We start from the raw sequence: 115,343 nt of genomic DNA, 5'->3' as shown, positions 1-115,343 counted from the left end.
ACCTTAACAGACGTTTAGAAGTTTACGGATTGAAACATGAGCTTAATTTTAAAAAAGAAAAAAGTACATTTAGTATAAAATTAAACATATGGAACTTACCTACCGTTGTCTCATAATTGATGATGAAACGCCAGCTCATAAGGCTTTAGCGTCACATATTGCTAAGTATGAAGATTTAGAACATTCTGGAAGTGCCTATAATGGAAGAGAAGCACTTAAAATGCTGAATGAAAATAACTATGATATTATTTTTTTAGACATTAATATGCCTATCATTTCAGGAATTGAACTGATGGAAATGCAACCTAATAGACCAATAACAATTGTAACAACAGCCTATTCTGACTTTGCTCTTTCCGCATATCAAAATGATGCCATTGATTATTTACTAAAGCCAATTTCATTTGAAAAATTTGAAAAAGCAATTGAAAAAGCAAAAACCTATTATTCTGGAATAAGTTTAAAAAAAGGCGAAAATAAAAAAGACGAAGTTCTTACTTATCGTCTTAACGGTCAAATAGTGGAATCCCTGCTAGACGATATTGTTTATATTGAGAGCCTAGGTAATTATATAAAGCTATACAGTACAAAAGCAAAACTACCAGTGATTATATATGGTTCTTTATCTAATATAACCATTGAATTAGATAATGCTAATTTTCTGCAAATACATCGCTCCTATATCATTAATACAAATAAAATTCAATCTACCTCTCAAAAATCATTAACGATGTGTGATGGGAAAATTATTCCTATAGGTCGAAAATATCAAATTTTACTGCACCGCTATTTCAAATAAAATAGTACCATTTGTAAAATGTATTAAAAGCTATGATCCGGCAAGATTTGAATACAAAAAGTCGAAAAAGAAAAATCACTCGTTGAAGCAATAATAAAAACATCAAGTATAATAAAAAATGACAATTCAAGATTTAGTAGGCACCTACACTATTGAAGGTAGAAATCAAGACGGCATTGCACAACTCAGTTACAAAGGGGTACTCACTTTATCTCTTGATGAAAATAACCGAATTGTAGCCCATTGGTTAATAAGTGATCAAGTGCAAAACGGCACTGGTTTTTTCAAAGACAATATCCTAGTTATTAATTTTAACTACCGTAGCGAAGACGAAACCATCTACAAAGGTGTTGCCGTCTACAAATGCATCAACAAAGACATACTCGATGGCTTTTGGTCCGAAAAACACGGGAATCCTTTGTATTTAGGAACAGAACAGTGTTTTAGAATAACATCTAAAGAATTTTTAAACTAACAAAAGATAAACTTAACATTCAAAACTTCTTCTAAAAATAAGTTGGCTGTCCAAGCAGGCTATTCACTTCAAGTCCGCGGTATTCAGCCCATAAAATATAAGCCCAAAAACGAGCTTCCTTTGGTCGCAGTTTTGGGCTTTGTTTTATAAAAGGCTTCATTCCTTGCGGGCTTTTCGTTACTATCCTTGACAGAAAGACTACTTTACAAAATAATATTTTTACATCAAACTACTTACTATTAAATTAAATAACTAACATTCAGCAATTTAAATAAAATTCACTAACTTTAATAAATGAAAAAGCATTTCCATATTATTATTGCTGGTGCGGGAGGCATTGCTGAGGCTGCTGCTTTATTATTGATGGAATGGAGCGAAGTTACTCCCAGCATTTTTATAGGAAATAGATCGATACCCAAAGCTATAAAAGTAGCCCATTGGGTAGAAAACGGATGTACAAAACCATGCACTATTAAACCGTTTCTATTGCCTGAAGATGGAATTACACCTGAAATGATAACCATTTTAAAGCAAGCCGATATCATATTGGATTGTTTACCAGGCAGTCAAGCACCCAAAATGGCACAACTCGCTAAAGAATACAACCTTCATTACGCCAATCTTACGGAATATGTTGACGAAACTAATAAAATAATTGCCTTAGCCAAAAATTCACAAACAGGATTTATTCTTCAGACTGGTTTGGCCCCAGGTTATATAGATTTATTAGCCAATGGATTATTTCAGCAATTTTGTATTGATTACAAAGTCAACTCCGTTCATACCTTAGAATTCAAAGTAGGTGCATTAACTAAAAATGCTGTTGCTCCACATTATTATGGTTTTACTTGGAGTCCCGTAGGTGTAGCTACTGAATATTTGAAAGACACCATTGTGCTGCGTGATTACAATAAAACGACACTCCCTTCTCTATCTGAAAGAGCTACAATTATAATTGATGGTATTACCTACGAGGAAGATTTAACCTCTGGCGGTGCTGCCGATTTGCCTGATGCCTTAACTGGAAAAGTAGGTACACTCGATTATAAAACGCTGCGCTTTCCTGGTCACTATGCATGGATAGAAAAACAAATTAATACCAAAGACAATACTACGACAGCAATTCAAAAACTCCAACACAAAATGGAAGTAGCTATTCCACATGTTGAAGACGATCAAATTGTATTATATGCTGCTGTAGAAGGCAAGGATATAGAGGGTGTATTGCACCGTCGAGAAATAGCTAAAACCATATTACCTATTCTAGTAGGGAAACATTATTTAAGAGCCATACAAACTACTACGGCAGCTCCTCTAGTACAAGCAGCACAACTATTACTGGAGACTAATCCACAAGGTGCTATCTTGCAAAGTCAAATTGATTCCAATGCCTTTCTAAAAGGAAATTATGTTTCAAGAGTATACGGTTGATTTTTTGTGAAAACAAATAAATAAAAAACTAACTTTAAACAAGTCCATAAACTAATTAACGAGAGTATTTTGTTAATTATCTCTTGATGTGATAGCAGTGAATTTCAAAACAATTCAACTCACGAAATTAAATAGGAATACTATTTTTTTTGTAATATTACGCTGTACTTTTACATAGAAAATTGTAGCATATCAATGAGAACGTATTACATTAATAACGGCAATGAAAATGGCGGACCATTTACGCTAGAGGAACTAAAAACCCAACAAATAAAGGAAACCACATTAGTCTGGCATCAAGGTATGGACGAATGGAAACATGCAATTGAGATAGCCGATTTGAGGCCTTTTTTTAATATTGTTCCTCCACCTATAAAACGAGCTAGTCCTACTCAAAAAGTAGAATCTACCGAAACATCTAAAACTATTTTAGGCCTTAAGAAAAGTTATTTCTTTTTGGCTATAGCTTTTTTAGCGATTATGATAATTGTCTTAGTACTGAATATCATTCAGAATAATAAAAGAAATGAATTAGACATAAAAAACAAACAAACAGAGTTTGGTAACGAACAAATTAATCTACAACAAAAAGAATCGAACGAACAACGCATTCAGGAAGAAATACAAAAAAGAATAGAATCTGAAAATAATAACAAAAGAAGAAAAGATTCCATTACTACTCGTCTAGCCGAAATCAAAAATTTACTTATTGAAGATAAAAATCAATTGGTCGAATCGAAAAACAACCTAATTGATGCCGAAGATTTTAGATTATTACGATCAGAAAGTACTAAAGACGAACAGATTCGTTCCATACAAAATGATATAGAAAACTGGAGAAAAGAAATTGATCAACTAGAAAACGAAGCCAATAGATTGTATCTTGAACTAGAAACAATACACTAAAGCTATTTAGAGATTGAACATTTGACACTCTCCTAATAATAATAATAATAATAATAGATCAATACTAATCACATTTCAACCAGCCCGTAATACTCATTCGGGTGTTTTGAGTTACTAAGACTTCATGAAGTAACTCATCACTTTTGAAGAAAACTGTTTTGCCTTGTGTGGGCGCAATTTTCTGGTTGTTATTATCCTGGTGAATTAATAATTCTCCTCCATCAGCAGGCTGCCAATTACTATTTAAATAACTAATCATCGAATATTTTCGACTCGGGTTATTTTGAAACTGATCATAATGTTGCAAATAAAAATCTCCTTTTTCATACAAGGAGTAATGAAATTCATAACCCGTAATTCCGGTATAACAACTTTCATTTAAATAATTGATAAACGCTTCCATTTGTTCAAAAAATTGATTTTCAAACACATTATTATTCTTTTTATCTAACCAATAAATAGAATCACTGCGCACTGCACTATCATAAGCAATCGCTTCTGAGTTTCCTGTTCCAGCAGTAATCAATAAATCTTGTTGGTTTAACGCGAGTAAATTTTGCTTTAAATTATTAGCTAATTCATCACTTAAAAAATTTTCAGATATACCTACTTTATTATCAATATAAGTGGCAATCAAAGCTTCAAAGCTATTTTCCATTAGGTTTTCATTAACCGCAAGGACGGCTAACTGTTGTAAGGTAGTACATATTACATCACTTATAACATACTATTCTCATTTTGCCTTAATTATGAAATAAAAAAAAGCGCTTAGAAAACTACTTCTAAACGCTTTTTAAATAATGATAATAATAGCTATTAAAGCTTACTAATATAACTTCCGTAAATATCTTTGAACTGATATCCTTCTGATATACGATCTTTGCTCAGTTTATTGTACTCTACCAAAGCCCAAAGAATAAACTCCTTCATAAATAACTTATCCTCCTTAGCCAATTCTGGTTGGTATTTTTTAATTAAAATTTCAAGTGGGACAATGGCTCCCAATATTCTTTGGTACTCTTCATCGCTTGCATCATCTAATAATTCGAAACCACTTTCGGCAAAAAACCATTCTATTAAATCCGTATAAGCTGTTTTCTCATTTGGTTTTTCTAGCTTTTCAATTTTTGGAAAATAAGCGGGGAAAAAAGTATGAATTGCTGAACCTAGCAAGTTTTGAGCGACAGCTGCAGCACCCTCCTGCTCTCCTTCATAGACCAACTCTACTTTTCCAGTAATGGCAGGAATAATTCCCATAAAGTCCGACAAACGCAAACTTGTTTTATCAACACCTGCTTTTAAAGCGCGACGCTCCGCAGTACTCAATAAGTTTTCATAAGCCGTAATACTCATTCTAGCACTCACCCCACTTTTATTATCTATATATTCGCTTTCACGTGCTTCAAAACCAATTTGTTCCAGTAAATCTTTGGCCAATGAAGGAACATAAACCATATCACTTTGCACTGTATCAAGCTTCGCTTCTTGCTCCGTAATGGTACGAGCAATTTTTATGGTTTCTGGGTAATGCGTTAATATTTGAGAACCTATTCTGTCTTTCAAAGGCGTTACAATACTACCACGGTTGGTATAATCTTCTGGGTTTGCCGTAAATACAAACTGCATATCTAGTGGCATACGCAATTTAAATCCTCTAATTTGAATGTCTCCTTCTTGCAAAATATTAAACAAAGCCACTTGAATACGCGCTTGTAAATCAGGTAACTCATTGATAACAAAAATACAACGATTAGCACGCGGAATCATTCCAAAATGAATCACACGATCATCAGCATAGGAAAGCTTTAAATTAGCGGCTTTTATTGGGTCAACATCACCTATCAAATCGGCTACCGTAACATCTGGTGTTGCTAACTTTTCTGAAAAACGATCGTTTCTATGCAACCATGAAATTGGAGTATCATCGCCTTTGATGTCAATGATATCTTTGGCAAAACGAGAAATTGGATTTAAAGGATCATCATTAATCTCCGAACCCGTCACAAACGGTATGTATTCGTCTAATAAATCAACCATTTTGCGCGCCAACCTAGTTTTGGCTTGACCACGAAGCCCTAACAAATTTATATTATGGCGAGATAATATAGCACGTTCCAGTTCTGGAATTACGGTGTTTTCAAAACCATGAACCCCTTCAAATGCGGATTTTCCAGATTTAATCTTTTCTCTTAAATTAGTACGCAATTCCTCTTTAATCGAGATACTTTTATATCCTGCTGCTTTTAATTCTCCTAATGTATGTATATTCTCTATTTTCATATTTATTATTTAAAAATTGAATGATTTAAAATTCAACTTATTTATTATTTTAACTTTGAAACACTTAAACTTTGTTACTCTGTCTCTTTGAAACTTTAAAGCTTTGAAAATTTGCAACTTACTTCACTCTCTTCTTCCTATTCGTCTCATAATCTTCAAATATCATTTCACCTAAACCTTTCAGTCCGGTATAAAATGCTTTTCCTTGATTGGCTTCGGTGAACTTATTGACAAATTTTTGTAAATATGGATCATTAGCGATCATAAAAGTGGTTATGGGAATATGCAGTTTTCGGGCTTGCTGTGCTTGACTGTAACATTTATCCACAATGTACTCATCAAGCCCATTACTGTTCATGTAATACGATCCATCTCGCTCTCGTACACAACTCGGTTTTCCATCCGTAATCATGAAAATTTGCTTATTCGTATTTCGTTTTCTACGCAGTAAATCCATTGCTAGTTGCAATCCAGCAACAGTATTGGTATGAAAAGGACCTACTTTTAAGTACGGCAAATCCTTAATGGCAATAGTCCATGCATCATTTCCAAAAACTAAAATATCCAAAGTATCTTTCGGATAGCGTGTAGTAATTAATTCAGCTAATGCCATCGCCACTTTTTTGGCTGGTGTGATTCGATCTTCTCCATACAAAATCATACTGTGACTGATATCAATCATCAGCACCGTACTCATTTGGGATTTGTATTGGGTTTCTTCGACAACCAAATCATTTTCGGTTAACATAAAATCAGTCACACCGTTATTAATTTGGGCATTACGCAAACTCTCCGTCAAGGAAATGCGTTCTAAACCATCACCAAAATGAAATTCTCTAAACTCTCCAGTGTGCTCATCACCGTTTCCAGAGTGTTTCGTTTTATGATTACCACTTCCAGAACGTTTTAAATTACCGAAAATTTGGTCTAAGGCTTGTTGTCTAATTGCACGTTCTGTCTTAGCAGTAATTCCCAATCCTGAAGTTCCATCCTCTTTAACTTCATCTTTGATATACCCTTTTTTCTTTAAATCTTCGATAAAATCATCAATGGTATAGTGTTCATCGGTGAGTTTATATTCCTTGTCTAATTCCCGCAACCAATCGATCGCTTCATCAAAATCTCCCGAAGTATGTGTAATTAATTCCTTGAAAATTCCAAAGAGTTTGTCAAACGGAGATTGATTTGGCGCCTCATATTGCTTAAAATAAAAACCTTTTTTATTATCCTTTTCCATAGACTTTAAAATTACATCATTTTAAAATAAAGCCTTGACAAACGATTACTAATTTTTAGTTAAAATGGATTTTTTTACAACAATTCATTTTAATTGTATCCTATTATAGGAAATAAGTTTAATTTTATATTTTTAAAAATTAAAAATGCAACAACACGAACATTGGGATATACTTTTGTCCAATCAAGTAGATAAAAAAGCGTTTATAGAAACAATTCTAACTGGAAAATCCATTGGAAAATTAAGCTCTTTTAATTCTAAAAATGGGATTCTATTTTCAGACATTGCCATTGCTAATTTCATCAAAAAAGAATACCAATACAATTCCATTGAAGCTGCAACTGACACTACACGAAAATTAAGTAGCTTTTCATCGGGGGAACGAAAAAAAGTATTTTTAAATTATTGTATCAAGCAAGAACCTGATTATATAATTCTCGATAATCCATTGGATCATTTGGATATAAATTCAAGAAAATCAATTACAATTGCATTAGAAGAACTGGCCAAAAAAGTACTATTGATCCAAATTGTAAATCGCAATACCGACCTACATTCCTTCATCCTCAACAAAGCACATATTCAAAACAATTCGTTTGTGTTAGAAGATTTAAAACTAGCTGAAGAAACGACAACCACATATTTCAAATCAATTCCGGATGCATTTGACCCCATTGTATATCAAGATACCATATTAATTCAAATGAACGGAGTCAATGTGAGTTACTTGGAAAAACCGATTTTAAAAACCATAAACTGGACCATTAAAAAAGGAGAATTTTGGCATTTATTAGGTCCAAATGGTTCGGGAAAAAGTACTCTATTATCGTTAATTACTGGAGAAAATGCTAAAGGTTACGGTCAAGACGTTTACCTTTTTGGGAAAAAGAAAGGCAGCGGAGAAAGCATTTGGGACATCAAAAAGAATATTGGTTATTTTTCGACTGCTATGCTCGATTTGTTTCAAAAAAGAGACACTCTTGAACAAATGATTTTGTCTGGTTTTTTTGACTCCATCGGTTTGTACACGCAACCTACTAGTTTACAAAAAAAGCTAGTGAGTCAGTGGTTGGAACTAATTAATATGACTCATTTAAAAAACAACATCTTCAATCAACTTTCAATAGGACAACAAAGGCTTGCTTTGATTGTAAGAGCAGTACTCAAACATCCTCCTTTATTAATTCTAGATGAACCTGTGGAAGGTTTGGATGATGAAAATGCAGCTTTAGTTACTCAATTAATTACGGTTTTATCTCAAAAAACTGATATGGCTATTTTATATGTTTCTCATAGAAGTGAACCCAATTTAAAGCCAAATGCTATCTATGAATTAACACCACAAACTAATGGATCAACTGGCGAAATTAAAAATTAATTCTAAAAAATTTGGGCGTGACCACAAGGGTCGTGCTGTACGTTCTCAATCCACGCAAAAAAGCGTGGGATTTCCACTGCCATCACTCACGCAACTCGCACTTATAATTCAATCTTGCTTATAAATTAATGAAATGTACCATCTACATAAAACCATTTTCCGTTTTCCTCTTTAAACGCGGAAAACTCATGATGAATTTGCATTTGGTGATCGCTGTCCAAAAAATACGCTTTAAATTCAACTGTAGTAGCTGTTGCATTTAAAACCTCCAACTTTATCCATTGATTGCTTTGAGACCAATCAAGAATAGCACTTTTAGAATGAAGTTTTCGAGTGGAACTATGTGTCGTAGCTACTAGATAATCTGCATGCTGTGTAGCATAAGCAGAGTAACGTGAACGCATTAGAACAACTGCTGTTTCTGCTGTTTTAATCTCTTTTAAATAAGGTTCACAACATTCCTCATACGAAAGTGAAGAACAACAATAACAATTTAATTTCATCTTTAATATATCAAACTTACCACTTAAACTAGACCATCGAGAGCCAAGATTTTTTCATGAAGTTTATTCAATAAAACTTGATACCTACTGATTTCTCGTAGATCTTCATCCTCATCAGAATGGTCCAATAATTCATCCAATTGTTCACTAACATCCACCAACTTATTATTGGCTTCAATTGCATTACTACTTGCAATCAAATCAATAATTTCCTGAACATTACTTTTTAACAACTCAAATTTATCGTTTTCCATAAATTCTATTTTTTATCACTAGCATTAGCTTCGTTAAACATTTTAACGATTTGTTTTAACTTCTCTTTACGAGTTATTTCAGCTTGTTTCACTTTATCCTGCGCTTTATGCAACTTGTCGTTATGCTTTTTAATATTTCTTTCGTTATTCCTGCTCATTTTTTTTATATTTAAATCTAACTTTAAATAGACTCCATTTTTTTTAGCACTAAATTTTTCATAAATATCCTTAATGAAATATAAAAAGGAAAATTCCTGAATTTAACTCGTGCAAAGTTCGTGAATTTAATTTAGAATTGCATTAATGCATTCTTATGATCTTCCTCTATTAAAATAAATTTAGTTGAGAACCTTAAATTTAAGCAAATCATAGATTTAAATAATTTTAGTTTTAAGCTTGAATTTTATGTTAGTTACAAATATTTACTTGTTAATTAAAAACATAATAATTACATTTAGCTTTTAAATATAATGGGTTTATCTAAGACCAAGAAAAAGAATAAATGAAATCTGAAATAAATTGGTCGAAATTGATTAACTGGTTTTTAAATAAACCCAAATCAACAGGCTTCATAGTATTTCTAAGCCTAAGTGTTGTGTTTTCCTATATCTCTATACAGCAATATCATATAGAAAAACAAAATAAAAAGGATGAGATGGATAATACTCTTAAAGTATTACGACAAAACATAGAACAATCTCTAAAAAACTGTTATACAACTACACTCACACTAGCACTTACTATTAATGATGATGGAATTCCTGAAGATTTTAATTCCATTGGTCAACGTTTAATAGAATCCAATAATAGTATCGAAGCTGTACAATTAGTACCAAATGGAATTATTAGGTATATCTACCCAATGAAAGATAATGAAGCTGCTATGGGGTTGAATATTTTGAAGTCAGCATATCTTAAGAAAGAAGCCTTAAAATCCATCTTAAATCAAAAAATGTACTTTGCAGGACCTCTTGAATTAAGGCAGGGGGGACAAGGAATTGTGGGCAGGCTTCCTGTGTACATAAAAAATAAATTTTGGGGATTTTCGGCAGTCATTATTAAATTAGACAAACTTTTAAAAACTTCTGGTATAAATGCTATTGATAAAACTAAATATTATTTTCAAATCTCTAAGAGAAATCCAATTACTCAAAAAGATGTTTATTTTTTACCTCAAAAAATAAAATTATCAGAAAATAGTTTCGTAACCAATACAATTCCTGATGGGGACTGGAAATTATATCTAATTGATACAAAATCAACGAATGCGCTAACCTCTTTTATTGTATCAATTATTTTAAGCTTCATCTTGGCACTAACCTTTGGTTTTTTAACTCTTCTATTGTTGAAAAAACCAGCTGAGTTACAAGTCTTAGTGGATAAACAAGCATCTAATTTAATTGATAACGAAATTAAATTCAAGACTATTTTTGATCAAGCCGCAATTGGTATCTCTAATGTTGATCCCATCACAGGTACATTTTTGGAAATAAACAATCAATTTTGTAAACTTTTGGGATATACTCAAAAAGAGATGAAAGAAAAGAACTATCAATCTATTACACATCCAGATGATTTAAAAGATGACATTGCTACCGTAAAGAAAATTAATAACGGAACGATCAATGACTATACCGTAGAAAAAAGGTATCTAACCAAAAAGGGAGATGTTATTTGGGTCAATTTATCTGTAACTCCACTTTGGAAAAAAAACGAAAAACCCACTAGCAACATTGTAATTATTGAAGATATTACACAAAAAAAAGAAGCGGAACAACTTATTAAACAAAGCCAAATTAGATTTAAAAGTCTTTTTGATGATTCTCCTCTTCCATTGTGGGAACAAGATTATTCACATGTAAAAAAATATCTGCAAGAATTAAATCTAATCAATGAATCCAAGGAAAATATTAGTTCATATTTAAAACAACATCCTGAAGTAATTAAAAAATGTTTTTCTTTAGTTCATATTATTGATGTAAATAATGAATGTTTAATACAATATGATCCCAAAACTAAATCGGAACTATTAAATAATTTTGACATTATTTTTAGTGATGTAGCAATCCCCTCATTCACAAATCATATCATCGCAATTTGCAGAAATGAAAATAGTTTAATAATGGATGCTAAAATAAAAAATCCAAAAGGGGAAATAAGAGATGTCAATTTTATTTATAGTGTAATGAAGGGTTATGAAGATACTTTAGAGCGAGTCATAATTTCAACTGAGGACATTACCGAACGAAAAAAACAGGAAAAAATAATCCTCAATTCGCAAATAAGAATCGAATCTTTAATCAATACTATTGATGGAATCGTTTGGGAATGCGATGCACAAACATTCCAATTTACATTTATTAGTAAAAAGGTAGAAAATATTTTGGGATATACTACTGAAGAATGGTTATCAAGTCCTACTTTTTGGGCAGATCATATTTATACTGAAGACAAAGAAGAAGTAGTAAAATATTGTTCAAACCAAACTAATTTAATGCTAGACCATGATTTTGAATATCGAATGATTGCCAAAAATGGCAATATCGTTTGGTTGAGAGATATTGTTAACGTAATAACAAAAAATAATAAAGCAGTCAGTTTAAGAGGAATTATGATTGATGTTACTAAAACTAAGGAAATCGAAAAAGATCTAAACAGTTCCTTTTTTTTAGTTTCGGAACAAAATAAAAGATTGCTGAATTTTTCCTATATAGTGTCACATAATTTAAGATCGCATACCAGTAATATTACATCACTGACAGGGCTTATTGAAACTGCGGAATCTGATGAAGAGAGAGAACAAATGGTTCAATTATTAAAAACTGTATCTAATTCCCTTAATGAGACTTTATTTAACTTAAATGAAGTTGTAAATATCCAAACTAATATTGGGTTAGTTTCTGAAAAAATAAATTTAAAAAAGTACATAGACAATACTTTCAATATCCTTGCAGAACAAATCAAAATAAAAGGGGCGCATATCACTTCTAATGTTAGTGACGATATTGAAATTAATTATAACCCAGCTTATCTAGAAAGTATTCTTTTTAATATAATATCAAATGCCATCAGGTACAGTCACAAGGATCGAGAACCAAAAATTTTAATAAATTTTCTAAAAGAGAATAACCTTAAAGTAATTGAAATTTCAGACAATGGAATTGGAATTGATTTGGAGAAAAATGCAAACAAAGTTTTTGGTATGTATAAAACATTTAGTGATAATCCTAATGCTAAAGGTATTGGGTTATTTATTACTAAAAATCAAATTGAAGCCATGGGAGGAAGTATTACAATAGAAAGCAAACCTGGTGTAGGAACTACCTTTAAAATTTATATAACATGAAAACAAGAAAAATCTGGGTAATTGATGATGATATAATTTATAAAACCATCATGAAAAAAATTATCCTTAAATCCGAAATTTTCACTTCAACTGTTACTTTTTCAAATGGAAAAGAAGCTATAGATGCTTTAAAAAAAGCAATAGAAAGTAATGATGACCTACCCGAAATTATTCTTCTTGACATTGAAATGCCAGTTATGGACGGATGGGGTTTTATGAGTGAAATGGCCATTCTAAAATCAAAACTTCAATCTAAAATAATGATTTATATTTCAAGCTCATCCATTGCTGTTGATGATAAATTAAAAGCTAAAAACAATAGTGATATCCAAGGCTATATGTCAAAACCAATCAGCCTAAATGATTTAAAATTAATAGCTTCATCAGATTAGAAGAAATTAAATTAAATTTTTAATTTCTTCTAAAGTTGTATTGGTATATATCAATTGATCAATGATGCTTTTTCTCAAAACATTTAAATCATCATATTCATAATATTTTGCCCAAGAAGTCAAATTAAATAAATTTCGAATTTGTTTGATTTTTTTTTTAGTTTCAAAACTGGTTCTTAGTACAGCTTTATTATCGTAATTGGGATTGTTTCTATGTTGATAGTTTACCGTATTTGTTGTATAATCTGCCTCTAGATAATAGAGTTTATCAGTATCATCATCTGGGTAAAAACTTTCCCAACTAGCAAACCCTAATTTAAATTTTGATGCCGTTTCAGGCTCTAATTGAATTAAACGCCATTTACTATTAGCTAATCTTCCCCAATGATTAGAAACTCTATACATACCTAAATTAGTATAATAATAACTACTTCCCGCCTTACTTTGATATTGTATTTTAAGGTCTTTAATTTTTTCTAATGATTCTTCATTAAAAATACAAAACGTATTTTTAAAAGAATTTGGGCTTGGGCGAAAATTTTTTTCCATGCGCAAATATAATCAGAAAGTAAAGAAGAGAAAAACCATTAAATAAATCATTAACTTTGCAACTTAGAATATTTTAAAAATTACATTATGACTAAAGGTTCCGAAGAAAAAATGTTGCAAAAAGGGGTATACACTGGGATAATTGAAAAAGATGAAAACAACAATTTTTTTTGTGGTATTTATCTTTTAGATTATAAAATGGTTCAAGCAAAACATATTGTAGGTGATTGGATTACAATAAAATCTATCATTGAAAACCCAAGTGATATTAGTTATAATAAATATCCTAAAAAGTCAAAAAACTTTGACAAAGCAAATAACAAACCCGAACAATAATTCTTGTATTTCTTTTTTAAAATTAAATTAAAAAAAGACAAATAGTGATTTTTTTTTTATGACAAAGTAAAAACTTAAAAAAAAGTGTACCTTTGCAAAAAATTGTTGTTTTTGAAATTAAAAAATATAATTTCATATTAAAAAACAAGTAGTTACCTTATTTATGAAAAAAATAGTTGAATACCGCAAGTTGCTAAATGTAGACAAAACTGCAGAATTAAAAGATTTAAAAACCATTTATCGCAACGCGATGAAAGAAGCACACCCTGATAAATTTCAAGGAGATGAAGCTGGTTTGAAAGCTGCAGAAGAAAATAGTAAGAAAATTATTGAAGCATATCACTTTTTGGTAAGCATCAATCCAGAAACTACTAAAATAAACTTACCAGAATACACCGAAACAATATCAACATCAACAATTACTGATTATAAATTTGTTGAAGGAAGATTGATCATTAATTTTTCAAATGGTAGTGTTTACGAATACATTAGTGTTCCTAAAGCTACTTATGTAAAAATGGTAAATGCTGACTCTCCTGGAAGATTCGCAAAAAGACACATCCTTAATTCTTTTACTTGGAGAAAAACAATTAACCAAGATTAAGTTTTAAAACTTCTATATAAATCAGCACTCTTAATAAAGAGTGCTTTTTTTTTATCAAAACTTTTTCAAAATTAAAAAAAATCATACAATACTAATTTTAATTGTGTAATATACTTATTTTTAGTATTTTAGCCAACCTTAAAAAATAACCAAACCAACTAACCATGACCAAACCATGTAATTTGTATAAATCTCAATACAATAAAGCCACCGAAACACTTAAGACACTATTAAAACAAAGAGAAGAAATTGATTCAAAACTAAAAACTAACCCAATAAGTTCTGATTTACATAAAGACTTAAGAACAATCAATTTAGAAATAAAAATTACAAATAACGAGATCGAACAAGCTGAATCTGATATTTTAGAATGCGAGTCAACTGAAAACGTATCGTGAAAGCTAATTGAATCTCTAAAACAAGTACAATTCAATAAAAATCACTCTCATCAAATACTGCTGCTCATTATTTTAAAAATTCCATTGTCTTTTTTAACAACTAAAAAGAGATACATGCACTAACTTATACTAAAAATAAATTAAATTATAACAAAAATTTAGGTTATAAAATTATTTATACTTTAATAAAATTAAATACTTTTGCAGACTTAACTTAATTAACTAATTAATAATGAAAAAAATAATTTTATTACTTTCTGCTGCTGTTGTTTTAATTTCTTGCAGCAAAGTTGGAAAAGACGAATACATCATTTCTGGTACTGCAAAAGGTATTGAAAATGGAAAAACAATTATCCTTGAGACACAAAACGATATGGGAATGGTTGCTATTGATACTGTAAAGGTTGAAAATGGTAAATTTGAAATTAAAGGAAAAATTACTGAACCCGCATTTCATACATTACAATTAGAATCTGCTACAAGTAAAATTCCTTTTATACTAGAATCTGGAGAAATCTCTATTGTTATCGATAAAGACAGTATTCAAAAATCAAAAGTATCAGGTACTTATAACAATGATGAGTATGTAAAATTTAATGAGGAAATAAAAGTAGTTCAAAAGAAACTTATGGATTTCCAAACTAAAAACATGCAAGCAATGAATACAGCACAACAAACTAAGGATACTGCTGTAATCAATTCATTAATGAAACAGTTTTCAGAAATACAACAAGAAGTTGGAGAAGCGTCTAAAGCTAAGTATGTAACTTATGCAGAATCTCATCCAAAATCGTTCATAAGTGCCTTAATTATTCAAGGTATGGCTAACGATCCAAGTGTTGATTCTAAAAAAACAGAAGCAATTTATAATAGCTTCGATGCATCATTAAAAAACACTAAACCAGGTAAAGCAATAAAAACTAGACTTGATCAAATGAAAGCGCCTGCTGCTGGAGCCACTGCCCCAACTGCTGGTGACGCTAGATGAAGTACCGATTTTTCGGCACCCAATCCTGAAGGAAAAGTAATTTCTCTTAAAGAAAGTTTAGGAAAAGTAACAATCGTTGATTTTTGGGCCTCATGGTGTGGTCCGTGTCGAAAAGAAAATCCAAATGTTGTAGCTATATACAAAGAGTTACATTCAAAAGGACTTAACATCGTAGGTGTCTCTTTAGATAAAGACGCAGCAAAATGGAAAGAAGCTATTGCTAAAGATAAATTAACTTGGACACAAGTATCCAATTTAAAATTTTGGGATGAACCAATAGCTGCTCAATATAAAGTAGAAGCTATTCCAGCCACTTTCATACTTGATGCATCAGGTAATATAGTTGCAAAAGACTTAAGAGGCGATGAACTTAGAGCAAAAATTATTGAACTTTTGGCTAAATAATCGAATTCTTAGAATAAAATAAAAAAATCTCCCTAGTGGAGATTTTTTTATTTTATTCAATACCAATACGTTAAAAATAATAGTGAAATTAAGTGCAAAATTAGTTTGCATAAACCAAAACAGTTTCTATATTTGCAACCGCTTACAACAACATAAGTGTTGTACTCAAAGGCCTCGGGGAGATACTCAAGCGGCCAACGAGGGCAGACTGTAAATCTGCTGACTACGTCTTCGTAGGTTCGAATCCTACTCTCCCCACAAAACGCTGCAAGTAATTGCAGCGTTTTTTTTGTTCCATATACTTTGTAACAATTTTATAATATCAAAAAAAAGTCCCGTCTAATTATTAAATTAGACGGGACTTTTATAAAACCAATATTCTATTTATTCCAAAATAAAACTTACACTTACGTTAGCCGTTATTTTAATTTCACCTACTGCTAGTGTTTCTCTAGGCGCACCTATATCACTCATCTCCGTTTTCATCATTCTCGCATAGACTGGCTGCGGATTGTAATTTTGTGAATTGTCGGATATTGTCATTGCACGGCCTACTTTTTGTCCTAAAACAGACACATAATCCTCTGCTTTCATCTTCGCATCCTTAATTGCTAATTTTCTAGCTTCAGATTGATATTTGACTAAATTAGAAGACTGGAAAACAACATTGTCAATTCTATTTATCCCTTGGTTAACTAAACCCTCCATCAATTCATCATATTTAGAAAGATCACGCACTATGATTTCAATTGTTTGAGTAGCATTGTAAGTCGTTTTCTTTTTTTCGTAATCATATTGTGGATTTAAAGCAACACGTTGCGTCTTATAATCAGCAGGAGCTAAATTCATCTTTTTTATCAATTTCAAAACAGATTCAATCTGTTCGTCATTTTGTTTTTTTACGTCTTTAGCATTATTCCCTTTAGTTTCAACCGTAGCCGAAATAGTTGCTTGATCTGGTACTACTTTAATCTCCCCCTCTCCAGTTACACTTATTTGAGGAATTTGTTTTACTTCTTGAGCGTATGACATTGTCATAAACAACATCGAAAGAATTAATAATGATTTTTTCATTTTAAAATATTTAAATTATTTATTTGCAATAGTATTCTTTCAAAAGTTATGCCATTAAATTTTCCCCATTTTGGCCATGGCAAAAAGAATTACTATAGGAATCATTAATAACACTACCATTAAGGTGTTTTCTATAAGCAAATGAGGGTTTGTTATAAGTGTAATCAAAAACCCCCCAATAGCACCTCCAAAATGCGCCGTATGACCTATATTATCATTCTTAGCTCTCATACCATAAATAGAATATAGCAAATATAAAATTCCAAAAATATATGCTGGGATAGGAATGATAAAAAAGATTCCTAACATCATATTAGGCTCCAGTAATATAGCCGAATATAAAATTCCAGTAACAGCGCCAGATGCTCCCACAGCCCTATAATTATAATCATTTTTATGAAAAAGAATAGTCAATAAACTACCAAAAATTAAACTACCAAAATAGATGATTACAAATGAAAAGGTTCCTAAATAACCAATTACAACTGGTGCAAAAAAGGAAAGCGTAATCATATTAAAAGCCAAATGCCCTATATCAGCATGAAGGAAAGCAGACGAAAGTAATCTTATTTGTTCTCCTGATCTAATACTTCCTATGTGGAATTCGTATTTTCTGAAAAATGTATGATCATTAAACCCTTTATAACTAAACAATGCATTTGCAACGATTATTGCAATCAAAATGGTATTCATAAAATCTATTTATAGTGAATTGTAAATGTAGTGATTCTCTAAGATTCGTCTAGTATGTCTTTAAATTTTATCTGTTTATTCATTTTTGACTTATATTTGCAAAAAAAATAGTGCATGCAATTTCTCATTTTTATTATAGCTTATCCCCTACTTTGGTTACTGTCTATTCTTCCTTTTCGCATTTTTTATTTATTATCAGATGCTATTTACTTTTTAATCTATTATATAATAGGCTATCGTAAAAAAACAGTACGAGAGAATCTAGCTATGGCCCTACCCAATCTTAGCGATGAGGAACGTCTTGTGATTGAAAAAAAATCATACCGCCATATGTGTGATATGTTCATGGAAATGATCAAGACTATGACCATTTCATCCAAAGAAATGAATAAACGATTTGTTATCACAAATTTGGAAGTTATTAAAGAATATGAGGCAAAAGAAAAAAGCATCATGTTATTAGTATCACATTACGCCAGTTGGGAATGGCTTATCACTCTTAATCAAAAAATAAGCTATAAAGGTGTAGGAGTTTATAAAAAAATAAATAATAAATATTTTGACAAACTCATTAGAGACATTCGATCAAAATACAATACCGAATTAGTTGTCTCAAATAAAACAATACCATTGATTGCGGACAATAATCGAAAAAACATTCTTTCCATATATGGCATACCAAGTGACCAATCGCCCGCAGCAAACAGAATATTTCATTGGGATAAATTCATGGGCATAGAAGTTCCTGTGCATACTGGAGCCGAAATGTTAGCCAAAAAATATGATTTAAATGTCATTTATGTAAAAGTAAAAAAAGTAAAAAGAGGGTATTATGAAGCCACATTAATTCCTCTAAGTGACAATGCAAAGTCAATTCCAGATTTTGGAATTACACACGACTATTTACAGGAAGTTGAAAAACAAATTCACGAAGCTCCTGAGTTTTATTTCTGGACACATCGAAGATGGAAACACAGACGAAAAGACATAAATGCCTAATTAAGTTTTAATTAACGGTTGTTCCCCTAATATTTCATTAATTTTGATACTAATACACTACCCAAATGAATTTAAAAATCAACAATAGGTTTAGTACAGAATTACCAGCAGATACTGATGAAACAAATGTAACACGTCAAGTGCATAAGGCTTGTTTTTCCTATGTTACTCCAAAAATCCCATCCAAACCTCAACTCATTCATTTTACGGAAGAAGTTTTGGATTTGATTGGAATTTCTAAAGAGGAAGCACAATCTACTGTCTTTACCAATGTGTTTTCTGGAAAAGAAATACTTCCCAATACTCGCCCCTATTCTATGAGTTATGCAGGACATCAATTTGGCAATTGGGCTGGACAATTAGGTGATGGGAGAGCTATTATTCTTGCCGAAATAGAAAACAATCAACAAAAAACATATACCTTACAGCTAAAAGGAGCAGGAATGACGCCTTATTCCCGTAGAGCTGATGGGATGGCCGTCTTACGTTCTTCTATTAGAGAGCATTTATGCAGTGAAGCCATGTTTCATCTGGGCATTCCTACTACCCGCTCGCTATCTTTAATTCTTACAGGAGACCAAGTTTTACGTGACGTGATGTACGATGGTCATCCTGAGTATGAAAAAGGAGCCATAGTTTGTCGCGTTGCCACTTCGTTTATTCGTTTTGGGAATTTCGAACTTTTCTCTTCCCAAAATGACTTGAAAACCTTAAAATTATTGGCTGATTTTACTATCAAATATTATTTTCCTGAAATAAAAGGAACTCCCAAAGAAAGCTACATCCAATTTTTTAATGAAGTGGCTAATAAAACCCGCGAAATGGTGTTACAATGGCAACGTGTGGGCTTTGTACATGGCGTGATGAATACCGATAACATGTCCATTTTAGGACTTACTATAGATTATGGACCTTACGGTTGGCTTGAAGATTACAATCCAAATTGGACTCCTAATACGACCGATCGTGAAAACCGCAGATACCGTTTTGGGAATCAACCTCACATTGCCCTTTGGAATTTATACCAACTCGCCAATGCATTATTTCCTTTGATTGAAGAAGCTGCTCCATTAGAAACCATTTTACATGATTATCAGTCCCTATATGAAGCGGATTATGCCGATATGATGCGAAACAAATTAGGATTGGTTACCCAAAAAGAAAATGACAATCAACTCCTACATATCTTAACCGAAAATCTTCAACTGACAGAAACGGACATGACTATTTTCTTTCGAAAATTAAGTCAGATAAAGAAAGAGGAATCTGTTGAAAATGCATTTTCAGTGATTACTGACTCATTCTACACTACCGACGCAATTACTTCCCAAATAAAAGACTCTTGGTTGTATTGGTTTACCCAATATTTAAATCGTTTGCAACAGGAAAACACAACTGATGCCGATCGTCAACTAAGTATGGATAAAGTAAACCCAAAATATGTGCTGCGTAATTATATGGCTCAAGTAGCAATTGAAGCGGCAGAAAAAGAGGATTATTCGATACTAGAAGAATTGCATGTTCTATTGAAAAACCCCTATTTAGAACAAGAAAAATTTGAAAAATGGTTTGCCAAAAGACCCGATTGGGCCAGAGAAAAAATTGGAAGCTCTATGTTGTCTTGCAGTTCATAACAGACAACATAGCTCCTATTTTTTTAAGTGAAATTGTTTTTACAAAGAAAACCACTCTTTTACCAATTCATCTTCTAAAGGTTGTGCTTTCTTATGCACAAACTCATTCGTATCTCTATTGTAATCGTAATCTAAAGCCCAAGATGCATGATTTTTGGCCAAATCCTTAATTGCATTACATACAAATTCAATTTCAGCAGTAGTAGTTGTAGGATGAATGGACATTCTAATCCAACCCGGCTTTCTTATCAAATCCCCTAAACTAATTTCATCAATCAATTTATGCGACGTTTCTTGATCTACATGCAGTAAAAAATGTCCATAAGTACCCGCGCAACTACATCCACCACGAGTTTGAATTCCGAATTTATCATTCAGTAATTTCACTCCCAAGTTAAAATGTAGATCGTCAACATAAAAAGAAATGACACCTAATCGATCTTGATGTTGACCAGCCAATATTTTAATATTAGACACATTTCCCAGTTCTGAGAATACAAAATCAACAATTTCATGTTCTCTCTTCAGGATATTCTCAATTCCCATTTTCTCTTTTAACTGAATCGCAAGTGCTGTTTTAATCACTTGTAGAAAACCTGGAGTTCCACCATCTTCCCTATCTTCAATATTATCGATAAATTTATGTTCCCCCCAAGGATTGGTCCAGGAAACAGTACCACCACCTGGATTATCAGGAACTAAATTTTGATATAATTTTTTATTAAAAACTAATACTCCAGAAGTACCAGGACCACCAAGAAATTTATGTGGAGAAAAGAAAACGGCATCTAAATAGCTTTCTGGATCTTTAGGGTGCATGTCTATTTCTACATATGGACCAGAGCAGGCAAAATCAACAAAACAAAGTCCGCTATGTTGATGCATAACTTTAGCAGCTTCATGGTAAGGAGTTCGTATTCCGGTTACATTAGAACAAGAAGTGATTGAAGCAATTTTAAAGCTTCGATCTTTATATTTATCTAATAATATTTCTAAATTTTCAATACTAAACAACCCATCTTCAGTAGAAGGAATTACCTCAACATCAGCAATCGTTTCCAACCAAGAAGTTTGATTCGAATGATGCTCCATGTGCGAAATAAAAACAACAGGTCGTTTTTCGGCAGGGATATTTATGAAATCTTTCAAATTCTCAGGAACTTTCAGTCCTAATATTCTTTGAAACTTATTTACTACTCCAGTCATTCCAGTACCATCTGTTATCAAGATATCATTGGCATTCGCATGAACATGATGTTTAATAATATGACGTGCTTTATGATAGGCTTTGGTCATAGCCGTACCAGATACAGTTGTTTCTGTATGCGTATTGGCTACAAAAGGTCCAAAATCATTCATCAACTTTTCTTCAATAGGACGATAGAGACGTCCACTTGCTGTCCAATCTGTATAGATGATTTGTTGTGGTCCGTATGGGGATAAAAAATCTTGATCGATTCCTATAATATTCTTACGAAATTGTTGGAAATATTGTTCTAATTGAGTTGGTGTATCTGTAACGGTCATGATATGCATTTATTAAAGCGTAAATATATTGATTATTGTGGATTCTACAATTTATAAAATTATCAAAATCATCACTGTCCATTCATAAATAAATCGAATTTAAATCACTTTCGACTAAAAAACCCTCTCAAAGTAGTACTCTGAGAGGGTTTAAATATAGTAGTTAACTAGTACGATTATAAATCAAATCCTACTGAAAATTGCCAAACACGATTGTGTGCTTTATCATTATCATACAAATCTCCAAGACCTAAATGATAACGTACTCCTAAACTTATTCCAGAATCCGTTTTAAAACCAGTTCCAAAATTCATTCCCCAATCAAAACTGTTTGGGTCATACTGTTGTGAGCTATTGAACAAACCTTCATATACTTCTTTGTGAGAAACTGCTAATCCTATTTGTGGACCTGCTTCCAAAAAGAAATTTTTAGATGGGTACGCTTTAAGCATTACAGGTAAATTGATATAATCTAATTTTTGAGTAAAGGTACCATTAGCATCTTTTATCTCATATCCTTGTTGAGAATACATTAGTTCGGGTTGAATAGAAAAGCTTTCGCTAATGAAAGACTCTCCATAAACTCCCACGTGAAAACCATGACGTTGCCCTGTTTCACCATTACCATCATAATTAACTGCGGCTAAACTGTATCCTCCTTTTATCCCTGCATTTGATTTAGGAACTGAATGGTCTTGTGCGCTTATTGTTGATAGTACACCAAAAAATAAAGCAAGTGTTAAATAGGTATTTTTCATTTTGTTTGTTTTTTATTATTTATTTTAATTAGTATTCAAATTTTACGTTCTTATTTTCCCCCGTTTGCTTTTAAATCAGCTAAACATTGTGCATCTAGTTTTGGGGCTGTTCCTCCCGAAACCATATTAGTAATTCCGCTTCCTGATTCGGCTGACCAATACATCAAACAACTCTCCACATTACAATGTTTTGCATGATCTAAATCTTCATGGTTGCTTTGCAGTTTTGCTCCTAAATTAGTTAGTCCTAAAATGTGACCAAACTCATGTGTCATGACCGTAGTTTCTAATAAACTTCTACTGGGCTTAAAAGGACTATCACTTAACCCTTGAATCGTTTTTTCGTAAATAACGAATGATGTATTTCTATAAGCCGTTCCCAGAACCAGTCCTGAACTGGTATTACTCGCTGATTCTCCATCTACAAAAAATGCCCACACAGCAATTTGATTTGAAGTATTGTATTTTGTTCTGTTCCCATCTTCAATGGCTATAATTTCTTCATTGGTAAAAGTGGCTTTACCTGAGGATGCAATTGCTCTTTTAACAATACTAATTCCCTGTGATTTATTAACTCTTTCATTAAGAAAACTGACAAAATTATTAATTGCAGCAGTCGATGGCTCATATCCTTGAACGTATACCACTTCAACAACCATACTTTTAAAAGTATCCTCAGCCAATAAATCATAGGAAGAACTTCCTGTTGCTTTTTTATTATTGGAAACTAAATTCCCTCCAACTGTAATATCATTTGAAGCATCTTGTTTAGAACAAGACAGCGTTAAAGCAAAAATCATGGCCAAGACTGCAATTCTTTTTTTCATTTTTTTTCTTTTTAATTTTTTATTTCAAACAACAGTTCCTTAATCAAAGTGAACTGTTGTTCAAAAATGTACTAATTCAATTAGTGATTATATTTGGTTTAAAACCAATGTTACACCCGCATTTGTAGTGCTTTGCAAAGTGATTGATGACGCACTGAAGCTTGATACTTTCCAAGTGTTATTCAATAAATTGAAAGAAGCGTTCCCTGTGAAATTCAATTTCAAGAAAACATCTACTTGCGAACTCATCGCATAAGTTCCTGTTGCAGTTGTACTCAAGGTGTTTACCACTTTTATTGACATATCGTTTGCGAAATCAATGGTATTGTCTTTGTAGGTATTAGCTGAATCTACTCCTGCACTTACAAAAGACTGTACTTTAAAAGCACCATTCACTAATATAGTTTCCAGTTTTTTTGAATTTTGAACCGCTTCCTGCATTGTAGCTTCCGTTTTAAGTGAAGCGTTTATAGCAGCTTGAAATTCAGCATCACTAGACACAGTTGTTTTTGTTCCGTCAATTAGAGTTACTGTCATTGGATATTTTACCGAGAATAACTCTGAACTACTCATTGTAGACATATACGCATATAATTGTTGTTCGGATGTAATAACAATACTTCCTGTTTGTTCTAAACTTATGTTATAAGTTAAAATAGTAATAGGAAAAGTAATATTTACAGATGAAATAGCATCTTGACCAGAAGATTGTGCCGTTGTACATGCATTTACAATAGCATTGTATTCTGCTTGACTATTTACAGTAACTTCTGTATAGTTACTCATTTTCACTTTTAATGGAAATTGAAGTGTAACTGAATCTTGATCATTGTTAAACTGTCCTAAAATCGATATTACTTGTGTATAATCCAATTGGCTTAAAAGAGTAACCTTTGTATCATTTACTGTTGCAGTTACAGGTAAAACAATGGAAGAACATGAAGCACCATCAATAAAATCATCAAATGAACCATCATACATCGAAGTACGTTTTAGGTTATTAGCTGTTGTTGAGTTAGCAGCATTTGTGTTTGGGTTTTGACCTTGAACATCATTAACTTCACTTTGACATGATGTAAAACCTAATATTGACATTAATGCGATTCCTGTAATAATTCTTAACTTTTTCATAATTTTATTTTTAATGTTTTGTATCACTATTGACGTTTTTTACGCCTTTCTATTAGTAAGACAACTAACATTATTTTTACCCTACCCAAATTTTAAAAAAAATATAAAAATTTATAATATCCCTTTATACTTCCTATTGGTTTGGAAGCAAAATTATCCAAAATATCTTTTAGAACTATTATAAAATTATCTTTAGAACTTACACAATTATTGGAGAAACCAAAAACTATATCAAATAGCGTAATGAAATATATCCCATATTTTACGGTTCTTAATACAGTTCTTTTTTTCTATTGTTTCCTACCGATTATCCATAAAACAAATTGGGAATTTAAAATCAAAACAATAGATTCAAAAAATATTTTACTTTTACAATCTATTAAAAACGAATTTGCATGCAATGACCGACGAAAAAACGAATCTTTGTGACGAAAAGTACTTCAATCACTTTTATCTTAAAAATGTACAATCGGCTACGAATTTTGCTTATTACAAATGTGGTGATAGCGATGCGGCTTTAGATTTGGTTCAAGATGCCTTTACCAAAATATGGGAGAATTGTTCCAAAATTGATTTTACAAAAGTGAAAACCTATTTACTTACAACTGTAAATAATTTATTTTTAAATACTATTAAGCATAAAAAAGTGGTTCTGGCTTACGCCAAAGAATCTCCCAATCTTGATATTACGAATCAAAGTCCTGAATACCTATTAGAAGAAGAAGAATTCAAAGAGAAACTTCAAAATGCTATTGCCTCATTAACAGAAGCACAACGTGAAGTGTTTTTAATGAATCGAATTGACGGTAAAAAATACCGCGAAATTGCAGAACTACTTGATATTTCACAAAAAGCAGTCGAAAAAAGAATGTCCAGTGCACTCAAAATATTAAAAGAGCAGATCGAAAACATATAAATAATTGATTTGTAGTAGGGTAATTCCATAATGAGTTGTCTTACTATTATAGAGGTTCAAAATGAAAAACGAAAAAGAAATACTAAAATGGCTCAATGGGGAACTCTCCAATCAAGAAATTGAAGATTTAAAACAATCGGAAGGATCGGACACGTTGGAAAAAATCGCTCATTATTCATCACTTTTGGAAACTCCAAAGGTAGATGCACAAAAAGCATTAGACCAATTCAAAGCCAGAGACAAATCTAAAAACGAAATTAAAGTTCGAACACTACACTTTAAAACTATTTATAGTATAGCTGCTGCTATCGTTGTGTTATTAACAGGCGCCTACTTCCTGTTTTATAATACTACAACCGCATTTGAAACACAAATAGCTCAAATCAAAACGTTCCACCTTCCGGATGATTCTGAAGTATTATTGAATGCGGCTTCAAAAATAACTTTCAAGGAAAAAGAATGGAAAAATAAACGTGATTTAACCTTAGATGGAGAAGCATATTTTCAGGTAAAAAAAGGACAAACCTTTAGCGTCAACACTGCTGATGGTGTTGTTCAAGTGCTAGGAACACATTTTAACGTAAAGCAACGCAAAAATTATTTCGAGGTGAGTTGTTTTGAAGGCTTAGTTAGTGTAACCCATAATAACGAAACCGTTAAGCTACCACCAGGAAAAACCTTTAGATTGATCAATAATAAAATTGAAGATGTACCTGATTTTAATGCCCAAAATCCTTCGTGGATGCAAAAAGAATCCAGTTTTGACCGCATTCCTCTAGATCAGGTTATAGCCGAATTAGAGCGCCAATATGATATTAAAATAAAAACCGAAGGCGTGGATACTTCTAAATTGTTTACAGGAAGTTTTACCCATACAGATCAAAAAATAGCATTAGAAGCCATTACAATTCCGCTTAAACTAAGTTACAAGCTACAAGGGAAAACCGTTATATTTTACAACTATGGAGTGCAATAAATGGGTCTTTTATTTTTTATTGCTCCTAGGAAGTATAAGTTATGCGCAAAAAGCGACTGATAAAATTCCGCTTACTCAAGTTATTAGTACAATCGAACAACAGTTTAATGTGAAATTTTCTTATGCTGTTGAAGATGTCGCTGGAATTACTATCGAAAAACCAGCAACTACACTTTCGTTACCACAAACAATTGATTACTTGAACGCTAAAGTGCTGTTGAACTTTAAAGCATTAGACAACCGCTATGTTACTGTTTCTGTTCTTAACAAAACAATATCGATCGCTGGCGTGGTCCTTTCAGAAGATTCGAAAAATCCTTTAAATGGAGCAACAATAATCGCTGATAATCAAGTTGCAATTACAACCAAAAACGGGTATTTTACTTTAAAAAATATTCCTATAACTGCTGCAGTTACTATTTCATATATCGGTTTTGAGTCTCGAGAATACAGAGCAAACGAATTATTTTCGAATCAAACAAAACCCAAAGAAATACTTTTAAAATCCAGCAATGAAGAACTGAATCCCGTTTTAATCAATGTATATTTGACTCCGGGATTACAAAAATACTTAGACGGAAGCACCGTTTTGAACACTAAAAAATTTGGAATATTACCGGGTTTAATTGAACCTGACGTATTGCAATCGATTCAAGCATTGCCAGGCGTAGAAAGTACGAATGAAAGTATTGCCAACATCAATGTGCGTGGTGGCACAAATGACCAAAATCTAATGGTTTGGGACAATATAAAAATGTACCATTCTGGTCATTTCTTTGGCCTTATATCCGCCTATAATCCCAATTTGACTAATAAAGTTATTGTTACTAAAAATGGAACCAGTGCAGAATATAGTGATGGGGTTTCCAGTACCATCAATATGTTTACCAATGATGAAGTGAGCAATTCCTTTTCGGGCGGTGCAGGAATTAACTTAATCAATGCTGATGCTTTTTTGGCTATTCCCATAGCTAAAAACTTAGAAATTAACATCTCTGGAAGGCGTTCTGTAACGGATCTTTTTAACACGCCAACGTTTACCAACTATTACAAACGAAGTTTTCAGGATAGTGAAATTAATGCCGACAGCCATCAGAACAATACCAATTCGGATTTTTACTTTTACAATTATACCGCCAAAATCCTTTTTGATCTCAACGAAAAACACCAATTTAGAGCCAATCTTATTGGTATCAACAACGCCTTGAATTATTCAGAATATAGGGCTAATGATACCAATTCCGAAACCAAAGCCAGCACGCTTTCGCAAAAGAATATTGGGTTCGGGGGAAACTGGAAAGCACAGTGGAATTCTAAATTTAGTTCCAACCTGATTACCTACTTATCCAAATACAATATTGATGCTACGGATTACAGAGTAGAAACAGATCAACGACAAACCGAAGCCAATGAAGTATTGGAAACAGGAATTAAATTAAATACCCATTATAAAGCCAACGAATACTTTACCCTCTTGGCAGGTTATGAATTTAATGAAACGGGTATGCTCAACCAGACCACCGTAAGCGCTCCATCCTACTCTAGCACTAAGAAAGACGTACTAGATAATCACGGACTATTTACGGAAGGAGAATACCATAAAAACAACACCTATTTCAGAATTGGCGTTCGCTTGAATTATTTTCAAAAGTTTGATAAATTACTCGTAGAACCTAGGATAAACATCAGGCAGCAACTATCCAATCAATTTGCACTAAAACTGGAAGGGGAATTTAAAAACCAAACCGCTACTCAAATTATTGATTTTGAAGATGATTTTCTAGGTGTTGAAAAAAGACGTTGGGTATTAGTCAATAATCAAAGTATTCCTATTGCCACAAGCAAACAAGGTTCTTTTGGTGTAGAATTTAATGCCAATAAACTCAATATTGACCTGACTGGATTTTACAAAGTGGTTAATGGCATCACTGCGTCCAATCAAGGTTTTTATAATAATTTTCAATATAAAAATGCTCATGGAAGCTATACCGCAAAAGGAATTGAGTTTTTGGCTAATAAAACGGCAGGAAAATACAGCACTTGGTTAAGCTATACTTTTAGTATTAATAATTATGAATTTGATAGTTTCACACCCAATACATTTCCAAACAATGTAGACATCAGACATTCTGTTTCTCTAGGTTTCAATTATGATATTGTGAAAAATTTCAAACTCTCAGTAGGTGGAATTTGGCGAAATGGACAACCTTACACGGTACCATTAGAAGGTAATGAAACAGTGAAAAATGGTAATACAACCATGGTGAATTACGATTCTCCTAATAGTAAAAATTTGGATAATTTCATGCGTCTCGATGCCTCTTGCAGTTACCAGTTTAATCTTGCAACCGGAATCAAGGGAATCCTTCGTGCTGGAGTGATTAATACAACCAACGAAGACAATGTAATCAACCGGTATTACAAAGTAGACCCAAATGATTCTAATAAAACGATAAAAGTGGATAACAAATCCCTTGTTATGACTCCTAATTTGAGTTTTAGAGTGAATTTTTAATAGTATATCTTTTAATTCATACATTCCATTTTAGCTATTTTTATACGAATAGTCTTAAAGATAAATCCCTGTTCTTGTAAAAAGAATGCTATATTTGATTAAAATGCACTACTTAGTAGCGACTATATACAAGTTGACTGTTAGTTTAGAAAACCGAATTAAAAGTAAAATGAAATCTATTATAAAACATAAGATTTTCAAGGGATTAATTTTAACAACAATTCTTTGTTGTTCAATTGTGATTATTTGCTTTTTCTTTTTCTCATCTAGAGTTCAAATATAAGTTTGATATAAAAGCATTCATTGGAAAAGATTATTATAGTCTAAATTGGACAGAACATAAATAAAAAAACTTTAATTAATGGAAGCACTTTGGATTTTTCCTCTGTATTTTGTTTGTCCAATAGTTGGCATAATTTTACTAATCTTTGGCATATTTCAATATTATAAAAGAAAAGATAAATCTAGAATCATTACCGGAATCTTTTTTATTTCATTGCCAATCATTCATTTATTTTTAATGGAAGTAATTCAAAATAATTTTGAAAAAAATGTAGTTGGACATTATAATATCCTCGGAAAAAACGAAATAGTTTTAAAGATCAAAATTGATGGAACTTTTGAACTTAACAATTTACTTGGATTAAAACAGCAGGGAAAGGGTAAATGGGACATATTTAGGGGTGATATTACAACGCTTGATTTACACTTTAAAAATAATCAAGAAGCAGATGTTTCTTTTGAAATAAATGATGAAAAAAAACATCTAAAATTAACATCTAGTCCTTTCGAAAATTACCCTTTCGAGCTAATAAAAAAATAAAATATATTAATAACTAAGCGCTTATATTTAGTTGCACTTGTAGCACAAACCTTAAAACCGTATTAAACGGAACCGCTCTACATCCATCCCCTATGAGTTTAAAATCAATAAGTCATAGCAATTTCAAGAAGCCATTGTGCTTCTTTTTTTTTTAGTCTTTTAATTAACAATCCTTTAGTCCTATTTTTTTTATTTATAAAACTACGGATGTTAAAAAACATCTATTTAACTGTTATTTAATACTTTAGATTTTTTAATATTTGTATTTTTAATAAAAATAAAATTGGAGTACCCTACTAAACTCTTATTTATTTAGTTATTAAATACTTTTCCAGAATAATTACCAACTACTCCTATAAATGAAATATAATTTTATAAAAAGTGGAGACCAGAAACCATTTTAAAAACGGGGCGTTATCGAAAAGCCAAACGAGTAGAAAATAAAATTACTACAAAATGGAAAATAAGAAAAAAGTTATGGTTCAATTTGACTTTCCTGGAATGTCAGTAAAGGAATACGATCAAATATGGAATGACCTTCGTGCCGCTGGACATCAAAACCCACAAGGATTGATTCACCATGCTGGTGCTCCAACCGATAAGGGCGTCAAAGTAGTTGATGTATGGGAAAACGCAGATAAGTTCAATGAGTTTGGACAAGCGCTAATGCCAATTCTAAACAAACACGGTGTCAAAGAACCTAAACCCGTTATTTTACCGCTACACTATGAATATAATAATGCCAAATCAGCGGTATTATAACCCAACCCAATCGCATTTAAAAAATAAAACTCTTTCAAAACAAGCATTTGAAAGGGTTTTACTATTTATAAAAACAGACCTTTTTAAACTTAATCTCAATTGTTATCTTCTAAATACTTTTATCAAAACCAATCAATTTGTATTTTAATTCCTTTATATTTACAGTATAACACCGTATTATGACTAAAATATCTGCTTAGTTTTATCTTAAATAGAATTTCAAATCTGCGTATTTAGTCCATTATTAATTAAAAACCAACCTTATGAAAACAATGACATGTAAACAACTAGGAGGAGCGTGTGATACTGCATTTCAAGCTAAAACTTTTGAAGAAATAGCTGAATTGAGCAAAAACCACGCTATGGAAATGATTCAAAAAGGGGATGAACCACATAGTAAAGCTTTGAGAGAAATGCAAGAACTCATGCATTTTCCGGAAGGAATGAATGCATGGTTTGAAAACAAAAGAAAAACTTTCGACTCTTTGTCATCTGATAAAATATAATAATCATAACAAAACATATAAATAGTACAACTAAATAAATGAAGTTAATTAGTTTTAAAGTACTATTCTGTCTTTTCATCTCTTCAAAAAAACACTAATCAATTATTAATATTATGAATAAAAATACCAATCTAGCCTTATTAATACTTCGAATTTCAGTAGGTGCATTAATGTTATTTCATGGAATCGCAAAACTAGGAGGCGTATCATTCATTGAAGGTATGTTAGGCGAAAAAGGGCTACCCTCTTTTCTAGCCTATGGGGTTTATATCACTGAAATTATTGCACCGCTCCTAATTCTAATTGGGTATAGAACAAGATTAGCCTCTGTAGCGTATATTTTTGGTTTATTATTTGCTACCCTATTAGTACACACTGGAGATTTATTTTCTTTAAACGAAAATGGTGGTTGGCAATTGGAATTAATAGGTTTATACCTTTTAGGTGCCCTTGCTTTATTCTTTTCAGGTAGTGGGAAATATGCAATTTCAACAACAAATAAATGGGATTAAATAAATTAGTGCTATTACTTTTTTTTAAATTATGTTCGTTCCATTTCAAGCTTAAAAACAAAACCCCTTTCAAAATAAAATTTGAAAGGGGTTTACTATTTAATAAATACGTCTTTTAAATTCCAGCTACCGCTTTTATTTCATCTATAATGCGCAATGCTAACGTATCCGCTTGAGCTTGCGTAGGTGCTTCTGTATAAATACGAATAATCGGTTCCGTATTTGATTTTCTTAAATGCACCCACTCATTAGCAAAGTCAATTTTCACTCCGTCAATTGTAGTGATATCTTCGTTTTTATACTTCTCAGTCATAGCAACCAGAATAGCATCAACATCAATTTGTGGTGTCAATTCAATCTTATTCTTACTCATGTAGTATTCTGGATAGGAAGCACGCAAAGCAGAAACTGTCATTTTTTTATTGGCCAAATGCGTCAAAAACAACGCTACGCCTACTAAACTATCACGACCATAATGCGATTCCGGATAAATGATTCCACCATTCCCTTCACCACCTATAATGGCATTGTTCTTTTTCATTAAGTCAACTACATTTACTTCACCTACAGCCGATGCTTCATAATTCCCGTTATGCTTGTTTGTCACATCACGCAAAGCACGAGAAGACGACATATTAGAAACTGTATTTCCTGGCGTTTTACTCAATACATAATCGGCGCAAGCCACAAGGGTATATTCTTCTCCAAACATTTCTCCGTCTTCACAAATGAAAGCCAAACGATCCACATCTGGATCAACAACAACACCTAAATCTGCTTTTTCTTTAACAACTAATTCCGAAATATCAGTCAAATGTTCTTTTAGAGGTTCTGGGTTATGAGGAAAATGACCATTAGGTTCACAGTATAATTTTACTACTTCCACTCCCATCAATTCTAGTAATTTAGGAATAATAATCCCTCCAGATGAATTCACACCATCAACTACCACTTTAAATTTAGCTGCTTTTACCGCTTCAACATCCACTAATGGAAGATTCAATACTTCATCAATATGAATGTCCATATAAGCATCATTCTCTGTTATTTCTCCTAAACTATCTACATCCGAAAAATCAAAAGCTTCAGCCTCAGCAATAACAAGGATTTTTTCTCCTTCAATTCCATTCAAGAATTCCCCTTTTCCATTCAATAACTTTAAGGCATTCCATTGTTTTGGATTATGAGAAGCGGTAAGAATAATTCCACCATCTGCATTTTCCAAAGGAACTGCTATTTCTACTGTAGGAGTTGTAGATAAACCTAAATCAATAACGTCAATTCCTAATCCAATCAAGGTATTTACTACTAAGTTATGAATCATTGGTCCTGAAATACGAGCATCACGACCTACGACTACTTTTAGTTTAGCATTTGTTCTTTCTAGTGTATTGTTTTTCAACCAAGTACCATATGCTGAAGCAAATTTTACTGCATCCACTGGCGTTAAGTTATCTCCCACTTTACCTCCTATAGTTCCACGAATTCCTGAAATTGATTTTATTAAAGTCATTTATATCTATTTAAATTTTGAGTGATTTATTTATAATTTCCACAAATATAATAATTGACAGTTTAAAAAAGTCAATTAGAATTCATAATTTAGGCGAATGAATTTTCTAGCACACATCTATCTTTCAGGCGACAATGATTTAATCAAAATTGGCAATTTTATGGCTGATGGTATTCGAGGGAAACATTTTGAAACTTTTCCTTTGGATGTGCAAAAAGGGATTGTCTTGCATAGAGCCATTGATACTTTTACAGATGCTCATCCCGTTTTTAGACAAAGTACTAAAAAATTACACAAAAGATACCATCATTATGCTGGTGTAATTGTCGATGTCTTTTACGATCATTTCTTAGCAAAAAATTGGAATAACTATTCTAATGAAAGCTTAGAAAATTTTGTACAACGATTTTATCAGTCCTTGGATGACAACCGATCAATCCTTACTGAAAGAACCATTGGTTTAATGCCTTACATGGTCAAACAAAATTGGTTGTCTAGTTATCAAACGGTTGAAGGAATAAATCAAATCTTGACCCAAATGGATAGTCGGACTAAAAACAAATCAAAAATGCGTTTTGCAACTGATGAACTACTAGAATTTTATGTAGATTTTGAACAGGAATTCACTGATTTCTTTGAAGATTTAAGAGCACATGTAATACAAAAATTAACAACCTTATAAAACATATAATAAACCACAACCAAAACATGAAAAAAATAATTCTATTCCTTTCCTTAAGTATTCTAGGCTGTAAGTCAAATGAAAAAGTAATATCCCCAACTGGTCTTGTAACAAATAAAGCAATGGTTGTTTCGGCACGAGAAGAAGCCTCAGCAATAGGAGTTGCCATAATGAAAAAAGGCGGAAATGCATTTGATGCTATGGTTGCGACTGAGCTGGCTTTGGCTGTTTCTTATCCGCAAGCTGGAAACATAGGTGGTGGTGGTTTTATGGTATATAGAAAAGCAAACGGAGAAACGGGGGCCTTAGATTATAGAGAAAAAGCACCTTTGGCTGCATCGAAAGATATGTTTCTAGATAAAGATGGAAATGTAATCGAAGGTAAAAGTAGAGAAACTGCATTTGCTTCAGGAGTTCCTGGAACACTCGCTGGTTTATTTGCCGTGCATAAAAAATACGGTTCTTTACCGATTGCGGAAATTCTGGCTCCCGTAATCGCTTTAGCTAAAAAAGGAGTCGTTGTCACCGATCATCAAGCAAAAAGCTTATCTGATTATAGAGCTACTTTTATTAAAACCAATGGCCCAAATAGTTTGTTTTCTCAAGAATATAAGGCGGGAGACACTATAAAATATCCAGCACTAGCTGCCACTTTACAAAGAATATCTGATAATGGTCGTGATGAGTTTTACAAAGGGGAAACGGCTCAAAAGCTAATTACTTTTTTGAATAACAAAGGAGGTAATATGACTGTTAAAGACTTGAATATCTATGAAGCAAAATGGAGAACACCAATTACTTTTAAATACAAAGATTTAAAAATTACATCTATGTCTCCGCCTAGTAGCGGTGGAATTTGTTTGAACCAAATAATGAAAATGATTGAGCCTTTTGATCTGGCACAAATGGGACACAATAGCGTGAAAGCAATTCAGGTAATTACAGAAGCCGAACGCAGAGCGTATGCGGATAGAAATTCATTCTTAGGCGATCCTGATTTTGTACAACTTCCTGTAAAAGAACTATTAGATTCTACTTATATCAAAAATAGAATGAGTGATTTCTCATTCGATAAAGCATCAAAATCTTCTGAAATTGGAAAAGGTAAAATCCCAGGCTACGAAAGCAAACAAACCACACATTACTCTATAGTAGATGCCGAAGGTAACGCCGTTTCAGCTACAACAACTTTAAATGATAATTATGGCTCTAAAATATACTGCGATGAATTAGGCTTTTTTCTAAACAATCAAATGGATGATTTTAGTGCTAAGCCTGGTGTTCCTAACCTCTATGGCCTTACAGGCACTGAAGCGAATAGTATCGCTCCAGGAAAAAGAATGCTAAGTTCTATGACCCCAACTATTGTAGAAAAAGACAAAAAACTATTCATGGTAGTTGGAACTCCAGGAGGATCTACTATTATCACCTCAGTTTTACAAACGATTTTGAATGTATATGAGTATAATATGAGTATGCAAGAAGCGGTTAATGCTCCTCGTTTTCATCATCAGTGGTTGCCTGACGAAATCACATTTGAGCCCAACTCATTTGACAAAGAACTATTGAAAAAAGTAAAAGAAAAAGGATATAAAGTCAATGAGACTAATAAAGAAATAGTGGGTCAGGTTGATGCAATTTTAATCTTGGCCAATGGAAAATTAGAAGGTGGTGCAGATAAAAGAGAAGACAATAAAGCCGTTGGTTTTTAAAATTAATTTATAATTTATTCTATTCCAAAACAATTATTAAAATACCCCAGAAATGAAAAAAATTATTATTCTACTTAGTGTCATTTGTTTCGGTTGTAAAGCTCAAAACACTTCAGTAAAACCAACAGGACTGGTTGCCAATAAAGCTATGGTCGTTTCGGCACGAGAAGAAGCTTCTAAGATTGGTGTCGAAATCATGAAAAAAGGCGGAAATGCATTTGATGCTATGGTTGCCACAGAATTATCTCTTGCTGTTGCTTATCCTTATGCAGGTAACATAGGCGGTGGCGGCTTTATGGTGTATAGAAAAGCCAATGGAGAAACGGGGACTTTAGATTACCGTGAAAAAGCACCATTAGCAGCTACAAAAGATATGTTTCTTGATAAAGAGGGAAATGTAATCAAAGGAAAAAGTACTAAAACGCCTTTGGCCATAGGAATTCCAGGAACTATAGCTGGTGTTTTTGCTGTGCATAAAAAATTGGGTTCTTTACCAATGGCTGAAATTTTGAAACCTGTTATTGAGTTAGCTGAACGCGGAGTGATTGTGACTCACAAACAAGAAGAACGCTTAAATGAATACCGAGAGGAACTGACAAAAATAAACGGAGCTAACTCTGTTCTTTCTAAAGTGTATAAAGAGAATGACACTATTAAATATCCCGCTTTAGCAAAAACGTTAAAAAGAATCTCAAAAAATGGAAGAGATGAGTTTTACAAAGGAGAAACAGCAAGAACATTAGTAGCTTATTTAAAAGAAAAAGGTGCTATTATTACCATGGAAGATTTGGCGAAGTACGAGGCCAAATGGAGAAATCCCATTACGTTTAAATATAAAGATTTAAATATTATTTCTATGGCGCCTCCTAGCAGTGGTGGTATCTGCTTGGCGCAAATTATGAAAATGATTGCTCCTTATGATTTAGCAAAAATGGGTCACAATTCGGCTCAAGGAATTCAAGTTATTGTAGAAGCTGAGAGAAGAGCTTATGCTGATAGAAGTTACTTTTTGGGTGATCCAGATTTTGTAAAAATTCCGTTGAAAGCGTTAATGGATGACACCTATTTAAAAGGAAGAATGAGTAGTTTTAACGTGGATAAAGCCACATTATCCTCTGATATAAAAGAAGGAAAAGTGACTTATAATGAAAGCATGGAGACCACCCACTACTCTATTGTGGATCAGTTTGGTAATTCAGTTTCGGCAACAACAACACTGAATGCAGGATATGGTTCTAAATATTATTGTGACGAACTGGGCTTTATGTTGAATAATGAAATGGATGATTTTAGTTCAAAACCAGGAACCCCAAATATGTTTGGATTAGTTGGGAATGAAGCCAATAGTATCGCTCCCGAAAAAAGAATGTTGAGTTCTATGACTCCAACGATTGTTGAAAAAAACGGAAAATTATTTATGACCGTGGGTTCACCAGGAGGCTCTACTATTATCACTTCGGTATTACAAACCATTTTGAATGTATATGAATACCAATTGAGTATGCAAGATGCGGTAAATGCACCTCGTTTTCATCACCAATGGTTGCCTGATTTAATTACTTTTGAACCCAATACTTTTGACGTTAAAACATTAGAAACATTAAAAGAAAAAGGGTATTTGATTAACGAAAAAACGACTCCTGTTATCGGTAAAGTTGATGCTATTCTTGCACTTCCAAATGGAAAACTGGAAGGTGGTGCTGATTTTAGAGGGGATGACAAAGCAATAGGATTTTAGATTATGCATTTTATTAGTGAGCTAGAAAATACTTTTCAAGAAAATAGCCATGCCGAAAATGGTTTTGCTATGGCAAAATACATGAAAAATAAATTTACTTTTTTTGGGATAAAAACGCCCGAAAGAAGAAGTCTTTTTACAGCAATTTGGAAGAAAAACAAAACAGAAGTCACCGCTAACGCAAGAGCAATAGCGGTACTTTTATTTGAAAAGAAAGAAAGGGAATTTCATTACTGTGCCATAGAAATTTTAATCAAAGAACTCAAAGGGAAATACCAATATGAAGATATTGAACTTATTAAGAAATTAATTACAACCCATTCTTGGTGGGACAGTGTGGATACTATTTCTAAATATATTTTAGGTCAATATTTAGTTGAGTTTCCAAAATCTATTCACTTAATCGTAACTGAATTTTCAAATTCCGAAAATATGTGGTTGAATAGAAGTGCTATTTTATTTCAACTAGGGTATAAAACAAAAACCAATTTTGATCTATTAAAAAAGGTTTGTCTGCGACATCAAGATTCCTCCGAATTTTTTATTCAAAAAGCAATTGGATGGTCATTACGAGAATATGCCAAAACAAATCCAGAAGCCGTGAAAAACTTTGTTGCGGTTGCAACCTTAAAAAATTTGAGTAAAAAAGAAGCCCTAAAAAATTTAAGTAATGCTTAAAATAATAGTAATTTAGCATTTTCAAATAAAGATAAATGTTCAAAAAATTTAGATCTAAATTAGAAAGCATAATTGCTTGGTCCCAATCCATACTGACAGAAAAGCAATTCATCTTCTTATCTAGCGTATTAGTTGGTATTACTTCAGCATTTGCTGTAATTGTTTTAAAAACATTTGCCCACTGGGTTTTTTCATTTGCTACTTATATCAACGGAATTTTAAAATTGAGTTTCATCAATAGTGTTTTACCCATTGCCGGACTTTTACTTACCGTTTTTGTAGTCAAAAGAGTACTTGGTGGCTCCATTGAAAAAGGAACTTCACAAATATTATACGGTGTAGCAAAGAAGGCCAGCATCATCCCCAAAAAACAAATGTATGCACAAATACTTACTAGTTCCCTTACAGTAGGTTTAGGAGGATCTGCAGGACTGGAAAGCCCAATTGTAGTTACTGGTGCGGCTTTTGGATCTAATTATGCTCAAAAATACAAGCTGAGTTATAAAGACCGAACTTTACTCATAGGTTGTGGTGTAGCTGCAGGAATTGCAGCTGCTTTTAATGCTCCTATTGCGGGAGTTTTGTTTGCAATTGAATTTCTTTTGGTAGATGTGAGCATCTCTGCTTTTACACCTATTATGATTGCTGCTGCGACAGGAGCACTTGTATCCGAAATTGTATTGGATGAAACAATCTTATTAAATTTTAGACAACAGCAAGTTTTTGATTACCACAAAATACCTTTTTATATTCTTTTAGGAATATTTACTGGATTTATTTCTATTTATTATACCCGAAATTTTCAGAAAACGGAGCACTTTTTTCACCGACTCAAATTAAACCCTTATAAAAAAGCTTTACTAGGTGCCTCCATTTTAGCCGTTCTAATATTCATTTTCCCTACTTTATTTGGAGAAGGTTATGAAAGTATTAAAGTATTATCTGATAATGATCCTGGAAAATTATTAGAAAACACCCTTTTTAGTGATTTTAGAAATAATAGTTGGGTTCTACTAGCATTCGTTGGTTGCACAATGATGTTAAAGGTTTTCGCCACGGGAATTACATTAGGTTCTGGAGGAAATGGAGGGAACTTTGCCCCTGCTTTATTCTTGGGTTCTTATCTTGGTTATTTCTTTTCAAAATTTATAAATTTAACTGGACTTACAAAATTACCCGTTAGTAATTTTACCATGGTAGGAATGGCTGGAATTTTGAGTGGCTTGTTTCATGCACCGTTAACAGCTATTTTCCTTATTGCTGAAATCACAGGTGGCTATAGTTTAATGCTCCCACTAATGATTGTGGCGTCTATTAGTTTTGCTATTTCAAAACGTTTTGAAAAACATTCGATGGACGTAAAAGATTTAGTTCAAAAAGGACATGCTTTTACAAGTAATAAAGATACCAATGTACTTTCAACCCTAGACACTAATTCTATCATACAAACGGATTATTTAACCATTTCTCCAGATGAAAATCTAGAAAAATTAGTTGATTTAATATCACATTCCAATCAAGTGATTTTTGCTGTTGTTGACAATGAAAAACATTTATTAGGTATAGTTCATTTCAATCATATCCGAGAAATTATATTTAATTCTTATCGTGTTAAATACACTTTGGTCAAAAATATTATGTCAACCCCTGCAGAAGTTATCTATCCTTTTAATAGTATGGAGACGGTTATGAATAAGTTTGAAAGATCCAAAATGGCTTTTCTCCCTGTTATTAAAGATGAAAAATACCATGGATTTATTTCAAAATCTATTGCATTGGAAGCATATAGAACCAAGTTAAAATCAATGACCATCGAATAAATTCAATAAAATAGTTTATTTTTAATATCGGATAGGTTGATTTTTTGATATTCCCGATAATAAGAGTATCTTTGTGGTTATGTGGAAGATAGATCTAAGCTATAGAGAAGAATTTCAAACAACCTTTGATCGTTTGTATGAAAAAAAGCAAGTTTTGCAAACCAGCAGACCCTTGCCCAATTTCGCTTTGAATAAAATCAAAGAAAGTCTTTCCATAGAATGGACTTACAATTCTAATAGTATTGAAGGAAACACACTAAGTTTAAGAGAAACTCAAATGGTCCTACAAGAAGGAATAACCATCAAAGGAAAATCATTACGAGAACATTTTGAAACACACAATCACGATAAAGCAATCGATTATTTATTTTCAATTGTAAACGATGATTATGTATTGCGCAGTATTGATATTTTATCATTGCATGGACTAGTTTTACGTTCCATTGAAGATGATTTTGCAGGTCGCTTGCGCAATGGAGGTTTACGCATTTCTGGAGCTAATTTTGTTCCACCAAATGCCAATAAAGTTTCGGATTTATTAGATGAGTTAATAGATTTTATCAACACGAATCCGCTAGGTCTTAATGATATTGAGCTCGCGGCAGTTTTTCATCATAAACTCGTTTGGATTCATCCTTTTTTTGATGGAAATGGTCGTACGGTTCGCTTAGCTATGAATTTATTATTGATGCGTTGTGGATTTCCTCCTGCTATCATTTTAAAAAATGACCGCAAGAAATACTATGAAGCACTCAACCAAGCCAATGGTGGTAATTATCAAAAATTGACCTTATTGATGTGCCAAGCTTTGGAGCGCACGCTTAATATCTACTTGAATGCACTTCCTGGTAATGATAATGAATACATTGAAATTTCGAATCTTGTACAAGAGCCAGGGATGGCTTATGGTCAAGAATATATTAGCTTATTAGCAAGACAAGGTAAAATAGATGCTTACAAAGAAGGTCGTAACTGGCTTACTACAAGGGAAGCTGTCGAAAATTATATGGCTACAAGAAAAAGAAAACGCTAACACAATTGTTAGCGTTTTTGTATTTAACTCTCAAATAAAAATTTAGTGCTCAATACAAATTCCTCATTTCAACAACAAAAGCCTCTCTCTAGCCCCGATTGAAGTGGAAATCCTTGTGGGGCAAGTGTTTTGCCACACAAGATTGAAATGAAAAGCGGGAAGATAACCTAATTGAAAACTAAATCGTACTGCTCCTAAAAAACAACAGCTTTTTTCTAAAAAATGCACTCCATTTTAACATAAACTTCTAAAGTGTTCTATGGAAAGAATAAATCAAAAGGTTAACTTTGCTTTTTTGCAAAAATTATGTTAGACAAAGACAATACCATAGAAGTTCAAGGGGCACGCGTTCACAACCTTAAAAACATAGATGTTTCGATTCCAAGAGAGAAACTAGTTGTTATAACTGGGCTTTCGGGTTCTGGGAAATCCTCATTGGCTTTTGATACTATTTATGCCGAAGGACAGCGTCGTTATGTAGAAACGTTTTCGGCTTATGCACGACAATTCTTGGGCGGTTTAGAGCGTCCGGATGTCGATAAAATTGATGGACTTTCGCCTGTAATTGCTATTGAACAAAAAACGACTAGTAAGAGTCCGCGTTCGACCGTGGGAACTATTACAGAAATATATGATTTCTTGCGTTTGCTTTATGCTCGTGGCGCCGATGCTTACAGTTACAACACGGGTGAGAAAATGGTGAGCTACAGTGATGAGCAAATTAAAGACTTAATTACCCATGATTTTACCAATAAACGCATCAATATTCTGGCTCCAGTAATTAGAGCTAGAAAAGGGCATTATGGCGAATTGTTTCAACAAATTGCCAAGCAAGGTTTTCTAAAAGTTCGTGTAAACGGAGAAGTTCGCGAAATTACAACTGGAATGAAACTGGATCGCTATAAAACACACGATATCGAAATTGTTGTGGATAGAATGCTAGTCGAAGACACGCCCGACAATCAAAAACGATTATCAGAAAGTATTAATACAGCCATGCATCATGGAGAAAATGTGTTGATGGTGCTAGACCAAAATTCTAACGAAGTTCGTTATTTTAGTAGAAATTTAATGTGTCCTACAACGGGAATATCCTATCAAAATCCAGAGCCTAATTTATTTTCGTTTAACTCTCCAAAAGGAGCCTGTGATCATTGTAATGGTCTGGGAACGGTAAATGAAATCAACGTTAAAAAGATTATCCCCAATCCTAAATTGTCGATTAAAGCAGGGGGTTTTGCGCCTTTGGGCGAATACAAATCCTCTTGGATTTTTAAGCAACTGGAAATCATAGGAGAGAAATACGATTTTAAAATTACAGATGCCATAGAAAAAATTCCAGAGGAAGCGATGGAAATGATTTTGAATGGTGGGAAAGAAAAATTCACAATAAACTCGGCTCTTTTGGGAGTTGCAAGAGATTATAAAATTGATTTTGAAGGTATTTCTCATTTCATAAAAAACCAACATGATGAGAGTGGTTCAACTACTATTAAGCGTTGGGCCAAGGAATTCATGGACGAAATAAAATGTCCCGTTTGTGAAGGATCTAGATTAAAAAAAGAAGCGTTATTCTTTAAAATAAACGAGAAAAACATAGCGGAATTATGTGATATGGATATTTCTGATTTGACTGCATGGTTCCATGATTTAAACAACCATTTATCAGATAAACAGAAAAGAATCGCTACCGAAGTTATTAAAGAAATCAAGGATCGATTGCATTTTTTGATGAATGTAGGTTTGGATTATTTGGCTTTAAACCGTAGTTCAAAATCACTTTCTGGAGGAGAGGCACAACGTATTAGATTAGCCACTCAAATAGGTTCTCAACTAGTTGGAGTTCTTTATATTCTAGACGAGCCAAGTATTGGTTTGCACCAAAGAGACAATGAAAAACTAATTCATTCCTTGGAGCAATTACGCGATCTTGGAAACTCAGTTATTGTAGTAGAACATGATAAAGACATGATTGAGCAAGCTGATTATGTGATTGATATAGGTCCGAAAGCGGGAAAATTTGGTGGAGAAATTATCAGCATTGGTACACCTGCCGAAACACTTCAATCCAATACTATTACTGCTCAGTATTTGAACGGGAAAATGAAATTAGAAATTCCCAAGAAAAGAAGAGAAGGCAACGGAAAATTCATGAAATTGACTGGCGCTACCGGAAATAATTTAAAAAATGTTACTATTGACTTGCCTTTGGGTAAAATGATTTGCGTCACTGGAGTTTCGGGCAGTGGAAAATCAACGTTAATCAACGAGACTCTCTACCCTATTTTGAATGCCTTTTATTTTAATGGTGTCAAAAAACCAAAACCATATAAGAAAATTGAAGGACTGGAACATATTGATAAAGTTATTGATATTGACCAAAGTCCTATTGGGAGAACACCGCGTTCTAACCCTGCCACCTATACCGAAGTATTTACCGAAATCAGGGCTTTGTTTACCAAAACTCCCGAAAGTATGATACGCGGTTATAAAGCAGGACGTTTTAGTTTTAATGTAAAAGGGGGACGCTGCGAAACCTGCGAAGGTTCAGGGGTTCGTACCATCGAAATGAACTTTTTGCCCGATGTGTATGTGGAGTGCGAAACCTGTCAAGGAAAGCGTTTCAATAGAGAAACATTAGAGATTCGGTTTAAAGGAAAATCCATTTCGGATGTATTAAATATGACGGTTGATGAAGCGGTTCCTTTTTTTGAAATGATTCCTAAAATTTATAGAAAAGTAAAAACCATACAAGATGTAGGTTTGGGATATATCACGCTAGGTCAACAAAGCACTACTTTATCTGGTGGTGAAGCGCAACGTATAAAACTGGCGGGAGAACTGTCTAAAAAAGATACCGGAAATACGTTTTATATTCTAGACGAACCTACCACAGGCCTGCATTTTGAAGACATTCGCGTATTGATGACTGTAATTAATAAACTGGTAGACAAAGGGAATACCATCTTAATTATTGAGCACAATATGGATGTTATAAAACTAGCCGATTACATCATCGACATCGGCCCAGAAGGTGGAAAAGGTGGTGGAACACTAGTTGCCAAGGGAACTCCTGAAGAAATCATTAAAAACAAAAAAAGTTATACGGCGCAGTTTTTAAAGAAAGAATTAGAATAATTATAATCCGTTGCAAGGCGGATTTCCTTTTTATATCCATTAACATCCCATACATGAAAAAACAAATATGCTTTTTCAACACTTCAAGCGCCAATTAATTTACTAGATAGAAAGTGGTAAAATACTATTTCAAAAAAACAAACCTTAAATTAAACCTTTTTAAAAATCTTAAGTCCAAAAGATAATTAATTTACAAAAAGGAATGCTGCTAATTCACCTAGCTAAATTGTGTTGATTTTCAGTATTTCAAAAATAGCATGCTTATTAATGACAACTCAAAGCTAATAATACATGAAAGATAACATGGACAACAGTAACCTAGGATGGTCAAGACGACAATTTATTATTAGTGCAACTGGAGCTGGAACAGCAATTGTGTTGAGTCCTTTTTCAAGTTGGGCTTCTAGCAGCAAAGAATTTGACCCAAGAATAGCCAAAATAGTAGCTAAAACTTTTGGAATTGACACTCACAGCCATATGGATGTGCCTTATAGCAAAGAAGAATTCATTGGGCAGAAATATAATTTAGCCGAGCAAATGAAAACATCAGGTTTGACAGCAGTATGTATGACTTTTCAAGTTGACCGCCCTGATTTAACAAAAGAAGGTGAAGCTTACGAAAGATTCAACACTTGCTTAGATGAAATGGATGAAATTTTAAAAAGAAACGATATCAATCGTGCTCTTAATTTAAATGATTTAAAAAAAGCTAAAAAAGAAAATAAACCTATTGTCATCCAGTCTGTAGAAGGAGGTCATTTTATAGAAGGGGAAATAGAACGTATCGCAATTGCTTATAATAGAGGAGTCAGACATTTAGGATTGCTACATGACAATCAATCTCTTATACCGTTAGGCGATATTTATACTGATACCCCTAGATTTGGAGGACTTACAGAAATGGGTAAAAAAGTAATAAGAGAATGCAATAGTCTTGGTATTCTAATTGACCTTACCCATTGCAGTAATGATACCATAAATGATGCACTACAATTATCTACAAAACCCATAATTATTTCTCATACTGGACTTGATACTCAATTAGGAAACGACCCTAAAATGTCCAAAATGATGAGGCCAAGGCTCATTAGTGAAAAACAAGCCAAAATTGTTGCAAAATCTGGAGGAGTAATTGGAGTTTGGACACATCTTGCCGAATCACCGATGGAGTATGCACAAAATATAAAAGCGATGGTAAATACTATTGGTATTGACCACGTTTGTTTAGGAACTGACACTAAAATGGTTGTCCCAGAGGGTTTCATTAAAAGACAAGGTGGCACAACTAATACTGCATGGAAAGAACAAAAAGAAGGTTTTTATTATGTTGTTGTAGATGCCTTATTGAAAACAGGTTTTAATCAAAATGATATTGAAAAAATTGGTGGTGGTAATTACTTGCGTGTTTTTGATGCCGCAACAAAAAAGTAATAAGATCATTTAAAATAGAGTATTTGAGACCTAATCCTAACCTTAATAATTCAAGCTCATAAATAACTTAAAGCATAAACCTAAACTTTACAACACTATTACAAAGCATTGAATAAGAGTGCTAATAAATCCCTTGTTACATGTATAACTTTATTAGAAATAAATCTGGGAGGTGTATCATTACTTCTTTTTAATAAAAAAACAAGCACTACTTTTCGAAGTGAAATTTATTTCACTAGTATATCCTCAAAAAAATAAAATAAAATTTTGCTCGATTATTTTATTTATTACATTTACATAACTAATTATATAACTAAATATGTATATGGATTTTTTTGAAAAAACTGGAAAAATGGCTTTAGGTAGCAGACTGCGTTTAATGACTGCCAAAGTAACGGAGGATGCCTCACAAATTTATGAATTATACGATGTAACCTTTTCTCCAAAATGGTTTCCCGTATTTTTTATTCTTTCAGAAGATGGAGAAAAGACAATTACTGAAATTGCAAATGAAATAGGACATTCACAACCATCTGTCACAAAAATAATTAAAGAAATGACTGCTGCTACACTAGTTCAAGTAAACCTAAATTCAGATGATAAACGCCGAAACGTAGTTGCATTAACTACAAAAGGAATAAAACTTTCAGAAAAAATAAGTCTTCAATATAAAGATGTTGATTTGGCTATAGAATCTATTATCAATGAAGCGACCCATAACCTTTGGGAGGCTATTGAGGAATGGGAATATATTTTAGAACAAAAATCACTATTTAAAAGAGTTCTAGAACAAAAAAAATTACGTGAAAGTAAAAATGTTAAGATTATTGAGTACAGTGCTGAATTCCAATCAGCTTTTAAGTCACTTAATGAAGAATGGATTTCAACCTACTTTGAAATGGAAGAAGCCGATTACAAAGCACTAGACAATCCAAACGAATATATAATAAATAAAGGAGGCAAAATAGTTGTTGCTCTTTACAACGATGAACCTCTTGGCGTTTGTGCTCTCATTAAAATGAATGATAACACCTATGATTTTGAACTGGCAAAAATGGCCGTTTCTCCCAAAGCACAAGGTAAAAATATTGGTTTTTTACTGGGTACGGCAGTTATTAATATGGCCAAAGAACTAGGTGCTTCAAATATATATTTGGAAAGCAACACTATTTTGAAACCAGCTATCCAATTGTACCAAAAATTGGGTTTTCAAAAAATAGTTGGACACACAACGCCTTACAAACGATGTAACATTCAAATGGAATTGATCTTGAACGATACCGTATAAAAGAATAAAACAACCCAATCGAAACTAATTTTTTCAGGAAATTATATCTTTCAGCTCAGAACCAACTAATTTATTGTAGGACAGCAGTTTTAACCCTCCTCCTATCCTTTTTACAAAAAAACCTATAAAAATAAGAAAAACAATATTGTATCATTTTTAAAAAAAGAATTACTTTAGTATCCAAGAGTACTAGCCCAGATTGCAACGGCATCCTTTTACTTGCTATTTTCAGCAAGGAAAAGATATAGTGAAAAGCTGGAAAAAGCTCCTGATAACTTTAACACTAAATATCAATAACTCTAAGTTGCTGATATTCAATTATCAATTTTACAAATATGAGACTAGAAGATTTTGACAATGATGAGGATAAGGTAATCCAAGACCATTTGAAACAAAAAACTTGGAATGAAATACGAACTAATGACAGCTGGGCGATTTTTAAAATCATGGCCGAATTTGTAAACGGTTATGAAACTATGGGGCGCATTGGACCCTGTGTTTCTATTTTTGGATCGGCGAGAACTAAGCCCGAAGACAAGTATTACTTACTTGCCGAAAGTATTGCCTTTAAAATTAGTAAAGCGGGTTATGGTGTCATTACTGGTGGTGGACCTGGAATTATGGAAGCTGGAAATAAAGGAGCGCACTTGGGCGGAGGAACATCCGTGGGGTTAAATATTGTGTTGCCATTTGAGCAACATTTTAATCCATATATTGACGGTGATAAGAATTTAAATTTTGATTATTTCTTTGTTCGAAAAGTAATGTTTGTAAAATATTCTCAAGGTTTCGTGGTAATGCCAGGAGGTTTTGGTACTATGGACGAATTATTTGAAGCAATTACGTTAATACAAACTAAGAAAATTGCTAAATTCCCTATTATACTTGTGGGAACGAGTTTCTGGTCTGGACTGATAGAATGGGTAAAAACGGTACTTATCGAAAAAGAACAAACGGTAAGTCCAGATGATTTGAATTTAATTAAAATTGTGGATACCGAAGACGAAGTGGTTGAAGTACTAGACAATTTCTATAAAAAATACAATTTAAAACCTAATTTCTAATCCTAAAGCTGTTTTTTTTAAAACAGCTTTTTTTTGTTCTTTATTACGTTTTTATCTAAATATACGTATCTTGGAATCCAATTTAATCTGGAATACATAATTGAAATCATTCGCTAAAATCGTTTTTTTTTCTTTGGCTTTATTGACATCAATAAAACAATTTGCGCAACATCATTCTCAAATGGTGGTTGAAGTTAATTCTGATGAAAAGACGTTCAATATTCAACAGGATATTACCTATTTTAATGAATCTGATGACAATTTAAAAGCAATCGTTTTAAATGATTGGAACAATGCTTATTCTAATGTTAATTCTCCATTGGCAAAACGTTTTTCGGATGAGTTTTACCGTGGATTTCATTTGGCCAAGGAAGCCGAAAGAGGAAGCACAAACAACATCACTATAATTGATGACCAAAAACTTTTTTTAACTTGGCTAAGAACAGAAGAAAACCCTGATGTACTTACTGTCAAGTTGAGAGCGCCATTAGCGCCACATCAAAAAACAACAATTCATCTTACGTATATTGTCAAGATTCCTAGTGATGCATTTACAAAATATGGTTATGGTGGACTGGGAGGCATGAACTTAAAAACATGGTACCTTACTCCTGCCCGATATGAAAACCATGAATTTGTAGTGTACAACAATGAAAATCTCGATGACATTGCCAATGCAGTATCTGATTTTGATATTGAACTAAAAGTTAATAAAGGACTGCAAGTGACTACCGATTTAAAAAGTACAGCATCGATTGAAAATCAAGATTTTTCAATTTACATGCTCACTGGAAAAAACAGACTCAATTTTGGTCTTTTTATAGAACCAAAAATTAGTTTTCATAGTTTTAAAAATAATTCTCTTGAGGTGATTACTAATTTAAAAGAGGATAAAATAAGTATCATTGAGCAATCCTTGGTTATCAACAATGTAGTTAATTATGTAAATACACTCGTTGGGGACTATCCATTTGATAAAATAATGATTACTCAGGCGGATTACGATCGAAATCCATTTTATGGTTTGAATCAGCTGCCCTCTTTTATCAGACCCTTTTCTGATGAGTTTACGTATGAAATTAAGTTTCTAAAAACCTATTTGAATGTTTACCTAAAAAATAGTTTGCGCGCAGATATCAGGAAAGACGGTTGGATTTACGATGCGATTCAGGTGTATACCATGATGAAATATATCGATGAAAATCATCCAAACAGTAAAATGCTAGGAAGTGCATCCAGTTTTAAATTGTTAAAAAGCTTCAACCTGACCAATTTAGATTTTAATGAACAATACAGCTATTTTTATATGTTAATGGCTCGAAAAAACTTAGATCAAGCACTTGGAGATCCTAAAAATACACTTGTAAAATTCAATGAACAAATTGCAAGTAAATATAGAGCTGGACTAAGTTTACGTTTTCTAGACAGTTATTTAGATCAAAACTCAGTAGACAAAAGCATCCAACAATTCTATGCTCTAAATAAGGAAAAGCAAAGTACAGAAAAAGATTTTGAAACCATCTTGAAAAGCAACACAGCCAAAAATATCAATTGGTTTTTTAACACGATTATAAAGTCTAGAGCTATTATTGATTATAAATTTTCAGCTGTCGCAAAAACCAATGATTCCATTTATTTTTCACTAAAAAACAAGACTGGAGTTATTGTCCCTGTTCCTATTTACGGCATCAAAAACGGAGAAATTGTATTCAAAAAATGGTTAGAACCCAATGATACAGATAGCATTTATAGGATAGATAGAAAAAATGCCGATAAAATTATTTTAAATTATAAAAATGAAGTACCCGAATATAATTTAAGAAATAACTGGAAATCATTAAAACCCTTTTTTCCAAATAACCGTCCTATCAAGTTTGTATTCATGAAGGATCTTGAAGATCCTTACTATAATCAAGTTTTATATGTTCCTACTTTAACTTACAATCTATATGATGGGTTTTCACCTGGATTGAGGTTGCATAATAAAACCATTTTAGAAAAGCCTTTTATCTTTGATATTAATCCCGCATATTCAACAAAAGCTCAGACTTTTTCAGGTTCTGGATCCTTTGCAGTAAATCAAAATTACAGAGAAAGTTCTCTTTACAATGTAAGATATTCCTTGTATGGAGCCTATTTTCATTATGCTCCTGATGCTGCCTATTTAAAAATAAATCCAATGGTGACCATGCGATTTAGGGAAAATGATTTTAGAGACAATAGAAAACAGTTAATTCTATTACGCCAAGTACTGGTAAACAGAGAAAAAAGTGAAATTGTTCTTGACAATTCAAATGTAAATTATTCGGTTTTTAATGCTAAATATTACGATACTAAAACCGAAATCACCAAACATTTAAGCTTCATGGGTGATTTGCAATTATCAAAGAAATTTGGAAAACTATCGACAGAATTCGAATACAGAAAACTATTTGAAAACAACCGTCAAATCAATTTACGCCTTTTTGCTGGTAGTTTTTTATACAATAATACCAATTCAGACTTTTTTAGTTTTGCTTTGGACAGACCAACAGATTATTTATTTGATTATAACTATTATGGCCGATCTGAAAATAGCGGTTTTTTTAGTCAACAATTAATTGTAGCCGAGGGTGGTTTTAAGTCAAAACTAGCAACCCCATTTGCCAATCAATGGATTACAACTTTGAATGGAAGTTACACCATTTGGAATTTTATAGAGGCTTACGGTGATGTTGGATTTCTAAAAAATAAACATCAAAATGAAACGTTTTCGTATGACAGTGGCATTCGTCTAAATTTAGTTCCTGATTATTTTGAAATGTATCTTCCTGTTTATTCTTCTAACGGCTGGGAAATAAGTCAGAAAAATTACAATGAAAAAATACGCTTCGTTATTACTTTATCACCAAAAATATTAATCAATTTATTTAATAGAAAATGGTTCTAATTAAATGATTTTAAGTGTTTATATTGAATTATATTCTGTAATATGGATTTTTCATTACATATAATTAATATTTTTTTCGGTATAAACGTTTTTATTTGTTAATAATTAAATTATATTTATTTCAATGAATTATGATAATCGCCAGTTTTTAAGTAAATTTGTCCCGCTAAGTAACCCTTTTCAATTATGATAAAAGAAAAAACTAATTCTACATTAACATTCGAAGATTTCAAAACTGAAGTATTAAACGATTACAAGATCGCTATAATAAGTAGGGAATGTAGCTTGTTAGGTCGTAGAGAAGTGTTGACTGGAAAGGCTAAATTTGGGATTTTTGGTGATGGAAAAGAAGTTCCACAACTAGCCATGGCGAAATTTTTTAAAAATGGTGACTTTCGTTCTGGATATTATCGCGATCAAACTTTTATGATGGCGATAGGTCAATTGACTGTAGAACAATTTTTTGCCGGATTATATGGCAATACTAATATTGAACAAGAACCTATGTCTGCTGGGAGACAAATGGGAGGCCATTTTGTCACTCATAGTTTGAATGAAGATGGTTCTTGGAAAAATTTAACAAAACAAAAAAATTCTAGTGCGGACATATCTCCTACAGCAGGGCAAATGCCTCGTCTATTAGGTCTTGCCCAAGCTTCCAAAATTTATAGACAAGTACCTGGAATTCCGAATAAAGAAAATTTTTCGATTGACGGAAATGAAGTTGCATGGGGAACAATCGGAAATGCTAGTACATCTGAAGGCCTATTTTTTGAAACTATAAATGCGGCTGGAGTTTTACAAGTACCAATGATTGTAAGTGTTTGGGATGATGAATATGGAATTTCAGTTCATGCCAGACATCAAACAACTAAAGAAAATATCTCGGAAATTTTAAAAGGATATCAAAGAGATAAAGACGATAAAGGTTATGAAATTTTAAGAGTAAAAGGATGGGATTATTCTGATCTTATTGCGACTTATGAAAAAGCTTCAGCTATTGCTCGTGAAAAACACATTCCGATTTTAATTCATGTTAATGAATTAACGCAACCACAAGGTCATTCTAGTTCCGGTTCTCATGAACGATATAAAGATGCGGATCGCCTAGCCTGGGAAAAGGATTATGACTGTATTCGTCAAATGAGATTATGGATGATTGCAATCAATATTGCATCGCCAGAAGAACTTGATGCTATTGACGCCAATGCCAAAAAAGAAGTTCTTGAAGGTAAAAAAGCGGCATGGACAACATTTATACAGCCTATTGTAGCGGAACAAAAAGAATTAGTTGCCTTACTAAATAAAATAGCGGAAACAAGCATACATAAAGTTGCTATCTTAAAACATTCAACAAATTTAAATACAATTAAGGATCCTTTGAAAAAGGAAATACTAATTGCTGCTCGCAAAACATTGCGTTTAATCTTTAATGAAAAAGGAAAAGACGAATTGTCCAATTGGATCACGAGCTACACCAAGAAAAATCAATATAAATTTAGCAGTCACTTATATTCAGAATCTGATTCAAATGTTTTTTCTGCCAAAGAAGTTTTGCCTAAATATTCTGAAAATATAAAAGAAGAAACGGATGGTAGAATGATTTTACGTGATAACTTTGATGCAATTTTTACAAAATATCCTGAAGTTTTAATATTTGGTGAAGACTCAGGGGCTATTGGTGATGTAAACCAAGGTTTAGAGGGAATGCAAGAGAAATATGGTGAATTACGCGTTGCCGATGTTGGTATTCGTGAAGCTACAATAATAGGACAAGGAATTGGTATGGCATTAAGAGGTTTAAGACCTATTGCCGAAATACAATATTTAGATTACTTATTGTATGCGATCCAAATCATGAGTGACGATCTAGCTACATTACAATACAGAACGGTAGGAAAACAAAAAGCACCTTTAATAATTCGTACTCGTGGACATCGATTAGAAGGCATATGGCATTCTGGTTCTCCTATGGGAATGATCATTAATGCTGTTAGAGGAATTCATGTATTAGTTCCTAGAAATATGACAAAAGCAGCTGGTTTTTATAATTCATTACTAGAATGTGATGAACCTGCATTAGTAATAGAATGCTTAAATGGATACCGCTTAAAAGAAAAAATGCCATTGAATTATGGAGAATTTAAAACTCCTATCGGAGTGGTTGAAACCATAAAAAACGGTAGTGATATCACATTAGTTTCTTATGGATCCACTTTACGATTAGTAGAACAAGCGGCCAATGAACTTTTGGAATTAGGAATTGACTGTGAAGTGATTGACATACAGTCATTATTACCTTTTGATATCAATCACGATCTTGTAAAAAGTATTGGCAAAACCAATCGCCTTTTAGTAATTGATGAAGATGTCCCTGGTGGTGCATCAGCATATATTTTACAACAAATTATTGAACAACAAGATGGTTATAATTATTTAGACAGTAAGCCACAAACATTAACTGCAAAAGCACACAGACCTTCCTATGGAACAGATGGAGATTATTTCTCAAAACCTTCTGCAGAAGATATTTTTGAAAAAGTATATGCTATGATGAACGAAGTAAATCCTTCGAAATTTCCAAGTTTATATTAAACAAAATCTAAAATCCCAATCTAGTACCGATTGGGATTTTTTTTATAAAAATAAAAATAGTATATTGTGAATCAATAAATTAGTCACAAATCTAAAAAAAATGAAAATGAAAAAAATAACACTGCTCGTAGGAATGCTTTCAATTATGGCATTTATATCTTGTAAAAAGAAAGAAGAAACACCACAACCTACCGAAACAACTGTGGAAGTAACTACTCCAGCAGCAGAACCAGAAGAAACAAATCCTGATGGAACTTCAATAAGTGTAGGAACTGATGGTGTAGACGTAAGTACAAAAGACGGCGCAAGCGAAACCAATGTTACAGTTGGTGGTGGTGATGCTAAAGTTGAAATCAAGAAATAAGATACTTAGTCTTAAATAAAAGTTATAAAGCCAACGTAAATTTTTTATGTTGGCTTTTTTTAATTTATTTTAAACCTCATAATAAAAAGCTCTTAAATGACCCTTTTAGAAAAATTACTATATCAAACGCAAGACGTAAAAGTAATTCCTGATTCTATTACTAGTAATCAATATATCCCTTTAGATTTATCTGTTTCTAATATTCAATTAGCTGAAGAATCAATTGGAAATGCTGTTGCTTTCGAAAAATACATTGAGCACTACTTATCTACAAATAACTCAAAAGTAGCTTATGGTGGATACAATGAAGAAAGAAACCTTTATAAGCGAAGTATCATATTTAAAGATGACACAACAGCAGAGCGAAATATGCATATTGGTCTGGATTTATGGATAAAAGCAGGAACTCCAATATTGGCAGCATTAGATGGAAAAGTACATAGTTTTAAAAACAATGCTGACTTGGGAGATTATGGTCCAACAATTATTTTAGAACATGAAATCGAAAATCAAGTTTTTTATACTTTATACGGTCATTTATCGTTAGAAAGTTTAGAAGATCTAAAAATTGGTGCGTTTTTCAAAAAAGGACAAGCCATAGGCACATTAGGAGACGCTAGTGTAAATGGAGACTATTCCCCGCATTTACATTTTCAAGTTATAAAAAATATTGCCAATAATCTTGGTGATTATCCTGGTGTTTGCAGTAAAAAGGATTTACCCTTTTATTTAGAAAACTGCCCAGACCCTAACCTATTACTAAAAATTAAAAGACAATAAATGAAAAAAATAATTCTAATCTTAAGTATTATTGTATTAGCCGGATGTAAATCAAAAAAAATAGACACACCTATTGTAGAAGAAGTTACTACGGTAAAATTAGCAATTAATGAAGTCTCTACTTTTCAAAAAGACAGAGCCTATAATTTGGGAAAACGCATATTAATGACTTGCAACACATCAAAATTTAAACCTTTTACTGAAAGTGAAGCAACTAGATCAGTAATAAATAATATTACATTAGAAAAGCTGTCTAAAACATGTACAAAATACAGACAATGGTATGGTGATTTTAAAGATTTACAGTTAATGGAAATATACAAAGACATAAATAAAAGCACTACCATTTTTCGTTACAAAGCATTATATACTAAAAAAGTGGCGAATAAAGAACTTCGAGTTTATATAAATGAGGAAAACAAAATTTCAGCAATAAAATCAATGGATTGGGTAGACTTATTTGAAAGAAAATAATACTTAATTAATCCCTATTTACAATAAGCAATGAATAACAAACTTCTCGTTCTATTATTATTAGTTTCATTTACAGTTTCAAGTCAAGAATTAATGTCTTTTAACGGTCATAAAGGCTACAAAGCAACTAGTCAATGGAATTTTATCTGTGAAAACTACGCCTTGACAGGGTTTGTAAATGTACAAATTGCAAAAACGGATACAAATGGAATCCTCAAATTAGCAGTTGAGACTACAAATCCCAAATTTATTATTGCAGGAACTATTTATGTTTATTTAACTGATAATACCATTATTACTTGTTTAGACAAAGGGAATTCAGAGGTTAATGGTAATACAATAATTGGGTATTATTCATTTTCAAATTCAGAAATGGAAAAACTAAAAAATACTGATATCGCATCCATACGGTTTAATATAAAAGGAGATTACAATGTATTTAGTAGTCAATTAGGGAATTTTACCGCCTATAATAAAACATCCCTTATTGAATCATCAAATAATAAAGTTAAAAGAAAATATGTCACAGCTAAAGAGTTAACTTCTTTATAAAATAATACCGTATTATCGGAAAATAAGGGTCAAGTATGTTTCAGGTATAGCAATTGCTACTGAAACATACTTGACCCTTATCTTATTTAATTTCTAGTAAAATTACTATTTACAAATACAATTTACACACCTTTGTTCGTACCTTACAATCATTGAAATTATTTAGCATTAAAAATCAGTAAATTATACAACTTATTTTTACTATTATATAAGTTTTTTCAATAAAATAGCGCAAAATTTACTCATTAGTTTAAAATTAAAAAATTTGAAATTATATATCAAATACATGGTCAGCAATCGCTGTAAAATGGCAGTAAAAGAAGAGTTGAAAAAACTTGGATTGCACTTTATTCTTGTTGATTTAGGAGAAGTTGACGTGATGGAAAATATCACAATGGAACAACGCGAACTATTAAAAGCTGGTCTACTTAATTCGGGTTTTGAATTAATGGATGATAAAAAATCGATGCTAATAGAAAAAATAAAAAATGTAATTATTCAAATGGTTCACCATTCTGATGAAATTATTAAGGTAAACTTTTCTAATTATTTAAGTGATAAATTAAATCACGACTATACCTATTTGTCTAATTTATTTTCAGAAGTTCAAGGAACAACTATTGAACATTTTATCATTTCTCATAAAACAGAACGCGTTAAGGAACTAATTATTTATGGAGAACATAATATCACTGAAATAGCATGGAAAATGGGATACAGTAGTGTTGCGCATCTATCCAGTCAGTTTAAAAAAGTCACTGGGCTTACCCCTTCTCACTTTAAAAACATGAAAGATAAAAGACGTTGCCCAATTGAAGAAGTAGGAATTAAAAATAACACTATTACAAATAGCATCAATTAAAGTTGCCAAACCATCATGAAATTAATTTCAGAAAAAAGATTTCAACTCTACTCCATTCTTATAGCTATTATACTAGCAATGGTTTTGGCAGTTTTTTATTATAACAATTTAAAAGTAAAATCTACAAGTGACTCCACTGACTTAGCACAGGAAATATTACGGAAAAACGATAATGTACTTCTAGATATTCTTGATATCGAAACTGGCGTAAGAGGATATATAATTTCTGAAAATAGCCTTTTCTTAGAAACTTTCAACAATGCTGTAAAAGCCATGAATAGGAATTTATCAGCTTTGTCAATACTTACTCAAAACAATCCAAAACAACAATCACAAGTTAATTCCTTAAAGTCAAAAACATCTGAAAAGTTAATTTTATTGAAAAAATTAATTGATGACAGAAATATAAACTTATTAAATGACGATGAGAAAATTACGATTCTTAAAAACGGTAAAATAATTACTGATGAAATAAAGGATATTATATCAGACATTAATTATGATGAATATAATTCTTTAAAACTAAGAAAAATAGAAAATGAAAATAGCCGTCAGAATTCTGAAATGCTATTTTTATTACTATTATTATTAATCTTAGTCATATTTACCCTCGTTTTTATAATAGTCAAGAATTTAAAAATTAGAAATCAAGAATTAGAAACATTTACAACATCACAAAAGTTACTATCTAATTATTCACTTAGCCTCATTGAAGCGAGTAAAGATCCATTGGTAACAATAAATATCAATGGAAAGATTACTGATATGAATGAAGCAACCGTTAAAATAACTGGAGTTAGTCGTGAAATATTAATTGGCTCCGATTTTTTAGATTATTTCACAGAACCAAAAATGGCTCAAGAAGTATATCAAGAAGTATTCGCTAAAGGTTCAGTAGCTGATTCCCCATTAACAATTCGACATAAAAACGGAAAGTTGACTGACGTCTTGTTTAATGGATCTGTTTATAAAGATGATAAAGGAGCTGTATTAGGAATTGTAATTGTAGCGAGAGATATTGCTGAGCAAAAGTGGGCCTTGGATTTACGAATTGCTAATAGAGAACTTGCATTTCAAAATGAAGAGAAAGAAAAAAGAGCCAATGAATTAATTATTGCAAACGAAGAACTTGCTTTTCAAAACGAAGAGAAAGAAAAAAGAGCTAATGAATTAGTAATTGCAAACGAAGAACTTGCTTTTCAAAACGAAGAGAAAGAAAAAAGAGCTAATGAATTAGTAATTGCTAATGAAGAGCTTTTATTTCAGAACGATGAAAAAGAAAAACGAGCAGCCGAATTATATTTGGCTAATAAAGAGCTGATTTTTCAAAACGATGAAAAAGAGAAACGAGCAGCAGAGTTTGTAATTGCTGGTATCGAACTTGATTTTCAAAATAAAGAGAAAGAAAAACAAGATATTGTAAATGAGGAACTCAAATCACTTAGTGACTCTGCAAAATTAGCTTCTCAATATTCTCTGAGTTTAATTGAAGCTAGTCGTGATCCATTGGTAACAATAAACATAGAAGGTAAAATTACTGATATGAATGAAGCCACCGTGAAAATTACGGGCATCGATCGTGAAAAACTAATTGGTACTGATTTCTTGGATTATTTCACAGAACCACAAAAGGCTCGAGAAGTATATCAAGAAATTTTCGCAAAAGGATCCGTTGCCGATTCTCCATTGACACTTCGTCGCAAAGGAGGAAAATTGACAGATGTTTTATTTAATGGTTCCGTTTATAAAAACGAATTAGGAAATGTACTTGGTGTTGTCGTAGTAGCTAGGGATATTACGGATCAAAAAAGAATTGAAACGGAACTAATTGAAGCCAAAGTATTTGCTGAGTTAGCTACAGGAATTGCCGAGGAAGAAAAAAGAAATGCTGAACTTTCAACACTAATTGCTGAAAATGCTGTAAAAGCAAAACAACAGTTTTTATCAAATATGAGTCATGAAATCAGGACTCCTATGAATGCTATCATTGGTTTTACAAAAGTAGTTTTGAAAACGGATTTGTCAGCAAAACAAAAAGAGTATTTGACAGCTATAAAAATGAGTGGTGATGCACTTATTGTTCTCATAAATGACATTCTTGATTTAGCAAAAGTAGATGCAGGTAAAATGACTTTTGAAAAAATACCATTCAAATTAAAGTCATCAATTTCTTCTATGCTTCATCTTTTTGAAACTAAAATTCAAGAGAAAAATTTAAAATTAGTAAAGGAATATGACTCAAACATTCCTTCAATAGTAATTGGGGATCCAGTACGTTTGCATCAAATTATTTTAAATTTAGTCAGTAACGCAGTAAAATTTACATCAAAAGGAAAAATTACAGTTAGTGTCAATCTAATAGATGAAAACCAAGAAAACATAACTATTGAATTTGCGGTTACAGATACAGGAATTGGAATTTCTAAAGAAAAAATAGCAACAATATTTGACAATTTCCAGCAAGCAACTAGTGGAACATCCAGAATTTACGGCGGTACCGGATTAGGACTTGCCATTGTAAAACAATTAGTAGAACCCCAAGGTGGGACTATAAATGTAGAAAGCGAAGTTAATGTAGGGACTACATTTAGTTTTACATTGGACTTCCAAAAAACAAACCTTGATGCAGAAGTAAATAACGAATTTCTTGAACTAGATACCGAAATTAATAATATAAAAGTATTAGTAGTTGAAGACATTGCATTGAATCAGTTATTGATGAAAACACTTTTGGATGATTTTGGTTTTGAAAGAGATATAGCCGAAAACGGAAAAATTGCCATTGAAAAACTGCAAAACAACTCCTATGACATTATCTTAATGGATCTACAAATGCCAGTAATGAATGGGTTTGAGACAACCGAATACATTAGAAAAACAATGAATTCACAAATACCAATTGTTGCTTTAACTGCTGATGTTACCACTGTAGATTTAGCCAAATGCATGGCAGTAGGAATGAATGATTACATTGCAAAACCAGTAGATGAACGATTATTATATAGCAAAATTGTAAGTATTGTAAAAAAAACTTCCTCTTTAAAATCAGATGAATTAGAACCAAAAGATATCCAAAAAAGTATTGATTTGGAATATTTGAAAACTAGGACTAAATCGAATCCAGAATTAATGATGGCAATGATAGATGCTTATTTACAGCAAACACCCCCATTAATAACTGCCATGAGAGAAAGCTTAAAAGACAAAGACTGGCAACTGTTAAAAGCTTCTGTACATAAGATGATCCCGTCCTTTTCAATAATGGGAATAAGCCCAAAGTATGAAGATATGGCAAAAAAAGTTCAAGATAGTGCTCTTGAACATGAAAATATAGAAGAAATAGGACATTTGGTTTTAGAGCTAGAAACCATTTGTACCTTATCTTGTAAAGAATTAGAAATAGAATTTAATAATATAAAAAATAGTAACTAATGAAAAACGATAACAAAATAAAACTCTTTTTAGTAGATGATGATGCCGTTTTCTTAAAATCATTAGAAATAGAATTTCTTCATCACACTGATTTTATTGTTGAAACTTTTGCAACTGGTGAGCTATGCATTGCCAATTTAGGAAAGAAACCTGACGTAATTATTCTTGATTACCATCTGGATGGAATTGATAAAAATGCTATGAATGGCATTGAAACATTGGATAAAATAAAAGAATTTAATCCTGATATTCCAGTAGTAATGTTATCATCTCAAGATAAAATTGATGTAGCCATTAGCTGTATGCACCATAAGGCATTTGATTATGTTGTAAAAAGCGAAACTGCTTTTTTACGCCTTCAAAAAAACATTACAGCCTTTTTCCATTTTGAAAGAATTGAAAAAGAATTAAACTGGTATATGGCCAGAATGTAATTTAAAACTATTCTCTTTTATCTTAAAAACACCCATAACCATTCAAACATTCGAATTTCACAACATTTAACGACAATACAGCAACTAATTAGCATATAAATAACTGAATTTTGGAATGTGATAAATAAGTCACATTTCAAAAATAAAATTATGAAAATAGTAAAAATGTTTCCTGTTTTGGCAGTGCTTTTAGTTGGATTAATGACGAGCTGTAGTACTGATACGGATTCAGGCACAGCTGTTGTTGCAAATTCAATTTTTAAAACCACACCAATACCTTCAACTGACAAGTCAACCTCAAATTTGACAAACAGCGCTACATTAGAAACAATAAATCTTGGTGTTGCAGGAAATTTTGCAATACTATCAAAAACAGGTATTACCGATGTCTATAAATCCGCGGTCACTGGTGATGTAGGAGCAAGTCCAATTACAGGAGCTGCTATTCTTTTAAAATGTGATGAAGTAACCGGAACTGTTTATTCAGTTGACGCTGCAGGTCCTGCATGCAAGATAACCGATGCAACCAGATTAACAACAGCTGTAGGTGATATGGAAACGGCGTATACGAATGCCGCGGGTCGTATTAATCCCGATTTTCTAAATTTAGGAGCTGGAAGTATAGGTGGAAAAACACTTACACCAGGTTTATATACATGGACAAGTACATTAAACATCCCAACTGATATTACAATCTCAGGTAGTCCAACTGATGTTTGGATTTTTCAAGTTGCAGGAAATCTTAATATGAGTTCAGCTGTTAGAATTACTTTAGCTGGAGGTGCACAAGCCAAAAACATTTTCTGGCAGACGGCTGGTGCAGTTACTCTAGGAACAACTAGCCATTTTGAAGGAAATATATTAAGCCAAACTGGTATTAATTTAAAAACAGGAGCCTCCATTAACGGAAGAATGCTTGCTCAAACTGCTGTTACACTTCAAATGAATACAGTTGTATTACCCCAATAAACATTTGGTTATTTAAACTACTAAAAGTGCTGTTTATCAACTGATAAACAGCACTTTTTCTTTACTTAAAAGGAATAGTAGCACCTCTAAATGTGTGAAAGATGAAAGTATTATTTAAAATAATGTAAAACTTACTGGGTACAAGACCTTTATCTTTGACATAGAAATTAGCACTAGATATTTAACAAGTCAAATAAGATTAAAAATTTATACTAATGCATATTCATTTTAACAGCATTTGTATTTTAAAACGAATTTAAAATATAAACAAATTATTAATTCTTAAAAAAATAAAATCATGAATCTTAAAAGAATCTTTGGAGCATTACTTACAGCGCTTGGAATTGGAGCTCTTATTTATACAGCTGTTGTATTTGCAAATACAGGTGGTAGTAATAATGATGTTAAAGCATTAATTATTTACGGAGTACTAGGTATTGTGTTTTTTAGTGCCGGAATAAGCTTAGTACGAACAACAAAAGATGAATCTTAACTAATCGAAAGAATTAGTCTTATTATTTAATGAATCGAAATCAATATTAAAAAACAGGTTATGAAATCAAAAAACATAGGAATTCTTATAATTGTAATTGGAGCAATCATGATTTTTTATAACGGGTTCAATTATATTACTAAAGAAAAAGTAGTTGATATTGGACCTATTGAAATCAATAAAGAAACAAATCACCCAGTACAATGGTCACCAATTGTAGGTATTGTTCTACTTGTTGGAGGAGTACTACTTGTAGTACGTGACAAAAAATAATAGAATCCAAATTACAAGATTACGTAATAATTTAAATTTACAATATGAAGCCACAAATAGGAATAACAGCCGATAATTTAAAAAACAGTACTGATTTACTTTCATCCGTTTTAGCAGATGAAATGACATTATATATTAAAACTAGAAAATTTCATTGGAATGTCTCTGGTGAAAGTTTTATGGAAATTCATAAATTATTTGAAAATCAGTACAAACAATTAGAAGAAAGTATTGATAATGTAGCAGAACGTATCAGCAAGCTTGGCGAAAAAACTATCGGTACAATGAATGAGTTTATAGCACATTCAAAACTAAAAGAATCGCCTAATAAATATCCTTCACAAAAAGAAATGATTAAAGAGCTTCTAGATGACCATGAAACTGTTATTGTAGCGCTACGCAAAGGAATAAAGCAGTCTGAAGAAGATAATAAAGATATTGGTACAGCCGATTTTTTAACAAGCTTAATGACAGAACATGAGACGACAGCTTGGATATTAAGACGCTATTTAAGTTAATTATACAAGCTTTCAAAGATTTACATCGTAAATAACCAATCATAACAATTGAAAATATTTTTATTAGTAAAACAACCATTTGAAATAAAAATACATTCATAAATAATAAACAAAAATGAAAAAAATTACATTCAATATAATTTCAAAAAAAATACTTTTAAGTGTATTTGCTCTCATGACACTAATATCCTTTACATCTTGTGCCAAAAAAGTGGCTTTTCAAACCTCATCCATTGTACCTGCAGCACGTGGAGATGTAAAAATAAAAAAAGATGAAAATAAAAATTACTTGATTAAAATTGAATTGGAAAATCTTGCTGAAGTTAACCGAATTGAGCCTCCAAAAAGTGCGTATGTTGTTTGGATGGAGACTGATGACTCCTCAGTGAAAAATATTGGTCAAATAAAAAGTGATTCAAAGTTTTTATCTTCTAAACTTAAGGCTTCTTTTGAAACTGTAACTCCATTCAAGCCTTCGAAAATATTTATAACTGCAGAGGATAATGCAGGTGTTCAATATCCGGGAATGCAACTTATAATGGAAACAAGTACCTTTTAAAATAAATAGTCTAAAAAATAAAGATTTGGTTGGTTTTTGGTTGAATTGAGGACTGTTTTAATCTACAGTCCTTTTTTTTATCTGAAATTAAACTATCAAAAATTTACGTTTTCAGGATATCTTAAAAGAAGTTCTAAATCAATTAAACCCCTAAAAAACAATTCCAATTTAAGTCCAATTACAAAAAAGAATCTACATGGAATTTCATATTAAACATACTGGCAAACTATTGAAAACAACTTATGAAGGATGGAATGAAAAAGATCCGTTTAGACAAAGTGCTGTAATTGCTTATTATGCTATTTTTAGTATACCTGGTTTATTAGTTTTAATTATTTCTATAGCTGGTTATTTCTTTGGAAAAGAAAGTGTAAACAAAAATATATTAGAACAAATTACTAATACAATGGGGTCCGAAACTGCCATTCAAATTAGCCAAATTTTAGCTAAATCTACTGAAACGAAATCAAGTTTTTTAGGGTCAATTGTTGGTGTTATAGTGTTACTAATTGGTTCCACAGCAGTTTTTGTTGAACTACAAAAAACGCTGAACTTAATATGGAAAGTGGAAGTATTACCAAAGAAAGGGATAATTACAATATTGAAAGCACGTTTTTTTTCCTTTGGATTAATATTAGCTATTGCATTTTTATTGATGATTTCTCTAGTTATATCTACAATGCTTTCTAGTATGGGAAATTGGATTGGAATATATACTTATAATTATTCCGTTCTTTTTTTCAATTGCATTAATTTTATATTTTCATTGGCTGTTATATCAATACTTTTTGCCCTAATGTTCAAAATTTTACCCGATGCAAAAATAAAATGGAAACATGTTTGGTTAGGATCAATAGTTACTGGTATCCTTTTTACAATTGGTAAAACTATTTTAGCATACTACTTTAGCACGGCTGAACCAGCATCTGTTTATGGTGTAGCGGGGTCTGTAATTTTAATTTTATTATGGGTTTCTTACTCCTCTATGATTTTGTTTTTTGGGGCCGAATTTACGGCCGCCTACGCAAAAATTTACACCGGTGTTGTGCCACCTACTGAAATTGCAAAAAAAATAACAAGCACAAACTAACTATTTATAAATCAAATAACATTTCTTCCATTTTTGCTATTTCATCAATGAAACACATACGTTAATTATATAAATTTCCGTTGAAATTGTATAATGTAATTTACAATTAAAATACTGAAATTTAACCTTTTACAAAGTATTAGCTAGACTATAATTAATTAAAGCAAAAGGTATGAAAAGAGTTAAAAAATTAGGTATATGGATGGATCATTCCATTGCTTATTTAATGGAATTTACAAATAATCCATTTGAAATAAAAACGATAGAATCACAATTTTCAATAGAAGAAAAAGAGTTACAAATCTCAAAAAAAGCAACAGTTTTAATAAACACAGAAAAACATGTTTTATATGAATATTATAATAAAATAGGTGACGCAATAAAAAATTATAAACAAATAATTCTATTTGGTCCATCATGTGCAAAAATGGAATTCTTTGATGTTTTAAGTGAGGATGAACGTTTCTTAAAAATGAAAATTGAAATTAAAGAAACTGATAAAATGAGTTTGAATCAGCAACATGATTTTATTTTAAAATATTTCGCAAACAACTAATTTTTATAGTAATAAATGGTAATGATTTAATGCAGGTCATTTTGGTTTTCGGATAAAATAACTTGAAATGAAATGACCATAATACATAATTTCAATTGAAAACTAAGCCTATGTTTATTTATAAAATAAAATTTCTAACTAAAAATTAAAAAAATGGATAATGAAAAAGCAATTAGCGTATTAAATTCATTTATAGTAATCAATAATGCTAGAATTAAAAGATATAAATGGGCATCGACAGATAGCAAGGAATCTTTTTTGAAAAAAACATTTATGAGTTTTCAAAAAACGAGTCTAGCATGTAAAAAAGAACTTAGAAAAGAAATTATAAAATTAGGAGGCACACCAATTGAAGAAAAAAGTAAAAATACTTTGCTTCATCACTTTTGGTTGAAGTTTACAAAATTTGTTTTTAATACTGATTTAAACAATATAATATATTCCTGTGAACGAAATGAGTCTATTATAATTCAAAGTTATTATGAAGCAATATACAGTAATCTAGGCAACCTTAATTATAAACAAAAGGCGATGCTAAACAATCAATATTTTTTAATTAATGATGATCATGACAAAATGAAATCATTAAACATTCACTCTCATCGTTTATAATATTTATCTAGTAAAATCAAATGTAATCTGAAGAGTCTTAAACAGTATGATTTATTCAAACATAACTATTTTTCAATTACCAAACATTAAACTTAATAACACCCACCATTTTGATTATTTATTTTAAGAACCTCTTTAGTGATGTAGGTGATGTAACAAAATTTGCATCAAAATTTTTCAAAGAAGCTGTAGCTCCCCCTTATGAATTTAAAGAATTTATAAAGCAGTGTTATATTATTGGATACAAATCATTGCCCTTAGTAGCCCTTACTGGTTTTATAATGGGCTTAGTACTTACGCTTCAATCACGTCCTACCCTAGCCAAATTTGGGGCTGAATCTTGGTTACCTGGAATGGTGGCACTTTCATTGATTAGAGAAATTGCTCCTGTGATAACTGCATTAATTTGTGCAGGTAAAATTTCATCTGGAATTGGTGCTGAACTAGGTTCTATGAAAGTGACTGAACAAATAGATGCTATGGAAGTCGCAGCAATTAATCCTTTTAAATACCTCGTTGTTACTCGTATTTTAGCAACTACACTTATGATTCCCATGTTGGTCATCTTCGCAGATGGAATTGGAATATTAGGTGGTTATATAGGAATCAATATGCATGGAGATGTAAATCTATTTAGATATGTTTCTAAAGTTTTCGATTCATTAGCCTTTATTGATATCATTCCTGCAACAATCAAAACCTTTTTCTTTGGTTTTTTCATTGGAATGATTGGCTGTTACAAAGGGTTCACCGCCGAGAATGGAACTGAAAGCGTGGGTAAAGCAGCAAATTCAGCAGTCGTGACTGCATCATTAACTATTTTTATTATAGACATGTTAGCAGTTCAATTAACCGATTTATTTTTTTAGAATGAAACAAGAGCACCTAGTTTTAGAAACACCAGTCATCGTAAAAGATGCAACTCCCCTTATTGAAATAAAAGATCTACACAAGTCTTTTGGAAAAAATAGTTCCGTTCTAAAAGGAGTTAACCTTACACTTAACAAAGGCAAGGATTTAGTCGTTCTAGGAAAATCTGGATCTGGAAAATCAATAACTATAAAATGCATTGTAGGATTAGTTCAGGCAGATAAAGGAGAAATAAAAGTATTTGGTCAAGAAATACTTGATTTGCAAACAGAGGAACTAAATAAAATAAGAGTTCGAATTGGTTTTTTATTTCAAAATTCAGCCTTATATGATTCTATGACTGTAGAACAAAACCTTGCATTTACTTTAACCCGCCATGTGAAAAATTTAACCGATGAAGAAATAGAAAAGGAAATTATAGATGTATTGGAAAGTGTTGGATTGGCGGAAGCAATTCATAAAATGCCTTCAGAACTTTCTGGAGGAATGAGAAAAAGAATTGCACTTGCTCGAACTCTAATCTTAAAACCCGAAATTATTCTTTATGATGAACCCACTACTGGACTAGATACAATTACTTCTAGGGAAATTAGTGAGTTGATTTTAGAGATAAAGAAAAAAAATAATACAACGTCAATTATTATCACCCATGATATGGCTTGTGCAAAACTTACCGCAGACAACATTGCAATATTAAAAGATGGAGTAATTCATGTTGAAGGCAGTTACGAAGAATTAGAAAACAGTAAGGACGAATGGGTTCGTTCCTTTTTTATATAATTAGTTAATTTAAGAATTTAAGAATGAAAAAGGAATCAGGAAGTACATGGAAATTAGGAATGTTTGTATTAATAGGATTGGTCGCTTTTACGTCCACTATTTATTTTGTTGGAAAACAAAAAAATTTATTTGGCTCTACATTCATTTTAAACTCACATTTTAAAAATGTAAGTGGTTTAGAAGTGGGGAATAATGTGCTTTTTTCGGGTATAAACGTTGGAACTGTTAGTGAGATTCAATTAATAACAGATACATCAGTTGTTGTTCGATTATTAATAGAAAAAGACGTGCAAAAATTCATAAAAAAAGATGCCCATGCAAGCATAGGATCAGATGGATTAATGGGTGATAAAGTACTTATTATTTCTCCAGGTACTGCTTCAAAAAACAAAGTAAAGGACAATGATAATATAGCCTCAATAAACCCCATTGAAATGGATGAAATAATGAGAAGCCTTAAAACCAGTATTGATAATGCTAGCATAATAACCGATGAGCTTGCTCAATTTACTTATAAGATGAATAATGGAAATGGTGCTTTGAATAAATTAATTACCGATGAAAAATTTGCTAACAGTCTAACAAAAACACTTACAAACCTACAAACAGGTTCCAAAGGATTGAGTGAGAATATGGAAGCGGCAAAACATAATTTTCTACTAAAAGGATATTTTAATAAAAAGAAAAAAGCAGAAGAAAAGAAAATCGAAGAAATAGAAAACGCAAAAAAAGAGAAGATCAATACTGAACAAAAAAAATAAGATTAAACATTTTAAACAACTGTTTTTTAACGATTAATAAGTAAATAGTAAAACATTACTGATTTTTAAAAATTATAAAGAAGCACTTCATTTTTAAATAAATGTGGTGTTTTTTTTTAAATTATAGCCTATCTCTTCTATAAAATAAACCAAAATAAGTAAATCATATAAATTCTTTAAAAAGTTATGTAAGACTTTCTAGCATAAACCCCCCCACCTTTGTAAAACATATTTCAAATTAAATATAATGAAAAATAAATCAGAAAAAATTAAAGAGACCTGGGAGGTACAGAAAGCAAAGTTAAAAGAAAAATTTGCTGGACTAACAGATACTGATTTTCTTTTTCTGGAAGGTAAGGAAAATGAAATGATAGAGAAGCTTAAACTTAAGCTTGGCAAAACAGAAGTTGAAATATACCAAATTCTTAATTCCATTTAATAGCTATTGCAGATAGCTGAATGAATAAAAGTGACTCTTTTCAAAATTTTACAGCATCAAAAAAAGTAAAAAGTGTTAATAATGTAACTTTTAAATAAAGTTGTGTAACAGATTCCTTTAGTAAAATAATGACCTTTGTTATATATAAAAACAGAAACTCAACAAACAAATATTAATTAATAAAACTAAAGATCATGAGCAATCTACTTTACACATTAGCAGTCATTTTAATCATTTTTTGGGCAATTGGATTCTTTGCATACAGTTTAGGATCGATAATACATATTTTATTAGTTATTGCAATCATAGCAATAATATTAAGAATAATCCAAGGAAGAAGATTATAAAAAATCAACTAAAAATTAAAAAAGTAAACATTAAAAAAATTATTATGAAAACAGATAAAGTAATATTAGGAGTATTAGGTGGACTTGCAGCAGGTGCAATAATGGGAATCTTATTTGCTCCAGATAAAGGCGAAAAAACTAGAAAAAAAATCAAACGTAAAAGCAATGATTATGCTGATGATTTAAAAGACAAATACGAGACTGCTTTAGATACTATTTCTAAAAAATATGAAACTCTAAAACAAGAAGGTCAAGATCTTTATATAGAAGGAAAATCAAAATTTGATAAAACAAAAAAAGAATTGGAAAATTTAGATATCAAGAATTTAAATAACTAATTTATATTATGAACAATAATACAACATCAACAATAGAAATTCTTTTTGAAAAGGCTGAGAATTACACCCGCACTTCTATAGAGTTAGCGAAGCTAAATGTTATAGATAAATCTTCGGACGTTTTATCCTCATTAATTTCAAGACTAGCAATTGCTATTGTTTTTGTTATGTTCATTTTACTCTTTAATTTTGGATTGTCTTTTTGGATTGGCGAAACACTTGGTAATTTCTTTTATGGTTTTTTTATTGTAGCCGCATTCTACCTCATTATTTCTATTGTATTGTATTACTATAAAGATCAATGGATAAAAATGCCGGTAAGCAATTTTATCATTAGAAAAATGCTAAAACAGAAATAAAATGAAAAAATTAAACGAAACCGATCTTTTAGACCAAACGATTTTAGCTCTAAAAACAAAAAAAGCAGATGAATTCGAATCTCTTAAAGAACAATTTCATACTACTTATGAGAGCATAAAACCAATGAATTTAATTAAAAATGCTTTTACAGATCTAACAGATTCTCCAGTCATTAAAAATAGCATTCTCAATAACGTCATAGGCCTATCAACAGGATATTTGTCTAGGAAATTAATATTAGGTAGTTCACAAAATCCTGTAAAAAGAGTTTTGGGTTCTGTATTTCAATTTGTAGTTTCAAATTTTGTTTCTAAACACTCCACTTTATAATTCAATCAAATTTATTTAAATTAATAATGCCGTTAATTTATATAAGTAATTGTTTTTTTAGACCAATAAATTACTTTTAAAAGGCATACGATTTATTTATAACTATTTAAGATTTCATGAATTGTTGTCGGTAAATCATAAAAAGTAGCTTTTTATTATGGATATGAAAATGAAAAAAGAAGATTTGATAATTACTAATTTGCAGCTCGCTTTTCAAAATAATGAAAAAGAAAAAAAAGCAGCTAAACTAATTATCACCAATACCGAACTTGCCTTTCAAAATGATGAAAAAGAAAAAAGAGCAGCTGAATTAATTATAGCCAACAAAGAACTCGCCTTTCAAAATGATGAAAAAGAAAAAAGAGCAGCTGAATTAATTATAGCCAACAAAGAACTCGCCTTTCAAAATGATGAAAAAGAAAAAAGAGCAGCTGAATTAATTATAGCCAACAAAGAACTCGCCTTTCAAAATGATGAAAAAGAAAAAAGAGCAGCTGAATTAATTATTGCCAATAAAGAACTCGCTTTTCAAAATAATGAAAAAGAAAAAAGAGCAGCTGAATTAATTATTGTTAATAAAGAACTCGCCTTTCAAAATGATGAAAAAGAAAAAAGAGCAGCAGAATTAATGGCAACCAATATAGAACTTAAGAATGCCGAAGAATCACAAAAAGAATATATTAGGGGCTTAGAAAAAATCATGTATTTGACTTCACATAAAGTCAGACAGCCAATTGCTAATATTATTGGTTTGTCTCTCATGATTGATATAACTAAAGATTCAAAAGAAGAAATTAAACAATCTATCGATTACATAAAAGAATCCGCATTATCACTAGACCTTTTAACTAGAGAGTTAAACGCACATGTTTTATATCTAAAGAAAAAAGTAAAAATGTAAATGCCATTGTAAACGGATTATATTAAATTTTAGGAGATGGAATCCTAAATGTCTATGGATTTTGTATAAAAAGATTCCCTCTTAAAAACAATTAAAATTGTTTTTAAGAGGGAATCTTTTTATAGCATGATATAAAACCCATACTATATTGACACCTATGCGATTTTACTTACACCCGTACTCTTTTTTTATATAAAAACTACCGACATTTTAAAATTTAAAATAAGATTTTTCAAAAAAATTACAATATAAAATACTGATATATAATTAATTACAAAAAATACTGAATTTTGTATCAGTGAATTATAAAACAATGAAAATTAATAGTATAACAAGTTAGAGGCATTAACAATGAACCTTTGTCTCACTTAACAATTAATCCCCAAAATTAAATAAAAATGAAAACAAGAAAATTACTATTAACCGTCGCAGTACTATTCATAGCCTTATTTTATGGCTGTGCAAATGATGATTTTCAAGAAGTAGATGGTGTTTGTCCGCTTGTGACATCAACCAGTCCTATTAATGGAGCTATAAACGTTCCTCTTGATCAAATAATTACTGTAAGCTTTAATGAAGAAATGAATCCTGAAACTATAAATCAGTCTTCATTTACTTTAAACGGAACTTCTCAAGTTGCAGGTGCAGTAACATACAGTGGAACTACGGCAACTTTTACTCCATCTGCATTACTTACACCTAACACTACATATAGTGCAAGAATAACCAGGACCGTAAAAGACCTTACGGGTAATGCGTTACAAACAGAAACTATTTGGACTTTCAGTACTGGTTTAACAGTAACTCCAATGGTTTCGTCTACTGATCCAGAAAACAATACTAATAACGTAGTTTTAAACAAATTAGTAAGTGTTACTTTTAACATGCCTATGAAGGCTTCTACAATTAATACAACAACCTATACTTTAAAACAAGGAACCACAGCCGTTTCTGGTACAGTATCTTATAGTGGCAATACTGCTCTCTTTACACCAACAGGACCTTTGGCCCCTAACACTGTTTATACAGCTACTGTTTCTAAAGCAGCAACAAATTTAGACAATACTGCTTTAATTAGTGACTATGTATGGAAATTTACAACGGGTGCTTTAGTAGCTCCTACTGTAACAGCTACAGATCCAATCAACAATTCAACAGGAGTCAATCTTAACAAAACGATTACTGCTGACTTTAGCATGATTATGGATCCGTTGACTATTAATGGAACTAATTTCACCTTAAAACAAGGTACAACAAGTATTGCAGGAACAGTAACTTATTCAGGAACTAGAGCCTCTTTTAATCCAACCAATGATTTAGTAGAAGGTGAAATTTATACAGCCACTATTACAATAGCTGCAAAAAGTGCAACAGGAATTCCTTTAGCAAATGACTATGTGTGGAAATTTACAACGGGTGCTTTAGTAGCCCCAACTGTAACAGCTACAAATCCAATCAATAATTCAACAGGAATTAGTCTAAATCAAACGGTTACCGCTGACTTTAGTATGACGATGGATCCGTTAACAATTAATGGAACAACATTCACATTAAAACAAGGTACAACAACGATTGCTGGAACAGTAACTTATTCTGGTACTACAGCCTCTTTTAATCCAACAAATGATCTTTTGGAAGGTAAAATTTATACTGCTACAATTACAACTGGTGCAAAAAATGTTGCAGGAGTTCCTCTAGCAAATGATTATGTATGGAACTTTACAACATTGGTAGCAAATACACCTGCTCCCACTGCAAAATTATTCTTCGGAGTCTTTGGAGGGAATGCTGGAATAACGAATCAAGGATTATTAACAAGAATTAATAATGGAGGAATTGGTACAACAGCTGCTTCTACATTGGTAACTGGTTTCACTGATATTGCTGCTTCACCATTTGAAGTATATACTGTAACACCACTTAATAACGGTCTTGTAGCTGGTGGAATCTATACTGCAGCTCCTGCACCAGGAAATGCTACAAAAGCACAAATAGCACTTGAAGGATTGAATGCTGCAAGAGATCTTTACAATAGTATCTCTCCTGCCTCTAAACCAGGAGGAAGTGATCAAGGATCTGGAGAATTAGGAGCCCTATCATTGGCGCCAGGTGTGTATAAATCAGCAAGTGGTACTTATAAAATTACTAATGGGGATCTTGAATTAGATGCGCAAGGAGATGCAAATGCCGTTTGGTATTTCCAAGCAGCTTCATCCTTAACTGTAGGTTCTCCATCAGCTTCTAGAAGTGTTAAGTTTAAAAATGGAGTAGGTTCTCCTAGTAACGTGTATTGGTACGTAGGTAGCACAGCAGTTATTAACTACGGTGGTGGCGGAGTAATGGTAGGAAACATTATTGCAAATAGTGGCGTGACATTGTCTTCTCCTGGTAATAGCACAACTCCAGTAGGTCAAGAAACAGTATTGAATGGTAGAGCAATTTCATTAGTTTCTTCGGTAACTATGGTAAATACTATTATTAATATCCCTAATAACTAGTTTTTAATCTAAGTTTTTAATATCCCGTCTTAGGGCGGGATTCATTTAAATAAAACCTAATAATAAAATACATAAAAATGAAATCAAAAAATATTTATAATGAGACATCTTGTGTATCAAGGTCTCTTGCCAATCGTACATTAAAAAGTATCGGACTAATTACTTTAGCTTGGTTGAGTTTTCAAACCTCAGTTCAAGCGCAAGAAACTCTAGAAGCTAAGTATACAAAACCTTCCTGGTATTTTGGTTTAGCTGGTGGTGCTAATTTTAATTTTTACCGCGGATCTACACAGCAAATGAATGCGAGCTTTACTTCTCCTAAAACATTTCATGATGGATTTGGAGCAGGTCTTTTTATTGCGCCACTTTTGGAATATCGTCCTGCTGATTCAAGATGGGGAGTTATGCTACAAGCTGGATATGATAATCGTAAAGGTAAATTTGATCAAGTAGTTACAGCATGTGACTGCCCAGCTGATTTAAAAGCGAATGTAAGTTATATAACTGTAGAACCAAGTTTGCGTTTTGCTCCTTTCAAATCTAATTTCTATATATATGGAGGTCCACGTTTGGCTTTCAATATGGATAAATCATTTACCTATCAATTAGGTATAAATCCTGCATATCCAGATCAAACAGCTAATCCAGCTGTGAAAGGTGATTTTGACAATGTCAATAAAACTATTGTTTCTATGCAAATTGGAGCTGGTTATGACATTCCACTTTCGTCAGATAGTAACAAAACGCAATTTGTATTGTCTCCTTTTGTTTCTTTCCAACCTTATTTTGGTCAAGATCCTCGTTCAACTGAAACTTGGAATATTACTACTGTAAGAGCTGGTGTTGCACTTAAATTTGGACAAGGCCAAAATATCCAACAGTCTACTGATATGGTAAAAGACGCCGAAGTGAAATTCTCTATTAATTCACCAAGTAATCTACCAGGTGAGTCTAGATATAATGAAATATTCCCACTTAGAAACTATGTGTATTTTAATGCCGGTTCAACTGAAATTCCAAACCGTTATGTTTTATTAACTAAAAATCAGGTAAAAGATTTCAAAGAAGATCAATTAGAAGTTTATGCTCCTAAAAACTTGTCTGACCGTTCAAAACGACAAATGACTGTTTACTATAATATTTTGAATATTTTAGGTGATCGTATGCAAAAAAATCCTACATCAACAATTTCTTTAGTAGGGTCTTCAGAAAATGGTCCTACAGATGGATTAGTAATGGCAGAATCTGTTAAAACGTATTTAGTAAATGTATTTGCAATTGATGCGTCAAGAATCATAACTAAAGGTCAAACAAAACCTAATATCCCTTCTTTACAACCAGGAGGAACATTAGAATTAGAACTTCTTAATGAAGGAGATCGTAGAGTATCAATTGAAAGTACTTCACCAGATTTATTGATGGAATTTCAAAACGGACCTGATGCCCAATTGAAACCAGTAAAAATTGTAGCACTACAAGAAGCACCAATTGAAAGCTATGTTACTTTTGATAATACAGGAGCTACTGAAGCTTTATCGTCATGGTCTTTACAAATTGCTGATGAACAAGGAAAAGTACAATCTTTTGGTCCATATACAGAAGATGTAGTTCGTATACCTGGTAAAGCAATCTTAGGTAACCGTGCAGAAGGGGATTACAATGTAAAAATGATTGGTCAATCAAAAAGCGGTAAAATTGTAGAGAAAGAAAGCCCTATACATGTTGTACTTTGGACACCAGCAAAAGTGGAAGAAGGAATTAGATACAGTATTATTTATGAGTTTAATAAAGCTAAAGCTATTTCAATTTATGAAAAATACCTTACTGATGTAATTACTCCAAAAATTCCAGCTGGAGCAACCGTAATTATTCATGGACATACTGATATAATCGGTGAAGAAATTCACAATCAAGATTTGTCTTTAGCTCGCGCTAATGATGTGAAAAACATTATTGAAAGTGGTTTATCTAAAACTGGAAGAAATGATGTGAAATTTGAATTACATGGATTTGGAGAAGATGAAAACAAAGCTCCTTTTGAAAATAAAACTCCAGAAGAACGTTCTTATAATAGAACTGTAATAATTGACATTATTCCAGCTACTAAATAAAAGAGTAGCGAAGATACTTATATCATTCAAAAAAGAGGATAGAAACTTAAAAGTCTATCCTCTTTTTTTGTGTTCTATTTTTATTTGATAATCAACTAAAATATAATTAAAGCCAATATTCATGCTATGAAAATTTTAATTCTATAATAATTTAAATCAATAAATATAATTATCTTTATATCAACAATTTAACAATAATATCATGAGAGAAAATCTATTATACACCCCTATAAAAATTGGCTCAATCGAATTAAAAAATCGAATTGTTATGGCCCCAATGACTCGATGCAGAGCATTAAAAAATATTCCCAATGAACTTATGTGCGAATATTATAAGCAGCGTTCAACTGCAGGATTGATCATAACTGAAGGAACATCACCTTCTCCAAACGGTCTAGGTTATGCCAGAATTCCAGGGATATTTAGTGAAAAACAAGTTGAGGCCTGGAAAAAAATCACAGAAACAATTCATAAAAATAAAGGCAAAATAATTGTTCAATTAATGCACTCAGGAAGAATAAGTCACCCCCTTAATATGCCTGTAGGTTCAAAAATACTGGCACCCTCAGCCGTTAAAGCAAGTGGGCAAATGTGGACTGACTTAAAAGATTTTCAAGACTTTGAAACCCCAGCTGAAATGACTTTACAAGATATAATCCATGCAAAAACCGAATTTATTTGTGCTGCTGAAAATGCCCTATTTGCTCATTTTGACGGAGTAGAATTACATGCTGCCAATGGGTACTTATTAGAAGAATTTCTTTCACCTATCACCAATACTCGTACTGATAATTATGGTGGGAGTATTGAAAACCGATGTCGTTTTGTACTCGAAGTAACCAAAGCAGTAGCACAAACAATTGGAAAAGACAAAACAGGAATTCGTTTATCTCCTTATGGTGTCGCAAGTGACATGCCTCATTATCCCGAAATTAATCCGACTTATGACTATTTATCTAAGGAACTTAATAAATTAGATATTGCATATATCCATTTAGTTGATCATTCTGCGATGGGATCCCCTCCTGTTCCATTAGAAATAAAGAAAATGATTCGTGAAAATTTTAAAAATGCTATTATTCTTTGCGGTGGCTTTAATAATGAAACCGCCGAAGAAGCTATTGAAAGTGGTTTAGCGGATCTTGTTGCTTTTGGTAGACCGTTTATCTTAAATCCTGATCTTGTAGATCGATTTAAAAATAATTGGCCACTTTGTGAAGATTTAAATATGGATCTCTTTTATACCGCTGATGAAAAAGGATATACTGATTATTCTTTTTATAATTCTTGAGGAAATTAATATTTTATTAAAATTATGATGAAAGACATATTCCAATTATTAGATTTATTAGGTAATGATAAAGAGAACTTGTTGAATCATGTGTGCAAAACAATTGCTAAAAATCAAATCCATTTACCCAATAAAGATAGCGTTGATTCGTTTTTAAATAGTAATCGAAATGAGCAATCCATTAGAAGTATAAATCAACTTTATCACAATGGAAATCTTTCTGGAACTGGCTACCTATCTATTTTACCCGTTGATCAGGGAGTTGAGCATACTGCTGGTAGTTCCTTTTCTCCAAATCCAATTTATTTTGACCCAGAAAATATATTAAAGTTAGCATTAGAAGCTGGTTGTAATGCAGTAGCCTCTACAATGGGAGGTTTAGCATTGCTCTCTAGAAAGTATGCACATAAAATTCCTTTTATTGTAAAAATTAATCACAATGAATTAATGACGTATCCTAACAAATATGATCAAATCATGTTTGCAAGTGTACAAGACGCATGGAATATGGGAGCAGTTGCTGTTGGAGCCACCGTATACTTTGGTTCAACTGAGTCAGACAGACAAATCATAGAAGTCGCACATGCATTTGAAGAAGCACATAATTTAGGAATGGCAACTATACTTTGGTGTTACACCCGAAACAAAGCCTTTATAAAAGATGGAATAGACTACAATATTGCTGCAGATATTACAGGACAAGCCAATTATCTAGGTGTCACATTACAAGCAGATATTATAAAACAAAAATTACCACTCAACAATGGTGGTTTTACTACTTTAAAATTTGCTAAAACTAATCCTGATATGTATTCAAAACTGTCTAGTGAGCACCCTATCGATTTGTGCCGTTATCAAGTACTAAATTGTTATTCAGGTCGCATTGGAATGATTAGTTCTGGCGGAGAATCAAAAGGTAAAACTGACTTTGCAGAAGCGGTAAGAACAGCAGTAATAAATAAAAGAGCAGGAGGTTCTGGAGTGATAATGGGGCGAAAATCTTTTCAACGCTCTTTTAGTGAAGGTATTAAACTCATAAATTCAGTACAAAAAATCTATTTGTCAAATGAAATAACAATTGCCTAACAAGTAAAATAGATAGTTAAACAACTAAAAAATAATTGAAATCTTAAAAATATTAAATTAAATTAAATTCATTTTTAGATATTGAATATAAAATTAATTCTTAACAAAAAAATTATTATTTTTACTGTTCATAATTTTTAAATATGACCGAGAACGAAAAAACGCTAACCAAATTCTACACTGCCTTTACTAATGCCGATGCATCTACAATGTGCGAATGCTATCATCCAGATATTAAATTTAGAGATCCTGTTTTTGGTCTATTAAAAGGAAATCAAGCTTGTGATATGTGGAAAATGCTAATTAAAAGTAGTAAAGGAAACATCAAAATAGTATTCTCTAATATAGAAGCTGATGAATATTTAGGTACTGCAAAATGGGTAGCCACCTATAATTTTAGCAAAACGAAACGGAAAGTTATAAATGAAGTAAGTTCTCATTTCCATTTTAAAAACGGTTTAATTATTAAACATACTGATGATTTTGACATTTGGAAATGGTCAAAACAAGCTTTTGGAATTCCTGGAATCTTATTTGGTTGGACTGGTTTCATGCAAAAAAAAATTCACGAGAAAGCAATTTCATCCCTTAAGGATTACCAAAAAAATAAACAATGATAATTAATACTCTAAAAACTATATTTAAACGAGATCTTAATCAGTTAATAAACGAAATTGATTTGTATCAAAATGAGAGTTCAATATGGCATGTTGAAAAAGAAATATCAAATTCAGCTGGAAATCTATGCCTACACTTAATAGGAAATCTTAATACATACATAGGAAGTGTTTTTGGAAATACTAACTATATCAGAAATAGACCTCTTGAATTTTCATTAAAGAATGTTCCTAAATACGATTTGATACAAAAAATCGATGCCACAATACTTGTAGTCGAGGAAGCTTTAAATGCAATAAAAGAAGATGATTTAAAAATGGATTATCCTTTATTAGTTTTCGAAAATAAAACGTCAACGGAGTTTATGCTCATACATTTGACTACTCACCTATCCTATCATCTAGGACAAATAAATTACCACCGCCGCTTATTGAATGAATAAATTAGTCTTTGTTTAGAGAGCAAAAATAATTCTAATAGATCTAATCAATTTAAAGAGTCTAATTATCTCCTAGTATTTTTTTTCTTTCTTCAAATTCGGCTGTAGACAACTCCCCATTTGCATATCTTCTTTTCAAAATTTCCAAAGGGGATTCCTTTTCCGAAAACGTATTAGTATTGGTTTTAACAAAAAATCGAAATAAAAAAATAAAACAAAATACCATTATAGGTAACCATATAACCCACATTATTCCCATGTTCCAGTAAGTATCGTGATACATCATTATTTCCAGCAATTAATGTTATTAAGTAATTTGCTTTTATTAGTTAAAATAGACCTTCTTTTTAAGCAAAATCCAATTTAACTCATTTTTTACAAGTTATAAACTATCCTATTATTCACCATGACTGCGTTTTATATCTATAGAATCTATCTCCATGCTATTACCAATTATCATCTTTTTATTACCAATAACATGTGTTGTGTTTTTTCTATTTTTTAAATATAATTCGAACTGCCTTGCCAATTGCCGGTCTTCACTAATTGTTTTAAAAACTTCTTTTTGCTGAAGAGAATCCTTCAATAAAATATTTATAGATTGTTTTTGAGCATTTATCTGGAAACTAACAAAAAACACTGTGACAATTGACCATTTAAATTTGAAAAGAAGTTTCATAGTACCAATTTTTACAATTCTATTTATAGTACTTAAAGATAATGAATTAAAAACTAAAATTATTCAAATATCTGAAAATCAATATTTTAAAATAAAAAAAATACAATCCGTACTTAAAAATGCTTTTCATTTCTCTTTTATGATGAATCAATAATTTATTATCTAATTTGGCAATCTATTACAAATGATTATCTTGCGAGTAATGTATATCAACAATTGTTGAGCTAAATCTAAAAAAATAATGAAAAAAGTATTACATAAAAAATTAAATGAATTACAAGCAACCGCAATTTGCGGAAATGATATTAGTTCATCTTGTCTTTACGTATCAGCACTTACAATTATGTATGCGGGCCAATATGCTTGGATTTCATTATTATTAGTTGCAGTTGTATTATTTTTATTCCGAAAAATATATGGTGAAGTTGTTGGTGCTATTCCTCTAAACGGTGGTGCTTACAATGTATTATTAAATACTTCTTCCAAAAGGTTAGCTTCACTTGCTGCTACCTTAACGGTATTATCTTATATGGCGACAGCTGTTATATCGGCATCTGAAGGAATGCATTATCTACATGGTATAGCTCCAGGAATTAATGTCGCAATTGCAACAGTAGTTGTATTACTTGCTTTTACTGGATTAGCTATTTTAGGAATTGGAGAATCAGCAATTGTTGCTGTTGTAATTTTTATTATTCATTTATCGACCTTAAGTATATTAGTCCTAGCATCTTCTTGGTTTATTTTCTCTAATGGATTAGAAACTTTCAATATCAACTGGAGTCTACCTGTGAGTTCAGGCGGAATTATCAATGCATTATTCTTAGGGTTTTCGGCAGCAATGTTAGGTATTTCAGGTTTTGAAAGTTCAGCTAATTTTGTTGAGGAACAAGAGCAAGGTGTTTTCCCTAAAACACTTCGCAATATGTGGGCTATAGTAAGTTTTTTCAATCCAGTTATAGCATTATTATTAATTTGTATTATCCCCCTTGCGCAAGTTGGAGAACATCAAGAGTCATTATTAGCTTATTTAGGACACACAACTGGTGGATCTTGGTTAGCATATCTTATCTCTATAGATGCTGTTCTAGTACTTTGTGGTGCTGTTTTAACATCATTTGTAGGAGTTTCAGGTTTATTAAATCGTATGACTTTAGACCGTATTTTACCCAACTACTTTTTAAAACAAAATAAGCGTGGTTCTAATTATAGAATAATCATCAGTTTCTTAATATTATGTGTATCCGTTTTATTCGTTACGGCAGGTAATCTTATTGCATTAGCTGGAGTTTACACCTTCTCGTTCTTAGCGGTAATGGGATTATTTGGAATTGGAAATTTATTATTAAAATTCAAACGTAAAAAATTACCAAGACCAGAAAAAGCAAGAGGAATTGCAGTAGTTTTTGCAGTTTCACTTATCATAGCTGCCTTTATAGGAAATGTTCAATTAAATGTAGACTCTTTCTACACTTTTATTAAATACTTAATTCCAGCTTTACTTTTTGTCTCAATTATGCTCAACCGATCTTTTCTTATAAAAGTATTGATTGAAGCTTTAGAATATTTTTATAAACCATTACGTAGAATGGTGATTTTTAGTAATCGATATTTATTAAAAATGAATTTAAAAATCAATTCACAAGAACTTGTATTTTTCACAAAAGGGGATGACGTCGCTATCATAAATAAGGTAATGCAATACGTTCAAAATAACGAAACCACTAAAAAATTAAAAATTGTCAATGTAAAAAGTGAAGGGGAAAATAACGATTTACTTATAAAAGATCTTAAAGTATTAGATCGCGCCTATCCTGAAATTGATATCGAATTTATTGAACTAGAAGGTGTTTTTGGTCCTGAAATCATCGATGAACTATCAAATAAATGGAAAATTCCAAAAAACTTTATGTTTATTGGTTCTCCAGGAAATCGTTTCTCTTATAGAGTATCTGAACTTGGTGGTGTACGTTTAATTATGTAATTTTAATATTCTCTTATTTAATTCTCTCAATAACAATGCAATGAAAGAACTATTAAACTATACTCTTTTTCAAGATGGAGAATTCAATATTAAGATTATTAGCATTATAAAGCTATTCGTCTTTCTTATCGTAACGGGTCTTCTTTTGAAAATTATTAAAAAAACAATTTACAAAGTTGACAAAATTGACGAAGCTAAAAAATATTCCATTTACAGTTTAGTCAGATATTTAATTATTGTAATTTCGATTATTACTGGTTTACAACTATTTGGATTTAATTTATCGGTACTAGTAGCAGGTTCAGCAGCATTATTAGTTGGGATTGGTTTGGGATTACAAAACCTATTTAGTGATTTTGTTTCTGGAATTATACTCTTGGTTGACTCTTCAGTTAAGGTAAATGATGTTATAGAAGCTGACGGATTAATATGTATTGTAAAGGAAATCAACTTAAGAACAACCACCGTTTTAACGCGAGATGATAAATACATTATCCTACCTAATTCTAATTTAACAAAAAATCAGTTAATAAACTGGACACATAATGATCTCTCGTCAAGGTTTGACGTCAATATAGGTGTAGATTATTCATCGGATATAAAACAAGTAATGCAAGTACTTAAGGAAGCTGTTGATAGTCAAAACGGTGTACTAAAGGAACCAAATCCTTTTGTTCGATTTACTGATTTTGGTGATTCATCACTAAATTTTTCTGTTATTTTCTGGTCTGAAGATGTTTTTAGAGTCGAAAGTATAAAAAGTGAAATGAGGATCAAAATATTTGAATTATTTAAAGAAAATAATATCATCATTCCTTTTCCTCAAAGAGTAATACACATCAACAAATAGACAAAAATGGAAAAGCAAATCCAAGAATACCTATATAATCCCACTGTTGGGAAAATTGTGACTTTTCTTGTTGGTGTTGCCATAATTTGGATGATTATTAATGGGGTTCAAAAAAAACTATTTTCAAAAATAAAAGACAATGACAATAGATATAAAGCTAAAAAGTTCAGCACCTTTGTTGGCTATTTAATAACTGTTGTTTTTTTAACTGTTGTTTTTAGTGATAAATTAGGAGGCTTCACTGTTGCATTAGGCGTAGCTGGAGCAGGAATAGCATTTGCTTTACAAGAAGTAATAGCATCCTTTGCAGGTTGGTTAGCCATCATGTTTGGTGGATTTTATAATACAGGAGATCGCGTACAACTAGGAGGAATAAAAGGAGACGTAATGGATATTGGAGTGCTACGAACTACAATTATGGAAACAGGGCAATGGGTTGATGGTGATTTATACAATGGAAGAATAGTATTGATTGCCAATAGTTATGTTTTTAAAGAACCTGTTTTTAATTATTCTGGAGATTTTCCTTTTTTATGGGACGAAATAAAAATACCCATTCAATACGGAAGCAATTACGATAAAGCTCAAGAAATAATATTGAATGTAGGTATCGAAGTTGCAGGTGATTTAACCAATACTTCAAAAGAAAAATGGAAAAAACTTCAAAATAAATATAGATTAGAAGACGCACAAACTGAACCCATGATTTCCTTGGTTGCCAATGACAATTGGGCCGAATATACGCTTCGTTATGTGGTAGGTTATAAAAAAAGAAGATTTACCAAAACGGCATTGTTTTCTAAAATCTTAAGCCAAATAGAAGCTACAAACGGAGAGGTAAAAATGGCTTCCGCCACATTCCACTTGGTTCAAGCACCTGATTTCAATATCAATATCAAAAAATAATAATGGACGTATTTCATCTTTTTTCAATACTAATTGTAGTATCAGCAGTCTTTGCTTACATTAATTTTCGTTACCTAAAATTACCAAGCACTATTGGTTTAATGCTTGTGTCCTTAGTTTTTTCTCTATTTATATTAGTTTTCGGGAATAATTTCCCTGATTTCAAGCGAGACATAACTGCTACCATGTACAATATCAATTTTAGTGAATTACTACTGGAAGGAATGTTGAGTTTTATGCTTTTTGCAGGAGCAATTCACATTAAATTCAAAGATTTGAACAATGAAAAATTAAGTATCTTATTATTTTCAACCATAAGCGTGCTGATTAGTACCTTCCTAATAGGATTTGCATCTTATTATGTATTGACTTTTATGGGTTTCAAAATAGATTTGATCCACTCCATGCTTTTTGGAGCTTTAATTTCACCTACAGATCCTATTTCAGTTTTGAGTATTTTAAAGAGTACTGGAATTTCAAAATCATTAGAAACAATCATCGCAGGAGAATCTTTATTTAACGACGGTGTAGCTGTTGTAGTATTCATTACACTATTAAAACTAGCTAGTCCTGGTGCAAACTTGGACGCAATTAGTATAATGATGTTGTTTGGTCAAGAAGCTATCGGAGGTTTAATTCTAGGTCTGATAGTGGGTTATATTGGATTTAAATTCATAGCCAGTATAGATCATTACCAAGTAGAAGTATTAATCACTTTAGCAATCGTTATGGGAGGTTATACACTTGCACACTATCTTCATGTGTCAGGCCCACTAGCTATGGTTGTTGCGGGGTTGATTACTGGTAACCAAGGAAAAACTTTAGGTATGTCAGATATAACAGCACGATATGTAGACGGATTTTGGGAACTAATAGATGAAATCCTAAATGCACTTCTTTTTGTACTTATAGGATTAGAACTTTTAGTTATTCAAACCAATCAAAAAATACTTATTGCAGCTTTTATTATTTTAGTCATTACACTAATTACTCGTTACATATCCATTTTTATTCCATCCATTTCGGTACGACTTAAAGAAAAAATAACTCAAAAAACGAGACTAATATTAACGTGGGGAGGTCTAAGAGGAGGCATTTCTATTGCTCTAGCTTTATCAATTAATCCAGAATATCACAAAGAAATATGGGTAACAATCACCTATGTAATTGTTTGTTTTTCTATTTTAGTACAAGGACTAACTATTGGAAAATTTGCTAAAAAAATGCAATAAAAATAAGCTAATAAAACCTGAATCGACATTTTACAAAACACGCCTTTTCGATAGTTAAACCGTTTCTAATTGGTTAAAATCAAAGTCCCAACCACGGTCTTTTTCATACCATAATTGCCCTTGACTAACTTGTAATGGGCAATCAAAATTATTAGTATAAAGTGCTCCAGTCCCTAACCCTTGTGGCATTAAATTGTGCTGTAAATAAGTCCATTGTGCGATGGCATTTAAACCAATATTACTCTCCAAAGCCGAAGTAATCCACCAACCAATTTGATACTTATCGGCCAGTAAAATCCACTCTTTCGTTCCTCTAAAACCACCTATAAAACTAGGCTTCAAAATGATATATTGTGGCATTATTTTTTGCAATAGTCGTTCTTTATCTTCAAATGAAAACACGCCAATCAGTTCTTCATCCAAAGCAATCGGCAAAGGAGTGGTTTTACATAGCTCTGACATCCTGTCAGTGTTGTTTTTAGCAATAGGCTGCTCTATGCTATGCAATACATAACCAGCTAGTTGTGTTATTTTAACTAAAGCTTTATTTAAACTAAAAGCGCCGTTAGCATCCACTCGGATTTCGACTTGTTCAGGACTGAAATTTACCCTAATAAAAGCTAACAATTCCAATTCTTTATCGAAATCTATCGCTCCAATCTTCAATTTTATACAATTGAATCCTTGGGCTAATTTTTCCTCGATTTGCTCCTTCATAAAAGAAGGTTCTCCCATCCATACAAGTCCATTGATTTGAATTGATTTTTCACCCGCAACAAAGTCCGAAGGAAACAATTCAAAAGGTGTTACACTTGCCAAAGATTGAAAGGCCATTTCCACCCCAAACTGTATTGAGGGAAACTCAATTAAAGCTTCCCAAAGTTGCTCTTCACCCAGATGAATATTAGCACAAGTCCATCGCAATTTAATTTCATAATCTGGTCGATCATCAATACTCAAACCGCGCAAAACACCACACTCTCCTATTCCTTTTTTACCGTCTTTTTCAAGCACAATAAACCAAGTTTCTTTTTGAGTTAATACGCCACGAGAAGTCCCAGACGGACGCTTGAAGTCGAGAATATATTTGTGGTAAGTAGCTTTCATTTTAATGCGAACTAAATTGTTTTTAAAGAATTACGATTTTGGTTTCATCAAGTAGGAGATTCCAATTAATAAAATTCCGAAAAAACTCAATATAGTAAACATATAGGTTGGACTTTCCACCAATAGATACATTTTAAGATTTAAAACCACGCCAATAAATAGCATAAATATCCCAAAATAACGTGTAATTGTAATTGCTGTTTTCATAAATTATTTATTTTTTAAAGCATTTAAAGTTCTTAGCTCTATAATTCAAACGTATAAGTCATATAAGTTTTATTATTGCAATCGAAAACCTATTTTAAGTAATAAATCTAAAACTATATAAGCCATTTAAGGACATCTGAGTTTCCTCAACATCTGCTAAACTTAAATGACTTATATGGTTACAAAAACTATTTTTCCATCAACTTCAAAACTCTTTCAAAATCTCCCGAAGGCAAACCTACTTTCTTGAAGATAGCAAAGTCACTATTGATTTTTTGAATCCAACTTAAGCTATCCGTTACGTTTTGAGTTTGATATTCTTTGTAAATAGTTTTAGCACTTCTATACTCGTCATTGAATAAATAAGCATGTGCTAAATTTAGTTTTACTAACAGTTCAGTATCATCTAGCTTCACTCCTTCTTTTAAAGATTTGATTGCTTTACCATATTGCTTGGTTAAAATATAAGTGTACCCAATTGCATTATAATCTAATGCTGTGGCTTTACCTTCATTGATAATTGTATTGTATTGTGCAATTGCGTTGCCATAATCTCCTTTTTTAATGAAATTGGATGCTTGTATACGTAAATTATCCAAAACACCTTTAGAACCGTTTATTTCATTAAAACAACTATTGCCAAAATCTTTGTATGCTTTTGCTTGTTCTATAGCGAGTAGTTTTTGGAATTCCTGAAACTTGTACTGCTTTTGGATTTTTTCTTCAATACAAATACAAAAATCATCCGAGTTAGATAGTTTTCTAGCCAAAGCAGATGTTTTACATTGATTGATAATGTATTTTCTATTTTCCAAAGTCCATCCTCTACTAAGCTTAGTATCTACCCAAGGTACTACTTCAAGAATTATTTTTTGTTTCATAATCCAGTTGCTGCTTTTGAAACCAAACCATAAATTAGTCGTATTGGATTTCAAGCAACTTGATTTATCGATGGACAATCGGTTAGCATCTTTGCTTAATGGTACATCTTGAACTACACAAGCCTTATCTTTTTTATCGTCTTTTTGATATGCTAAAGCGAGCTCATTTGATGAAAAAACAGCATAATTACATTTATCCGTTCCTGAAATTTTAGATAAAATAAAGACCGCTCCTGCTGAGCCTTGACTAATACCTGTTGGGTCAGGAATGGCTTTCAATAGAGAAACTAAACTACTGGCCATTTGTTGATTTTCATCTAATAAAGTAATGCGATAAATCAACTCTGTAGTTCCTACAGGAAAATCATCTGTTTTTACAATGACTCTGTCTCGTGCTGAAACAATAATTTCCTTAGTAGTTGCTCTGTCTTTGTCCCAATAGCCTTCTTTTTGAGCAAAAGCCGACTGATAAAAAATGCTAATAAATAGCAATGCAATGATTTTTTTCACTTTGGTTTCTTTTATTGCAATTGGCGTAGCCCAGATGGAAGTGAAAATCCTTATGCGCCAGGTTTTGGCACATAAGATTACTCCACTTAACTTTCATTTACATAGGAGTTCAGTGAACTTTGTTTGTAAAAAACAGCTGGAAATAGCTCCTTAAGAAAATTTACAATTCGATACTATCCCCTATTTCCAATAGCATTAAGTCCTTTCCTTTATCAAAAAACTTTTGAATGCTTTCTTTATGATCAATTTTGATATACCCAAAAGTGTCGAAATGATACCCAAGGATTTTGTCGCAATCCACAAAATCAGATGCAATAATAGCGTCCTCAACATCCATGGTAAAATTATTCCCGATTGGTAAAATTGCTAGATCTAATTTGGTTCTCATAGGAATCAATTTCATATCCATAGTCAAAGCGGTATCTCCAGCGATATAAATGTTTTTATGCTCGCCTTCGATTACAAAACCTCCTGGATTCCCACCGTAAGATCCGTCAGGAAATGAACTGGAATGAATCGCATTTACATACTTCACTTTTCCAAAATCAAAATTCCAACTTCCGCCGTGATTCATAGGATGCGCGGTAAAACCTTTGGCTGCATAGTGACCCGCAATTTCAGCATTTGAAACAATAACGGCTCCAGTTCTTTTGGCGATTACTTCTACATCTAGAATATGATCTCCATGAGCATGCGTCAATAAGATATAATCAGCTTTTAAAGTTTCGATATCAATATGTGCGGCCAATGGATTTGCTGTGATAAATGGGTCCACTAAAATGTGTTTCCCTCCTACTTTGATCCCTAAAGATGCGTGTCCGTAAAATGTTATTTTCATAGTTTTATTTTTTATCTACCCCCCATAAATGTGTTCACAATAATATCCGAAAAAAAGTAAATCATACACAAAGAAAGCAATACTGAAAGTGCAAATGTACTTAGTGCTAGTTTTTTTAATTCAGGATCTAATAACTTTGGGTCTTGGTTTTTATAAACGTTAATTAAATGTTTTGTTAAAGGTATGTATGCCAGTAGGAATAAGTATTGGTCAAATTGAAAGCTATTGAGTAAAGCAAAAATCAAGACTAAAGCCATTGAAAAAAGAATTAAAAAGTAATGGTATAATTTTGCTTTTTTACATCCAATTTGTACAACCAGCGTATTCTTCCCTACTTTTTTATCAGATTCTTCATCCCGCATATTGTTTAAATTCAACACTCCTACGCTTAAAAAACCTATTGCCATTGCTGGTAAAAAAAGTTCTACATCAATTTGTTTTGAATATAAAAAGTTCACGCCCAAAGTACTTACTAATCCGAAAAAGATAAATACAAATACATCTCCAAAACCACGATATCCATATGCTTTACTTCCTACTGTATAACGTATCGCCGATGCAATTGCTAAAATTCCCAGTACTAAATAGAAAAAGGAATAGAACAGGTTTGTATCACCAAAAGCAAAATAAATTAATAACATCGCTGAAAGCAACGTAAGTCCCGAAGTAATGATTATAGCTCGCTTCATGGCTTGTGGTGAAATTACTCCACTTTGTATGGCACGTTTTGGTCCCACACGATCTTCATTGTCGGTTCCTTTCATTCCATCGCCATAATCATTGGCAAAATTAGATAAGATTTGTAATCCAAGTGTAGTTAGTATTGCAAAACCAAAGAGTCTCCAATTAAAAACTTCAGTTGGGGTAAGTATATTATCTGTTGGGTTAGCCAAGGCGTACATACTTCCCACAATTATTCCTGATACCGATAAAGGCAACGTGCGCAAACGGGCCGCTTCAATCCAATGTTTCATTTTATATATTTAGTTTAATGTTTAAAGTTTAATCGTTTAAAGCGTTTTTAAATAACTTTAAACATTAAACCTGAAGCTATTTTTATGGTAACCATTTTTTTTCAAAATTAGGTTTTCTTTTTTCCAAAAAGGCATTTCTTCCTTCTTTGGCTTCTTCGGTCATATAGGCTAATCTAGTAGCTTCACCAGCAAAAACTTGTTGTCCTACCATACCATCATCGGTAAGATTCATGGCAAATTTTAGCATTTTTATTGCCATTGGCGATTTTCCTAAAATTTCCTGCGCCCATTCGTAAGCCGTATCTTCCAATTCAGCATGAGGAATTACAGCATTCACCATTCCCATATCCATTGCATCTTGAGCAGAATAATTGCGTCCTAAGAAGAAAATTTCACGGGCTTTCTTTTGTCCCACCATTTTAGCCAAATATGCCGACCCGTATCCTCCATCAAAACTCGTTACATCAGCATCTGTTTGTTTGAAAATAGCGTGTTCTTTACTAGCTAAAGTTAAATCACAAACTACATGCAAACTATGTCCTCCTCCTACGGCCCAACCGGGAACTACAGCGATAACTACTTTTGGCATGAAACGAATCAAGCGTTGTACTTCTAAAATATTCAAACGATGTTGCCCATCTTCACCAACATATCCTTGATGCCCGCGTGCATTTTGATCTCCTCCACTACAAAAAGAGTACACACCATCTTTAGATGATGGCCCTTCAGCTGATAGCAAAACTACACCTATCGAAGTATCTTCTTGTGCATCATAAAAGGCATTGTATAGTTCTGAAGTAGTTTTAGGACGGAATGCATTGCGTACATCTGGCCTATTAAAAGCAATTCGTGCAACACCATTGCATTTTTTATAGGTTATATCTTCATATTCTTTTACAGTAATCCAATTCATTATAATTGTTTTAATTATTATAGTGTAAAAATAAATCATTTTTTAGACTTTTAGCAATTGTATGGGAGTCTATATGTAAGTAAAATTTTATCTAGTATCCATTTTAAGAAAAAAAAATCAACTAATCTTTAAATTTAACAATCCCTAAAAAAAATATTTATTATCTTTAAACATTACTAATCAACATTGTATGATTTTTTTGAGACCTGATTGGTAAAATTAGTTCACTGATTTATTAATTAAAAAAAAGAATAATTTGAATTCAATTCATTTTTTTGTCACTCCTTTTTCCTTGGTAGTAAGTTATAAAAATATTTCTAAAGCTAAGATTAATGAGTATAAAGGTATAAGCATTTGCCCTAAAGTAAATAATAAAGAGTAACACCTACGGTTAAAATAAAATTTCTATTTGATTGCAAAAATAAGTTTAGCATTTAGCATAATTATTATTTTCGAGAAAACTGATCTTTCAATATATATACAAAACCAATGGCTTTAACGTGAAATTAATTCTTAACTCAAAAAGCATCTATTTGTGCACTTAACGACAATCCATTTTATAAAGTAATTTGCGCTTAATTCGATATTTTTAAAATAGTATTAGCATACTATTCCTTCTAAAAGTGAATAAATCTACTTTAAAGAATGACAATACATTTATTTTATTGTTGTCTTGCATTTTTATAATCCAAACCAACATAAAAGAAGAAAGACTAACCGGTATGATTAGTCTTTCTTTTTTTATGTATTAAATTGTATTTAATTATTCTTTAACCAAATAAATTCCGTCTTCTTTTATTTCAATTAATTTCTCTCTATATAAAGCACCTATCGCCTTCTTGAAAGTTTTTTTACTCATTTTCAATACCGTCTTGATATCTTCTGGATGCGAATTATCGGTCAAGCGTAAAAAACCTCTACTCGCTCTTAACTCATCTAGTATTTTATCCGCATTAGGTTCAATACTTTGATAGCCTTGAATTTGTAGTGCTACATCAATTTTATTGTCAGGACGAATGTTTTTTATGTATCCTCGCATACGATCTCCTGTACGAATAGCATCATCATAAACCTCATCTTTATACAACAACCCTTTATGGCGCTCATTAATAATAACGTTAATTCCTAATTCAGTAATGTGTGAAACAATCAAGTCGACTTCTTCTCCTTTTTCAATAGTCAATTCGTCATTTTTTAAGAATTGATTGGTTTTACTTGAAGCTACTAAACGATTCGTTTTTTCATCCATATAAAGATAAACCAAGTAACGTTTTCCTTTTTCCATAGGACGCGCTTGCTCTTTAAATGGAACCAAAATATCTTTTTCCATTCCCCAATCCATAAAAGCACCTATCTGATTGACATAATTTACACGTAAAAGTGCAAATTCATTCAATAAAATATATGGTTCTAATGTAGTAGCAACAGGGCGTTCTTCATGATCTAAATAAACAAAAACAATAAGTTCTTCTCCTATTTCAAATTCATTTGGCACATATTTATTAGGTAAAAGCACATCGTGAATTCCCTCTGGATCAGTTTGAGGACTACCCAAAAATAAACCAACTTGGGTATCACGAAGTATTGTAAGCGTATTGTATTTTCCTATTTCAATCATTTTATTCAATTTTCTAAGGCGCAAAGGTACGAAGTTTGAAGATGGGATAGCAAAAAATTACTTCACAAAAAAAGCGCCTCTAAGGCGCTTTTACATTTTTATATCAATTTACTAATTGTAAACACTTTCTTTTTTAAAATGAACTGCTAATAAATAATAAACTACTGCTCTGTATTTATTTGCATTTGAGCGACCATACTTTTCAATAACTGCATCAATTCCGGCATCTAAATCCGGACCATCTTTAAGACCTAATTTTTTGATTAAAAAGTTATTCTTCACTGTATCCAATTCTGATTGTTGACTTCCTGCAACAGTTGAAGAGTCTTTATTATAGATTGAAGGCCCACAACCAATAGTTACTTTTGTCAATAAATCCATATCTGGATTAACTCCGCATTTGTCTTTTAAATCCGCGGCATACTTTACAATTAAATCTTCTCTTGCACTCATAAATAATAGTTTACATTTTTTGTTAATATTCGAATAGACTCAAATTTAAAAAATAAATCTTTATAAACCCATTTAAAGACAAAGAAAAAAGTGATTTTACATTAAAATAAACTCCCATTAAACTAATTCCTTAAAATATTGAAGTAAAATTCGATCATTATCTAAAGTTGGAGTGAAAATCTCTAAAATAGACGGTTTTTCATTCTGCTCGTATAAATTACTTAAACTATTTTTTAACGAAGTTTCATCACTGGCGATACTATATTCAAATCCATACATTTTAGCCAAATGTTCAGCAGTAAGACAATGCGATGTTTCAAAAAAGGTATTAAAAACGGGAGTTTCCTCATGTCCAGGTAAAATTCTAAAAATTCCCCCTCCACCATTATTAATCAAAATTATCTTAAAATCCTTAGGAATATAATTATTCCACAACCCATTACTATCATATAAAAAACTAATATCTCCGGTAATAAAGGTAGTTTGTTTTTTATTGGCAACAGCCGCACCAATAGCCGTAGAAGTACTTCCATCGATTCCACTTGTTCCTCGATTGCAATACACTTCAATCGAAGGATCAATATCGATTAATTGTGCATATCGAATGGCAGAGCTATTACTGATTTGTAATTGGCTGTTTTTAGGTAAACTAGGAATTACGGTTTCGAAAACTTTAAAATCTGAAAAAGGAATTTTAGCTAAATAAAGATTGCTTTTTTGCTTTCGCAAAAGGGTAACTTTTTCTGTTTTTTCAAAATAATCACTGACAACTATTTTGGTAAGTGGTAAAAACGCATCAAAAAACACATTGGTATCTGCTTCAAAATGCTCCGTTAAAACACCAAAAGTATCGTAAGCCCTTAACGGATCAATATGCCAATGGTGTTTTGGTTTGTATTTACGTAGAAAGGCTTTAATGCGTTTGGACACAATCATTCCTCCAAAAGTTACTAAAATATCTGGACAAAATTCTTCAAAATCTTCATTTGAGAATGGTGTAATAATAGTATCAATATTGTTGATAAAAGAGGGATGATGCAGATTGGAAGTGGTTTCTGTTAAAACAACTACCGAATTGTCATTGGCCAAAGCCTCTACTGTTCTCTCGTTCACAACGTTTGGATCATTGACACCTACCAAAACCATTTTCCGATGAGAGTTGTTCCAAATAGTTGCGAATTTTGCTAAATCATCATTAGAAATCGTCTGGGTTTCATTTGCGGAAGCAAAAACATTGACAGCAACTGAAAGTTCAGAAACCGTTTCGTATAAGGGTTCTTCAAAAGGAGCATTAATATGAACTGGACCTTTTTTATCTATTGCAGTATTTATTACCGCATTTATTTTTTGATCGTTTTCAGTAGAGGGTCCTTCTTGTAAATTAGCATTATAAACGGAATGATTTTGGAATACATTTTCTTGACGAATCGTTTGTCCGTCGCCGATATCAATCTTACTCTGTGGACGATCAGCCGAAATTACAATCAATGGAATCTGACTGTAAAAAGCTTCCGCAAAAGCAGGGTAATAATTCAACAATGCGGATCCCGAGGTACAAACCAGGGCTACTGGTTGCTTCGTTTGTTGCGCTATACCTAGTGCAAAAAAAGCCGCGGAACGTTCATCGGCAATACTATAACATTTAAAAGCTGAATTACTAGCAAAACCAATTGTCAACGGGGCGTTACGAGAACCTGGAGATATAACTATTGTGGTGATTCCTTTGCCCAAACAAGTTTGAATGATACTTTGAGCTAAAGGTATTTTGGGGTAAATCATTAAAATTTAGTTTAAAGTTCGAGGTTCAAAAAACAATAAATTGTTTAAATCCTCAATAACAGCAAAGTTACAAACTTGCGTTCTCTTTTTAGTTCGTTTTAGTTGATTTTTATTAATTTTGACAACAAATAATTACTCTATGAAAATCAAGTTAAGAGCTTATAAAACAGAAGACACACAAGCGATATTAGATATCATCAATTATAATATTCTGAATTCAACCGCTTTGTATGATTATAACCTCCGAAATTATGATCAACAAAAAGCCATTTTAGAAGACAAAATAGCGAAAAACTTCCCTGTTATTGTAGCGGAATTGAATGGTGTAGTCACTGGTTTTGGGATGTATAGCGAGTTTCGATTTCGCGAAGCATATAAATTCACTGTAGAGCATTCTGTGTATGTGAATAATGACTTCCATGGTCAAGGAATTGGAAAAATATTGCTTCAGAAATTAATCGAACTGGCTAAAAAACAAGGTTTACACACTATGATTGCCGTTATTGATGCCGAAAATCAAAGTAGCGTAGACTTTCACGAAAAATTTGGTTTCAAAACAGTAGGAATAATAAAAGAATCAGGATTTAAATTTGACCGTTGGTTACATTCTGTTTTTATGCAGTTGATTTTAGAATAAAAAAAAAGCTAATTCACTATTTGGATATCGAAATAGTGAATTAGCTTTAACTCTATTTTTTTATTATTAGGCTTTAATCCAATTGATAACAGAAGCATCAGTTGGTAAAGTTTTTGGAGAAATTACTTTTTCAAGTTCCCCTTTTTCATTTATTAGATATTTTTGAAAATTCCATTCTACATCAGAATCCTGCAATCCGTTTTTAGATTTTTGTGTCAAAAACTGATACATAGCACACATATCATCACCTTTTACGGATACTTTGTCCATCATAGGAAAAGTTACTCCATAATTCAATTGGCAAAAAGAGGCGATTTCTTCATTTGTTCCTGGCTCTTGTGAAGCAAAATTATTTGCAGGAAAACCAACAATTACAAATCCTTTATCCTTGTATTCTTTATAAATAGCTTCCAAGTCTTTATACTGTGGTGTCAATCCACATTTTGAAGCCGTATTTACAATCATTACCTTTTTTCCTTTCAAAGAGGCAAAATCAAAAGTATTTCCTGATAAATCTTCTACCTTAAACTGGTAAATGTTTTGTTTTTCCATAGCCATTTCGGTTTTGTTTTTATCTGCTTTTTTGCTTTGAGCTTCATTTTTGCAACTAAAAAGTAATAGTGCTGAACAAGCTATAAATAATAGGTTTTTCATATTTAAATTTTTTATAAAAATAAACAAATTGTATTTAGAATAGTTCGTATTAACTTTTTATTAATAATGAACAACTGTTAAAAAAAACCTAGTGCCAAACAAAAAAACACTAGGTTTTCCAACCAAAAACAAACTATCACTTTTATTATTATTAGAATGCATAAGTAATCTTTCCTTTCATATAAAACGGTGTTCCAGGGGTAAAGTGAATTTCTTCTACACTATTGGGCTCGTTTTGTAATCTTGATTCTGTTGCAAACTGTGTTTCGTTCCATTTTGAATTCAATATATTCTCAATAGACACCCCAAAAGTCACCTTGCTATAGGTATAGTTTATATTGAAATCTGCTATAGCATATCCTTTTGCCACTATAGAATTATCTTCATTGGCAGGTCGACTTTTTAAATAACGGTAACGCAAGCCTCCTGAAAATCCATTCCATTTTTGAAAACTCAATCCACCAGTAGAGGTGAAATCTGGAGCCAATGGAATGTAATCTAGACCTTTCGGCTCATCAATACTTCGAGCATAAGTATAATTTGCATCAGCATCAAAATACAAATAGTCATTTAGCTGATAACGCAAACCTAAATCGACTCCCATGCGTTTTGATTTCCCGCTTGGTTCAATGATTCCAGCATCACCCACATAAACAAATTCTTGTTCTAAATACAAATACCACAAAGCAGAATTCACAATTAGTTTAGGAAATGGTTTCCAAATGGTACCAATATCAGTACCAATAGCTGTTGGTAGAATTTCTTTTCCATTATTTTGAACCACAACGCGTGTATCATTAGAATGAAAACCAATACCTGATTTTACAAAAAACTGCAAATCATTATTTTGAGAATAGATAAAATTCAACTTTGGCGAAATTTTCACTTCCGTTTCTGACTGTGTTTTATAAATTGCAGCTAATTTATCTTGGTAATTGAATTTAAAATAGTCCAAACGTACGGCTGGATTTATGAGCAGTTTTCCGAATTTAATTTCTGAATTTAAATACGTAAACCCATTTGCTTCATCAATATCACCTAATTTTATTCTTTCTAATGTTGTACTTCTATTTAAAGTATGTGACAATTCGGTATCCGTTGTTGCATCGGCACGAAAACCTACACCCAACTGAAACAATACATCCCAATCGCTACTTTTTAGTTTTTTGTTTAACTCTGCATTCATACCGTAAATATTTCTGTTTTCTTTTTGTCTAATTTGATCTCCATTGATAGGATCATCTAAGAAAAAAGTAAAGTTAGAATACAATTCAAATTCATATTTAGAGTAAAAAGCATTGGCTTTCAAAAACGTATTTTCATCAATGGGTTTACTTAATGTCGCAATGATACTAGTTCTTGCCGTAGTTCCGCCTTCCGTATCATCAACTGATCCAAATCTAGAAATAGTACCGTTATCTACCAATCGTTGTGGTACTTGGCCACTAGCATCCCACTTACTGGAAAAACGGGAAGCAGAAATAGAAAATTTACTATTATCATCTAATATAGCTGAATATTTTCCTAACAGATTGACCCTATTAAAATTTTGGGGGGAATCAAATGGGCCATCTGTTAGAATATATTCAGTAGCTAGATAGGCGGATTGTTTTTTTTGTTTACCCAATAAGTTGAATAAACCTACTGTTCTTAGTGTATTAAACTGGCCCGCTTCGACACTGATGCTACTTTTGTCTAATTTTTCTTTAGTTTGGAAGGCAACGTATCCTGCGGTTGCAAAATCCCCTTTGTCCGCATAATACGTGCCTTTTCCAAAATCTATTTTTTCTACTGTTTCAGGAATCACAAAATGCAAATCGGCATAACCTTGCCCATGCGCATGCGAAACCATATTTACTGGCATACCATCTACCGAAATGGCAATATCAGTACCATGATCAATGTCAAAACCTCTCAAGAATATTTGTTCAGCCTTCCCTCCACCAGCATGTTGTCCTATGAATAATCCAGGTACTTTTCTAAGAATTTCTTGAGAAGAATTCACTGGAGTAGTTTGCAAATCTATTTTTGAAATAACATTCATCGCTGATAACTTTTGCTGAATAACAATTTCATTCAGTCTAAAAATATCATCTCCCAATACGATTCTAATTTCAGAGTTGGTAATGGTATAATTCTGTTTTTTATAACCCAATGCGCTAATCTTTAAGACATCTGCCAATACCGTTTTATCAATACTAAACATTCCTAATTCATTCGTATGTGCATGACTTTCTGAATTTGTATTTACTACATATGCGTTCTCTATTGGGTTACCAAATTCATCAACTATAGTTCCTTTTTGAACTTGACTGTGGGATACTAATCCAGTTATAGACAGTAGAAGTGCTAAAAAATATCTCATCTGTTTTATAATTGATTTACCTTTTTTTCAAAATTGGGTCCCAATTCATATATACTAGAAAGCAATTCTTTTTTTATAGGAGCTACTTTTTGAGTGTCATTATTCGCTTTGTAAATCATAGCCAAATGGTATTGGACATTAGGTTCAAAAGATTTTCCTAGTACATGTTCTTTAGCAATTTCTAAAGCTTTTTCCTGCTGCCCCATGTTTAAATAAGACCAAGCCAATAAGTCATATGAATCTGGTGTAGGTCGATGATCTACTTCAATTTTTGCAATTTCTAATGCTTTTGCAGCATTTGCTTGATCGTCGGCATAAATTAAAGTATTGTACTTATTATACATTGCACCATAATTAGTAGCATTCAACATATCGAAATACGCTTTTTTATTTAAATCAGCTTCTTTTTTATCACCTTCAAATTGAGCAATTTGAGCTTTCAATAAAAATAAATCTGGGGCATTATGTGTAATTTCAATAGCTTCCACAATTCTTTTTGCTTCGGTTGTATTTCTTTCATGAGAAAATACAATCCAAGCAATTCCTTTTAAAGCATAGGAATAATTGGGATCTATTGCTAATGTTTTTAAATAACTACCATATGATTCCTGGATCATTCCAGCATGACCGTAAAAATCTCCAAGATTTGAATAAGACCATATTTTTAGTGTTTTATTGTCTTCTTTTTCTGCTATATCTCTTGCTTTTTCCATGAAAGTAATAGCGGTTTTCAAATCGCCTTTATGGTCATTCCATTTCGCTAAGCGAATCAAATAATCATAATCATTCATGTCTTTTAAAGCATTCAAATTTGTTAATGCTTCAGGAAAATTCCCTAATTCCATTTGAACATCAAAAAGTAATTTTTGAGTTTCGTTACGTCCTTCACCAATGGCAAATGCTTTATTGGCCAAAACTAACGCTTCTTTAAAGCGATGTTGTGCAATATAATTTCTTCCTAAAGACCGTAAAGTTGAAACTTTTGAATAGTTATTTGCTTCATTTGATTGGATCAATAAATCTTCGGTTTTATATAAGTTTTTTATATCACCATTATATTCAAAAAGGGTAGCATATTTTGATGCAATTACATCTAAAAATGTTTTTTGATTTGGTGCTGCATCATATTTAGATTGCCAAAATTCAATTTCTTTATTTGCAAAATCTATTGATTCATTTCCTGTAATATGCAAGTATTTATTGTAGTCAGCGGCTTTTGTAATTTGAGTTGTTTTATTATCGCAAGCAAAAATAAAAAGGATTGTAAAAACAAAAATGGGGATTAATTTATACGTTTTCATAATCTATTGTTTGTTATTCATTATTAAAAAAAACAGAGTACTTAATTTATAAAAGCACTCTGTTTTTTTGTTTTCTATTACCAAGCAGCTGCTAAGTAAGGGAATGAAGCTGTAAATGGTTTATCATTTGCATCCACGTGATCAGAAGTAAGTCCAGGGTTAGCTGCACCATTTGTACCTCCAAAGATCAATATCAATTCTACATCAATAACGTCATCAGCCAATGCTCTACCTGTTAAAACATTTGTTCCATCGAAGAACGTAGTTTTACCAGTAGTTTTTACGTTTAAAACATCTGTTGCTAGTACTCCAGTAAATTGAGCAGCTGTTAAACCTAATGCATTAGTTGTAAATGCAGGGTTTAAAGCCATTAATCTAGATTGAAAAATAGATTGGTATTTTGCTCCCATTGCAGAAGGAATGGCTGCATTAAAATCGTCTTTAGGTTGACCTGAAGCGATAAAAACAGTATTTATTGCTGGTCTAGCCATTTGATCTTGTTGTACATATGTTCCTGAGAAGTCGGCACTTGCCATAGGATCATTATTATCGTCTTTGTTACAGCTTACTGTAGCTACTGCACATACAAGTGCAAAAGTTATGATTTTGAATTTATTTGATTTCATAATTTTCAATTTTTAAAATAAAATTTATTATTGTTTTTTCTTAGTTTCTGCCCATACATTTAAAGTACTTGCTGTACCTAACATTGCTTTTGGAACCTCAACAACTACTGAAAGTACATTAGATCCTGCAAAAGTATCTGTACCTGGATTGTTGAATCCTGAAGCTGTCCCTCCAAGGATTGCTTGAAATTGACCTAAGTCAAAAAAGAATGGATCGTCTCTTGGTCCAGCGAAAAATTTCATTCCGTTTTCTGTTGAAGTTACAGCTGAAGCTCCGTATTTAGAAATTGCTACACTTCCAGAAGCTGCACTTGTTTTAATCGTACTAGATGTACCAGTTGTTGTAGGTGCATATGGTCCGAAGAAATACATTTTATCTCCTTTTCTAATTGCTTGTATTACTAAGTCTTCTACATTATCACCTGTATTATCGATATTAATTTCAATCATTACATTTTCATTAAAGGAAGCAGCTGCTGTAGCATTCGGACTTAATAATCCTTGTGTGTTAACTGCAAAAACTAAATTACTAGTTTCTTGTCCTTGAAAAGTGTATACGTCTGTAATGTCTGCTGCATTACCTGTTACTGATGGAGCATCTACGTGATCCGCTGCTACTAGAATTAGACCTGAAATCGCAATTAGCGACAGACCCAATATCATTTTTGTTTTTTTCATTTTGTTATAATTTAAAAGGTTATAAAAGCATTTACGGGAATGTTTCCGATTTGGTTTTAAAATAATTAAAAAAAACTTAATTTTTTAATCAACTTATTGTAAATCAGTATTTTACAATATTAAAAAAAACACAAAATTTTTAAATCCCATTTTTTTTAAATTAGATATTGAATTATTTAATTTAAATCTGAATAAGTTTGTATAAGTTTGTAATAGTTAAACTTATACATTATGACCCAAGAAGATTTATTAGTATTGATTTACAAAAAAGACGAAAGAGCATTTACACATCTATATGATATGTATTCAAAAAGTTTATTTTCTGTCATTAATGTTTTAGTTAGAAATAGAGAAGAGGCCGAAGACGTTCTTCAAGAAGTCTTTGTCAAAATATGGAAAAACATTGATTCCTATAATGAAAGCAAAGGCCGATTTTATACTTGGATTCTAAATATTGCCAGAAATACTTCTATAGATAAACTAAGATCTAAAAATTTTAACAATAGCCAAAAAAACCTTTCTTCAGATAATTTCGTAAATCTATTAGACGACAGTAACAAACTCGTTAATAAGGTGGATACAATAGGGATTCAAGAATTTGTAAAAAGATTGAAACCCAAATGTATTCAAATAATAGATTTACTGTTTTTTAAAGGATATACTCAACAAGAAGCTTCGGAAGAGTTAAATATCCCTTTAGGAACGGTAAAAACACACAATCGAAATTGTATAAATGATTTAAGAACTTATTTGAAAGTATAATGGAAAATAAAGAATATATAGACTCCGGTATTTTAGAACTTTACGTGTATGGTCTTCTTAGTGAAACCGAAAGTGAAGCCGTTGCCACTAAGGCAAAAAACGACAATGAAATTAATGATGAAATCATCGCAATTGAAAAGTCAATTGTAGCATTATCATCTAGCTTCTCCCCTTTTCATTCGGTCGCAAATTATGAAAAAATTAAAGCCAAACTCGAATTAAAACATGCTAAAGTAATCGAATTGGAACCAACTAGAAATTGGTCACAATATATTGGTTGGGCTGCAGCTATACTCCTAATGGTAGGTGTAGGTTACCAGTACAATCAATTAAACCTGACTAATAATCAAGTCGTTAAAACTGAAGTGGAAAAAGTAAAAATGGAGAAAGAACTTCAAACATTAGAACTTCAAAATAAAGCTACTGAAACTAGTTTAGCTGTAGTAAGAGATGTGAAAAATACGGTAGTAGCACTTGGTGGTCAAGCGGTTGCACCAGAGTCGTCTGCCAAAGTATATTGGAATAAAGAGACACAAGTGGTTTATGTAGATGCTGCTGGATTACCAGAACCTCCAAAAGGAATGGTGTATCAAGTTTGGGCATTAAAACTAAATCCTTTAACTCCTACAAGTATTGGATTACTTGATAATTTTGATAAAAACAACCAACGTATTTTTGCTGTAAACAGTACTGGTGATGCTGAAGCTTTTGGAATTACGCTGGAGCCTGCCGGAGGAAGCTTGACTCCTACAATGGAACAATTATACACGTTAGGAAAAGTATAATTATTATAAAATTTCAATTCATAAAAAAGCCAGACTTTCTATTTAAAGTCTGGCTTTTTCCATCTTATCAACTCCTTTTTTTAGATGCATTAAAAAACCTAAAAAGACCTCAAATAACATAACTGTTAAATGAAAAGCATTACAATCTAAAGTATGTTATATTTGCATTTTTAAATACTACATGAACTACACCTTACTTTCCTCCCCTTTACAAGGATTTACCGATTTTCGTTTTAGAAACGCACAAAACAAGATTTTTGGTGGAATTGACACTTATTATGCTCCTTATATCCGTTTAAATGGAAAACTAGTTATAAAATCCTCTTATCAGCGTGATTTATTGCCGGAGAACAATTCAGAATTAGAAGTTATTCCACAAATCATAACTAATGATGCCGATGAGTTTTTGTTTGTTTCAAAGTATGTTCAGGAACTAGGCTATAAAGAACTAAACTGGAATTTAGGTTGCCCTTATCCTATGGTAACAAAGTGCGGAATGGGTTCAGGATTGATTAGTAATACTGAAAAAATCAACCAGATTTTACACAAAGTGCATAATGAATCGGATATTATTGTTTCCATGAAAATGCGCTTAGGCTATGATACTACAGAGGAAATTCTAGATGTATTGCCTATTTTAGAAAAGTACGCAGTAAAAAATGTGGCCATACACGCACGATTAGGGAAACAATTGTACAAAGGTGGAGTACATTTAGATGCTTTTCAAACTTGTGTAGATCAAAGCAAGGTGAAACTGTATTACAATGGAGACATTACATCCGTAACTAAATTCCATGAAATGCAAAAGCGCTTCCCTTCTATTGACCATTGGATGATTGGAAGAGGTTTAATAGCCGATCCCTTTTTACCTAGCATGATTAAAAATAACACTACCGAATATCCAAAAAATAAAATGGAGCTATTTAGTGAATTTCATGAAACATTGTATCAAGGATATAGTGAATCGTTATCTGGTTCCACGCATATTCTATTGAAAATGCATCACTTATGGGAATACTTCTCTGTTATTTTTTCTAATCCACACAAAGTGCACAAAAAAATCAAAAAAGCGAAAAACATCCGGAATTATGAGCAAGCAGTTCAAGAAATTATTAAAGCTGGATAGATTTAAATAGCACTTAGCTGCGTGAGGGATAGCAGCGAAAATCCTTTTTATCATGTAGTGTAACGAAATGATAAAAAGATTGTAGCGAATAGCCCAACCCGAAGTTGTGAAGCGATAGCCGGAGCAACTCTAGGGGCACGCCCAAAAGAAAATTATAGTATAAAAAAAGGTTCAACTTTGTCAGTTGAACCTTTTTTACATTACACAAAAACTTTTTTATTTCTTGTAATACTTTTTATATTTTGGATACGTAACAGCTCCTATAAAAGAAATTGTTCCAAGAGAATACCAAATCCAACTTAGAGAATGTGCTTCACCACTGGCGTAAGAGTGTAATCCTACTAGGTGAAAATTCACACCATAATAAGTGAATAGAATAGATACAAAAGCAAACATACTCATCAAGTTAAAAATCCATTTTCCTCTTAAAGAAGGAACAAATCGAGCGTGAATCACAAAAGCGTAAACCATGATACTGATTAATGCCCAAGTTTCTTTTGGATCCCATCCCCAGTAACGTCCCCAACTTTCATTGGCCCATTGTCCCCCAAGGAAGTTACCAATAGTTAACATAATCAATCCAATAGTTAATGCCATTTCATTGATATAGGTGATCTCTTGAATATTCAAATCCATTTTAGCTTTGTTCTTTTCATTGGTGAAAAAGATCAATAACAAGGAAACAAAACCTAATATCATTCCGAGTGCAAATGGTCCATAACTAGCCACAATAACGGCTACGTGAATCATTAACCAATACGAATTAAGTACAGGCTGTAAATTAGCTATTTCTGGATCAATCCAGTTGGCATAAGCAGCTGCAAGAATCATTGCCGATACGAATGCTGCAGACGCCACAGTCAGTTTCGATTTAATATCAAATGCTAGCCCAAAAAACATCGTTGCCCAAGCTACGTAAACAATCGCTTCATACGCATTACTCCATGGCGCATGCCCTGAAATGTACCAGCGTGCTACTAGAGTTACCGTATGCAGTACAAACAAAGTAGCTATAACAATATGCATCGCATTTACTAGAAAACGCAATACTTTTTTATCCTTGAAAATTTGAAGGATAACAAACAACATCATTAATATGGCAGCATATAAATAAGCGAATGGTAATTTTTGAAGTAAATCGTATTTGTTGTACAGTATCTCCAATGAAATTTTGTCATCACTTGGTAACACTTTGATCCCAAATTTCTTTTGATACCCATGAATACTTTCCACTAAATCATCCGCATTTTTATAATCATTTGATATAGAAGCATGATTTAAAGCGCCAAAATACAACGGTAAAACACTTTTAGTATACGTAGAATCCATGCCTTTTAAACCAGCATGTTCCAACTCTAATGTTGAAATCCACTTATTATTAGGATCATTTGGTATGGGGAATATTTTTAAAATACTACCACTTAATGCTGATTCCATTAAATTTACTTTCTTATCCGTCTCAATAAAGTCTTTTTCAAATTGATTTGGATTAGCCGCCTTGTAAGCCGCATCCAAATAAGGTGATAACTTATAATTCCCTTTGGCATCAAAAAAGGCTATAAAAGGAGCTGTTGTAGCTTTAACATCTACACCTATTAATTTTCGGATACTATCGTTTCCACTTCTTAAATAAATCAAAGGCACTTCAATCCATAATTGAGCATATTGAGATATAGATAAGAAAACTTGATCAGAATTCATCCCTTTATAATCATTAGAATGACTTACTTTTCGTAATAATTCAGATGAAAAAGTATTAATAGGCTTCATTCTACCACCCGCATCTTGAATGACCAATCGTCCAAACTTGGAAGCATGTTCTTCAGATACTTTGAATTTATTAATCAAGGAATCTATTTGTTTTTCCGTAGGAGCTACTCGCATGTGGCTCTCATTTTCAGCATGATCGGCATGATTTCCATTGGCATCATGATCGTGATTATGAACTTGCGCAAAACCATTAAAACTTAACAATAAAACTAAAACAGTCAGCAGTTTTGCTTTTTTATCTTTTACCACTTCTAATTTTCTTTTTATATCAGCAAATCGAGAATGCTTCGTGAACATTATAGACATCATCGCAAAAAACAACATGAAATACCCAGCATATGTAATCCCTGTTCCCCAAGAATCATGATTTACTGAAAGTACAGTCCCTTTCTCATCTGGATCAAATGAAGACTGAAAGAAACGATACCCTTTGTAATCCAAAACATGATTCATAAAAATTCTGGCGTCAAAAGTTTCAGTACTATCTTGAACCGTAACTTTACTTTCAAATGAGGAATAGCTTTTCTCCGTGCCAGGATATTTTTGAGCTATAAAATCATTCAATTTTATTTTAAAAGGCAAAACATACGCTTTACTACCATAGAAAAAAGTATAATCAATTGCCCCTATTTTTACAGTTTGAAACTGCCCTACTTTTCCTTTTGAACCTACAACAGTAACTTCTTTTTCTTGACCTTCGGCTTTTACTTTCAACACTAAAGCATCTTCATGATTTTTAGCTTTAAAATCGTTACTAGACTCATAATCAATCACCCCTTTTACAGCTGGATCAGGAAATACAAAACGTTTTTCTCCAATACTATAAAGAGATCGCATCATTAAAGGCTGTACAATATCTTTAGTAACAGCTCCCTGAAGTTTATCAGCCATTCGCATAAAATTACCTTCAAAAGGAGTCTGGATTGTATATGCAGTTCCAGTTGTATTGATGTTTATAGCTCCTTCAGTAGGTTTATTTAAAGCAAATAAGACGTTGTGAATATTTTGAACTTCTCCTTCTTTCAAGAAATGTTCTTCACGACCACCATCCCCTGCTTCAACTAATTTTAAATATAAAATACCTTTTGAATCCGCCTTTACATATTCCTTGGCTCCCATAATAAAATTCTTGTATTCTATTTCAAAAGGAGTATCCGCAAATTTATCAGAAATTGTAAAATCATTATTAGTAACTGGAGAAAGCAATAATTTTTTCTCAAAAACTCTACGTTTCATTTCGCCTTTGTATTCCCCATCAACAAAGACAGTAAGAAAAGTTTTATCAGAATAAAATTGATTTTCGGCAGCACCTTCCCGTATTGGCATCATTCCTTCATAACTGATATAGCGAGTTACAAAAGCTCCCAAAAGAATAAAAATAAAAGCCAAATGAAGTAATAATGTAGCCCATTTTTCTTTCTTTAATAACTGATAACGCTTTATATTTCCAATGAAATTAATCATAAAAAACACCATTATCGCTTCAAACCACCAAGTGTTATAAACTAAAATTCGAGCAGTGTCAGTATTGTATTTACTTTCGATGAAAGTTCCTGTACCCATTGCAATCGCAAAAGTCAAGAACAAAATGGCCATTAATCGTGTAGAAAATAAAATGGAGAATATTTTTTTATTCATTTTAAAGGAATTGTGTTTTTTAAAAGTGCCACAAAAGTACTTAAAAATGTTGACTTCTATATTTGAGCAATTGTTAATTTAATCTAAAATTAAGCCTTTTACAACAACTAATCGATTGTTTTTTTAGGGATTTTATAAAAAATGCAACGTAAGAATAGTTGTAAAGACTTTAAAAAAAATTGCTAATTTTGTCAAATGGTTAAAGTTATTATTATTGGCTCTGGAAATGTTTCGCAACATTTGATAGCTGCGCTACAAAAATCCCAAAACAATGGGAACGAGATTGAATTAGTTCAAGTATATTCAAGAAAAAAAGAAACTCTTGCTCATTTACTTGATTACAAAAAAATTGTTACTGATTATGCTGAGCTGCAAGAAGCTGATTTATATATAATAGCCGTTACTGATGATGCTATAACCAAGGTTTCTGAACAATTACAGTTCAAAAACAGATTGGTTGTTCATACTTCTGGTAGTGTTTCATTGGATAATTTAAATAATAACAATCGAAAAGGGGTCTTTTATCCGCTACAAACGTTTACTAAAAACAAGGAAGTCGATTTTAAAACCATCCCTATTTGTTTAGAAAGTGAAAATGCAACGGATTATCAATTATTAGATAAAGTAGCAAAATCCATTTCCGAAAAAGTGTATACCATTAACTCTGAACAAAGAAAAGCCTTGCATGTAGCGGCCGTTTTTGTCAATAATTTCACCAATCACTTATACCATTTAGGAAATGAAATCTGCAAGGAACACCAAGTTCCTTTTGCTATTTTACAACCACTAATTCAAGAAACCGCTCAAAAAATAATGACCCTATCACCAGAGGAAGCACAAACCGGTCCTGCGATACGTAATGACAAGCAAACCATTGAAGCACATCAATTATTTTTAACAAATAACAATCAATCCAACATTTATAAAATACTAACACAATCAATACAAGATAATGGCAAAAAGTTATAAAGAATTAATGAATGACATCACTACGTTTATTTTTGATGTTGACGGCGTACTTACAGACAGTTCCGTATTTGTAACCACCGAAGGTGAAATTCTAAGAACTATGAATATTCGTGACGGTTACGCTTTGAAAGCAGCTGTGGAAAGCGGGTATAACGTTTGTATTATTTCTGGAGGAAGTAATGAAGGGGTTCGTGTGCGCTTGCGTAATTTAGGTATTACCGACATTCATTTAGGAACACCCGATAAAGTAGAAACGTTTAAAGAATATACAGAACTGTATTCGATAAACCCAGAGCAAGTACTGTATATGGGCGATGATATTCCAGATTATCACGTTATGAAATTAGTAGGATTACCAACCTGTCCACAAGATGCTAGTCCAGAAATTAAAGGGATTTCAACTTATATTTCGCATAAAAATGGAGGGAAAGGTGCTGCCCGTGATGTTATTGAGCAAGTGATGAAAGTACAAGGAAAATGGATGGAATATTTTGACGGAAAACACGATTAAATCGGTTTTGATTACCATTTTCAGTCATCATTAATTAGAAAAAGAGAACTCGCACAGAAAAAAAACAACCATGAATTTTCTAAAACTTATTCGATACCAAAACTTACTTCTGCTTGCTTTCATGCAACTCGTTTTTAGGTTTGGTTTTTTGAAAATGCAAAATATTCCTTTGGCATTAAACGACTGGCAATACCTTTTACTTGTATTAAGTACGGTATTGATAGCTGCTGCAGGATACGTGATTAATAACATTTTTGACCAAGATACAGACTTAGAAAATAAACCAAATAATCTAATTGTAGGGAGAAGCATTTCGGAAACATCAGCATATAATATTTATGCTGTTTTAAACGTAACTGGTGTTGCGATAGGTTTTTATTTATCCAATGTAATATCTAAACCAGGATTTGCCTCCATTTTTATTTTAATTGCCGCAACACTATATATTTACGCAACCAGCTTGAAGCAAATGTTGCTAGTTGGTAATTTTGTCGTTGCGTTATTGCTATCATTCAGTGTCGTGATTATTGGAATTTTTGATTTATACCCCGCCATTACTTCTGAAAACCAACAAATAATGGCCGTACTTTTTTCCATACTACTTGATTACGCTGTATTTGCTTTCTTAATTAATTTTTTAAGGGAAATCATCAAAGACTTAGAAGATATAAATGGAGATTCTAATCAGGGAATGAAAACACTACCAATTGTTTTAGGAGTTAAAAGGACATCAAAACTAGTTTTTGCTTTAAGTTTTATTCCAATAATTTCACTTCTTGTATATATCAAGAATTATTTTATGGCTAATAATTTACAATTTGCAGCCCTTTATTCGATTGTATTTGTCTTGGCACCACTCATTTACTTTTCGATAAAAAGTTGGGAATCAAAAAACAAAAAAGACTTTCATAAACTCAGTATCCTTTTAAAATGGATTCTTCTTTTCGGAATTTTATCAATTGTAATTATTACTTTAAATATAAAATATAATGCTTCAAAATAAATTAAATCAATACAAGCTCATTTTAGCATCTGGATCACCTAGAAGACAACAGTTTTTTAAAGATTTAGAATTGGATTTTGAAATTCGATTAAAAGAAATCGAAGAGATATTCCCTTTAGAATTAAAAGCAGGTCAAATCACTGATTATCTAGCTAAACTAAAAGCAAGTGCATTTGAAGGAGAATTAAACGAAAATGAAATATTGATTACCAGTGACACCATCGTTTGGCATAACAACAAAGCCTTAGGCAAGCCAAAAGATAAAGAAGATGCTTTTGCCATCTTAAAATCATTATCAAATTCTACGCATGATGTAATTACATCCGTTTGTTTTAAAACTAATGTAAAAACTGAAGTTATATCCGAAACTACAAAAGTTACTTTTAACGAATTAAGTGACGAAGCTATTTTGTACTACATAGATAATTACAAGCCATATGATAAAGCAGGTGCATATGGAATTCAGGAATGGATTGGGTTCATTGGTGTATCAAAAATTGAAGGTTCGTATGCTAATGTTATGGGATTACCAGTTGATAAAGTGTACGAATATTTGAGTAACTTAGCATAAAACGTATCGTATGACTTTCTTTAATAATTTTACAAAAGAAGTATTCGCAACTGGGATTCTCCTATTTGTGTTTTTTTTATTGCGGATTATTGTTTCCAAATTAGTTAGGCGTTTTGCAGAAAAAACAAATCGAATTGTACATCGAACCAATCTGGTCATTAAGTATCTTAATTTACTTACTAATATACTGGCAATAATAGCATTAATACTTATCTGGGGAGTACAAACCAAAGATATCATCATTGCAATTTCCTCTATTACAACTGTTGTAGGGGTAGCCATGTTTGCCCAATGGTCCATTTTAAGTAACATCACATCTGGAATTATTTTATTCTTTTCGTTTCCTTTTAAAATTGGAGATGTTATCCGAATACATGATAAAGATTTCCCTATCATTGCTGAAATTGAGGATATTCGTGCATTTCATGTAGCATTAGTTACAAAAGACGGTGAAATAATTGTCTACCCCAACAACCTCCTTTTTCAAAAAGGAATATCAATAATGAAAATTCATTTTGACGATAACGAGTTTGTAGACTAATATTTAGATATCTAACATTTGTTTTCAATATATTCTATCCAAAAGTTTCTTTTTTAAGTGGTAATTATATAAAAAATATAAAAAAACATATAACTCAAAATTAGTATTAAAACATCAAATTTGCTTGTTGAATAGTAAGTGATTTCAGTAGAATTTATTGTTTATTTTAAAAACAAACATAGCATGAACAACACCATTAAATATCCTTTTTTCATCAGGCTTAGCTTTACTTTAATAAGCATAATAAGTATCACCTATATTTTTTATATGGGAAAAGATGTTTTCATTCCTGTATTATTAGCCTTTTTATTTGCGGTATTACTATTACCAATTGTTTCTTTTTTAAATTCAAAATTACGTTTCCCTAATGCATTGGCAGTGAGCATCACCGTACTCCTTTTTGTTTTGTTTATTTTAGGAATTCTAGCGTTTATCTCATACCAAATTAGTGATATAGCCAGTGATTTTGAAAAAATCGGAAAAAACATTAACCTATTCATTACTGACATACAACGCTTTATAAGAACCAATTTTCAGGTAAGTCTATGGGAACAAAGGAAATACATTGAAGACGTTACGGAAAACTCCGTAAAAAAAGGAAAAGAAAGTATTGGTACAACTCTACTATCAGTTACTGATACTCTGATGAATATTACTTTAATTCCTATTTATACCTTCCTCATTCTTTTGTATAGAAAACATTTTGTTTTATTTTTAACTAAGTTATTTAGAGCTGAATTTCATGAGAAATTACAAAGCATTTTAGTCCAAATAAAAAGTGCTGTACAAAACTACATCTCTGGTTTAATAATAGAAATGATTTTAGTTTCTATTTTAACTAGCATTGGGCTTTATTTTATTGGGATACAGTATTATATATTACTAGGTATTATAACCGGAATATTAAACCTTATCCCTTACATAGGTATTTTAATTGCAGGTTTTTTGACATTTTTAGCATCACTAACTGGAACGCCCGATTTATCAATAATATTGGGAGTTGTAGGAGTAAATGTAGTTGTTCAGATAATAGACAATAATATTCTTGTACCTTTAATCATTAATACCAAAGTACAAATTAATGCTTTCGTTTCAATAATAGGGATAATTATAGGTGGTGCCATTGCAGGAATTTCAGGAATGTTTTTGGCTATACCAATATTAGCTGTTTTAAAAATTGTTTTTGACCAGATAGAAACTTTAGAACCTTGGGGCTATTTAATGGGCGATAATTTACCTAAAAAAATTATTTGGGAAAATAAAAAAGACGCCAATTATAGTTCTAAAAAAACAAATAATTCAGGAGAAAATAAATTGACTGATGATATGGTTTTTGAAAATGATATAGAGCAGGTTTAACAAAAATTAGACCACTCGATTTAAATTAATGTCGCAATCATAGATTCTAACTCATCAATTTTGACAACATATCGCTTTTTAATTCTTGTAAATTAAAAATATTTATAAATGTCTCCTAAACAAAAAATAGCGCTATTATTTTTGATGCTTTTTTGCTGTCAATTATCCTTTTCACAAATAAACAAAGTAGAGAAAGACAGTGCAGACATGTACAAATCTATTCAAACGTATTCAAAAAAAAATAAGTTTACGAAATTTATGCATGGTTTGATTTTTCAGCCTATAAGAGCTACAGCAAAAGCTAAAATTCCAAAACAAAAAACACACAAAAACCTGCAAGGGAAAATTATTCGGAACATAACAATAGTGACACTGGATCCTTTTGGGTATTCTGATTCTGATACAACTGCTTATCCCCGAAATTGGTCAGAAAGAACAGGAAACAGACTCCATCTTAAAACGAAAGAATTGGCTATTAAAAATTTACTGCTATTTAAAAAAAACAGTGAGTACAATTCTTTCATAATTCAAGAGTCTGAACGTATCATTAGATCACAACGATTTGTTAACAGAGTAACCATTTCGGAAGAATTAATTAGTAAAACAAGTGACTCTGTTGATGTGTACATTCGGGTATTGGACTCATGGAGTACCATCCCAAAATTTGAAGTTTCAAATTCCCGTATTTCTGTAGGACTAAATGAAAATAACTTTTTTGGTACTGGACAACAATTTGACTATCGTTTTACAAATCGCTTTAGTGATGGAAAAAATGCGAATAACTTAGCTTATACCATCCCTAATATTAAGAATACTTTCATTAAAACAAAATTAAAATACCAAACTGATCTTGAAAATAATTATACTAAAAGTATCGATATTGAAAGACCATTTTATTCTCCACTAACTAAATGGGCTGGAGGTATTTTTTTAGAACAACAATTTAGAAAAGATACCTTACAAGGAAGAGACTTGATTTATGTAGAACAAAATTTCAAATACAGCTCTCATGATTTTTGGTTAGGAAAAGCATTTAATATATTTAAAGCAAACTCAGTAAATGAAAGAACAACAAATCTGATTTTAGCAGGGGGTTTTATGAATAAGAATTATATTGAAAGTCCTTCAATTGATTATGACCCAATCGATTTTTATTCGAATGAAAAATCATTACTAATGGGAATAGGTATCAATACCCGAAAATTTATTGAAGACAAGTACATCTTTAAAAATGGGATCATTGAAGATGTTCCCATTGGAAGAATTTACGGAATAACTGCAGGTTATCAATACAAAAATAAAAGTTGGAGGCCTTATCTAGGCGCCCAAATTTCGTTTGGTAATTATCATAAATGGGGATTTTTGAGTACCAATTTAGAAGTTGGTACTTTTTTTAATCAGTCTAAAACAGAGCAGTCAGCCTTTTCTTTTCAAGCCAATTATTTCACCCACTTAATAGAGCTGGGAAAGTGGAAATTTAGACAGTTTATAAAACCGCAAGTACTTATTGGATTAAATCGGAAAAACTCGATTGGGGATCAACTTTCAATTAATGAAAATTATGGGATCCAAGGATTTAATAGTGCGGTGTATGGAACAAATAAAATGGTCATGACACTACAAACACAATCCTATGCTCCAAAAGATATTGGTGGGTTTCGCATGAATCCTTATTTTAATTATACCATTGCCGTTATTGGAAATAGTCAAAGTAGCGTACAAAAAAGCAAGGCCTATTCTAAAATTGGAATTGGCGTTATAATAAGTAATGACTATTTAGTTTTTAGTTCTTTTCAATTTTCACTTTCGTACTACCCAACAATTCCTTTTGAAGGGGACAATGTTTTTAGAACTAATGCTTTTCAGACCACAGATTTTGGTTTTCAAACCTTCGAGTTAGCTAAACCTAGAACAGTCTTGTTTAAATAATCAACTTCTATTTAGCTTTCATATGTTTAATATTCAATAAATTAAAATTTATTTTAATTTTAAATATGTGTGAATATTATAATTTTTGTTGTTAATTATACAAATCTAATTATAAGATTATTATTATCTTTATATCAGTTAAAAAAACAAAATTAAAACCAAATAACTATGAAAAAACTAAGTTTTTATTTAATGATAATGGTATTATCATTAACTGCCTGTCCAAGTTCTATGTTTGCTGCTGAAAAAAATGTACCAACTTCAGAACCAAAAGAAATTCCTGCAGAAGTTCAAACAATGCTAAACCGCTTAGAAGAAATAAAAGAGATGGACAAATCATCTTTAAAATCTTCAGAAAAAAAAGAACTTAGAAAAGAAGTTCGTGAAATAAAAGAAAACTTAAGATCATCTGGAAATGGATTGTACCTTTCCGTAGGAGCAATTATTATTATTATACTTTTATTAATTTTATTACTATAAGTACATAATTAACAACTACATAAAAAAAAGAAGTGTTTATAACACTTCTTTTTTTATGTAAATATTCGACTTAAATAACTGTTAATATAAGTGTTTTGGCATCATAGTTGTTTTTAGTATTATGTATTGAAAATTCAATACTTTAAAAATTAAAATAAAAAATAGAAAAAATGAAAACTATAAAATTAATTGCAATTGGAATAGTTCTATTGGTAACAAGTGCTACACAAGCACAGGTTTCAGTAAACGTAAATATTGGTACACCTCCTTCCTGGGGACCTTCTGGTTATGATCAAGTTGATTATTATTACTTACCAGATGTCCAAGCTTATTATGATATTCGAGCTTCTCAATTTATTTATTTTGGAAGTGGTCAATGGGTAAGATCAAGATATCTTCCGAGACAATATAGAAACTATGATTTATACAATGGATATAAAGTAGTATTAAATGATTATCACGGAAGAACACCTTATACCTATTACAAACAACACAAAGTAAAATATTACAAAGGGTATAAAGGACAACCTCAAAGATCAATTGGCAACAGGAATGACAACCATAATGACAGTCATAGAGATAATGATAACCATAAGGATAATGGGAATCATAAAGGAGGAAATGGAAATAAAGGTCACGGAAAAAGCAAACATTAATTTATAATTACATTGTTAAAAAGAAACGTATAATGCGTTTCTTTTTTTTTGGCATATACCCAATTAAACGTTAATAAAATCATTCTGGCACAGTTGTTGGATTCTATCTTAAAGTATATACTAAATGAATAAAAATTTAAAAAAATTAATTTAAAAATATAGAAAAGATGAAATCATTAAAACTAATTGCCGTTGGAATAATTCTACTCATATCAAGTGCTACACAAGCTCAAGTTTCAGTAAGTTTAAATATAGGTACAGCTCCATCATGGGGACCTTCAGGATATGCAAATGTTGATTATTATTATTTACCTGATGTTCAAGCGTATTATGATATACGTGCTTCTCAGTTTATTTATTTTGGAAGTGGTAGATGGGTTAGATCGAGATATTTACCAAGACAATATCGTAATTACGATTTAAACAGAGGATATAAAGTAGTACTAAATGACTACCATGGTAACAGACCTTACTCAAATTTCAATCATGATCGAGTAAGATACCACAAAGGATATAGAGGTGAAAATCAAAGATCTATTGGATATAGAAATAATGATAGAAGATCAGATAACCATAGATACACACAAAATCGTAGATATGCTGATAACCATAGAAAATCAAATAATTATAGAAATGAAAGACATGATGAAGGACATGGAAACAGTCGTGGAAAAGGTCATGGAGAAGGAAACAATAAACATAATAATAGAAGAAATTAATCCTTTTATTTAAATTAAAAAAGAGCATCGTAAATGATGCTCTTTTTTTTGCCATATCCTTTTTGGTTAAGAAAATTAAAAAACAATTAAATGAAAAATATATAATTACTACATTTGAGGTAATTGTAAATTAATTTCCGAAAAATGATTAAAAATAAATATATTTTAACCTTACTAATTCTAATTTCCTTTCAAATACTTTTAGCACAAAAACCTCAAAAAGTAACTTCCGCTGAAATCTATAATCAAATTGAAAAACTCAATTTCCTAGGATCTGTTCTCTACATTGCAGCACATCCTGATGATGAAAATACCCGATTAATTTCTTATTTATCAAATGAAACCAAGGCCAGAACAGGGTATCTTTCCTTAACACGTGGTGATGGAGGTCAAAATTTAATAGGCCCGCAATTAAGAGAACTATTAGGTGTAATACGTACTCAAGAATTGATAGAAGCTAGAAAAATTGATGGTGGTGAACAATTTTTCTCAAGAGCTAATGATTTTGGTTTTTCAAAAAATCCTGATGAAACATTACAAATTTGGGATAAAGAAAAAGTACTTTCCGATGTAGTTTGGGCCATTAGAAAATTCCAACCCGATGTTATCATCAATCGTTTTGACCATCGCTCACCAGGTA

113 protein-coding genes, 1 tRNA gene and 1 pseudogene (2 of these 115 cut by a window edge) are annotated in these 115,343 nt (G+C 31.8%); 84 read left to right on the top strand and 31 right to left on the bottom strand.

Translation table 11 applies throughout. The annotated features are described in order from the left end of the window. The 3 genes from AB3G39_RS09155 to AB3G39_RS09145 form a co-directional block, all read left to right on the top strand. On the top strand, nucleotides 1-116 hold the 3' portion of the coding sequence (locus tag AB3G39_RS09155) for a sensor histidine kinase (RefSeq protein ID WP_367770398.1). 607 nt of this gene lie to the left of the window's left edge; 116 of the gene's 723 nt are visible here — the last part of the coding sequence; its start codon lies beyond the left edge, outside the window; the stop codon is at nucleotides 114-116. Further along, a complete protein-coding gene (locus tag AB3G39_RS09150) occupies nucleotides 89-799 on the top strand; it encodes a LytR/AlgR family response regulator transcription factor (RefSeq protein WP_369765011.1) in 711 nt (236 codons plus the stop codon). Before AB3G39_RS09155 ends, AB3G39_RS09150 begins: the two co-directional genes overlap by 28 nt. A 118-nt stretch (nucleotides 800-917) precedes the next feature. After that, a complete protein-coding gene (locus AB3G39_RS09145; RefSeq protein ID WP_367770403.1) occupies nucleotides 918-1,274 on the top strand; it encodes a hypothetical protein in 357 nt (118 codons plus the stop codon). 31 nt (nucleotides 1,275-1,305) lie between these two features. On the opposite strand, the gene AB3G39_RS09140 is transcribed toward AB3G39_RS09145, so the two are convergent. Then, nucleotides 1,306-1,434, bottom strand: a complete 129-nt coding sequence (locus tag AB3G39_RS09140) for a hypothetical protein (RefSeq protein WP_369769302.1) — start codon at nucleotides 1,432-1,434, stop codon at nucleotides 1,306-1,308. 134 nt (nucleotides 1,435-1,568) lie between these two features. Here AB3G39_RS09140 and AB3G39_RS09135 point away from each other — a divergent pair, with 134 nt between their 5' ends. Both AB3G39_RS09135 and AB3G39_RS09130 read left to right on the top strand, forming a co-directional pair. Further along, nucleotides 1,569-2,705 (top strand): saccharopine dehydrogenase family protein, encoded by a 1,137-nt coding sequence (locus AB3G39_RS09135; RefSeq protein ID WP_369769301.1) that lies wholly within the window; start codon nucleotides 1,569-1,571, stop codon nucleotides 2,703-2,705. Nucleotides 2,706-2,900: 195 nt separating this feature from the next. Beyond that, complete coding sequence (locus AB3G39_RS09130; RefSeq protein WP_367770409.1) at nucleotides 2,901-3,611, top strand: GYF domain-containing protein; 711 nt, start codon at nucleotides 2,901-2,903, stop codon at nucleotides 3,609-3,611. Between the two features lie 64 nt (nucleotides 3,612-3,675). Here AB3G39_RS09130 and AB3G39_RS09125 read toward each other — a convergent pair whose 3' ends face one another. The 3 genes from AB3G39_RS09125 to AB3G39_RS09115 all read right to left on the bottom strand — a co-directional run bounded on the left by AB3G39_RS09125 (nucleotide 3,676) and on the right by AB3G39_RS09115 (nucleotide 7,128). After that, nucleotides 3,676-4,269: a 2OG-Fe(II) oxygenase gene (locus tag AB3G39_RS09125; RefSeq protein WP_369753925.1), complete on the bottom strand. Its 594-nt coding sequence runs from the start codon at nucleotides 4,267-4,269 to the stop codon at nucleotides 3,676-3,678. 158 nt (nucleotides 4,270-4,427) lie between these two features. Further along, complete coding sequence (locus AB3G39_RS09120) at nucleotides 4,428-5,891, bottom strand: magnesium chelatase (protein ID WP_369753926.1); 1,464 nt, start codon at nucleotides 5,889-5,891, stop codon at nucleotides 4,428-4,430. A 118-nt stretch (nucleotides 5,892-6,009) separates the two neighbouring features. Continuing rightward, nucleotides 6,010-7,128 (bottom strand): VWA domain-containing protein, encoded by a 1,119-nt coding sequence (locus tag AB3G39_RS09115; protein WP_367770418.1) that lies wholly within the window; start codon nucleotides 7,126-7,128, stop codon nucleotides 6,010-6,012. Nucleotides 7,129-7,273: 145 nt separating this feature from the next. Here AB3G39_RS09115 and AB3G39_RS09110 point away from each other — a divergent pair, with 145 nt between their 5' ends. Beyond that, nucleotides 7,274-8,506: an ATP-binding cassette domain-containing protein gene (locus AB3G39_RS09110; RefSeq protein ID WP_367770421.1), complete on the top strand. Its 1,233-nt coding sequence runs from the start codon at nucleotides 7,274-7,276 to the stop codon at nucleotides 8,504-8,506. A gap of 125 nt (nucleotides 8,507-8,631) precedes the next feature. On the opposite strand, the gene AB3G39_RS09105 is transcribed toward AB3G39_RS09110, so the two are convergent. Genes AB3G39_RS09105 through AB3G39_RS09095 form a run of 3 tightly spaced genes read right to left on the bottom strand, consistent with a single transcriptional unit; the run spans nucleotide 8,632 to nucleotide 9,421 of the window. After that, complete coding sequence (locus AB3G39_RS09105) at nucleotides 8,632-9,009, bottom strand: YchJ family protein (protein ID WP_367770424.1); 378 nt, start codon at nucleotides 9,007-9,009, stop codon at nucleotides 8,632-8,634. Between the two features lie 23 nt (nucleotides 9,010-9,032). Continuing rightward, nucleotides 9,033-9,263 (bottom strand): hypothetical protein, encoded by a 231-nt coding sequence (locus tag AB3G39_RS09100; RefSeq protein WP_367770426.1) that lies wholly within the window; start codon nucleotides 9,261-9,263, stop codon nucleotides 9,033-9,035. 5 nt (nucleotides 9,264-9,268) lie between these two features. Further along, nucleotides 9,269-9,421 (bottom strand): hypothetical protein, encoded by a 153-nt coding sequence (locus AB3G39_RS09095; protein ID WP_367770428.1) that lies wholly within the window; start codon nucleotides 9,419-9,421, stop codon nucleotides 9,269-9,271. Nucleotides 9,422-9,918: 497 nt separating this feature from the next. Here AB3G39_RS09095 and AB3G39_RS09090 point away from each other — a divergent pair, with 497 nt between their 5' ends. Both AB3G39_RS09090 and AB3G39_RS09085 read left to right on the top strand, forming a co-directional pair. Continuing rightward, nucleotides 9,919-12,609, top strand: a complete 2,691-nt coding sequence (locus AB3G39_RS09090; RefSeq protein ID WP_367770431.1) for a PAS domain S-box protein — start codon at nucleotides 9,919-9,921, stop codon at nucleotides 12,607-12,609. Next, nucleotides 12,606-13,001 (top strand): response regulator, encoded by a 396-nt coding sequence (locus AB3G39_RS09085; protein ID WP_367770434.1) that lies wholly within the window; start codon nucleotides 12,606-12,608, stop codon nucleotides 12,999-13,001. The genes AB3G39_RS09090 and AB3G39_RS09085 overlap by 4 nt, the downstream gene beginning before the upstream one ends. Nucleotides 13,002-13,007: 6 nt before the next feature. Here AB3G39_RS09085 and AB3G39_RS09080 read toward each other — a convergent pair whose 3' ends face one another. Then, nucleotides 13,008-13,550, bottom strand: coding sequence for a hypothetical protein (locus AB3G39_RS09080; protein ID WP_369769300.1), 543 nt, complete (start codon nucleotides 13,548-13,550; stop codon nucleotides 13,008-13,010). Nucleotides 13,551-13,637: 87 nt separating this feature from the next. On the opposite strand from AB3G39_RS09080, the gene AB3G39_RS09075 reads away from it, so the two are divergent. The 6 genes from AB3G39_RS09075 (at nucleotide 13,638) to AB3G39_RS09050 (ending at nucleotide 16,539) form a co-directional block, all read left to right on the top strand. Next, nucleotides 13,638-13,886, top strand: a complete 249-nt coding sequence (locus AB3G39_RS09075) for a hypothetical protein (RefSeq protein WP_367770440.1) — start codon at nucleotides 13,638-13,640, stop codon at nucleotides 13,884-13,886. Nucleotides 13,887-14,049: 163 nt separating this feature from the next. Then, nucleotides 14,050-14,490, top strand: coding sequence for a KTSC domain-containing protein (locus tag AB3G39_RS09070; protein ID WP_367753544.1), 441 nt, complete (start codon nucleotides 14,050-14,052; stop codon nucleotides 14,488-14,490). A gap of 164 nt (nucleotides 14,491-14,654) precedes the next feature. Then, the gene (locus tag AB3G39_RS09065) at nucleotides 14,655-14,888 is read left to right on the top strand and encodes a hypothetical protein (protein WP_367770443.1); all 234 of its coding nucleotides are present in this window, start codon (nucleotides 14,655-14,657) and stop codon (nucleotides 14,886-14,888) included. Between the two features lie 232 nt (nucleotides 14,889-15,120). Beyond that, complete coding sequence (locus tag AB3G39_RS09060; RefSeq protein ID WP_367753546.1) at nucleotides 15,121-15,876, top strand: DUF4369 domain-containing protein; 756 nt, start codon at nucleotides 15,121-15,123, stop codon at nucleotides 15,874-15,876. Nucleotides 15,877-15,915: 39 nt separating this feature from the next. After that, nucleotides 15,916-16,281 (top strand): TlpA family protein disulfide reductase, encoded by a 366-nt coding sequence (locus AB3G39_RS09055; protein ID WP_367774151.1) that lies wholly within the window; start codon nucleotides 15,916-15,918, stop codon nucleotides 16,279-16,281. A 176-nt stretch (nucleotides 16,282-16,457) separates the two neighbouring features. Beyond that, nucleotides 16,458-16,539: transfer RNA gene (locus tag AB3G39_RS09050), tRNA-Tyr, on the top strand. A 126-nt stretch (nucleotides 16,540-16,665) separates the two neighbouring features. Here AB3G39_RS09050 and AB3G39_RS09045 read toward each other — a convergent pair. Both AB3G39_RS09045 and AB3G39_RS09040 read right to left on the bottom strand, forming a co-directional pair. Next, complete coding sequence (locus AB3G39_RS09045; protein ID WP_369769299.1) at nucleotides 16,666-17,355, bottom strand: SIMPL domain-containing protein; 690 nt, start codon at nucleotides 17,353-17,355, stop codon at nucleotides 16,666-16,668. A gap of 54 nt (nucleotides 17,356-17,409) precedes the next feature. Beyond that, the gene (locus AB3G39_RS09040; protein WP_369769298.1) at nucleotides 17,410-18,048 is read right to left on the bottom strand and encodes a rhomboid family intramembrane serine protease; all 639 of its coding nucleotides are present in this window, start codon (nucleotides 18,046-18,048) and stop codon (nucleotides 17,410-17,412) included. Between the two features lie 114 nt (nucleotides 18,049-18,162). Between AB3G39_RS09040 and AB3G39_RS09035 the strand changes: the two genes are divergently transcribed. Then, the gene (locus AB3G39_RS09035; protein WP_367770450.1) at nucleotides 18,163-19,047 is read left to right on the top strand and encodes a lysophospholipid acyltransferase family protein; all 885 of its coding nucleotides are present in this window, start codon (nucleotides 18,163-18,165) and stop codon (nucleotides 19,045-19,047) included. A 65-nt stretch (nucleotides 19,048-19,112) separates the two neighbouring features. Next, the gene (locus tag AB3G39_RS09030) at nucleotides 19,113-20,681 is read left to right on the top strand and encodes a YdiU family protein (protein WP_369769297.1); all 1,569 of its coding nucleotides are present in this window, start codon (nucleotides 19,113-19,115) and stop codon (nucleotides 20,679-20,681) included. A 39-nt stretch (nucleotides 20,682-20,720) separates the two neighbouring features. Here the strand turns inward: AB3G39_RS09030 and AB3G39_RS09025 are convergent, their stop codons facing one another. From AB3G39_RS09025 to AB3G39_RS09010, 4 genes are all read right to left on the bottom strand, one after another. Next, on the bottom strand, nucleotides 20,721-22,208 hold the full coding sequence (locus AB3G39_RS09025) for an aminotransferase class V-fold PLP-dependent enzyme (RefSeq protein ID WP_369769296.1): 1,488 nt from the start codon (nucleotides 22,206-22,208) through the stop codon (nucleotides 20,721-20,723). Between the two features lie 176 nt (nucleotides 22,209-22,384). Beyond that, entirely contained in the window at nucleotides 22,385-22,966 is a 582-nt protein-coding gene (locus tag AB3G39_RS09020; RefSeq protein WP_369764870.1) for a porin family protein, read from the bottom strand. A gap of 50 nt (nucleotides 22,967-23,016) precedes the next feature. Continuing rightward, nucleotides 23,017-23,793 (bottom strand): membrane metalloprotease, encoded by a 777-nt coding sequence (locus AB3G39_RS09015; RefSeq protein WP_369764868.1) that lies wholly within the window; start codon nucleotides 23,791-23,793, stop codon nucleotides 23,017-23,019. Nucleotides 23,794-23,880: 87 nt separating this feature from the next. Continuing rightward, the gene (locus AB3G39_RS09010) at nucleotides 23,881-24,924 is read right to left on the bottom strand and encodes a hypothetical protein (RefSeq protein ID WP_367770464.1); all 1,044 of its coding nucleotides are present in this window, start codon (nucleotides 24,922-24,924) and stop codon (nucleotides 23,881-23,883) included. Nucleotides 24,925-25,324: 400 nt separating this feature from the next. Between AB3G39_RS09010 and AB3G39_RS09005 the strand changes: the two genes are divergently transcribed. The 7 genes from AB3G39_RS09005 to AB3G39_RS08975 all read left to right on the top strand — a co-directional run bounded on the left by AB3G39_RS09005 (nucleotide 25,325) and on the right by AB3G39_RS08975 (nucleotide 31,934). Beyond that, complete coding sequence (locus AB3G39_RS09005) at nucleotides 25,325-25,840, top strand: RNA polymerase sigma factor (RefSeq protein WP_367770467.1); 516 nt, start codon at nucleotides 25,325-25,327, stop codon at nucleotides 25,838-25,840. A 61-nt stretch (nucleotides 25,841-25,901) separates the two neighbouring features. Continuing rightward, complete coding sequence (locus tag AB3G39_RS09000; RefSeq protein ID WP_369769295.1) at nucleotides 25,902-26,816, top strand: FecR family protein; 915 nt, start codon at nucleotides 25,902-25,904, stop codon at nucleotides 26,814-26,816. Then, nucleotides 26,803-29,331 (top strand): carboxypeptidase-like regulatory domain-containing protein, encoded by a 2,529-nt coding sequence (locus AB3G39_RS08995; protein WP_369769294.1) that lies wholly within the window; start codon nucleotides 26,803-26,805, stop codon nucleotides 29,329-29,331. Before AB3G39_RS09000 ends, AB3G39_RS08995 begins: the two co-directional genes overlap by 14 nt. Before the next feature lie 361 nt (nucleotides 29,332-29,692). Beyond that, nucleotides 29,693-30,154, top strand: a complete 462-nt coding sequence (locus tag AB3G39_RS08990; RefSeq protein WP_367770476.1) for a hypothetical protein — start codon at nucleotides 29,693-29,695, stop codon at nucleotides 30,152-30,154. A gap of 456 nt (nucleotides 30,155-30,610) precedes the next feature. Further along, nucleotides 30,611-30,916, top strand: a complete 306-nt coding sequence (locus AB3G39_RS08985; RefSeq protein ID WP_367770478.1) for a hypothetical protein — start codon at nucleotides 30,611-30,613, stop codon at nucleotides 30,914-30,916. A 263-nt stretch (nucleotides 30,917-31,179) separates the two neighbouring features. Then, the gene (locus AB3G39_RS08980) at nucleotides 31,180-31,422 is read left to right on the top strand and encodes a DUF1059 domain-containing protein (protein WP_367753574.1); all 243 of its coding nucleotides are present in this window, start codon (nucleotides 31,180-31,182) and stop codon (nucleotides 31,420-31,422) included. Between the two features lie 113 nt (nucleotides 31,423-31,535). Beyond that, nucleotides 31,536-31,934 carry a DoxX family protein gene (locus tag AB3G39_RS08975; RefSeq protein ID WP_367770481.1) on the top strand — a complete coding sequence of 133 codons (399 nt, stop codon included), beginning with the start codon at nucleotides 31,536-31,538 and terminating at the stop codon, nucleotides 31,932-31,934. Nucleotides 31,935-32,049: 115 nt separating this feature from the next. Here the strand turns inward: AB3G39_RS08975 and glmM are convergent, their stop codons facing one another. Beyond that, complete coding sequence (gene glmM / locus AB3G39_RS08970; protein WP_369754003.1) at nucleotides 32,050-33,447, bottom strand: phosphoglucosamine mutase; 1,398 nt, start codon at nucleotides 33,445-33,447, stop codon at nucleotides 32,050-32,052. A 97-nt stretch (nucleotides 33,448-33,544) separates the two neighbouring features. On the opposite strand from glmM, the gene AB3G39_RS08965 reads away from it, so the two are divergent. From AB3G39_RS08965 to AB3G39_RS08760, 42 genes are all read left to right on the top strand, one after another. Beyond that, nucleotides 33,545-34,129 (top strand): ACP phosphodiesterase, encoded by a 585-nt coding sequence (locus tag AB3G39_RS08965; protein WP_369769292.1) that lies wholly within the window; start codon nucleotides 33,545-33,547, stop codon nucleotides 34,127-34,129. A gap of 26 nt (nucleotides 34,130-34,155) precedes the next feature. Then, a complete protein-coding gene (gene ggt / locus AB3G39_RS08960) occupies nucleotides 34,156-35,841 on the top strand; it encodes a gamma-glutamyltransferase (RefSeq protein ID WP_369769291.1) in 1,686 nt (561 codons plus the stop codon). Between the two features lie 52 nt (nucleotides 35,842-35,893). Beyond that, nucleotides 35,894-37,579, top strand: coding sequence for a gamma-glutamyltransferase (gene ggt / locus AB3G39_RS08955; protein WP_369754006.1), 1,686 nt, complete (start codon nucleotides 35,894-35,896; stop codon nucleotides 37,577-37,579). Between the two features lie 3 nt (nucleotides 37,580-37,582). Further along, nucleotides 37,583-38,257: a DNA alkylation repair protein gene (locus AB3G39_RS08950; protein WP_369769290.1), complete on the top strand. Its 675-nt coding sequence runs from the start codon at nucleotides 37,583-37,585 to the stop codon at nucleotides 38,255-38,257. Nucleotides 38,258-38,292: 35 nt separating this feature from the next. Beyond that, on the top strand, nucleotides 38,293-40,077 hold the full coding sequence (locus AB3G39_RS08945; RefSeq protein WP_367753588.1) for a chloride channel protein: 1,785 nt from the start codon (nucleotides 38,293-38,295) through the stop codon (nucleotides 40,075-40,077). A 79-nt stretch (nucleotides 40,078-40,156) separates the two neighbouring features. Continuing rightward, complete coding sequence (locus AB3G39_RS08940; protein ID WP_369764859.1) at nucleotides 40,157-41,110, top strand: Fic family protein; 954 nt, start codon at nucleotides 40,157-40,159, stop codon at nucleotides 41,108-41,110. 306 nt (nucleotides 41,111-41,416) lie between these two features. After that, nucleotides 41,417-44,248 (top strand): excinuclease ABC subunit UvrA, encoded by a 2,832-nt coding sequence (gene uvrA / locus AB3G39_RS08935; RefSeq protein WP_369764858.1) that lies wholly within the window; start codon nucleotides 41,417-41,419, stop codon nucleotides 44,246-44,248. A 291-nt stretch (nucleotides 44,249-44,539) separates the two neighbouring features. After that, on the top strand, nucleotides 44,540-45,679 hold the full coding sequence (locus AB3G39_RS08930; protein WP_369764857.1) for a dipeptidase: 1,140 nt from the start codon (nucleotides 44,540-44,542) through the stop codon (nucleotides 45,677-45,679). A gap of 325 nt (nucleotides 45,680-46,004) precedes the next feature. Continuing rightward, nucleotides 46,005-46,967, top strand: a complete 963-nt coding sequence (locus AB3G39_RS08925; RefSeq protein ID WP_369769288.1) for a GNAT family N-acetyltransferase — start codon at nucleotides 46,005-46,007, stop codon at nucleotides 46,965-46,967. 335 nt (nucleotides 46,968-47,302) lie between these two features. Next, on the top strand, nucleotides 47,303-48,031 hold the full coding sequence (locus AB3G39_RS08920) for a TIGR00730 family Rossman fold protein (protein WP_367753596.1): 729 nt from the start codon (nucleotides 47,303-47,305) through the stop codon (nucleotides 48,029-48,031). Nucleotides 48,032-48,212: 181 nt separating this feature from the next. Then, nucleotides 48,213-50,960, top strand: a complete 2,748-nt coding sequence (locus AB3G39_RS08915; RefSeq protein ID WP_369769815.1) for an aminopeptidase — start codon at nucleotides 48,213-48,215, stop codon at nucleotides 50,958-50,960. Between the two features lie 186 nt (nucleotides 50,961-51,146). Beyond that, entirely contained in the window at nucleotides 51,147-53,555 is a 2,409-nt protein-coding gene (locus AB3G39_RS08910; protein ID WP_369769286.1) for a thiamine pyrophosphate-dependent enzyme, read from the top strand. A gap of 106 nt (nucleotides 53,556-53,661) precedes the next feature. Continuing rightward, complete coding sequence (locus tag AB3G39_RS08905) at nucleotides 53,662-53,919, top strand: hypothetical protein (protein ID WP_367770512.1); 258 nt, start codon at nucleotides 53,662-53,664, stop codon at nucleotides 53,917-53,919. A 96-nt stretch (nucleotides 53,920-54,015) separates the two neighbouring features. Continuing rightward, complete coding sequence (locus AB3G39_RS08900) at nucleotides 54,016-54,699, top strand: peptidoglycan DD-metalloendopeptidase family protein (RefSeq protein ID WP_369764853.1); 684 nt, start codon at nucleotides 54,016-54,018, stop codon at nucleotides 54,697-54,699. Then, nucleotides 54,700-55,173, top strand: a complete 474-nt coding sequence (locus AB3G39_RS08895; protein ID WP_369769285.1) for a hypothetical protein — start codon at nucleotides 54,700-54,702, stop codon at nucleotides 55,171-55,173. 30 nt (nucleotides 55,174-55,203) lie between these two features. After that, nucleotides 55,204-55,725, top strand: coding sequence for a hypothetical protein (locus AB3G39_RS08890; protein ID WP_369754019.1), 522 nt, complete (start codon nucleotides 55,204-55,206; stop codon nucleotides 55,723-55,725). A 286-nt stretch (nucleotides 55,726-56,011) separates the two neighbouring features. Further along, nucleotides 56,012-56,587, top strand: coding sequence for a helix-turn-helix domain-containing protein (locus tag AB3G39_RS08885; protein ID WP_367757943.1), 576 nt, complete (start codon nucleotides 56,012-56,014; stop codon nucleotides 56,585-56,587). A gap of 15 nt (nucleotides 56,588-56,602) precedes the next feature. Then, entirely contained in the window at nucleotides 56,603-60,019 is a 3,417-nt protein-coding gene (locus AB3G39_RS08880) for a PAS domain S-box protein (protein ID WP_369769283.1), read from the top strand. Beyond that, entirely contained in the window at nucleotides 60,019-60,453 is a 435-nt protein-coding gene (locus tag AB3G39_RS08875) for a response regulator (protein ID WP_367770525.1), read from the top strand. Before AB3G39_RS08880 ends, AB3G39_RS08875 begins: the two co-directional genes overlap by 1 nt. 150 nt (nucleotides 60,454-60,603) lie before the next feature. Continuing rightward, complete coding sequence (locus tag AB3G39_RS08870; RefSeq protein ID WP_367753612.1) at nucleotides 60,604-61,422, top strand: ice-binding protein; 819 nt, start codon at nucleotides 60,604-60,606, stop codon at nucleotides 61,420-61,422. A gap of 298 nt (nucleotides 61,423-61,720) precedes the next feature. Beyond that, nucleotides 61,721-61,915 (top strand): hypothetical protein, encoded by a 195-nt coding sequence (locus AB3G39_RS08865; protein ID WP_367753614.1) that lies wholly within the window; start codon nucleotides 61,721-61,723, stop codon nucleotides 61,913-61,915. Nucleotides 61,916-61,975: 60 nt separating this feature from the next. Beyond that, entirely contained in the window at nucleotides 61,976-62,188 is a 213-nt protein-coding gene (locus AB3G39_RS08860; RefSeq protein WP_367753616.1) for a hypothetical protein, read from the top strand. A gap of 44 nt (nucleotides 62,189-62,232) precedes the next feature. After that, nucleotides 62,233-62,706, top strand: coding sequence for a Dps family protein (locus AB3G39_RS08855; RefSeq protein WP_367770530.1), 474 nt, complete (start codon nucleotides 62,233-62,235; stop codon nucleotides 62,704-62,706). A gap of 115 nt (nucleotides 62,707-62,821) precedes the next feature. Further along, nucleotides 62,822-63,265, top strand: coding sequence for a hypothetical protein (locus AB3G39_RS08850; protein WP_367753620.1), 444 nt, complete (start codon nucleotides 62,822-62,824; stop codon nucleotides 63,263-63,265). A 196-nt stretch (nucleotides 63,266-63,461) separates the two neighbouring features. After that, nucleotides 63,462-64,355, top strand: coding sequence for a YihY/virulence factor BrkB family protein (locus tag AB3G39_RS08845; protein WP_367770532.1), 894 nt, complete (start codon nucleotides 63,462-63,464; stop codon nucleotides 64,353-64,355). A 172-nt stretch (nucleotides 64,356-64,527) separates the two neighbouring features. Continuing rightward, on the top strand, nucleotides 64,528-64,911 hold the full coding sequence (locus AB3G39_RS08840; protein ID WP_367753624.1) for a hypothetical protein: 384 nt from the start codon (nucleotides 64,528-64,530) through the stop codon (nucleotides 64,909-64,911). A gap of 153 nt (nucleotides 64,912-65,064) precedes the next feature. After that, on the top strand, nucleotides 65,065-65,523 hold the full coding sequence (locus tag AB3G39_RS08835; RefSeq protein WP_367753626.1) for a PA2169 family four-helix-bundle protein: 459 nt from the start codon (nucleotides 65,065-65,067) through the stop codon (nucleotides 65,521-65,523). Nucleotides 65,524-65,633: 110 nt separating this feature from the next. Continuing rightward, nucleotides 65,634-66,392, top strand: a complete 759-nt coding sequence (locus AB3G39_RS08830) for an MlaE family ABC transporter permease (RefSeq protein WP_367753628.1) — start codon at nucleotides 65,634-65,636, stop codon at nucleotides 66,390-66,392. 1 nt (nucleotide 66,393) lies between these two features. Next, nucleotides 66,394-67,173, top strand: a complete 780-nt coding sequence (locus tag AB3G39_RS08825) for an ABC transporter ATP-binding protein (RefSeq protein WP_367770536.1) — start codon at nucleotides 66,394-66,396, stop codon at nucleotides 67,171-67,173. 23 nt (nucleotides 67,174-67,196) lie between these two features. Continuing rightward, the gene (locus AB3G39_RS08820) at nucleotides 67,197-67,934 is read left to right on the top strand and encodes an MlaD family protein (RefSeq protein WP_369754022.1); all 738 of its coding nucleotides are present in this window, start codon (nucleotides 67,197-67,199) and stop codon (nucleotides 67,932-67,934) included. Between the two features lie 247 nt (nucleotides 67,935-68,181). Beyond that, nucleotides 68,182-68,373: a hypothetical protein gene (locus tag AB3G39_RS08815; RefSeq protein WP_367770541.1), complete on the top strand. Its 192-nt coding sequence runs from the start codon at nucleotides 68,182-68,184 to the stop codon at nucleotides 68,371-68,373. Between the two features lie 194 nt (nucleotides 68,374-68,567). Then, entirely contained in the window at nucleotides 68,568-68,720 is a 153-nt protein-coding gene (locus AB3G39_RS08810) for a lmo0937 family membrane protein (RefSeq protein WP_367753636.1), read from the top strand. A gap of 44 nt (nucleotides 68,721-68,764) precedes the next feature. Further along, nucleotides 68,765-69,058, top strand: a complete 294-nt coding sequence (locus tag AB3G39_RS08805) for a YtxH domain-containing protein (protein WP_367753638.1) — start codon at nucleotides 68,765-68,767, stop codon at nucleotides 69,056-69,058. 8 nt (nucleotides 69,059-69,066) lie between these two features. Next, entirely contained in the window at nucleotides 69,067-69,417 is a 351-nt protein-coding gene (locus AB3G39_RS08800) for a hypothetical protein (protein ID WP_367753640.1), read from the top strand. Between the two features lies 1 nt (nucleotide 69,418). Then, nucleotides 69,419-69,748: a hypothetical protein gene (locus tag AB3G39_RS08795; protein ID WP_369754023.1), complete on the top strand. Its 330-nt coding sequence runs from the start codon at nucleotides 69,419-69,421 to the stop codon at nucleotides 69,746-69,748. A gap of 169 nt (nucleotides 69,749-69,917) precedes the next feature. Continuing rightward, nucleotides 69,918-70,649 (top strand): diguanylate cyclase, encoded by a 732-nt coding sequence (locus tag AB3G39_RS08790; RefSeq protein WP_369769281.1) that lies wholly within the window; start codon nucleotides 69,918-69,920, stop codon nucleotides 70,647-70,649. Between the two features lie 398 nt (nucleotides 70,650-71,047). After that, nucleotides 71,048-73,147, top strand: coding sequence for an Ig-like domain-containing protein (locus tag AB3G39_RS08785; protein ID WP_369769279.1), 2,100 nt, complete (start codon nucleotides 71,048-71,050; stop codon nucleotides 73,145-73,147). Nucleotides 73,148-73,224: 77 nt separating this feature from the next. Next, nucleotides 73,225-75,258 carry an outer membrane beta-barrel protein gene (locus AB3G39_RS08780; RefSeq protein WP_369769277.1) on the top strand — a complete coding sequence of 678 codons (2,034 nt, stop codon included), beginning with the start codon at nucleotides 73,225-73,227 and terminating at the stop codon, nucleotides 75,256-75,258. Nucleotides 75,259-75,460: 202 nt separating this feature from the next. Continuing rightward, nucleotides 75,461-76,549 carry an alkene reductase gene (locus AB3G39_RS08775; RefSeq protein ID WP_369769276.1) on the top strand — a complete coding sequence of 363 codons (1,089 nt, stop codon included), beginning with the start codon at nucleotides 75,461-75,463 and terminating at the stop codon, nucleotides 76,547-76,549. Between the two features lie 27 nt (nucleotides 76,550-76,576). Further along, nucleotides 76,577-77,635: a class I fructose-bisphosphate aldolase gene (locus AB3G39_RS08770; RefSeq protein WP_369766270.1), complete on the top strand. Its 1,059-nt coding sequence runs from the start codon at nucleotides 76,577-76,579 to the stop codon at nucleotides 77,633-77,635. Nucleotides 77,636-77,778: 143 nt separating this feature from the next. Then, nucleotides 77,779-78,252: a nuclear transport factor 2 family protein gene (locus AB3G39_RS08765; protein WP_369754029.1), complete on the top strand. Its 474-nt coding sequence runs from the start codon at nucleotides 77,779-77,781 to the stop codon at nucleotides 78,250-78,252. Then, nucleotides 78,249-78,695, top strand: a complete 447-nt coding sequence (locus tag AB3G39_RS08760) for a DUF1572 family protein (protein WP_369764847.1) — start codon at nucleotides 78,249-78,251, stop codon at nucleotides 78,693-78,695. Before AB3G39_RS08765 ends, AB3G39_RS08760 begins: the two co-directional genes overlap by 4 nt. Nucleotides 78,696-78,753: 58 nt before the next feature. Here the strand turns inward: AB3G39_RS08760 and AB3G39_RS08755 are convergent, their stop codons facing one another. Together AB3G39_RS08755 and AB3G39_RS08750 are read right to left on the bottom strand one after the other, a co-directional pair. Continuing rightward, nucleotides 78,754-78,918 carry an SHOCT domain-containing protein gene (locus AB3G39_RS08755; protein ID WP_369766269.1) on the bottom strand — a complete coding sequence of 55 codons (165 nt, stop codon included), beginning with the start codon at nucleotides 78,916-78,918 and terminating at the stop codon, nucleotides 78,754-78,756. A 171-nt stretch (nucleotides 78,919-79,089) separates the two neighbouring features. Then, nucleotides 79,090-79,371: a hypothetical protein gene (locus tag AB3G39_RS08750; protein WP_369764846.1), complete on the bottom strand. Its 282-nt coding sequence runs from the start codon at nucleotides 79,369-79,371 to the stop codon at nucleotides 79,090-79,092. 241 nt (nucleotides 79,372-79,612) lie between these two features. On the opposite strand from AB3G39_RS08750, the gene AB3G39_RS08745 reads away from it, so the two are divergent. From AB3G39_RS08745 to AB3G39_RS08730, 4 genes are read left to right on the top strand one after another with little or no spacing between them, the layout of a single operon-like run. Next, nucleotides 79,613-81,355 (top strand): APC family permease, encoded by a 1,743-nt coding sequence (locus AB3G39_RS08745; RefSeq protein WP_369754033.1) that lies wholly within the window; start codon nucleotides 79,613-79,615, stop codon nucleotides 81,353-81,355. 40 nt (nucleotides 81,356-81,395) lie between these two features. After that, nucleotides 81,396-82,205 carry a mechanosensitive ion channel family protein gene (locus tag AB3G39_RS08740; protein ID WP_367753660.1) on the top strand — a complete coding sequence of 270 codons (810 nt, stop codon included), beginning with the start codon at nucleotides 81,396-81,398 and terminating at the stop codon, nucleotides 82,203-82,205. 6 nt (nucleotides 82,206-82,211) lie between these two features. Next, entirely contained in the window at nucleotides 82,212-83,111 is a 900-nt protein-coding gene (locus AB3G39_RS08735; RefSeq protein ID WP_369764844.1) for a mechanosensitive ion channel family protein, read from the top strand. 2 nt (nucleotides 83,112-83,113) lie between these two features. Continuing rightward, a complete protein-coding gene (locus tag AB3G39_RS08730; RefSeq protein WP_367770570.1) occupies nucleotides 83,114-84,343 on the top strand; it encodes a cation:proton antiporter in 1,230 nt (409 codons plus the stop codon). Nucleotides 84,344-84,397: 54 nt separating this feature from the next. Here the strand turns inward: AB3G39_RS08730 and AB3G39_RS08725 are convergent, their stop codons facing one another. From AB3G39_RS08725 to menD, 9 genes are all read right to left on the bottom strand, one after another. Further along, a complete protein-coding gene (locus tag AB3G39_RS08725) occupies nucleotides 84,398-85,450 on the bottom strand; it encodes an o-succinylbenzoate synthase (RefSeq protein WP_369754034.1) in 1,053 nt (350 codons plus the stop codon). Between the two features lie 30 nt (nucleotides 85,451-85,480). Beyond that, on the bottom strand, nucleotides 85,481-85,657 hold the full coding sequence (locus tag AB3G39_RS08720) for a hypothetical protein (protein WP_367770575.1): 177 nt from the start codon (nucleotides 85,655-85,657) through the stop codon (nucleotides 85,481-85,483). 188 nt (nucleotides 85,658-85,845) lie between these two features. Then, entirely contained in the window at nucleotides 85,846-87,048 is a 1,203-nt protein-coding gene (locus AB3G39_RS08715; RefSeq protein ID WP_369764843.1) for a tetratricopeptide repeat protein, read from the bottom strand. A gap of 160 nt (nucleotides 87,049-87,208) precedes the next feature. Next, complete coding sequence (locus AB3G39_RS08710; RefSeq protein ID WP_367753672.1) at nucleotides 87,209-87,886, bottom strand: metal-dependent hydrolase; 678 nt, start codon at nucleotides 87,884-87,886, stop codon at nucleotides 87,209-87,211. An 11-nt stretch (nucleotides 87,887-87,897) separates the two neighbouring features. After that, nucleotides 87,898-88,860: a 1,4-dihydroxy-2-naphthoate octaprenyltransferase gene (gene menA, locus AB3G39_RS08705; protein ID WP_369764841.1), complete on the bottom strand. Its 963-nt coding sequence runs from the start codon at nucleotides 88,858-88,860 to the stop codon at nucleotides 87,898-87,900. An 82-nt stretch (nucleotides 88,861-88,942) separates the two neighbouring features. After that, nucleotides 88,943-89,773, bottom strand: coding sequence for a 1,4-dihydroxy-2-naphthoyl-CoA synthase (locus AB3G39_RS08700; protein ID WP_367753676.1), 831 nt, complete (start codon nucleotides 89,771-89,773; stop codon nucleotides 88,943-88,945). Between the two features lie 763 nt (nucleotides 89,774-90,536). Beyond that, nucleotides 90,537-91,391, bottom strand: coding sequence for a S1 RNA-binding domain-containing protein (locus AB3G39_RS08695; protein ID WP_367770590.1), 855 nt, complete (start codon nucleotides 91,389-91,391; stop codon nucleotides 90,537-90,539). Between the two features lie 111 nt (nucleotides 91,392-91,502). Next, nucleotides 91,503-91,844 (bottom strand): DUF2853 family protein, encoded by a 342-nt coding sequence (locus tag AB3G39_RS08690; RefSeq protein ID WP_367770592.1) that lies wholly within the window; start codon nucleotides 91,842-91,844, stop codon nucleotides 91,503-91,505. 117 nt (nucleotides 91,845-91,961) lie between these two features. Continuing rightward, nucleotides 91,962-93,623, bottom strand: a complete 1,662-nt coding sequence (menD, locus tag AB3G39_RS08685) for a 2-succinyl-5-enolpyruvyl-6-hydroxy-3-cyclohexene-1-carboxylic-acid synthase (protein WP_369764839.1) — start codon at nucleotides 93,621-93,623, stop codon at nucleotides 91,962-91,964. 139 nt (nucleotides 93,624-93,762) lie between these two features. Here menD and AB3G39_RS08680 point away from each other — a divergent pair, with 139 nt between their 5' ends. After that, the gene (locus AB3G39_RS08680; protein ID WP_369764837.1) at nucleotides 93,763-94,260 is read left to right on the top strand and encodes an N-acetyltransferase family protein; all 498 of its coding nucleotides are present in this window, start codon (nucleotides 93,763-93,765) and stop codon (nucleotides 94,258-94,260) included. A 66-nt stretch (nucleotides 94,261-94,326) separates the two neighbouring features. Here AB3G39_RS08680 and AB3G39_RS08675 read toward each other — a convergent pair whose 3' ends face one another. The 4 genes and pseudogenes from AB3G39_RS08675 to AB3G39_RS08660 form a co-directional block, all read right to left on the bottom strand. Continuing rightward, the gene (locus AB3G39_RS08675; protein ID WP_367770599.1) at nucleotides 94,327-94,914 is read right to left on the bottom strand and encodes a glutathione peroxidase; all 588 of its coding nucleotides are present in this window, start codon (nucleotides 94,912-94,914) and stop codon (nucleotides 94,327-94,329) included. A gap of 151 nt (nucleotides 94,915-95,065) precedes the next feature. After that, nucleotides 95,066-97,279 carry a TonB-dependent receptor gene (locus AB3G39_RS08670; protein ID WP_369764836.1) on the bottom strand — a complete coding sequence of 738 codons (2,214 nt, stop codon included), beginning with the start codon at nucleotides 97,277-97,279 and terminating at the stop codon, nucleotides 95,066-95,068. A 5-nt stretch (nucleotides 97,280-97,284) separates the two neighbouring features. Further along, nucleotides 97,285-98,580 (bottom strand): hypothetical protein, encoded by a 1,296-nt coding sequence (locus AB3G39_RS08665; protein WP_369764835.1) that lies wholly within the window; start codon nucleotides 98,578-98,580, stop codon nucleotides 97,285-97,287. Between the two features lie 77 nt (nucleotides 98,581-98,657). Then, nucleotides 98,658-99,884, bottom strand: a pseudogene (locus AB3G39_RS08660) (DUF4331 family protein). A 231-nt stretch (nucleotides 99,885-100,115) separates the two neighbouring features. Between AB3G39_RS08660 and AB3G39_RS08655 the strand changes: the two are divergent. The 3 genes from AB3G39_RS08655 to AB3G39_RS08645 all read left to right on the top strand — a co-directional run bounded on the left by AB3G39_RS08655 (nucleotide 100,116) and on the right by AB3G39_RS08645 (nucleotide 102,557). Then, on the top strand, nucleotides 100,116-100,646 hold the full coding sequence (locus AB3G39_RS08655) for an RNA polymerase sigma factor (protein ID WP_367770607.1): 531 nt from the start codon (nucleotides 100,116-100,118) through the stop codon (nucleotides 100,644-100,646). Continuing rightward, the gene (locus AB3G39_RS08650; RefSeq protein WP_369764834.1) at nucleotides 100,646-101,431 is read left to right on the top strand and encodes an anti-sigma factor domain-containing protein; all 786 of its coding nucleotides are present in this window, start codon (nucleotides 100,646-100,648) and stop codon (nucleotides 101,429-101,431) included. Before AB3G39_RS08655 ends, AB3G39_RS08650 begins: the two co-directional genes overlap by 1 nt. Before the next feature lie 181 nt (nucleotides 101,432-101,612). After that, nucleotides 101,613-102,557 carry a tRNA dihydrouridine synthase gene (locus AB3G39_RS08645; RefSeq protein ID WP_369764832.1) on the top strand — a complete coding sequence of 315 codons (945 nt, stop codon included), beginning with the start codon at nucleotides 101,613-101,615 and terminating at the stop codon, nucleotides 102,555-102,557. Nucleotides 102,558-102,773: 216 nt separating this feature from the next. Here AB3G39_RS08645 and ccsA read toward each other — a convergent pair whose 3' ends face one another. Next, nucleotides 102,774-105,965 (bottom strand): cytochrome c biogenesis protein CcsA, encoded by a 3,192-nt coding sequence (gene ccsA, locus AB3G39_RS08640; protein ID WP_369764831.1) that lies wholly within the window; start codon nucleotides 105,963-105,965, stop codon nucleotides 102,774-102,776. A 195-nt stretch (nucleotides 105,966-106,160) separates the two neighbouring features. Between ccsA and AB3G39_RS08635 the strand changes: the two genes are divergently transcribed. From AB3G39_RS08635 to AB3G39_RS08585, 11 genes are all read left to right on the top strand, one after another. Continuing rightward, a complete protein-coding gene (locus AB3G39_RS08635) occupies nucleotides 106,161-106,934 on the top strand; it encodes a Rossmann-like and DUF2520 domain-containing protein (RefSeq protein WP_367770628.1) in 774 nt (257 codons plus the stop codon). Next, a complete protein-coding gene (locus AB3G39_RS08630) occupies nucleotides 106,918-107,445 on the top strand; it encodes a KdsC family phosphatase (RefSeq protein WP_367770631.1) in 528 nt (175 codons plus the stop codon). Before AB3G39_RS08635 ends, AB3G39_RS08630 begins: the two co-directional genes overlap by 17 nt. A 70-nt stretch (nucleotides 107,446-107,515) precedes the next feature. Further along, entirely contained in the window at nucleotides 107,516-108,448 is a 933-nt protein-coding gene (locus tag AB3G39_RS08625) for a geranylgeranylglycerol-phosphate geranylgeranyltransferase (RefSeq protein ID WP_367770634.1), read from the top strand. Further along, nucleotides 108,435-109,019, top strand: a complete 585-nt coding sequence (locus tag AB3G39_RS08620) for a Maf-like protein (protein ID WP_367770637.1) — start codon at nucleotides 108,435-108,437, stop codon at nucleotides 109,017-109,019. Before AB3G39_RS08625 ends, AB3G39_RS08620 begins: the two co-directional genes overlap by 14 nt. A 10-nt stretch (nucleotides 109,020-109,029) precedes the next feature. After that, on the top strand, nucleotides 109,030-109,560 hold the full coding sequence (locus tag AB3G39_RS08615) for a mechanosensitive ion channel domain-containing protein (protein WP_367753714.1): 531 nt from the start codon (nucleotides 109,030-109,032) through the stop codon (nucleotides 109,558-109,560). Between the two features lie 183 nt (nucleotides 109,561-109,743). Next, nucleotides 109,744-110,919: an AI-2E family transporter gene (locus tag AB3G39_RS08610; RefSeq protein WP_369764830.1), complete on the top strand. Its 1,176-nt coding sequence runs from the start codon at nucleotides 109,744-109,746 to the stop codon at nucleotides 110,917-110,919. A 108-nt stretch (nucleotides 110,920-111,027) separates the two neighbouring features. Then, nucleotides 111,028-112,848: a hypothetical protein gene (locus AB3G39_RS08605; protein WP_369754052.1), complete on the top strand. Its 1,821-nt coding sequence runs from the start codon at nucleotides 111,028-111,030 to the stop codon at nucleotides 112,846-112,848. A gap of 168 nt (nucleotides 112,849-113,016) precedes the next feature. Beyond that, nucleotides 113,017-113,328, top strand: a complete 312-nt coding sequence (locus AB3G39_RS08600; protein WP_367753719.1) for a hypothetical protein — start codon at nucleotides 113,017-113,019, stop codon at nucleotides 113,326-113,328. Nucleotides 113,329-113,498: 170 nt separating this feature from the next. Further along, a complete protein-coding gene (locus AB3G39_RS08595) occupies nucleotides 113,499-113,984 on the top strand; it encodes a hypothetical protein (protein ID WP_367770644.1) in 486 nt (161 codons plus the stop codon). Nucleotides 113,985-114,151: 167 nt separating this feature from the next. Then, entirely contained in the window at nucleotides 114,152-114,703 is a 552-nt protein-coding gene (locus AB3G39_RS08590; RefSeq protein WP_367753723.1) for a hypothetical protein, read from the top strand. A 144-nt stretch (nucleotides 114,704-114,847) separates the two neighbouring features. Continuing rightward, nucleotides 114,848-115,343, top strand: the 5' end (the start) of a protein-coding gene (locus AB3G39_RS08585) for a PIG-L family deacetylase (RefSeq protein ID WP_369764828.1). The gene runs 2,036 nt beyond the window's last position; 496 of the gene's 2,532 nt are visible here — the first part of the coding sequence; the start codon lies at nucleotides 114,848-114,850; its stop codon lies beyond the right edge, outside the window.

Source organism: Flavobacterium sp. WC2416 (assembly GCF_041200095.1).
GTDB lineage: Bacteria > Bacteroidota > Bacteroidia > Flavobacteriales > Flavobacteriaceae > Flavobacterium.
Note: the sequence above shows the minus strand (reverse complement) of the source record. Positions and strands in the feature narration are given on the sequence as shown.

Coding starts and splice junctions, on each gene's coding strand:
- AB3G39_RS09150 (WP_369765011.1), top strand. CDS start 89: ATGGAACTTACCTACCGTTGTCTCATAATTGATGATGAAACGCCAGCT.
- AB3G39_RS09145 (WP_367770403.1), top strand. CDS start 918: ATGACAATTCAAGATTTAGTAGGCACCTACACTATTGAAGGTAGAAAT.
- AB3G39_RS09140 (WP_369769302.1), bottom strand. CDS start 1,434: ATGAAGCCTTTTATAAAACAAAGCCCAAAACTGCGACCAAAGGAAGCT.
- AB3G39_RS09135 (WP_369769301.1), top strand. CDS start 1,569: ATGAAAAAGCATTTCCATATTATTATTGCTGGTGCGGGAGGCATTGCT.
- AB3G39_RS09130 (WP_367770409.1), top strand. CDS start 2,901: ATGAGAACGTATTACATTAATAACGGCAATGAAAATGGCGGACCATTT.
- AB3G39_RS09125 (WP_369753925.1), bottom strand. CDS start 4,269: ATGGAAAATAGCTTTGAAGCTTTGATTGCCACTTATATTGATAATAAA.
- AB3G39_RS09120 (WP_369753926.1), bottom strand. CDS start 5,891: ATGAAAATAGAGAATATACATACATTAGGAGAATTAAAAGCAGCAGGA.
- AB3G39_RS09115 (WP_367770418.1), bottom strand. CDS start 7,128: ATGGAAAAGGATAATAAAAAAGGTTTTTATTTTAAGCAATATGAGGCG.
- AB3G39_RS09110 (WP_367770421.1), top strand. CDS start 7,274: ATGCAACAACACGAACATTGGGATATACTTTTGTCCAATCAAGTAGAT.
- AB3G39_RS09105 (WP_367770424.1), bottom strand. CDS start 9,009: ATGAAATTAAATTGTTATTGTTGTTCTTCACTTTCGTATGAGGAATGT.
- AB3G39_RS09100 (WP_367770426.1), bottom strand. CDS start 9,263: ATGGAAAACGATAAATTTGAGTTGTTAAAAAGTAATGTTCAGGAAATT.
- AB3G39_RS09095 (WP_367770428.1), bottom strand. CDS start 9,421: ATGAGCAGGAATAACGAAAGAAATATTAAAAAGCATAACGACAAGTTG.
- AB3G39_RS09090 (WP_367770431.1), top strand. CDS start 9,919: ATGGATAATACTCTTAAAGTATTACGACAAAACATAGAACAATCTCTA.
- AB3G39_RS09085 (WP_367770434.1), top strand. CDS start 12,606: ATGAAAACAAGAAAAATCTGGGTAATTGATGATGATATAATTTATAAA.
- AB3G39_RS09080 (WP_369769300.1), bottom strand. CDS start 13,550: ATGGAAAAAAATTTTCGCCCAAGCCCAAATTCTTTTAAAAATACGTTT.
- AB3G39_RS09075 (WP_367770440.1), top strand. CDS start 13,638: ATGACTAAAGGTTCCGAAGAAAAAATGTTGCAAAAAGGGGTATACACT.
- AB3G39_RS09070 (WP_367753544.1), top strand. CDS start 14,050: ATGAAAAAAATAGTTGAATACCGCAAGTTGCTAAATGTAGACAAAACT.
- AB3G39_RS09065 (WP_367770443.1), top strand. CDS start 14,655: ATGACCAAACCATGTAATTTGTATAAATCTCAATACAATAAAGCCACC.
- AB3G39_RS09060 (WP_367753546.1), top strand. CDS start 15,121: ATGAAAAAAATAATTTTATTACTTTCTGCTGCTGTTGTTTTAATTTCT.
- AB3G39_RS09045 (WP_369769299.1), bottom strand. CDS start 17,355: ATGAAAAAATCATTATTAATTCTTTCGATGTTGTTTATGACAATGTCA.
- AB3G39_RS09040 (WP_369769298.1), bottom strand. CDS start 18,048: ATGAATACCATTTTGATTGCAATAATCGTTGCAAATGCATTGTTTAGT.
- AB3G39_RS09035 (WP_367770450.1), top strand. CDS start 18,163: ATGCAATTTCTCATTTTTATTATAGCTTATCCCCTACTTTGGTTACTG.
- AB3G39_RS09030 (WP_369769297.1), top strand. CDS start 19,113: ATGAATTTAAAAATCAACAATAGGTTTAGTACAGAATTACCAGCAGAT.
- AB3G39_RS09025 (WP_369769296.1), bottom strand. CDS start 22,208: ATGACCGTTACAGATACACCAACTCAATTAGAACAATATTTCCAACAA.
- AB3G39_RS09020 (WP_369764870.1), bottom strand. CDS start 22,966: ATGAAAAATACCTATTTAACACTTGCTTTATTTTTTGGTGTACTATCA.
- AB3G39_RS09015 (WP_369764868.1), bottom strand. CDS start 23,793: ATGAAAAAAAGAATTGCAGTCTTGGCCATGATTTTTGCTTTAACGCTG.
- AB3G39_RS09010 (WP_367770464.1), bottom strand. CDS start 24,924: ATGAAAAAGTTAAGAATTATTACAGGAATCGCATTAATGTCAATATTA.
- AB3G39_RS09005 (WP_367770467.1), top strand. CDS start 25,325: ATGACCGACGAAAAAACGAATCTTTGTGACGAAAAGTACTTCAATCAC.
- AB3G39_RS09000 (WP_369769295.1), top strand. CDS start 25,902: ATGAAAAACGAAAAAGAAATACTAAAATGGCTCAATGGGGAACTCTCC.
- AB3G39_RS08995 (WP_369769294.1), top strand. CDS start 26,803: ATGGAGTGCAATAAATGGGTCTTTTATTTTTTATTGCTCCTAGGAAGT.
- AB3G39_RS08990 (WP_367770476.1), top strand. CDS start 29,693: ATGGAAGCACTTTGGATTTTTCCTCTGTATTTTGTTTGTCCAATAGTT.
- AB3G39_RS08985 (WP_367770478.1), top strand. CDS start 30,611: ATGGAAAATAAGAAAAAAGTTATGGTTCAATTTGACTTTCCTGGAATG.
- AB3G39_RS08980 (WP_367753574.1), top strand. CDS start 31,180: ATGAAAACAATGACATGTAAACAACTAGGAGGAGCGTGTGATACTGCA.
- AB3G39_RS08975 (WP_367770481.1), top strand. CDS start 31,536: ATGAATAAAAATACCAATCTAGCCTTATTAATACTTCGAATTTCAGTA.
- glmM (WP_369754003.1), bottom strand. CDS start 33,447: ATGACTTTAATAAAATCAATTTCAGGAATTCGTGGAACTATAGGAGGT.
- AB3G39_RS08965 (WP_369769292.1), top strand. CDS start 33,545: ATGAATTTTCTAGCACACATCTATCTTTCAGGCGACAATGATTTAATC.
- ggt (WP_369769291.1), top strand. CDS start 34,156: ATGAAAAAAATAATTCTATTCCTTTCCTTAAGTATTCTAGGCTGTAAG.
- ggt (WP_369754006.1), top strand. CDS start 35,894: ATGAAAAAAATTATTATTCTACTTAGTGTCATTTGTTTCGGTTGTAAA.
- AB3G39_RS08950 (WP_369769290.1), top strand. CDS start 37,583: ATGCATTTTATTAGTGAGCTAGAAAATACTTTTCAAGAAAATAGCCAT.
- AB3G39_RS08945 (WP_367753588.1), top strand. CDS start 38,293: ATGTTCAAAAAATTTAGATCTAAATTAGAAAGCATAATTGCTTGGTCC.
- AB3G39_RS08940 (WP_369764859.1), top strand. CDS start 40,157: ATGTGGAAGATAGATCTAAGCTATAGAGAAGAATTTCAAACAACCTTT.
- uvrA (WP_369764858.1), top strand. CDS start 41,417: ATGTTAGACAAAGACAATACCATAGAAGTTCAAGGGGCACGCGTTCAC.
- AB3G39_RS08930 (WP_369764857.1), top strand. CDS start 44,540: ATGAAAGATAACATGGACAACAGTAACCTAGGATGGTCAAGACGACAA.
- AB3G39_RS08925 (WP_369769288.1), top strand. CDS start 46,005: ATGGATTTTTTTGAAAAAACTGGAAAAATGGCTTTAGGTAGCAGACTG.
- AB3G39_RS08920 (WP_367753596.1), top strand. CDS start 47,303: ATGAGACTAGAAGATTTTGACAATGATGAGGATAAGGTAATCCAAGAC.
- AB3G39_RS08915 (WP_369769815.1), top strand. CDS start 48,213: ATGGTGGTTGAAGTTAATTCTGATGAAAAGACGTTCAATATTCAACAG.
- AB3G39_RS08910 (WP_369769286.1), top strand. CDS start 51,147: ATGATAAAAGAAAAAACTAATTCTACATTAACATTCGAAGATTTCAAA.
- AB3G39_RS08905 (WP_367770512.1), top strand. CDS start 53,662: ATGAAAAAAATAACACTGCTCGTAGGAATGCTTTCAATTATGGCATTT.
- AB3G39_RS08900 (WP_369764853.1), top strand. CDS start 54,016: ATGACCCTTTTAGAAAAATTACTATATCAAACGCAAGACGTAAAAGTA.
- AB3G39_RS08895 (WP_369769285.1), top strand. CDS start 54,700: ATGAAAAAAATAATTCTAATCTTAAGTATTATTGTATTAGCCGGATGT.
- AB3G39_RS08890 (WP_369754019.1), top strand. CDS start 55,204: ATGAATAACAAACTTCTCGTTCTATTATTATTAGTTTCATTTACAGTT.
- AB3G39_RS08885 (WP_367757943.1), top strand. CDS start 56,012: ATGGTCAGCAATCGCTGTAAAATGGCAGTAAAAGAAGAGTTGAAAAAA.
- AB3G39_RS08880 (WP_369769283.1), top strand. CDS start 56,603: ATGAAATTAATTTCAGAAAAAAGATTTCAACTCTACTCCATTCTTATA.
- AB3G39_RS08875 (WP_367770525.1), top strand. CDS start 60,019: ATGAAAAACGATAACAAAATAAAACTCTTTTTAGTAGATGATGATGCC.
- AB3G39_RS08870 (WP_367753612.1), top strand. CDS start 60,604: ATGAAAATAGTAAAAATGTTTCCTGTTTTGGCAGTGCTTTTAGTTGGA.
- AB3G39_RS08865 (WP_367753614.1), top strand. CDS start 61,721: ATGAATCTTAAAAGAATCTTTGGAGCATTACTTACAGCGCTTGGAATT.
- AB3G39_RS08860 (WP_367753616.1), top strand. CDS start 61,976: ATGAAATCAAAAAACATAGGAATTCTTATAATTGTAATTGGAGCAATC.
- AB3G39_RS08855 (WP_367770530.1), top strand. CDS start 62,233: ATGAAGCCACAAATAGGAATAACAGCCGATAATTTAAAAAACAGTACT.
- AB3G39_RS08850 (WP_367753620.1), top strand. CDS start 62,822: ATGAAAAAAATTACATTCAATATAATTTCAAAAAAAATACTTTTAAGT.
- AB3G39_RS08845 (WP_367770532.1), top strand. CDS start 63,462: ATGGAATTTCATATTAAACATACTGGCAAACTATTGAAAACAACTTAT.
- AB3G39_RS08840 (WP_367753624.1), top strand. CDS start 64,528: ATGAAAAGAGTTAAAAAATTAGGTATATGGATGGATCATTCCATTGCT.
- AB3G39_RS08835 (WP_367753626.1), top strand. CDS start 65,065: ATGGATAATGAAAAAGCAATTAGCGTATTAAATTCATTTATAGTAATC.
- AB3G39_RS08825 (WP_367770536.1), top strand. CDS start 66,394: ATGAAACAAGAGCACCTAGTTTTAGAAACACCAGTCATCGTAAAAGAT.
- AB3G39_RS08820 (WP_369754022.1), top strand. CDS start 67,197: ATGAAAAAGGAATCAGGAAGTACATGGAAATTAGGAATGTTTGTATTA.
- AB3G39_RS08815 (WP_367770541.1), top strand. CDS start 68,182: ATGAAAAATAAATCAGAAAAAATTAAAGAGACCTGGGAGGTACAGAAA.
- AB3G39_RS08810 (WP_367753636.1), top strand. CDS start 68,568: ATGAGCAATCTACTTTACACATTAGCAGTCATTTTAATCATTTTTTGG.
- AB3G39_RS08805 (WP_367753638.1), top strand. CDS start 68,765: ATGAAAACAGATAAAGTAATATTAGGAGTATTAGGTGGACTTGCAGCA.
- AB3G39_RS08800 (WP_367753640.1), top strand. CDS start 69,067: ATGAACAATAATACAACATCAACAATAGAAATTCTTTTTGAAAAGGCT.
- AB3G39_RS08795 (WP_369754023.1), top strand. CDS start 69,419: ATGAAAAAATTAAACGAAACCGATCTTTTAGACCAAACGATTTTAGCT.
- AB3G39_RS08790 (WP_369769281.1), top strand. CDS start 69,918: ATGAAAAAAGAAGATTTGATAATTACTAATTTGCAGCTCGCTTTTCAA.
- AB3G39_RS08785 (WP_369769279.1), top strand. CDS start 71,048: ATGAAAACAAGAAAATTACTATTAACCGTCGCAGTACTATTCATAGCC.
- AB3G39_RS08780 (WP_369769277.1), top strand. CDS start 73,225: ATGAAATCAAAAAATATTTATAATGAGACATCTTGTGTATCAAGGTCT.
- AB3G39_RS08775 (WP_369769276.1), top strand. CDS start 75,461: ATGAGAGAAAATCTATTATACACCCCTATAAAAATTGGCTCAATCGAA.
- AB3G39_RS08770 (WP_369766270.1), top strand. CDS start 76,577: ATGAAAGACATATTCCAATTATTAGATTTATTAGGTAATGATAAAGAG.
- AB3G39_RS08765 (WP_369754029.1), top strand. CDS start 77,779: ATGACCGAGAACGAAAAAACGCTAACCAAATTCTACACTGCCTTTACT.
- AB3G39_RS08760 (WP_369764847.1), top strand. CDS start 78,249: ATGATAATTAATACTCTAAAAACTATATTTAAACGAGATCTTAATCAG.
- AB3G39_RS08755 (WP_369766269.1), bottom strand. CDS start 78,918: ATGGTATTTTGTTTTATTTTTTTATTTCGATTTTTTGTTAAAACCAAT.
- AB3G39_RS08750 (WP_369764846.1), bottom strand. CDS start 79,371: ATGAAACTTCTTTTCAAATTTAAATGGTCAATTGTCACAGTGTTTTTT.
- AB3G39_RS08745 (WP_369754033.1), top strand. CDS start 79,613: ATGAAAAAAGTATTACATAAAAAATTAAATGAATTACAAGCAACCGCA.
- AB3G39_RS08740 (WP_367753660.1), top strand. CDS start 81,396: ATGAAAGAACTATTAAACTATACTCTTTTTCAAGATGGAGAATTCAAT.
- AB3G39_RS08735 (WP_369764844.1), top strand. CDS start 82,212: ATGGAAAAGCAAATCCAAGAATACCTATATAATCCCACTGTTGGGAAA.
- AB3G39_RS08730 (WP_367770570.1), top strand. CDS start 83,114: ATGGACGTATTTCATCTTTTTTCAATACTAATTGTAGTATCAGCAGTC.
- AB3G39_RS08725 (WP_369754034.1), bottom strand. CDS start 85,450: ATGAAAGCTACTTACCACAAATATATTCTCGACTTCAAGCGTCCGTCT.
- AB3G39_RS08720 (WP_367770575.1), bottom strand. CDS start 85,657: ATGAAAACAGCAATTACAATTACACGTTATTTTGGGATATTTATGCTA.
- AB3G39_RS08710 (WP_367753672.1), bottom strand. CDS start 87,886: ATGAAAATAACATTTTACGGACACGCATCTTTAGGGATCAAAGTAGGA.
- menA (WP_369764841.1), bottom strand. CDS start 88,860: ATGAAACATTGGATTGAAGCGGCCCGTTTGCGCACGTTGCCTTTATCG.
- AB3G39_RS08700 (WP_367753676.1), bottom strand. CDS start 89,773: ATGAATTGGATTACTGTAAAAGAATATGAAGATATAACCTATAAAAAA.
- AB3G39_RS08695 (WP_367770590.1), bottom strand. CDS start 91,391: ATGATTGAAATAGGAAAATACAATACGCTTACAATACTTCGTGATACC.
- AB3G39_RS08690 (WP_367770592.1), bottom strand. CDS start 91,844: ATGAGTGCAAGAGAAGATTTAATTGTAAAGTATGCCGCGGATTTAAAA.
- menD (WP_369764839.1), bottom strand. CDS start 93,623: ATGATTTACCCCAAAATACCTTTAGCTCAAAGTATCATTCAAACTTGT.
- AB3G39_RS08680 (WP_369764837.1), top strand. CDS start 93,763: ATGAAAATCAAGTTAAGAGCTTATAAAACAGAAGACACACAAGCGATA.
- AB3G39_RS08675 (WP_367770599.1), bottom strand. CDS start 94,914: ATGAAAAACCTATTATTTATAGCTTGTTCAGCACTATTACTTTTTAGT.
- AB3G39_RS08670 (WP_369764836.1), bottom strand. CDS start 97,279: ATGAGATATTTTTTAGCACTTCTACTGTCTATAACTGGATTAGTATCC.
- AB3G39_RS08665 (WP_369764835.1), bottom strand. CDS start 98,580: ATGAAAACGTATAAATTAATCCCCATTTTTGTTTTTACAATCCTTTTT.
- AB3G39_RS08655 (WP_367770607.1), top strand. CDS start 100,116: ATGACCCAAGAAGATTTATTAGTATTGATTTACAAAAAAGACGAAAGA.
- AB3G39_RS08650 (WP_369764834.1), top strand. CDS start 100,646: ATGGAAAATAAAGAATATATAGACTCCGGTATTTTAGAACTTTACGTG.
- AB3G39_RS08645 (WP_369764832.1), top strand. CDS start 101,613: ATGAACTACACCTTACTTTCCTCCCCTTTACAAGGATTTACCGATTTT.
- ccsA (WP_369764831.1), bottom strand. CDS start 105,965: ATGAATAAAAAAATATTCTCCATTTTATTTTCTACACGATTAATGGCC.
- AB3G39_RS08635 (WP_367770628.1), top strand. CDS start 106,161: ATGGTTAAAGTTATTATTATTGGCTCTGGAAATGTTTCGCAACATTTG.
- AB3G39_RS08630 (WP_367770631.1), top strand. CDS start 106,918: ATGGCAAAAAGTTATAAAGAATTAATGAATGACATCACTACGTTTATT.
- AB3G39_RS08625 (WP_367770634.1), top strand. CDS start 107,516: ATGAATTTTCTAAAACTTATTCGATACCAAAACTTACTTCTGCTTGCT.
- AB3G39_RS08620 (WP_367770637.1), top strand. CDS start 108,435: ATGCTTCAAAATAAATTAAATCAATACAAGCTCATTTTAGCATCTGGA.
- AB3G39_RS08615 (WP_367753714.1), top strand. CDS start 109,030: ATGACTTTCTTTAATAATTTTACAAAAGAAGTATTCGCAACTGGGATT.
- AB3G39_RS08610 (WP_369764830.1), top strand. CDS start 109,744: ATGAACAACACCATTAAATATCCTTTTTTCATCAGGCTTAGCTTTACT.
- AB3G39_RS08605 (WP_369754052.1), top strand. CDS start 111,028: ATGTCTCCTAAACAAAAAATAGCGCTATTATTTTTGATGCTTTTTTGC.
- AB3G39_RS08600 (WP_367753719.1), top strand. CDS start 113,017: ATGAAAAAACTAAGTTTTTATTTAATGATAATGGTATTATCATTAACT.
- AB3G39_RS08595 (WP_367770644.1), top strand. CDS start 113,499: ATGAAAACTATAAAATTAATTGCAATTGGAATAGTTCTATTGGTAACA.
- AB3G39_RS08590 (WP_367753723.1), top strand. CDS start 114,152: ATGAAATCATTAAAACTAATTGCCGTTGGAATAATTCTACTCATATCA.